The following is a 112,178-nucleotide window of genomic DNA, read 5'->3' as shown; positions in this document are numbered from 1 at the left end:
GTTGAGGGGTGGGTGACGGATTGCCGTCGGTGCCAAGCTGGAACACCCTCATCCGACCTCGCTTCGCGAGGCCACCACCCTGGGGCGAGCCACGGGTCTCGCCCCGTCCTTCAGACCCCAGAAGGGGAGAAGGAAGAGAGGCCGCCGCTCAACGCGAGCGGATAAACTCCGCGAAGGCATTCAGTGCATCATGCATCGCCTGCCGGTTCGCCGGCGCCGCCAGGATGCCCGCCACCTCCGGCGGCTTCCTGCCGAGCAGGGCGATCTCCAGCACATCGTCGTAAAGCGCGAACGACATGGTGCGCATGATCTCGGCCAATGCGGCGCGGGCGAACAGCGAGCGCGGCGAGGCGTGTACCAGCATGGCGGGCTTGGCGACGGCGGCATCGCGCGAGACCAGCCAGTCGAGCGCGTTCTTCAGCCCGCCCGGCACGCCATGGGCATATTCCGGACAGGAGACGATCAGGCCGTCGGCTCGACTGACGGCATCGATCAGCTTGGAGGCTTCGAGCGGCGTCCGCTCGCCTTCATCGTCGGGATTGAAGATCGGCAAACGGCCAAGCCCGTCATGGACGGTGACGCGGCAGCCGGACGGCGCTTCGCGCGCCAGTGCGGCGATCAGCGCCGAATTTGTGGAGGCCGCGCGCAGGCTGCCGGAAATGGCAAGGATGTTCAGCAAGGTATGGAATCGGTCCAGACGCGAATCGCGTCCGCAAAAACTACCACATCGTCTTCTTGTATTCCTCGTCGAGCCAGCGGTCGGTCGCCTCGGCGGAATCGGCAACCGCCAGCTGATCGCGCATGATCTGGCCGAGCGTCGGCAGCGTCGCGCGGTCGTACCAGGTTTCCGGCTTCCACAAATCCGAGCGCATGAAGGCTTTTGCGCAGTGCATGTAGGCCGCCTTGACGCTGACTACGACAACGCTTTGCGGCTCCCTGCCGTCGACGGCGAGCCGTTCGCGCAAATTTGCGTCGACGGTGATGCGGGCATCGCCGTTGACGCGCAGCGTCTCGTTCATGCCGGGGATGAGGAAGAGCAGCCCGACCGAGGGATTGACGAGGATGTTTTCCAGCGTGTCGAGCCGGTTGTTGCCGGGCCGGTCGGGAATGGCGATGGTGGTGTCGTCCAGAACGGTGGCAAAGCCCGGTTTGTCGCCCTTCGGCGTCACGTCGGCATTGCCGGCACCGTCGGACGAGCCAATCAGCACGAATGGGCTCTTGCCGATGAAGGAGCGGCAATGGCCGTCAAGTTTTTTCAGCTCCTTTCGGATAGAACCGTCGGTCGGTCGTGGCGTCTTGTAGATCGTCCTCAACTGGTCGCGCGTGGTGACGAATTCCATGGCCCTTTCCCCTTATTTGCAGGCTCTATTTCCCGGCCTTCTCTTCTTTGCCGGTCTTGTCGTCCAGCGAATGGCGCAGGATCAGCGGCATCTGGCTGAAGGTGAACAGAAGCGTGATCGGCATGATGCCCCAGACTTTGAAAGTAACCCAGGCGTCGGTGGAAAAATTGCGCCACACCACCTCATTGACGATGGCCAGGAACAGGAAGAACAGGCCCCAGCGGAAGGTCAGCTTGCGCCAGCCTTCAGCGTCGAGGCTGAAGGCTGAATCGAAGACATAGCCAAGCAGCGATTTGCCGAAGTACAGGCCGCCGAGCAGCACCCCGCCGAACAGCGTGTTGACGATGGTCGGCTTCATCTTGATGAAGATGTCGTCCTGCAGATAGAGCGTCAGCGCGCCGAAAATGAAGACGACGACGCCCGACACCATCGGCATGATCGGCAAGGTGCGGGTGAGCAGCCACGAGGCGATCAGCGCGATTGCCGTGGCGGCCATGAACAGGCCGGTGGCGACGAAGATCGGCCCGCCGAACTCGGCCAGAACAGGGAATTTCTGCACCAGCCATCCGCTGCGCGCATTGGCGAAGAAGAACACCATCAACGGACCCAGCTCCAGCACCAGCTTGAGCAGCGGATTGACGCCTTCCTTCTTCTGCTTCTGCGGGTCCGACGGATCGCGTTCGAGAATGGGTGGGTTCATGGAATCTCTTTCTTGCGCATGATCTGATCCAAAAAGTCTGCACCTTTTTGGGACATGCTTGTTAAGCTACTCCAGCGATCGCCCTGGCGAATTCGCTTGCTGAGAAAGGTTCGAGGTCGTCGACCTGTTCGCCGACGCCGATGAAATAGACCGGCAATTTGTGCTTTGCCGCGATCGCCACCAGAATACCGCCGCGCGCCGTGCCGTCCAGCTTGGTCATCACCAGGCCGTTGACGCCGGCGACATTGCGGAAGATCTCGACCTGGTTGAGCGCGTTCTGGCCGGTGGTGGCGTCGACCGTCTGCAGCACGGTGTGCGGCGCTTCCGGATCGAGCTTGCCGAGCACGCGAACGATCTTTTCGAGCTCGGCCATCAGTTCGGTCTTGTTCTGCAGACGGCCGGCGGTGTCGATGATCAGCACGTCGGAGCCGGCCTCTTTCGCCCGCTCGAATGCATCATAGGCAAGGCCGGCGGCATCGGCGCCGAGCTTGGAGGCGATGACCGGCGATTTCGTCCGCTCGCCCCAGATCTTCAGCTGCTCGATGGCTGCCGCGCGGAACGTGTCGCCGGCGGCGAGCATGACCGACAGGCCGCCATCGGTCAGCTTGGCGGCGAGCTTGCCGATGGTGGTGGTCTTGCCGGTGCCGTTGACGCCAACCACCAGGATGACATGCGGCTTGTGCGAGAGGTCGAGCTCCAGCGGCATGGCGACATGGGTCAGCACTTTTTCCACCTCGGCCGCCATGATGGCGCGGACCTCGGTGTCGGAAACGTCCTTGCCGTAGCGGCTGGCGGCCAGCGCGTCGGTAACGCGCAAGGCGGTCTCCATGCCGAGATCGGCGCGGATCAGCACATCCTCCAGGTCCTGCAAAGTCTCTTCGTCCAGCTTGCGCTTGGTGAAGACGCCGGCAATGTTGCCGGTCAGTTCCTTGGACGAGCGGGCAAGCCCGTCCTTCATGCGCTGGAACCAGGAGCGCCTCGGTGCCGGCTCCGGCGCCTTTTGCGGCTCGGCCTTCTGCTCGACCTTCTTGGTGACGGTCACCTTGCCGGGGGCGGCTTTCGGCTCCGGCGCGGGTGGTGGAAGAGGCTGCGGCTCGGGCGCAATTTCCGCAATGACCGGCTGCGATTCGATCGGCGCAGGCTGGCGAATGGGAGGTGCGATTTCGGCGACGGGTGCTTCGGGCGTCGGCGCTGAAACTTCTTCCTTCTCCCCGTCGCTATACGGGGAGAAGGTGCCGGCAGGCGGATGAGGAGCGGCGCCGGCCTCTGAAGACGGCTGAAGAGGGGACGGCGCCGGTGTGGGCACCTCGATCGGGGCTGGTGTTTCTGCCGGAACCTCGGCCGGCGTCGGCACTTCGACTGGTGCCGGCTCCGGCCGCTTTTCCGGGCGTGACGGGACGATCTCCGGTTCGGCCGGCGCCGGCGCTGGGACTTCTTGCGGCTGCCGTTCGGGCGTGGGTTCGGGAGTCGCAGGGGTGAGCGGAACTTCCTCGGGCGCCGGCGGCTCTGGAGTCTCTGGCGCGGGCGCCGGTTCTTCTTTCGGCGCGGGCTCCGGCAGAGGTTCCGGCTCGGAGGGAACAGTCGGCTCCGGTGCTGGCGGGATGGTCGGCTCCGGCGCGGGCACCGGTTCCTCGACAGGCGCCGGTTCCGGCGCAGGAATTACCTCCGGCTCGACCGTCGGCGTCGTTTCTGCCTCGGGCCGCGGCTCGTCGCGCTTCAAGAACTCCGGGACGACCTGTTCGGCCGCCGGCTTCAGCGCATCGAGTGCTTCCCATTTGATCGGCGGTAGCGGGGCGGTCTCGTCGATCCGTTCCTCGACCACCTCTTTCTTGCCGAACGAAAATATCTTCTTGAAAAAACCAGCCATGCTTTGCGTTTCTCAGGCGGCGCGGGCGGCAAGCGGCGCCGCGATCAGCCTGGTACCATCGTGGCCCGATATATCGGCCTCGACGATCTCACCCGGTGCGCCCGTGCCGAGTGCGGCAAGCGTAAAACCCTCGGTGCGGCCAAGGCCGTCTCGCTCGATCAGGATCGACTGACGCGTACCGGTGAGCAACGACAGATGCCTGACATAGGCAACTTCACCGGCGGCGCGCAGCCGGGCGGCGCGCTGCTTGACCACCTCGCGGCGGAGCTGCGGCATGCGCGCGGCAGGCGTGCCTTCGCGTGGGCTGAAGGGGAAGACGTGGAGATGGGTCAGGCCACACTCCTCGACAATTTTCTCCGAGTTCTCGAACATTTCGTCGGTCTCGGTCGGGAAGCCGGCGATGATGTCGGCGCCAAAGACGATACCGGGGCGCAGCTTGCGCACATCCTCGCAGAAGCGGATCGACTGATCGCGCAGATGCCTTCGCTTCATGCGCTTCAGGATCATGTCGTCGCCCGACTGCAGCGACAGATGCAGATGCGGCATCAACCGGGGCTCGGTGGCGATGGCGTCGAGCAAATCGTCGTCGGCCTCGATCGAATCGATCGACGACAGCCGCAGGCGCTTCACATCGGGCACCTGTTTCAGGATGGTCTTCACCAGTTTGCCGAGCTTCGGCGCGCCCGGCAGGTCGGCGCCGAATGAAGTCATGTCGACGCCGGTCAGAACGATCTCGGCATAGCCGTTGCCGGCGAGCCGCTTGACCTGCTCGACCACGGCGCCCATCGGCACCGAGCGCGAATTGCCGCGGCCGTAGGGAATGATGCAGAAGGTGCAGCGGTGGTCGCAGCCGTTCTGCACCTGGACGAAGGCGCGTGCGCGGCCCTCGATGGCGTCGACCATGTGACCCGCGGTCTCGCGCACGGAAAAAATGTCGTTGACGCGCGCCTTCTCCGTGTCGTTGACGCCGAAATCCGGCAGCGCGCGGTAGGAATTCGCGTTCAGCTTCTCTTCATTGCCAAGCACGAGATCGACCTCGTCCATGGCGGCGAATTTTTCAGGCTCGGTCTGCGCAGCGCAGCCGGTGACGATGATGCGGGCTCGCGGGTTGTCGCGGCGCGCCTTGCGGATCGCCTGCTTGGCCTGGCGCACGGCTTCGCCTGTCACGGCGCAGGTGTTGAAGATCACGGCGCCACCTTCCAACGCGCCGAGGCCCGCACTTTCAGCCTCGCGCCGCATCACCTGCGATTCATAGGTGTTGAGCCGGCAGCCGAAGGTGACGACATCGATCCCCGGGGACACCGGGCTCTTGGGCAGAGCGGACATCAGGCCGCGCTTTCAGTGTCGCGGGCCCATGTCCCGATCGACGGGTCGAAGTTGCCGGAAAATTCCCATTCGGCGGCGCCCGTCAGGACCACGTGGTCATCGTCGCGCCATTCGACATGCAGCGTGCCGCCGCCTGGCGTCAACAGACTGACGCTGCGGCCGGTCCGGTTGGTGCGGGCCGCGGCCACCACGGCCGCGCAGGAGGCCGAGCCGCAGGCCTTGGTCAGGCCGGCGCCGCGTTCCCAGGTGCGGATGATCATGGTTTCGGGCGAAGTAACCTGAGCGATGGTTATGTTGGCGCGCTCGGGGAACATCGGGTGGTTCTCGAGCAGCGGACCGAAGCGGTCGAGCTCGTAGGACCAGACGTCGTTGTCGACCCAGAAGATCGCGTGCGGGTTGCCCATCGAAACGACCGAGGGTGAATGCAGCACGGGGGCGTCGATCGGGCCGATCTGCAGCTCGATCATGCGGGTGTCGCGGAATTCCTCGGCCAGCGGGATATCCTGCCAGCCGAAGCGCGGCGTGCCCATGTCGACCGAGATCGAACCGTCGGCGTGTTCGCGCGCATTGAGGATGCCCGCCACGGTCTCGAAGGTGAAGATCTTCTGGTCGGTCTCGGCGGCGAGCGCCTGGACGACGCAGCGCATGCCATTGCCGCAGGCCTGCGCACCGGTTCCATCGGAATTCAGGATGTCGATGAAAAAGGCGGTGCCAGGCGTCCTGGCGTCATGGATCGCCATGATCTGGTCGAAGCTGGTCGCGGCATCGGCGTTCAGCGCAATCGCCGCCGCCGCCGTCACCCGATCGGCACGGCCACGCATATCGGCAACGATGATCTCGTTGCCGATGCCGTTCATCTTGGCGAAAGGGGCAGTGCTGGCCATTGCTCCGAAAAATTCCGTGTCCGTTTGGCGCTATATGGCGGAAACGGGCAGGAATTACCAGTGCGCAGCCGCTTGGTCTCGGCGAAAGCGCCGGACTTACGTGACGGCGAAAATGCCCAGCACCACCAGCAGGAAGATGATCAGAACGATGCCGATAAGGATGCGCGCACCCGTGGCCGCGGCACCTGCCAGTGCCGGCATGCCGAGCAAGCTCGCCGCCGCGGCGACGATCAGGAGAATGATAATCCATTTGAGCATGACAATGCCTCGCAAACCGGCAAATATTTCAACCACATGAAAACGCGGTTGCAGCGCTGGGGTTCCGTCGAACCGATGCGGATCAGGGCGCTATGTGCTCCGGCACATCCCAGACCTCGCCCGGCCGCAAGGCGCGAAAGCGCTCGCGTGGGATGCCTCGATCGTCAAGCGCCTCGGTCAATTTGCGCGCCGGCTCGTCGATCGGCTCGTCGGTGAGCTGGAAGGTGCCCCAGTGACAGCCGGCGGCATGGGCGGCGTTGCACAGCGTCATGCCCTGCACGGCTTCCCAGGGATTCTGGTGCTGCGGCGCCATGAACCAGCGCGGCTCATAGGCGCCGATCGGCAGGATGGCGAAGCGGAAACCGCCATGTTTCTCGGCCATCAGCCGGTAGTTGATGCCATCGTGGAAGCCGGTATCGCCGGCGAAATAGAGCTTGCCGTCAGGCGTTTCGACGACAAAGCCGGCCCAGAGCGCCATGCGCCGGTCTCGGGCGCCACGCGCCGACCAGTGATGCACCGGCTCGACATGGACGGCGGCGCCATTGCCGATCTCGACGCTGTCGCCCCAGTCATGCGCCGACAGTCGCATGCCGGGCACGGCGGCTTCGATGATGGCGTCGTTGCCGAGCGGAGTGAGCACCAGCGGGTCGTGGCCGGCCTTCAGCCGCTTCAACGTGGCGAGGTCGAGATGGTCATAGTGGTTGTGGCTGACCAGCACGAGGTCGATCGGCGGCAGGTCGGCAAAGGCGATGCCTGGCGCATTGATGCGTTTTGGTCCGGCGAAGGAAAGCGGCGAGGCGCGCAACGACCATACCGGATCGGTAAGGATGTTCAGACCGGCCGTCTGGACCAGCAAGGTGGAATGACCAACCATGGTCACTTCCAGCGCGGCGCCCTCGACCCGAGCCGTCGGTTTCGCCTGCGGAAAGGGGCTTGCATCGCTCGCCGGCCATTTCGAGCGCTGGCCATTCAACTGCCATTTCAGCAGGTCGGCGAAACGGCCGGGTGGCTGGCCGTCGGGATTGAAGAACAATGCGCCGTCGAAATGGTCGCTGGGCGGGCCGCTATAATAGCGATTGGCGGCTGTCTTTCTCGCGGCCAATTTTGCGGCTCCGGCAGGTGTTTCGTTTTCCAGACATAGGCGCTAAGGCGGCTCGCGCAAGCGTCCAACCGTCGAATGTCGGCGCTGCACTGCTTTGACCGGATCCCCAGGCGACGCGCGACAAGCGGTCAGCCGCCGCGATTGCGATAAATTTGCAACAATTCTTGCTGCAAACTGTATTTTAACCATATCGGGTTGAAATTTCGCCACCTTCTCCATCTTGGTGGGGGTGAGATTGTGCGGACGGCTTCCCCCCAGCCGGATCCGACGGAGGTTGGAATGACTTTTTCGAAAACCGGTCTGGTGGCCGTATCGCTGGCGGCGCTCGTTGCGAGCGGCTGTTCGACCTCGCGTTTCTCCTCGATGGATGACCAGCAGCCGGCACCGCTGGAGGCCGCGCCCGCCGGCAAGGTGACGGCGAACCAACTGCCGCCGCCGGCATCGCCCGGCACCACCGACCCGTCTCAATTCCCGACCGCTCCTGCGAACACGCAGGTCGCCGCGCTGCCTTCGGATGGTTCGGCGCCGGCCGGCGCTTCGGACGTGACTGCCGCCAGCGTCGCCGGTGTCTGGAACGCCAGCGTTGCGGGCCAGAGCTGCAAGGTGGCGACACCGCAGACCAAATTCGGCGCCGGCTTCCGCGCCGGACCGCTGCATTGCCCGGCGCCGATGGACGGCGTCAAGTCGTGGAACGTCGCCGGCAAGCAGCTGACGCTCTATGACGAGAGTGGCGGTGCGCTGGCGCGGCTCTATTCCTCGGGCGGCTCGAAATTCGACGGCCAGACTTCCAACGGCCAGCCGATTTCGCTTACAAGGTAGGCTAATGCATGTCGCCCAAAAGTGGCCGCGGTTTTGGGAAAACAAAGATCTAAAGCGGGTCGTCTGAATCCGTTCAGACACGACCGCTTTAGTCCTCCGAATGCATGTCGCGCAGAAGTGACCCGGTTTCGGGACAGCGACATGCATAAACAAATGACGTGACCGATGCATCTGCGTGACGGCCTCCAGACCCATGCGACCGTCAGGCAGCGCTACGAGCATCTGGTGGAAACCGGTACGATCGACCGCGATCCGGCGCAGGAACGGATCGTTGCGGCGCTCGACCTGCTGACCGATGAGATTTCGGCCAAGCGGCTGGCGCATAAGTCGAGCGCGCTGGGCTGGCTGTTCGCCCGCAAGCGCGAGACGCATGAGGCCGTCAAAGGCCTTTACATCCATGGCGGCGTCGGTCGCGGCAAGACCATGCTGATGGACATGTTCTTCGAGTTGCTGCCGGTGCGGCGCAAGCGCCGCGTCCACTTCAACGACTTCATGGCGGACGTGCAGGACCGTATCCAGAAGCACCGGCAGGCGCGCAAGAATGGCGACGTCAAGGAGGACGACCCGATCCCGCCGGTGGCCAAGGCCCTTGCCGAGCAAGCCTGGGTGCTGTGCTTCGACGAGTTCTCGGTCACCGACATCGCCGACGCGATGATCCTGTCCAGGTTGTTTTCGGCGCTGTTTGCCAGCGGTGTGGTGCTGGTCGCCACCTCGAATGTGGCGCCGGAAAACCTCTACAGCGACGGGCTGAACCGTCAGCTTTTCCTGCCCTTCATCGGCATACTGGAGCGGCACACACAGGTGCTGGCGCTCGATGCCGACAAGGACTACCGGCTGGAAAAGCTCGCCCGGACACCGGTCTATGTCACGCCAGCCGATGCGGCGGCGGACCAGCTACTCGACGAGGCCTGGCAAGCCATGACGCGCAACGCGCCGACCGCCGAGACATCGATTGCCCTCAAAGGGCGGCAGGTGATCGTGCCGCGTGCGGCAGGCGATGCGGCGCGGTTCTCCTTCGCCGATCTCTGCGAAAAGCCGCTTGGCGCGCGCGATTTCCTGGCGATCGCCGGGCGCTTCTCAACCATTTTCATCGACCACGTCCCGGTGCTCGGCGAAGGCAAGCGCAACGAGGCCAAACGCTTCATCCTTCTGATCGACACGCTCTACGACCATCATGTGCGGCTGGTGGTGAGCGCCGAAGCCCCGCCGCAAGCGCTTTATGCAGCCAAGCGCGGCGTGGAGGTCTTCGAGTTCGAGCGCACCGCATCGCGGCTGATCGAGATGCAAAGCCGCGACTGGCTGGAGAATTGGGCGGAGCGGCAGAAAGGGAAGCCGGCGCCAGAGGCACAGCAGGCGCAGGCCTGAATTTCCAGGGAATGCGTCGGTAGCGATCCTTTGCCCCCTCTGTCATGCCAATGTCTACAACTCGAACCTCCTCGGCCACCCGCATCACAAGGGCGTCATTACCCGCATTCAGCCTTACGATTTCCATCTTCGTCGGTTATTTCCTCCCAAGTCGGCTTACAAACTTTGACGTTTACGTAAGTCCCATATGATCTAACCGATTGAAAACACTGACGCCGAAATAATCGTTTGAATTTTTTCCGTGCCGGGGCTATTGGGTGCGGCGAAAATTCGCGGTCCCCCGCAGCATTCCGGCCTCTTCTTCGACGCCGCCATCAAGTCACCAGAGATTTGAGACGTCGTCACCGACAAAGGGAAAACATCCTCACATGGCACGCAACAAGATAGCGCTTATCGGCTCTGGCATGATCGGCGGCACGCTCGCTCACATGATCGGCCTCAAGGACCTCGGCGACGTGGTGCTGTTCGATATTGCCGAAGGTATCCCGCAGGGCAAGGGGCTCGATATCGCGCAGTCGTCGCCTGTCGATGGCTTCGACTCCAGGCTCACCGGCATCAACGACTATGCCGGCATCGAAGGCGCCGACGTCTGCATCGTCACCGCCGGCGTGCCGCGCAAGCCCGGCATGAGCCGCGACGACCTTTTGGGCATCAACCTCAAGGTCATGGAGCAGGTCGGCGCCGGGCTGAAGAAGTATGCGCCGAAGGCTTTCGTCATCTGCATCACAAACCCGCTCGACGCCATGGTCTGGGCGCTGCAGAAATTCTCAGGCCTGCCCAACAGCCACGTCGTCGGCATGGCCGGCGTGCTCGACAGCGCGCGCTTCCGCTATTTCCTGGCCGAGGAATTCAAGGTCTCGGTCGAGGACGTCACCGCCTTCGTGCTCGGCGGCCACGGCGATTCCATGGTGCCGATGATCCGCTACTCGACGGTATCGGGCATTCCGCTGCCCGACCTCATCAAGATGGGCTGGACCTCGAAGGAGAAGCTCGACCAGATCGTGCAGCGCACCCGCGACGGCGGCGCCGAGATCGTCGGCCTGCTCAAGACCGGCTCGGCCTATTACGCGCCGGCCGCTTCGGCGATCTCGATGGCCGAAGCCTATCTCAAGGACAAGAAGCGCGTGCTGCCCTGCGCGGCGTATCTCTCCGGCCAGTATGGCGTCAAGAATACCTATGTCGGCGTTCCCGTGGTGATCGGCGCCGGCGGCGTCGAGCGCATCATCGAGATCGAGCTCAACAAGAGCGAGCAGAAGATGTTCGACTCCTCCGTGGCGACGGTGCAGGGCCTAACCGAGGCCTGCGTCAAGATCGCGCCGCAACTCGCCTCCAAATGAATCTCCAGTAAGTGAACCCCCAGTCGATCCGGAGACCATACAGATGAACATCCATGAGTATCAGGGCAAGGCACTGCTGAAGTCGTTCGGCGCGCCGGTGGCCGAAGGCGTGCCGGTGTTCAAGGCGAGCGAAGCGGAAGCCGCCGCCAAGGCGCTGCCGGGCCCGCTCTATGTGGTGAAGAGCCAGATCCATGCCGGCGGCCGCGGCAAGGGCAAATTCACCGAGCTCGGCCCGGACGCCAAGGGCGGCGTGCGGCTGGCGAAATCGGTGGCCGATGTCGTCGCCAACGCCAACGAGATGCTGGGCAACACTCTGGTGACCAAGCAGACCGGCCCGGCCGGCAAGCAGGTCAACCGCCTCTATATCGAAGACGGCGCCGACATCGAACGCGAGCTCTATCTGTCGATCCTGGTCGACCGTTCGGTCGGCCGCATTGCCTTCGTCGTCTCGACCGAGGGCGGCATGGACATCGAGGCGGTCGCCCATGACACGCCGGAAAAGATCATCACCGTCGCCATCGACCCGGAAAAAGGTGTCACTTCAGCCGACCTGAAGGCGCTCAACGGCGCGCTCAAGCTCGACGGCGATGCGGCCAAGGACGGCGATACGCTGTTCCCGATCCTCTACAAGGCCTTCGTCGAGAAGGACATGAGCCTGCTCGAGGTCAATCCGCTGATCGTCATGAAGAACGGCCGGCTGCGCGTGCTCGACGCAAAAGTGTCGTTCGACAACAACGCGCTGTTCCGTCACCCCGACGTGCTCGAACTGCGCGACACCACCGAAGAGGACGAGAAGGAAATCGAGGCGTCGAAATACGACCTCGCCTATGTCGCGCTCGACGGCAATATCGGCTGCATGGTCAACGGCGCCGGCCTTGCCATGGCGACGATGGACATCATCAAGCTCTATGGCGCCGAACCCGCCAACTTCCTCGATGTCGGCGGCGGTGCGTCCAAGGAAAAAGTGACGGCGGCGTTCAAGATCATCACCAGGGATCCGGCGGTCAAGGGCATCCTGATCAACATCTTCGGCGGCATCATGAAGTGCGACATCATTGCCGAGGGCGTCATTGCCGCGGTCAAGGAAGTCGGCCTGGAAGTGCCGCTGGTGGTGCGCCTGGAAGGCACCAATGCCGAGCTCGGCAAGAAGATCATCAACGACAGCGGCCTGAACGTGGTGTCGGCCGACGATCTCGACGACGCGGCCAAGAAGATCGTGGCGGCAGTGAAGGGCTGATCTGGTGCCTCCGCATAAGATAAACCTGGTCGAGGCTGCGGATCAAAAGATCAAGAAGGTCTTCGATCCGCATATCGCCGGCGACGTCAACGACAGCCAGGCGAAGGTCGCCAAGTTCGGCGAGGTCTTCGACTGGCACGCGCATGACAACGAGGACGAAGCCTTCCTCGTGCTGCGTGGGCGTATCGCCATCGATTTCCGCGACGGCCCGGTCGAACTCGGCGAGGGCGATTTCATCGTCGTGCCGCGCGGCGTCGAACACCGGCCGCGCTCGCTCACCGTTGAGCCCGTGGTGCTGATGTTCGAGCCGGCAACGACGCTCAACACCGGCAACGCCAAGAGCGACCTCACTGTCGCCGACTTGAAGCGGCTCTGACCATGTTTCCCTCGATCAACGGTTTTTAGAAAAGGGCTCCCATGTCCATCCTCGTCGACAAGAATACCAAGGTGCTGGTGCAGGGCCTGACCGGCAAGACCGGCACGTTCCACACCGAGCAGGCGCTGGCCTATCACGGCACGAAAATGGTTGGCGGAATCCATCCCAAGAAGGGTGGCGAGACGTGGACCGGCGCGAAGGGCGAGAGCCTGCCGATCTTCGCCACCGTCGCCGAAGGCAAGGAAAAGACCGGCGCCAATGCGTCCGTCGTCTATGTGCCGCCGGCAGGCGCCGCCGAAGCCATCCTCGAGGCGATCGAGGCCGAGATCCCGCTGATCATCTGCATCACCGAAGGCATACCGGTGATGGACATGATCAGGGTCAAGGCCAGGCTCGACCGTTCGACCTCGCGGCTGATCGGCCCGAACTGCCCGGGCGTGCTGACACCCAACGAATGCAAGATCGGCATCATGCCCGGCAACATCTTCCGCAAGGGCTCGGTCGGCGTTGTTTCGCGGTCGGGAACGCTTACCTATGAGGCAGTGTTCCAGACCACCAATGTCGGCCTCGGCCAGACCACCGCCGTCGGCATTGGCGGCGACCCCGTCAAAGGCACCGAGTTCATCGACATGCTGGAGATGTTCCTCGCCGACGAGGAGACCAAGTCGATCATCATGATCGGCGAGATCGGCGGTTCGGCCGAGGAAGACGCCGCGCAGTTCCTCAAGGACGAAGCCAAGCGTGGCCGCAAGAAGCCGATGGCCGGCTTCATCGCCGGGCGCACGGCGCCGGCCGGCCGCACCATGGGCCACGCCGGCGCGGTCATCTCCGGCGGCAAGGGCGGCGCCGAAGACAAGATCGCGGCAATGGAATCGGCCGGAATAAAAGTTTCGCCGTCGCCGGCAAGGCTGGGCACGACCTTGGTCGAAGCGATCAAAGGGTAAGGGAATAGGGGAGTAAGGGAGTAGGGCAGTAGGGAAAATAGCAGCGGCAAAAAGCCCTACTCCCCTATTCCCTTATTTCCCTACTCCCCTCCAAAAACAGGAGACGGAGCCGGGCTCCGCGGACAAAAATGGCAAGACAAGATCAGGCCAACGACCAATTTTCTCTCACCTCTTTCCTCTATGGCGGCAATGCCGACTATATCGATGCGCTCTATGCCGCCTATGAGGACGATCCAGCCTCGGTCAATCCCGAATGGCAGGAGTTCTTCGCCGGGCTGAAAGACGATTCCGGCGATGTGCGCAGGAACGCCAAGGGCGCCTCCTGGGCCAAGCCCTCCTGGCCGCTGCAGGCCAATGGCGAACTGGTGTCGGCGCTCGACGGCAATTGGGGCATCGTCGAGAAGACGATCGAAAAGAAGGTCAAGGACAAGGCGGTCACCAATGGCGTCGTCCTCTCCGATGCCGACGTGCACCAGGCGACGCGCGATTCGGTGCGCGCCATCATGATGATCCGCGCCTACCGCATGCGCGGCCATCTGCACGCCAATCTCGATCCGCTCGGCATCGCCAAGCCGCTCGAGGACTACAACGAGCTGTCGCCGGAAAACTACGGCTTCACCGAAGCCGATTACGACCGGCCGATCTTCCTCGACAATGTGCTGGGGCTTGAATTCGGCAGCATCCGGCAGATGCTGGAAATCCTGACCCGCACCTATTGCTCCACGCTCGGCGTCGAGTTCATGCATATTTCCGACCCTGAGGAAAAGGCCTGGATCCAGGCGCGCATCGAGGGTGCCGACAAGGAGATCACCTTCACCGCCGCCGGCAAGAAGGCGATCCTGCAGAAGCTGGTCGAGGCTGAAGGCTTCGAGCAGTTCATCGACGTCAAGTACAAGGGCACCAAGCGCTTCGGCCTCGATGGCAGTGAGGCGCTGATCCCGGCGCTGGAGCAGATCGTCAAGCGCGGCGGCCAGCTCGGTATGAAGGAAATCGTGCTCGGCATGGCGCATCGCGGCCGGCTGAACGTGCTCTCCCAGGTGATGGCCAAGCCGCACCGCGCCATCTTCCATGAGTTCAAGGGCGGCTCTGCGGCACCCGATGAGGTCGAAGGCTCGGGCGACGTCAAGTACCATCTAGGCGCCTCGTCGGACCGCGAATTCGACGGCAACAAGGTGCATCTGTCCTTGACCGCCAACCCCTCGCATCTGGAAATCGTCGATCCGGTGGTGATGGGCAAGGCGCGCGCCAAGCAGGATTATCTGTTCGGCCGCAGCCGCGAGGAAATCGTGCCGCTGGAAGAGCGCGCCAAGGTGCTGCCGCTCTTGCTGCATGGCGATGCCGCCTTCGCCGGTCAGGGCGTGATCGCCGAGATCCTCGGCCTGTCCGGCCTGCGCGGCCACCGCGTCGCCGGCACGCTGCATTTCATCATCAACAACCAGATTGGTTTCACCACCAACCCGCGCTTTTCGCGCTCCTCGCCCTATCCGTCCGACGTCGCCAAGATGATCGAAGCACCGATCTTCCACGTCAATGGCGACGACCCGGAAGCCGTGGTGCACGCCACCAAGGTGGCGATCGAGTTTCGCATGAAGTTCTTCAAGCCTGTTGTGGTCGATATGTTCTGCTATCGCCGCTTCGGCCACAATGAGGGCGACGAACCGGCCTTCACCCAGCCGATCATGTACCGCAACATCCGCAACCACAAGACGACGGTGCAGATCTATGGCGACCGGCTGATCGCCGAGGGTCACCTCACCCAGGCCGAGCTCGACCAGTTGAAGGCCGACTGGCGGGCGCATCTGGAATCCGAATGGGAAGTCGGCCAGCATTACAAGCCCAACAAGGCTGACTGGCTCGACGGCGCCTGGTCGGGCCTGCGCACCGCCGACAACCAGGACGAACAGCGGCGCGGCAAGACCGCCGTGCCGGTCAAGACACTGAAGGAAATCGGCAGGAAGCTGACCGAGGTGCCGAAGGACTTCGAGGCGCACAAGACGATCATCCGTTTCCTCGAAAACCGCCGCCAGGCGATCGAGTCCGGCGAAGGCATCGACTGGTCGACGGCCGAGGCGCTGGCCTTCGGCGCCATCCTGCTCGACGGCAATCCGATCCGCCTGTCGGGGCAGGATTCCGAACGCGGCACCTTCTCGCAGCGCCATTCCGTGCTCTACGACCAGCGCGACGAGACCCGCTACATCCCGCTCAACAATCTGTCGGCCGCACAGGCCGGTTACGAAGTCATCAACTCGATGCTGTCGGAAGAGGCGGTGCTGGGCTTCGAATACGGCTACAGCCTGGCCGAGCCCAAGGCGCTGACCTTGTGGGAAGCGCAGTTCGGCGACTTCGCCAACGGCGCCCAGGTGGTGTTCGACCAGTTCATCTCGTCAGGCGAACGCAAGTGGCTCAGAATGTCGGGCCTCGTCTGCCTGTTGCCGCATGGCTATGAAGGCCAGGGTCCGGAACATTCCTCGGCCCGGCTCGAACGCTTCCTGCAGCTTTGCGCCGAAGACAACATGCAAGTCGCCAACTGCACCACGCCGGCCAACTACTTCCACATATTGCGCCGGCAGCTGAAGCGCGACTTCCGCAAGCCGCTGATTCTGATGACGCCGAAGTCGCTGCTGCGCCACAAGCGGGCGGTGTCGACGCTGCCGGAAATTTCAGGCGAAAGCTCGTTCCACCGGTTGCTGTGGGACGATGCGCAGCTGCTTTCCGGACAAGCGATCAAGCTGGTCAAGGATTCCAAGATCCGCCGCGTCGTGCTGTGTTCGGGCAAGGTCTATTACGACCTCTATGAGGAGCGCGAGAAGCGCGGCATCAACGACATCTATCTGCTGCGCGTCGAGCAGCTTTACCCGTTCCCGGCCAAGGCGCTGATCACCGAACTGTCGCGCTTCCGCAATGCCGAGATGGTGTGGTGCCAGGAGGAGCCCAAGAACATGGGCGCCTGGTCGTTCATCGACCCGTATCTGGAATGGGTGCTGGCGCATATCGACGCCAAGCATCAGCGGGTGCGCTACACCGGCCGTCCGGCCGCCGCCTCGCCGGCGACCGGACTGATGTCGAAGCATCTCGCCCAGCTCGCCGCCTTGCTCGAAGACGCGCTTGGTGAATGAAGACGCGCTTGGTGAATAGAGAAGATCTGGGCGAACAACAGAACCGAAAGAAAACGGACAGGCACAATGGCTACCGAAATCCGCGTTCCCACTCTCGGCGAATCCGTCACTGAAGCGACCGTCGGCAAATGGTTCAAGAAGGTTGGCGATACAATCGCCGCCGATGAACCGCTGGTCGAGCTCGAGACCGACAAGGTGACGGTGGAGGTGCCTGCCGCCGCCGCCGGCACGCTGGGTGAGATCACCGTCAAGGAAGGCGAGACGGTCGGTGTCGGCGCGCTGCTGGGGTCGATTTCGGCAGGCGGCGCGGCTCCCGCCACGAAGCCGCAAGCGGTGTCGCAGGCCTCGTCGCCGGATGCGGCATCGACCGGCAAGCAGGCCGCGGCCGAGACCGCCAAGATCGCCGGCGATGCCGGCCCGGTCGAGCCGCGCACCATGCCACCGGCACCGGCCGCGGCGAAACTGATCGCCGAAAGCAATCTCTCGGTCGACCAGATCTCCGGTTCGGGAAAGCGCGGCCAGGTGCTGAAAGGTGACGTGCTCGACGCCATCTCCAAGGGCGCGCCGTCGCAGCCGGCCGAGACGCCGAAAGCAGCACCGGCACCGGTTGCCGTGCGGGCGCCGTCCTCGGGCGACGATGCATCGCGCGAGGAGCGCGTGCGCATGACCAAATTGCGCCAGACCATCGCGCGCCGCCTCAAGGAAGCGCAGTCGACCGCAGCCATGCTGACCACCTTCAACGAGGTCGACATGTCAGCGGTGATGGCGCTGCGCACCAAATACAAGGATGTGTTCGAGAAGAAGCACGGCGTGAAGCTCGGCTTCATGGGCTTCTTCACCAAGGCCGTCACGCACGCGTTGAAGGAAATCCCCTCGGTCAATGCCGAGATCGACGGCACCGATATCATCTTCAAGAACTATGCCCATATCGGCGTCGCCGTCGGCACTGAAAAGGGCCTCGTCGTGCCGGTGGTGCGCGATGCCGACCAGATGTCGATCGCCGAGATCGAGAAGGACATCGGCCGGCTGGGTATCGCCGCGCGCGACGGCAAGCTGTCGGTCGCCGACATGCAGGGCGGCACGTTTACGATTTCGAACGGCGGCGTTTACGGGTCGCTGATGTCGACCCCGATCCTCAACGCGCCGCAGTCGGGCATTCTCGGCATGCACAAGATCCAGGACCGGCCTGTCGTGGTCGGCGGCCAGATCGTCATCCGGCCGATGATGTACCTGGCGCTCAGCTACGATCACCGCATCGTCGACGGCAAGGAAGCGGTGACGTTCCTGGTGCGCGTCAAGGAAAGCTTGGAGGATCCGGAACGGCTGGTGCTTGATCTCTGAGGTCTGGTGCTGATCCGGCTGTTGGAATGTGTGCCGGAGGAAGGGATCTGCGCGGCAGAATGACGACCCGTTCCCTTAGCCTTTCCAAGGTGCTTTCGATCGCATCGATCGCGGCCGGCATGATGCTGGCCGCTGCCGGCGCCCACGCCGCCTGTCCGATCGAGCTCGCTGTCTATGGCGACGCCCAGAGCGGCAGCGAGATCGATTTCACGCCGACCGGCACCTCGGCGACCGTCACCAACAGCTTCCGGATGATCCTCGACAACAATGTGGTGCTCAACGGCATCGTCATGTGGAATGAAGGCGTATCGCGGCCGAACGGTGCGCTGATGCACAAATGCCCCGAGGGCGACGTCACCGGCGAGGAGCTTGCCGCCTGCACGCCCTGGCATGGCGTCATCTACACGGCGGATGAAAAGGGCAACATCGGACTGCTGCCGGCTGAAGGCGTCGAAGCGCCGAAGACGCTGATCCTGCCGGACCTCGGGCCGGCGTTGCGCCAATCCAGCGTCTATGGCGGCAGCGGATTTTCGAAAGTGCCGTGGGATGTGTTTGCCTTGAAGGGATGCCAGGAATGAGCGGGACGCAAAAGGTGCTGCTGGTCACCGGCGGCAGCCGCGGCATCGGCGCCGCGATCTGCCGGCTCGGATCGAAGGCCGGCTATCGCGTCGGGATCAACTACGCCTCCAACCAAGAGGCCGCCAAGGCACTGGTCGCCGAGATCGAGGCCGCAGGCGGCGAGGCTTTCGCGGTCAAGGGCGATGTCGGCAAGGAGTCCGATATCGTGGCCATGTTCGAGGCCGTCGACCGCGCCTATGGACGGCTCGATGCCTTCGTCAACAATGCCGGCATCGTCGACGTCAAGGCGCGCGTCGACGAGATGGATGTTTCGCGGCTGGAGCGCATGATGCGCATCAATGTCGTCGGCTCGTTCCTCTGCGCCCGCGAGGCGGTGAAGCGCATGTCGACCCGTCATGGCGGGTCGGGCGGATCCATCGTCAACATCTCGTCGGCCGCGGCGACATTGGGCTCGCCGGGCGAATATGTCGATTATGCCGCCTCCAAGGGCGCCATCGACACCTTCACCGTCGGGCTCGCCCGTGAGGTGGCGCTAGAAGGCATCCGCGTCAATGCGGTGCGGCCGGGCATCATCGACACGGACATCCACGCCTCCGGCGGGCAGCCGGACCGGGTGGAGCGGTTCCGCGATCTGCTGCCGATGAAAAGAGCCGGTACAGTGGATGAAGTCGCGGGCGCGGTTCTCTATCTTCTCTCCGACGCCGCGTCCTATACGACGGGCGCGATCCTGAATGTAAGCGGCGGCCGCTGAGCGCTCTCAAGCAGATCGAGCATGATGTTATCCGAAAACCGCGTCACACTTTTCGGCATCATGCTCAAAACAGAAGGACAGTATCATGGCTTATGACGTCGTTATCATCGGATCGGGACCCGGCGGCTATGTCTGCGCCATCAAGGCGGCGCAGCTCGGGCTCAGGGTTGCGGTGGTCGAGAAGAACGCGACCTTCGGCGGCACCTGCCTCAACATCGGCTGCATCCCGTCCAAGGCGCTGCTCCATGCCTCCGAGATGTTCGCCGAGGCCGGCCACTCCTTCGACACGCTCGGCGTCGAGATATCGGCGCCGAAATTGAACCTGAAGAAGATGATGGCGCACAAGGATGCGACGGTGTCGTCGAACGTCAACGGCGTCGCCTTCCTGTTCAAGAAGAACAAGATCGACAGTTTCCGCGGCACCGGCAAGGTGCTCGCCGCCGGCAAGGTGTCGGTCACCTCCGAGGACGGCAAGGTCGAGGAGATCGAGACCAAGAACATCGTCATCGCCACCGGCTCGGATGTCGCCGGCATTCCCGGCGTCAAGGTCGACATCGACGAGAAGGTGATCGTGTCGTCGACCGGCGCGCTGTCGCTGGATAAGGTTCCCGGCCATCTGGTGGTGGTCGGCGGCGGTGTCATCGGGCTCGAGCTCGGCTCGGTGTGGGCGCGGCTCGGCGCCAAGGTCACCGTGGTCGAATTCCTCGACACCATCCTGGGCGGCATGGACGGCGAGGTCTCCAAGCAATTCCAGCGGTTGCTGGGCAAACAGGGCTTCGAGTTCAAGCTCGGTGCCAAGGTCACCGGCGTCGCCAAGGCCAAGAAGGGTGCGACCGTCACCTTCGAGCCGGTCAAGGGCGGCGCCGCCGAGACCATCGAGGCCGATGCCGTGCTGATCGCCACCGGCCGCCGCGCCTATGCCGACAGCCTCGGGCTCGGGGAAGCCGGCGTCGAGGTCGACGAGCGCGGCCGGGTCAAGACCGATGGCCATCTCAAGACCAATATCCCGGGCATCTATGCCATCGGCGATGTCATCGCCGGGCCGATGCTGGCGCACAAGGCCGAGGATGAGGGCGTGGCGGTAGCGGAAACCATTGCCGGCCAGGCCGGCCACGTGAACTATGACGTCATTCCGAGCGTCGTCTACACCAGCCCGGAAATCGCCTCGGTCGGCAAGACCGAGGAAGAATTGAAGAAGGCCGGCATCGACTACAAGGTCGGAAAATTCCCGTTCACCGCCAATGGCCGGGCGCGCGCCATGCTGCACACGGACGGTTTTGTGAAGATCCTCGCCGACAGGCAAAGCGACCGCGTGCTCGGCGTGCATATCGTCGGCTTCGGCGCCGGCGAGATGATCCACGAGGCGGCGGTGCTGATGGAGTTCGGCGGTTCGTCGGAGGATCTCGCCCGCACCTGCCATGCGCACCCGACGATGTCGGAGGCGATCAAGGAGGCGGCGCTGGCGACGTTCTTCAAGCCGATCCACATCTAAGGCCCTTTCATAAACTCTACTCCGGCGGCCATCTGGCGAGGTTTTCTCCGCTTTCACAGCGCCGCGCGTCCCTCCTGGACGCTCAAAGGATGCTGTGACCCTTTTTGATTGGCGCATGATCCTCTCCGAAAATCGGACTGATCTTCGGGGTCATGCGCTGCTCACGGACCCAATGTCCGCTGCGCTCCGGTTCTCGAAAACCACACCAGCTGACTCACCGGAGCGAGTTTCTGGAAAGGCCTTTCTGGCGGCCCCTACAAAACAAAACGGCCCGCTTTTCAGCGGGCCGTTCGTAACTGATATCGAGCCAATCACTTGGCCGGTGCAGGTGCCGGCGCAGGGGCTGGTGCCGGCGCAGGAGCCGGTGCGGGCACGGGTGCCGGGGCAGGCGCCGGTTCTGCAGGTGCCGGAGCAGGCGCGGGCGCAGGTTCAGCCGGCTTCATCGGTTCCGCCGGTGCAGGCGCTGGGGCCGGTGTGCTGGCCGCCGGCGGCTCGGCGGGTGCCGGGTGCTCACCACTTCTTCCGAAAACATAATACGCGACAACCGCCAGAATAACGACGACCAGGGCAATCAGCCAACCGCTACCACCGCCGCCGCCACTTGGCCTTGGTGCGTTGGTGGACGAATTGAACGGGTCGTTTGGATTCGGTGTGTTCGCCATAAAAGTGTCCTCCGTGGATGAAAAATATCAATCAACACCATACAACGCGCAATCATTGAACTGGTTTCACGCTAGGGTTGGAAAACGCCAAAAACAAGGACAATCCTGCCCTTCCGCAGCCGGAGTGGCGTCGTTTCGCCACGCAGCGCGCCAAGTTTGCGTCTGTTAAGGTCGAATCAGAGGGTTTTGCCGTGACGAATCCGTCAGCTCAGCTTGTCCCGAATCACTGCGATGCTCTCGCCAGAGCCCCGTTCGCAGACCGCTATGTGCTGGTCACTGAAGGCCTTTCCTTAACCGCATTCGGCGCGGCCGAACGCGCTCTGGGGCGAACGCCGCCCTGGGTCGGCAGGCTCATGGCGCTGCGCAATCTTGCCGTCAGGCCGTTCCGGCTGAAGACGGGCTTGGAAACTGCGGTGTTGCCGTCGGGCCGGATCGGGATATTTCCGCTCATCAGCCAGTTTCCCGGCAAGGTTGTGCTTGGCCTCGACGACCGGCATCTCGATTTCCGTGTCCTGGTCGAAGTCAGGGATCTTGGCAGCGGCCGGCAAGAGGTGGCCGCGACGACGATCGTCAAGACGCACAATTGGCTCGGGCGCGCCTATCTCGCGATCATCATGCCGTTTCACCGGATCGTCGTTCCGGCGATGCTGGCCCAGATCCTGGCGAAGTAAGCTGAAGTCACTAAAGTCCGACAGGCGTGACGGTGTAACCGGCCTTGCGGAAATCCTCGACCAGGCCTTCGGGGCCGGGGAGGTGGAGGGCGCCGACCGCCATGAAGACGTTGCCTTTGGCAAGGATCGGTTCGGCATGCTCGACCATCACCTTGTTGCGGCTGGTGATCATGGTTTCCTCGAACGCCGCGTAGCCCGCGGGGTCGTCCTGTTGGTCCGGCATCGCGGCACGAAACAGCGGCCAGAACATGCCGGTGTCGCCACGCTGGTAGAGCACGATCATGGTTTCGTTGATGTCGTTGACCTTGTCGCCGAGCTTCAGCGTGTCGACGAGGCCCTTCATGTGAAACGCCAGCGGCAGCGAGGCCATGGCGCGCAGTTGGCCTTCAGCCGTCTCCAATCCTTCCACCGGCTTGCCGGAAGCCTTCGCGCCTTCCGCCAGCCTGACATCGAGCACCGGGGCGCCGCCTGACTGACGGGCCAGCTCGCAGGCCGGCAGTGCCATCATGGCCGAGAGCATCCACGGCTTCATCTTGGCAACCGTTGCCGGCGGAATGCCGCGTGCGTCGAGCGCGGTGTTCATGGCCGCCGCATCGTCGGGCGACAGTAGCGACGCCAGCGTCGTCGAATCCGTGAACATCATCAGGTCCGGCTCCTTGAGCATCGCTACCATCATCTTCTGCTTGTCGAGCACGTCGGTGGTTTCGATGACGATGGTGCCGGCGGCGTCATAGGCTTTCTGCGCTTCGGGAGGCAGCGTGGTGACGCGCGGGTCGGTCATATGCATGGTGCCGAACAGGAAGGACGGCTTCTCGCCGGGCTTTTCCAGCTTCCACAACAGGCCCTTGCCGTTCGGCGTCGCGGCGGCTTCCGCTTCGATCTTGCGGTAGGTCGCCGGATCGTTCTTCTGCAGGGCCGACAGCATGTCGGCACCGGTGCAGGTCGGGACTTCGGCATGCGCCTTGCCGGCCGCGAACAGCAGCACGGCGAGGAACGACAGGAAGAACAGAACATTGAGCGCGACGAGCAGCTTCAGCGACACGGAAGCAGCACGGTCGGCGATGGCTATGACGCGTTTCATGAGCCTCTTCTAGAACTGAAAAGCGGCAAAACGGTTAACCTGTGCTGAGAAATTGTCTTGGACTGGCTATCGCCCTCAACTGACGTCGATGGGGCTCATGCTTCAACGATTAGCGGAAACGCCCATTTCTTCGTCATCCCAGGGTCTCCGCGACGGAGCTTCGCTCCTGCTTCGCCCAGGGACGACGACGTTGGGGAGGCTTTCGGCCAAATGGTGAACGTTACTGGCGTTCACGCCCTGGGATGCGCCTGCTCATAAATCTCGAGCAGCCTCGCGGTGTCGACGCCGGTGTAGATTTGTGTCGTCGACAGGCTGGCGTGGCCGAGCAGTTCCTGGATGGTGCGCAAATCACCGCCGCGGCCGAGCAGATGCGTGGCGAAGGAATGGCGCAGCGCATGCGGCGTCGCGGTATCGGGCAGGTTGAGCGCCGAGCGCAGCTTGGCCATGTCGCGCTGGACGATGGCCGGGTTGAGCGGGCCGCCGCGGGCGCCGCGAAACAACAGGCCCTTGGGGTCGAGATGGTAGGGGCAGAGCCGGCGATATTCGGCGATTGCCCTGAGCGCCACCGGCAGCACCGGCACCAGGCGCGTCTTGCCGCCCTTGCCGGCAACGCGCAGCACCGTGTCGGCCGCCGACGCCAGATCGGCGCCGGCCAGGCCGAGCGCCTCGGAAATGCGCAGGCCAGAGCCGTAGAGCAGCGTCAGCACGGCGGCGTTGCGGGCTGCGATCCAGGGTTCCTCCGCCAGTTGGCCTTCGATGGAAACGATATGCTTGGCATCGCTCGCCGTCAGCGGCTTGGGCAGCGATTTGGGCTGGCGCGGCGCGCGCAGTGCCGCCGCACCGGCCGCATTGGCGAGGCCGCGCCGCTCGAGGAAACGCAGCAGCGAGCGGATGCCGGCGAGACCCCGGCCCAGCGTGCGGGCGCCGGCGCCGGCATTGCGGCGGGCGGCAAGGAAGCCGCGCAAATCCGCCGGGCGCAGATCGGCGATGTCCGAAATGCCGGGCGAGCCGCCGCAATGGCCGGTGAGGAAATGCAGGAACTGACGCGTGTCGCGCTCATAGGCTTCCACCGTCTCGGGCGACAGCCGACGTTCTCGCGCCAGGATCTTCAGCCAGCTTTCGCGTGCCGCCTGGAGATCGGGTTTGGCCGGGATGAGGAATTCCTGCATGGCGGCATTTTCCGATATTCGGGTTAGGAAGCGGTGAATAGCCCGTCATTGAAATGACAGCCGCGTGGGGCTAGAGCAGGCCAAAGGATATTTCGCCATGAGCAAGCTCCAGAACCCTGTCCAGATGGCCGTGATCGGCGCCGCCCATGGCATCAAGGGCGAATTGCGGGTGAAGACCTTCACCGGCGAGCCGCTGGCGCTGGCCGATTACGGGCCGCTCTACGCCAGGGACGGGCGCGCCTTCCAGATCGTCGACATCAGGCCCGCCAACACCGTCGTCGTGGTCCGTTTCAAGGGCATTGCCGACCGCAATGCGGCCGAGGCGCTGGCCGGCACGGAGCTGTTCGTCGACCGTTCGATGCTGCCGGACGATGGCGAGGAAGACGAATTCTACCATGCCGACCTCGTCGGCCTCGAAGTCCGCGACGACACGGGTGCCGTGCTTGGCAAGGTGGTCGCGGTGCACAATTTCGGCGGCGGCGACATTCTCGACGTGACGCTGGGCGGGCGCAAGGGCGTGCTGATCCCGTTCACACAGGCTGCCGTACCGCAAGTGTCGATCGCCGAGGGTTTTGTTCGTGTCGATCCGGCGGCAGCCGGGCTGGTCGATGACGAGGATGGCGGTGGTCCGCGTGAGGAAGACTTCGATCCGAAGGGCAGGCCGCGCGGACCGAGCGATGCCGGGGGCAACCGGTGAGTTTTTCCGCTTCGGTGCTGACGCTTTACCCCGAGATGTTTCCCGGCGCGCTCGGCCTGTCGTTGGCTGGCCGGGCGCTCGAGGCCGGGACGTGGTCGCTGGAGACGATCCAGATCCGTGACTTCGCCACCGACCGCCATCGCACCGTCGACGACACGCCCGCCGGCGGCGGCGCCGGCATGGTGATGCGCGCCGACGTGCTGGCGAAAGCCATCGACCATGCTTCGCCGGAAGGCGATGCGCGGCCCCGGCTGCTGATGAGCCCGCGCGGCAAGCCGCTGACCCAGGCGCGTGTGCGCGAGCTGGCCGCTGGGCCGGGCGCCGTCATCCTGTGCGGCCGCTTCGAAGGCGTCGACCAGCGGGTGATCGACGCGCGGGGATTGGAGGAAGTCTCGATCGGCGATTTCATTCTCTCGGGTGGTGAGCCGGCCGCCCTTGTGCTGCTCGACGCGGTGGTGCGGCTGCTGCCCGGGGTCATGGGCAACGCGATGTCGGGCGAGGAAGAGAGTTTTGAAAACGGCCTGCTCGAACATCCGCACTATACGCGGCCGCAGGAGTTCGAAGGCCGTGACATTCCCGAGGTCCTGATTTCCGGCAATCACAAGAAGATCGCCGCCTGGCGGCGGGCGGAGTCAGAAAGACTGACAGCCGAGAGGCGTCCGGACCTGCTTGCCGCTGCTCAGCCCTTGGCAAAATAATAGAAGGCCAAAAACAGGCCGACGGCGACGACGAAGCCGCGCACCGCGTTTTGCGGCACCCGCTTGGCGATCCAGACGCCGGCATAGCCGCCGAGCGCGCCGCCCGGGATCATGATGATCGCCTGCGGCCAGGCGACGACGCCGCCCGAGACGAAGACGACGATCGCGACAGCGGCGATGACCATGGCCAGCATGTTCTTCAACGCGTTCAGCCGGTGATAGTCGCCGGCCTGGGTGAGGCCGAGCGTCGCCAGCATCATCACGCCCATGCCGGCGCCGAAGAAGCCGCCATAGATGGCGGTGAGAAATTGTGCGAGCGAGCCGGCGAGCGAGCCCACCGCCGCTTCATGGCCGGGCTTTGGCACTGGTTTCAGCCAGGGGCCGGCGGCGAACAGGGCCGTCGCGGCTAGCAGCAGCCACGGCACCAGAGCGCGAAACGAGGGATTGTCGAGCGCCAAAAGGATCAGAGCGCCGGCCAGTGCACCCACGGCCGAGATCAGGCACAGCAGCAGCGCGCCGCGCCAGAAGTGCCTGATATCGGCCGAGTAGGCGAGGGTCGAGGTGATGTAGCCTGGAAATTGCGTCACCGAGGAGGTGGCGTTGGCAACAATCGGCGGCAGGCCGACCAACGTCATGGCGCCGAAGGTGATGAAGGTGCCGCCACCGGCGACCGCATTGGCGGCGCCTGACAGAAAGCCCGCTAGAAACAGCAGGATGGCATCGAAGACAGACATGAATTGCGGCCGCTCAAAACTGTGTTATTTCAGGCTTTAGAAAGCCTGAACGACCGGCGCAACCCGGCACGGCAGGATTACGATGGTGCCATGCGAGCAGAAAATGCGCGCCCAAGGCGTGACAAAGCGGCGAAATAGCTGTATGTGCCCGCCCGTACCGGCCAGAAAGAATCTGCCGGACCCGTCAACAATGACGGTGTAGTCGCCCCTGCCTGATGTTTCAAAGACAAATGTCTTGGAGACAAAAGGCATAGCCAAGCGGTCAATGGAACTGCAAGGCGAGTGTCGGACGCTCTGACTGTCGGAAGAACAAGAAGTGGACTTTTGAGATGGATATTCTCCGTCAGCTCGAGGCCGAACAGGCCGCCAAGATCGAAGCCAAGCGCAAGCTTCCCGAATTCCAGCCCGGCGACACCGTGCGCGTCCAGGTCCGCGTGACCGAAGGCACCCGCACCCGCGTTCAGGCCTATGAGGGCGTCGTCATCGCCCGCGCCGGCGCCGGCTTCCAGGAGAACTTCACGGTTCGCAAGATTTCCTACGGCGAAGGCGTCGAGCGCGTGTTCCCGGTCTACTCGCCGATGGTTGAAGGCGTCGAGATCGTTCGCCGCGGCAAGGTGCGTCGCGCCAAGCTCTACTACCTGCGCGATCGTCGCGGCAAATCGGCCCGTATTTCGGAAAACACCGGCGTGCGCGCCCGCAAGCTGAACGATGAGGAGCGCGATGCGCTGAACGCCGAGAAGGCCCGCATCGAAGCCGAGAAGGTGGCAGCAGCCGAGGCCCTGGCCGTCGAGAAGGCCGCCCAGGACGCCGCCGAGAAGAAGGCCGCCGCCGAGGCCGAAGCAGCAGCCAAGGCCGCCGCAGAAGCGACCCCTGCCGAATAAGATTTTCGGAACTCATTCAAAAAGGCGGCTTCGGCCGCCTTTTTTCGTTTCACCAGACTGTGAACGCTTTCAGCGCCAGACACAGGATCCGGCTGTTGACGGCGAATTACTTTGTGCACTAAATAATCGCGCACAAAGTAATTGGAGATTTGATATGGCACTCTACACCACACAGGCTCACGTCACCGGCGGCCGCGCCGGCCATGGCGAGACCAGCGACGGTCTGCTCAAGGTCGATCTGGCAATGCCCAAGGAACTCGGCGGGCCGGGGGGCGCCACCAATCCCGAGCAACTGTTCGCTATCGGCTATGCCGCCTGCTTCGAAAGCGCCATCCGCTTTGTCGCGCGCAAACAGAAGCTGTCGCTGACGGATGCCGGGGTAACCTCCACCGTCAGCCTGCTTCCCGATGGCGAAGGCTTTAAGCTCGGCGTCGCGCTCGCGGCGGAAACGAAAGGCCTTGATCAGGCGGCGGCGGAAGCGCTTGTATCGGAGGCGCACAAGATCTGCCCCTATTCCAACGCCATCAGGGGCAATGTCGACGTAGCGCTTTCGGTAAAGGCGGCATGACGGAAAAGACGACAAAGAGCACCAGCGACGTCCCGGCGGAGGCCACCGGGACGTTTCACGTTCCGCGGCTCGACCAACAGCTCTGCTTCGCGCTCTATTCGGCAAGCGGGCTGATGACGAAGCTCTACCGCCCGCTGCTCGATCCGCTTGGTCTGACCTATCCGCAATATCTGGCCATGTTGGCGCTTTGGGAACGGGCTCCAAGCACGGTCGGCGAGCTTGGCGAAGCGCTCGGGCTGGATTCGGCGACGCTGACGCCGCTGCTCAAGCGGCTGGAGGCCGGTGGCCTGGTCACACGCCGGCGCGACCCCGCCGACGAGCGCCGGGTTCTGGTCGAGCCGACAGCGAAGGGACAAGCGTTGCGTGAGCAGGCCAAAAGCGTGCCGGCGGCGATGCTTTGCAACCTGCCGCTGGATGCCGACGAGTTGAAATCCCTGCACCGCACGCTGACGCGGTTCGTCTCCGGCTTGCGCAAGGCGGATGCCGGCATCGTGAAGCGGAGCTGATCGCTGCCGCGACACCGTTCATTCCTGAATCCCGGAAATGAAGGCATCGGAATCCCTTTTCGCGCGCGCTGACGCAGCGGACCGTCTTGCATGACGCTTGCGGAAAGCTAAAGTCGGCGCCGGATTTTCCTACAAGCCCGGCCGTGCCCGGGTCCGTCAATTTCCGGGGAGTGTGTCATGACCAAATCGAAACTGCTGCTGGCAGGCCTGCTTGCCCTCGTCCTGGTACCCGTTGCCGCCTTTGCGCAGGCGCTGCCCGACCTCGGCGGCAAAAAGGTGGTGGTTGTGACCGAAAACGCCTATCCGCCGCTGCAGTTCATCGATGCCAAGACCGGCAAGCAGATCGGCTGGGAATATGATGCGATGAACGAGATCGCCAAGCGGCTGAATTTCGCCGTTGAGTACCAGAACACATCCTGGGACGCGATGATCCAGGCGGTTTCCGACAACCAGTACAACATCGGCATGACCGGCATCACCATCAAGGACGACCGCAAGGAGAAGGTCGATTTCTCCGACCCCTATATGCGCTCGGAACAGTTCATGCTGGTGCGCGGCGATGAAAGCCGTTTCACCGACGCCAAGACCTTCGGCGCCTTCAAGGATGGGCTGATCGGCGCGCAGGCCGGTACCACGCCCTTCTACACCGCCGTCTACAGCGTGCTCGACGGCAATGAGCAGAACCCGCGCATCAAGCTGTTCGAGACCTTCGGCGCCACGGTGCAGGCGCTGAAATCCGGCGACGTTGACGTCGTCTTGACCGACGGCACCGCCGGCAAGGGCTATGTCGACGCCTCCGACGGCAAGCTGAAGCTGATCGGCGGACCGCTCGGCACCGAGGATTTCGGCTTCATCTTCCCGAAGGGTTCCGACCTGGTGAAGCCGGTCAATGCGGCGATTGCGGCGTTGAAGGCGGACGGGACGTTCGATGCGCTGAACAAGAAGTGGTTCCTTGATTACAAGATGGGGCAGTGATTTCGCGCCGACTTCGCGCTTGAACGCCCCCCTCTGCCCTGCCGGGCATCTCCCCCTCAAGGGGGGAGATTGGCTGTTTTTTCCGCTTTCGCCAATCACCAAAGTTGTAAAAAGAGTGCCGTCGACGAAGCTGCCAATCTCCCCTCTTGAGGGGGAGATGGCCGGCAGGCCAGAGGGGGGTGCCTTGGCGCAATCCTTTTGATGCCTCCCGCCTCTTCCTCCAAAGCCGACTTCCCCTGGTGGCTTGTCGTGGCCGTAACTCTCGCGATCGCGGTGGCCGTCTTCGTCGCCACCAGCAATCTCTATGCCCAGGTGTTCGCCACGGTCGCCAAGGGTATCGGCGTCACCATCTTCGTCACCGTGATCGCCTTCGTGCTGGCGTCGGCCATCGGTCTCGGCATCGCGCTGATGGGAATGTCGGGTTCGCGCTGGCTGCGCCAGATCGCGCGCTTCTATGTCGAGATCATCCGCGGCGTGCCGATCCTGGTGCTGTTGTTCTGGATCGCCTTTGCCGGCGCGCCGGCCTTCGTCGCGGCCTGGAACGCGCTGACCGCGCCGCTGCAAAGCGCCGGCCTGTTCGGCGAGCTTTTGGTGCGCGACGTGTCGCTGTTGTGGCGCGCCATCATGGCGCTGACCATCGGCTATTCGGCTTTCATCTCGGAGGTTTTCCGGGCCGGCATCCAGGCGGTGGAGAAGGGCCAGATCGAAGCGGCGAAGGCGCTCGGGCTGACCCGCGCGCAGCGTTTCCGGCTCATCGTGTTTCCACAGGCGATCCGCACCATCCTGCCGCCCCTCGGCAATGATTTCGTCGCCCTGGTCAAGGATTCCTCGCTGGTCTCGGTGCTCGGCGTTGCCGACATCACGCAGATGGGCAAGGTCTACGCCGCCGGCTCCTTTCGCTTCTTCGAGACCTATTCGATAACAGCCTACATCTACCTCATCCTGACCGTCGGCCTGTCGCTGGCGCTCAGGGCGCTGGAACGGCGGCTGCGCCGCCAGCACGAGGAATAGTTTTTCGGCCAAGGCAGCGCTACGATCCCCGAGCATTCCCGTTGAGGAGGTCCCATGATCGTCGACAAAGCCAATGCGGCGCTGGATTCCGTCTATACGGCCGACACGCCGGAAGCGCTTGAAGAGGCCTATGCCGCATGGGCCGCGACCTATGACAGCGAGACCGCCTCGCTCGGCTACCTCCTGCCTTTCCTGATCACCGCCTGGGTGGCGCGCCATGTGCCGGCGGGCGATGGCCCCTTGCTCGATGCCGGCTGCGGCACCGGCCTGTCGGGACCGTCGCTGAATGCGCTCGGCTACCGCGACATTGCGGGGCTCGACCTCTCGGACGATATGCTGAAGATCGCCGGCAGCCGCAATGCCTACAGCGAACTGAAGCAGGCAATGCTGGGCGGTCCGCTGCCGTGGCCGGACGGGTTTTTCCGCGCCTTCTTCTCGACAGGCGTGTTCACCATCAGCCATGCGCCGGCGACAGGCCTGCACGAACTGGTGCGCATCACCCGCAAGGGCGGCCATGCGATCTTTACCGTGCGCGACCGGGTGTTCGAGAGCGGCGGCTTCCAGGCGGTGTTCGATGAGTTGGAGCAGACTGGGAAATGGCGGCCGGTCGAGGAAAGCCCGTGGTTCCGCTGCTATGCGATCGCCGAGCCGGATGCGCTGGTGAAGACGTTTGTGTTTGAAGTGATCTGAGCGGCGCGTTCTCCGATCTTGGCTTCCTTCCTCTCCCCCGATCGACGGGGTAGAGGAAGGCGCTAGCTTAAGTAAGGTCGGCTCCCTTCCTCTCCCCCTGAAGGTGTGGAAGTGAGGACGAGGAACCCGAGTTCTGCGAAGGCAGCTTACAATTGCCGAAAACCCAAAACATTGATATGAGCCACGCCATGGAAGAGCTTTTTGGCGATCCGGCCTACAAGGGGTTCGTGCTGCAGGACAGAAAACGCCTGCCGTCGCGCTTCTCCGCGCGCGTGTCCGGGGCGCTGACCAGCCGACTACCCTAGGCCGACCCATCGGGGTCGTTTCGCCGGGCCGGAGGTCCGGCACCTGCTCTTTCCCATTCTCATATCGACGGATTTACGCACATGAGCGCACCGCGCACCCTCTACGACAAGATTTTCGACGACCATGTCGTCGATCGCCAGGACGACGGCACCTGCCTGCTCTACATCGACCGCCACCTGGTCCATGAAGTGACCAGTCCGCAGGCCTTCGAAGGCCTGCGCATGACCGGCCGTAAAGTCCGGCATCCGGAAAAGACGCTGGCCGTGGTCGATCACAATGTCTCGACTTCGCCCGAGCGCAAGTTCGGCATCAAGAACGAGGAAAGCCGCATCCAGGTCGAGGCGCTGGCCAAGAACGCCAGGGATTTCGGCGTCGAATATTATTCCGAGAACGATATCCGCCAGGGCATCGTCCACATCATCGGTCCGGAGCAGGGCTTTACACTGCCCGGCATGACCATCGTCTGCGGCGACAGCCACACCTCGACGCACGGCGCTTTCGGCGCGCTGGCGCATGGCATCGGCACATCCGAGGTCGAGCATGTTCTGGCGACGCAGACGCTGATCCAGCGCAAGGCCAAGAACATGCTGGTGCGTGTCGACGGCCAATTGCCGGAAGGTGTCACCGCCAAGGACATCATCCTGGCCATCATCGGCGAGATCGGCACTGCCGGCGGCACCGGCTATGTCATCGAATATGCCGGCGAGGCGATCCGTGCGCTGTCGATGGAGGGCCGCATGACGATCTGCAACATGTCGATCGAAGGCGGCGCGCGCGCCGGCCTGATCGCCGCGGACGAGACGACCTTCGCCTATGTCAAGGACAAGCCGCGCGCGCCGAAGGGCGCGGCCTGGGATGCGGCACTCGAATACTGGAAGACGCTACAGTCCGACGAGGGCGCGCATTTCGACAAGGTGATCGTGCTCGACGCGGCCAAGCTGCCGCCGATCGTCTCCTGGGGCTCCTCGCCCGAGGACGTCGTGTCGGTGCAAGGCATCGTGCCGAACCCGGACGACATCACCGATGAGAACAAGCGCACCTCCAAGCAGCGCGCGCTCGACTATATGGGTCTGACGCCGGGCACCAGGATCACCGACATCACGCTCGACCGCGTCTTCATCGGTTCCTGCACCAATGGCCGCATCGAGGATCTGCGCGCCGTCGCCAAGGTGGTCGAAGGCAAGACGGTCAGCCCGCATGTCGATGCGATGATCGTGCCGGGCTCCGGCCTGGTCAAGGAACAGGCGGAAGCCGAAGGCCTCGACAAGATCTTTGTCGCCGCCGGTTTCGATTGGCGCGAGCCGGGCTGCTCGATGTGCCTGGCCATGAACGACGACCGGCTGAAGCCGCATGAACGCTGCGCCTCGACTTCGAACCGCAATTTCGAGGGCCGGCAAGGCTTCAAGGGCCGCACCCATCTGGTGTCGCCGGCGATGGCGGCCGCGGCGGCGATCGCCGGCCACTTCGTCGACATCCGCGAGTGGAAGTAGTCCAGACTTGAACGGACCCGAGCCGCACCCGGCTCGGGTCAACGCTTCCCGTCACGGCGGACGAGTTCGTGGAACTCCTCGCGGCGTCCGGGCTGTTCGGCCGCGACCACAAGCGCAAGCTGTTGTTCCTCGAAGAGCTTGAACCATTCGTCCCATTCGACGAGTTCATAGCCTCCCGCATTGAGCGGCCGTTCAGGCTGGTCCTGATCCTGATAGGCGTGCTGGCCGAAGACCAGCCTCAACATGGGCTGCGTCCCCGCTTCGGGCGAGATGTCGACGATTGCGGGAAAGCCGGCGCGCCCGGCAGCCCACGAGCGGATCGCATCGTGGTCGGTCAGTGTGATTGTGTCGGCCATCGGTCGCTCCAGATTGTCAACGAAGGAACGCTGACCGGAGACGGCGGTTCCCTGACATTATTTTGAGATGGCGGTCCTGCTTGCGGCGAGGCTTAACCGCTTGTTTGGGCTTGCCCTCTAAGCTCTTCCCCGACGTAAGCGAGGGGAAGTCATAGTCGTTTGGACACGGGTCTGCTCATAGCGCTGCTCAACCCGACGATCGCGCTGGCGCTCGGCGCGGCGTTCCTCGTGCTATGGTCCTATCAGCGCCACCGCCCCTATCTGGCCGTGCTGGCGCTCAGCTACAGTCTCTCGGCGGTGGGCTTCCTGCTCCAGTATTTCACTTTGCCGATCGGCATGCCGCTGACCAAGCTGGTGTCGAACATCTGCTTCAGCATCGCCGGCTGCTGCCTGGCCGGCGCCATCGTCCACCGCTATGGCCGCAAGGTGCCCTATGTGGGGATCGGCGCGCTGGCCTGCGGGGGACTGGCGTCGTTCTGCTGGTTCCTGTTCATCGCGCCGGATCTCACCTGGCGCATCCTGGCGATGAATTTCGCTTTCGGCGGTATCAGCCTTCTGGTTGCCGCCGAACTGCGCCCGGTGCGCAACAGCGGCCCGACCGAGAAAATCCTGTTCGTGCTGTCGCTGCTGTCGGGCGTCAACTTCTTCGTGCGCACCCTTGTCGTCGTCATCGCGCACGGGCCCTTCACGAGCTATGACGGGTTCTATGGCTCGTCCTACTGGACGACGGCGCTGCTGTCGCACGCGCTGCTGTCGCTGCTTATCGCGCTGTGCCTGTTTTCCGCCGCGGCACTCGACGTGTTGAAGGCGTTGAAGACCGAGACCTTTACCGACCCCCTGTCGGGCCTGCTCAACCGGCGTGGCTTCGAGGAGCGCGGCATGCTGCTCTTGCGGCACTGCGCCTCGGCGCGGTTCCCGGTCGCGTTGGTGCTGGCCGACCTCGATCATTTCAAGGCGCTCAACGATGTGCATGGGCATGGGGCGGGCGATCGCGTGATTGCCGATTTCGCCGCCAAGCTTCGGTCGGCGGCCGGCGCGCGCGGTGTTGCCGGGCGTATCGGCGGCGAGGAATTCGCGGTGCTGCTGCCACTCAGCGATCTTGCCGCGGCACGGCTGTTCGCCGAAGCGGTGCGCACGGTCTATTCGGCCGGCCATGTCGACGGGCTTCCCCAGGGAACGAAGGTGACGGCAAGCTTCGGCGTGGCGGCCCGCAGCGGTGACGAGGCGCTGGAGCCGCTGATGCGCCGTGCCGACGATGCGCTCTACAAGGCCAAGAAGAACGGCCGCGACAGTGTACGCCTGTCCTATGAGCGGCCGGAAACGGCGTTCCTGCCGGAGCCGCTCAAGACCGGCTGAATCCTGCCCGGCCAGGACGTTAACGTCTTCTTCGCCCGTCGATGATTAGCTGTCGGCGCGGGTGCGGGAGAACATGAGCGGCGCCAACTTCATCCTGTTGATCAATCTGTCGGTTGCCGGCCTGCTGGCGGCCTGCTTCATGGCGGTCGCCTTCCACGATGTCGGCCGGGCGCCGGCGCGCTGGCTGGCATTTGGCTATCTGCTGGGCATGGCCTATTCGGCCATCGAATTCTCCATTCCCGCTTTTGCCGACGCGCGGCTCCCAGTCGTTGCCGCCTTCGCGGTCTTCCTTGCCGCCACCATTGCGTTCAATGGCGGGCTTGCCCGCAAATACGGCGTGGCGCCGCCCTGGAAGGCGATGCTGTTTTTCCTGTTGGCCACCACCATGGCTGTGTATTTCGTACAGGACCTGCCCCGCCAGTCGCTGATCCGCATCATGGCCTACCAGCTTCCCTATGCGGTCATGCAGTTCATCGGGCTGGCCATCGTCTGGTCATCGAGGCAAAAGCTTGCCCGTCTCGATCGCATATTGATGGCCGTGCTGGCGGCGAGCGGCCTGCAGTTTGCCTCCAAGCCATTCATCGCCCATGCGCTCGGCGGCTGGGGCGCCAATCCGCAAGCCTATCTGCAAAGCAACTACGCGCTGGTGTCGCAATCGCTCGGCACTGTCTTTGCGCTGGCGCTGGCGCTGCTGATGCTGGCCATCCTGGTTCGCGACGTGCTTGCCGAAGTGACGTCGAGGTCGGAGACGGACACGCTTTCGCGCCTGCTCAATCGCGGCGGCTTCACCCGCCATGCCGAACTGGCGGTGCTTGGCGCCCTGCGGCAAGGCGTGCCGGTCGCGCTGGTCATAGCCGATCTCGATCATTTCAAGAGCGTCAACGACAGCTTCGGCCATGCGTCCGGCGACCGGGTGATCGAGACTTTTGCAGGCTTCCTGCGTGAAGCCGCCGCCGCGCATCACGTTGCGGGCCGCATTGGCGGCGAGGAGTTCGCCATCATCCTGCCGGGAACCAACCTTGCCGCGGCGCGGCTGTTCGCCGAGGGAACGCGCAGCGCCTTCGGCGCGCTGCCCATAGACGGACTGCCGGCTGACAACCGCTGCACTGCGAGCTTCGGCGTCGCCGAACTCCATGCGAGCGAAGACTTTGCCGATCTGATGCGGCGGGCCGACCAGGCGCTCTATCAGGCGAAGAATGCCGGGCGCGATTGCGTGCGCGTCTCCGTCGGGCCTGCCGGCAACTGGTCGTCAGCCGGAACGGAAGCTAGCGGCAGGGGCTGAGTTCGGGCATCTCGCCGTCGGAGAGGCCGTACATATAGGAGCGGCCCTTCACCAGCACCGGCGGCCGGTAGCAATCGCTATAACCGCCGATTTCGTCGGCTTCGTTCTCGTGGATCACCTTGGGCTGGCCGGCGCTGGTGTAGTCGGAGAGCTGCTTGGCCAGCCTGCCTTGGCCGACGATGATGCGCTTGTAGCCGGCGGCGCTGTCGACGACGAGGTTGCCGAAGGAATCGGCGTAGACGCGATCCTGATGCCGTGCGCCGGCAAGCGCTGGCGCTGCAAGGCCGGCGACCGAGGCTGCTACGACGAGCGCCGCAAGGCGCGATTTGCCCGAATTCGAACGCATGGCGTCCTCCGTGTCTTGAGGGAAAGCCTCCTCGAATCAGAAATTAACGGTTTCTTAACCTTTGTTAAGAGCCCGGCGCGTTTGGCGGCGATGTCTCGGTAAACATGGTTAATATCCGTTAATATCCGACTGGATGGAAAACCCGGTGGCCATCATTCGGCCATGCTTGGCCGCACCATCGCAGCGGCGTCCGCCTTGGCGTCGGGACGATATTGATCTGGACAAAGCATCGTGGCCGCTTGCCGCGCGGGAGGACAGCATATGGCGCTACGCCGGCCGATTTGGGTGTCCGTTTTCCCGTTGCTCGGTGTCGTCGCTGCCTGTGTGCCGCAAGACAGCGCGCCGAAGACAGCCAATACCGTCGTCGTCTCACCTGCGCCGGCCCAGCAGTCCGTCGCAGCCGCGGTGCCTCCGGCAGCTGCAACCAAGATCATCACCGACCTTACCGCGCCGCGACCAGGCATAGGCACGGCCACCTATAGATGCGGCAACAACGGTATGATTTCCATCCAAAATCTAGGCACGTCGTTGCGTGTGGTCGGGTCCGACGGCGCGACCGAGGAGTTTGCGGCGTCGCCTGCCAACCAGAGCAGCCGCTACCAGGCGGCCACGCATGACGCAATCGTGATCGACGGGCGCGAGGCGCTGGTGATGAAGAAGGGATCGACGCCGCAGACCTGCAAACGCTGACGCCAGTCTCACCACCGCTGGGCCCTGGGGCCAGATATGTTGCACTGCAGCGATATCGAGCCGGCTTCAGGCCTTCCCGGCCTAATCGATTGAAGCCAAAGCCCGCCTTTTAGTCAGACTAAATTACGTTTTCGAAACGGTTTTCTGGCTTTGACGCGGTGCAAAAAGAGCATTAGAAACCGGCTGTCCGAAGTCGCAACCGGAAGCGGCAATGCCGCATTTCCACCTGAGGCTCCAGAGAGACGCCGAACTGGGGGAGCCATGAGCAAATCACCAGCCACCCGCGAATTTGCCAGACGTGAACGGCCGATTTCGCCGCACCTCACCGTGTACCGGCCGCCGATCACCATGACGATGTCGATCATTCACCGCATCACCGGCGGCGCGCTGTATTTCGGCACGCTGCTGGTCGCCCTGTGGCTGATGGCGGCGGCAAGCTCGCAGGCGACCTTCGATTGGGCCAATTGGGCCTTCGGCACCTGGCTCGGCCGGATCATCCTGTTCGGCTACACCTGGGCGCTGATGCATCATATGCTGGGCGGCGTACGGCACCTCATCTGGGACACGGGCGCGGGCCTGGAAAAGCATACCGCCTCGAAGATCGCCTGGGCGACGCTGGCCGGCTCGATCCTGCTCACGCTGCTGATCTGGATCGCCGGCACCATGGCGCGGGGAGCTTGATCATGAGCGGCAAAAACACCGACATGCGCACGCCGCTGGCGAGGGTCCGCGGCCTCGGCTCCGCCCGCGAGGGCACCGGGCATTTCTGGCGCCAGCGCCTGACCGCGATCGCCAACATCCCGCTGATCCTGTTCTTCGTCGGTTTCCTGATCGCGCTCAACGGCGCCGACCACGAGCATGTGCGGGCAGCCCTTGCCAACCCGTTCGTGGCGCTGGTGATGGCCCTGGTGCTCATCTCCGGTCTCACCCATATGCGGATCGGCATGCAGGTGATCATTGAGGATTACGTGCATGGCGAAGGCATGAAGCTGGCGCTGATCGCGCTCAATACATTTTTCACCATAGCGGTCGGCGTCGCCTCGATCTTCGCCCTGCTCAAGCTGGCATTCGGAGGCTGAGTTGGCCAAGGACGCGAAACAAGCCAACACGGCAGGCTATACCTTTGTCGACCACAAGTTCGACGTGGTGGTCGTTGGCGCCGGCGGCGCCGGCCTGCGCGCCACGCTCGGCATGGCCGAACAGGGGCTGCGCACCGCCTGCATCAGCAAGGTGTTCCCGACCCGCTCGCACACGGTGGCGGCGCAAGGCGGCATTGCCGCCTCGCTGTCCAACATGGGTCCCGATTCCTGGCAATGGCACATGTACGACACCGTCAAGGGCTCGGACTGGCTGGGCGATGTCGACGCCATGGAATATCTGGTGCGCGAGGCGCCGGCCGCGGTCTACGAGCTCGAACATTACGGCGTGCCGTTTTCGCGCACCGAAGAGGGCAAGATCTACCAGCGGCCGTTCGGCGGCCACATGATGAACTATGGCGAAGGTCCCCCGGTGCAGCGCACCTGTGCCGCCGCCGACCGCACCGGGCATGCCATCCTGCACACGCTTTACGGCCAGTCGCTGAAGAACAATGCGCAGTTCTTCATCGAGTATTTCGCGCTCGACCTGATCATGGAGCCGGACGGCACCTGCACCGGTGTCGTCGCCTGGAACCTGGATGACGGCACCATCCACCGCTTCTCGGCCAAGATGGTGGTGCTGGCGACCGGCGGCTATGGCCGCGCCTATTTCTCGGCCACCTCGGCGCACACCTGCACCGGCGACGGCGGCGGCATGGCCGCGCGTGCCGGCTTTCCGCTGCAGGACATGGAGTTCGTGCAATTCCACCCGACCGGCATCTATGGCGCCGGCTGCCTGATCACCGAGGGTGCGCGCGGCGAGGGCGGCTATCTCGTCAATTCCGAGGGCGAGCGCTTCATGGAGCGCTACGCGCCGTCAGCCAAGGACCTTGCCTCGCGCGACGTCGTCTCGCGCTGCATGACGCTGGAGATCCGTGAGGGCCGCGGCGTCGGCAAGAACAAGGACCACATCTTCCTGCATCTCGACCATCTCGATCCCGCCGTCCTGCATGAGCGGCTGCCAGGGATTTCGGAATCGGCCAAGATCTTTGCCGGTGTCGACCTGACCAAGGAGCCGATCCCGGTGCTGCCCACGGTCCACTACAATATGGGCGGCGTGCCGACCAATTACTGGGGCGAGGTGCTCAATCCGACGGCGCTCAATCCAGACCAGGTGTCGCCCGGATTGATGGCTGTCGGCGAAGCCGGCTGCGCCTCCGTGCACGGCGCCAACAGACTCGGTTCGAATTCGCTGATCGATCTTGTGGTGTTCGGCCGCGCGGCGGCGATCCGCGCCGGCCAGGTCATCGACCGCAAGTCGGCGATCCCTTCGCCCAACGAAGCCTCGGTCGAAAAGATCATGGACCGCTTCGACCGGCTGCGCCACGCCAACGGCTCGACGCCGACGGCGGTGCTGCGTGAAAAGATGCAGAAGGCGATGCAGGAAGACGCGGCCGTATTCCGCACGCAGGAGTCGCTCGAAAATGGCTGTAAGCGCATTTCGCAGATCTGGGGCGAGTTGAAGGACATCAAAGTGTCCGACCGCTCGATGATCTGGAACTCCGATCTGGTCGAAACGCTGGAGCTGGAAAACCTGATGGCCAATGCCATCACCACGGTCTACAGCGCCGAGGCGCGCAAGGAGAGCCGTGGCGCGCACGCACGCGAGGACTTTTCGGCGCGCGACGACGCGGTCTGGCGCAAGCATACGCTGGCCAGGCTGAGCGAAGACGGCAAGGTGGCCCTCTCCTACCGGCCGGTGCACACCGAGCCGCAGCTGGCTGAAAAGGACGGCGGCATCAGCCTCGCCAAGATCGCGCCCAAGGCCAGAGTGTATTGAGGATCGAACATGGTTGAACTCACGCTCCCCAAGAATTCGCAGATCAAGCCGGGCAAGACCTGGCCGAAGCCGGAGGGCGCCACCAATCTGCGGGAATACCGCATCTATCGCTGGTCGCCGGACGACGACGAGAACCCGCGCATCGACACCTATTTCGTCGACATGGACGATTGCGGGCCGATGGTGCTCGACGCGCTGCTGTGGATCAAGAACAAGATCGACCCGACGCTGACCTTGCGGCGTTCCTGCCGCGAAGGCATTTGCGGCTCCTGCGCCATGAACATCGACGGTTCCAACACGCTCGCCTGCACCAAGGGCTGCGACGACATTTCGGGCGCGGTAAAAGTCTACCCGCTGCCGCATATGCAGGTGGTCAAGGATCTGGTGCCCGACCTCACCAATTTCTACGCCCAGCACGCGTCGATCCAGCCCTGGCTGAAGACGGTGTCGCCGGAGCCGGCCAAGGAGTGGCTGCAGAGCCATGAGGACCGCGAGAAGCTCGACGGGCTCTACGAATGCATATTGTGCGCCTGCTGCTCGACCTCGTGCCCGAGCTATTGGTGGAACGGCGACCGCTATCTCGGCCCGGCAACGCTTCTGCAGGCCTATCGCTGGCTGATCGATAGCCGCGACGAGGCCACCGGCGAGCGGCTCGACAATCTCGAAGACCCGTTCCGGCTCTATCGCTGCCACACCATCATGAACTGCGCGCAGACCTGCCCCAAAGGCCTCAACCCGGCCAAGGCGATCGCGGAGATCAAGAAGATGATGGTGGAGAGAAGGGTTTAGGCGGTTGGTTGGTTGCCGGCGAGAGTAATCCAATGAGCGATGACCTTCCCATCCTTTCCCCTGTGGAAGCTCGCATTCTCGGCTGCCTGATCGAGAAGAAGGAACTGACGCCGGATGTCTATCCGCTGACGCTCAACGCGGCACTGGCTGCCGCCAACCAGAAGACGGCGCGCGAGCCGGTGATGGCGCTGGAGCAGAGCGAGGTGCACCGGGGGCTGAAGCTGCTCGAACAAAAGGGGCTGGTGCGGCAGATGTTCGGTTCGCGTGTCGAGCGCTACGAGCACCAGATGGCGCAGCGCTTCTCGCTGACCACACCGCAGACCGCCTTGATCGGCTTGCTGTTGCTGCGCGGGCCGCAGACGGCCCATGAATTGTCGGCGCGCACCGAGCGCATGGCACGGTTTTCGTCGATCGAAGATTTGCGCGCCGAGCTCGACATGCTGATCGGCCGCCGACCGCCACTCATCCAGGAAATCCCACGCGGACCGGGCCAGCGCGAGGAGCGTTACGTTCATCTGCTGAGCGGGACTCCGCAGATCGCCCCCATCGCCATGCAGGCTGCGTCGGCTGCTTCATCTGCCTCCGGCCTCGAGGAGCGCGTCAGCGCCCTCGAGGAGGAGATTGCAATGTTACGCGCCCGCATCGACGCGCTGACCGGCGAGCGCTAGGCTCACCTCCTCGAGTAAACGCCGCTCGCTTCGCCGTCGGGGTCGATCAGCCGCAACTGGTTGCCGTCCAGTTGCCAACGCAAGGAGACCGGCTTCAGGTCACCGGGCTTGAATTTCCAGAGGCCCGTGAGGTCGGGCCGGCAACCATTGACGGATTTGTAGGTTCCTGCCGTCGGCGTGAAAACCAGGGTCGAACCGCGCACGGAGGCCTTACCGGTTTTCAGGGTCAGCGACCGGACCTGACCGCAGCCGTCGACCAGAGACGATTGGAACAGCGCGTAATAGGTGCGCCCGTCAGCCCCGAAGGTAAAGGTGACGCTGCCGCCGCTGCCTGGATCGCAGTTGCTGAATGTGTCGCAATAATTGCCGCTGGCAACTGCAAAACCCCACTTGCCGACAAGCGCTGCCGGCATCGCACCGAGGCGCGAGCGTGTCGTCGGTCCCTTACCCTGGCCGTAAGCGCCGCCGGCGCTGAAGGCCAGCCAGCCGGCAAGCCCGACAAGTGCCGCCCGGCAGGCGTGGTGTGACGAGGCCCTCAACATCCTTTGCTCGCAACTAGCTGCCGGAGATAGACAAGCCGCGTGCCGATGACATTGTTGACGATCGCCGTCTTGCCGGCCGGCGCCATGCCGCCGTATTTCTTGACCGACGGCCCATGGTTCTTCGCCTCTTCGTAACCTGCCATCAATTGCCGCAGATCCGCACAGGACATCGAGGCGTACTTCGCCTGCTCCTGCGGGCTGATGACGCTCGATTGCGCCATGCCGGCGGAGTTGGCCGCCGCCATGCCGGCCATGCCGACGACCGCAGAAACCGGGTTGATGCCGACGCAGCCCGATAGGCCGAGGCACAGGACCAGTGCCGCCAGGACTGTATGCCGGACGCTCATGGCCGACGCTCCCCACACGGCCGCTTCGGATCGCGATGGTCGGCGACGGTTCCGCCGAGAGCGATGGACAACAGATAGACGCGTGGATTGAAGCCTGCCGAGGCGAGCCCCGACAGTGTCCTGAACAATTGCAAATGATACATCGAACCCCCTTGTGGCTGTTTGCGATGCGCTTCCTGATCGGAAACGCGCTGCAAACTAGGTCCGGCAAAAGCGGGCAGCTTGGACGCAGCGGCCCTAAAAACGGCCCAAACGGCCCTGTATTGACGTTTTCGGAGGCGCGGCGCATATCACGCCGCTTCTAATTGACCTGAGGCATGGGGGATGCCGGTGACGGCGACGATGGGGCCAACCGCCTCGTTCCGACTGATGACGGACGCGCTTCCGGAGCGGGATCGCGTCGAGGTCATGCGCGAGGTCTATGGCCGCACGGTGCTCAAGGTCGATCTCGATCCACTCGGCCCGACGCATGTCGATATGCAGGTGCGCGCGTTGCCTGGCCTCGGCATCGCCACGGGCACGTGTTCGGAATTCCGCGTCCATCATTCGACGTCGCTGATCGACAGCGACGATCTCGTCCTCCTGGTCGCCCTCGATGGCGCAAGCGTGATGAAGCATCGCGGCCGCGAGGAGCCGGTCGGCAACGGCCAGGCGCTGATGATGAGCGGCGAGGAGGTCGGCCTCAATGTCATCCAGCCAGGCGGTCTTCGCTTCGTCAATATGAGCTTCTCGCTCAAGGCACTGTCACCGCTGATCGGCGACTCGGCCCCGGCGCTGATGCAGCCGCTGCCAACCTCCGGCGGGGCGATGCGGCTGCTGCTCGACTATGTCAGGTCGATCCAGGATGCCGGCGACGTGCTGACCCCGGAGGCCTGGCATCTGGCGACGACGCATATTTTCGATCTCGTCGCTCTGGCCATGGGTGCCACCCGAGACGCGGCAGAAATCGCCCGGGGCCGAGGCGTGCGCGTGGCGCGGCTGCGTGCCATCAAGGCCGAAATAACAGCCCATGGCGGCGACCTGTCGGCCGAAGACATCGCCCGCCGTCACCGCCTTTCGGCCCGCTACATCAGAAAACTGTTCGAGAGCGAAGGCACGTCGCTGTCGGATTTCATGCTGTGCCAGCGCCTGTTGCGCGCGCATCGGATGCTCAGCAATCCTCGTCATGCCGGACGCAGCATCACGGCGATCGCCTTCGAGGCAGGCTTCAACGACCTCTCCTATTTCAACCGGGCGTTCCGGCGGCGCTACGGCGCGACGCCATCGGATGTGCGGGCGGCCGCGTTGAAGGGCTGACCGCAAACGAAAACGCCGGCCCAAGGGCCAGCGGTTTCTGGATGAATTTGCCGTTCGGGCCTTCAGCCGAGCTTGGCGTCGAGCGATACGTTTATGGCGCCGAGCGCCTTCGAGACCGGGCAGCCGGCCTTGGCCTTTTCGGCCAATTCCTTGAACTTCGCCGCGTCGATGCCCGGGACCTTGCCGACCACTGTGAGGGCGCTGCCGGTGATCCCGGTGCCGGGAACCAGCGTCACCACGGCCTTGGCGTCGAGTTCGGTGGCCGGCGTGCCGTTCTCGGCCAGGAAATGCGAAAACTGCATGGCAAAGCAGCCGGCGTGCGCCGCCGCGATCAGCTCTTCAGGGTTGGTGCCGGATTTGCCGCTCTCGTCCTCGAAGCGCGCTTTGAACGAATAGGGCGTGCCCTTCAGGGTTCCGCTCTGGGTGTCGAGCGTGCCCGTGCCCTCTTTCAGATTGCCTTTCCAGACGGCGTTTGCGGTGCGGTCCATGAATTCCTCCTTATTACAGCGGTGGCGCCGGCCAGGCGGCGTTCCTCCCAACTATAGCGCGGGCGCGAGGGAAGGCCACCGCGCTGTTTGCGCGCGCATGCAGCACCGGCGAGCCGCACCGAATTTTTTTGAAAAATGTACGTGCAAGAATGTCGACTTGCATCGGCCCCGACCGTCCTGCGGGCGGCCACGGATTCTCGTGGCGGATGGAGGTTCGCATGAACAATCTGTTTTCTGCCCATTGGACAAGCACCTGCCGAACGGCCGATCCAGGGAAAAGCGACCCGCTGCATGTGCCGCCCTCCGGCTTCGGCCGGCTGCTTGCGGCAGTTGCAATCATCGGCATTGCGGTCAGCCTTCTCGACCATATCGCTGCCGGCAAGAACTCAACCGATACCGTGATCGCCTATGGTTCGTCACAGCAAGGGAGCTGGAAATGAAATATGTCTGTCTGGTCTATGGCGAGGAGAACGACCTCCATGCCATGACGCCGGAGCGTCTGGCCAAGCTCGATGCCGATTCGATGGCTCATGACCGGTCATTGGATCATCGTGGGGTGCTGATCGTCGCGCAGGCGCTGCAATCGGTGAAGACGTCGAAGACGGTGCGGCAACGCCAGGGCAAGCGGCTGATCACCGACGGCCCGTTCGCCGAAACCAAGGAGCAGTTGCTTGGCTTCGTCATGATCGAGGCCGACAATCTCGACCAGGCGCTGGAGATCGCCGGCGAGATCCCGCTGGCCGAAATCGGCACCATCGAGGTGCGGGCGATCTACAATGTGCCGGGGTCATAGCCCCCGCCATGTGCTACAGCCACGCGGAAACCAAGGCGTTCGATTGAACGATCGTCCCGGTTCATTTGGTGCGCAACTTTTGCGTGTTGAAGCAAGGCGAGAGTTCTCCTATCGTCGCCGGGGTTCTTGGGGATTTCGACATGCCTTTCCTGATTGCTATCCTTGGCGTGATGGGCGCGGCGGCGTTCTGGTGGTACCGGATGAAGGCGATGAACGACGCGGCTCGCGAGGTTGCGGACGTTGTCGGGCGCGTGCAGGGCAACATCCGTCGCAAGAAGCTGCGCAAGCAGGCGGCTCTGTCGCCTCTGACGGCGATCGATGATCCGGTCGTAGCGGCGGCTACGCTGATCACATCAATCGTCTCCGAGGATGGGCCCATCCTGCCGCAGCGCGAGGCTGTCATCCGCGCGGTGATTTCCGAGATCGCCGACAAGAAGAAGACCGACGAGGCGGTGATCTACGCCAAATGGGCGGCGGCGCAGGTCGACGACACCACCGTCGTCATCGACAAGCTGGCGCCGTTCCTGCGCGAACGCCTCGATGTCGCCGAGCGAAACGATCTGCTGCAAATGGTCAACCGCGCCGCCCAGGGCGGCGAGAAACGTCTCGAAATATCCGACCAAAGGATATTGCGGCTGCGGCAGAAGCTGGGTTTCGAGGTCAACTGAGCGATAGCGCTCAGATCGCCTCGCCCTTCAACAATCGCGGCGTGCTGGCGGACAACCCCGACGCCTGCCGGATAAAAAAGTCCTTCAGGCGCGGCATGCGTTCGACAAGGCCGAGGCCGATGTCGCGGACGGTTCGCAGCGGGCCGATATCGTTGGAAAACAGCCGGTTCAGCGCGTCCGTGGTGATGCCCATCTGCACCGTGTCGAAGCGGCGCCACTGCTGGTAGCGTTCGAGGACGTCGAGCGCGCCGATGTCCTGGCCGAGCCGGTCGGCCTCGACGATCACCTCGGCAAGGGCTGCGACATCCTTGAAGCCGAGATTGAGGCCCTGGCCGGCGATCGGGTGGATGCCGTGGGCGGCATCGCCGGCGAGCGCGATGCGGGGCGCGACGAAGGCACGCGCAATGGTCAAGCCGAGCGGCCAGGCGCGCGGCGCATCGGTAACGCGGATCTCGCCAAGCTTCAGGCCAAAACGCTGCTCGAGTTCGTGTTCGAACAGGAGATCGTCACCGGCCACCAGCTTCTCGGCATCGGGCGTACGCTCGACCCAGACGATCGACGAGCGGTTGGTGCCGTCCTCGCCGGGTTTGAGCGGCAATGTGGCGAAAGGCCCGGCCGGCAGGAAATGCTCTTCGGCGCGACCATTGTGCGGGCGTTCATGCGCTACCGTGCAGACGATGCCGGACTGGCCATATTCCCACTTCACCGTCTTGATGCCGGCCATGTCGCGCAGCTTCGAGTTGACGCCGTCGGCGGCGACCAGCAGCCGCGCCTTCAGCGCCGCGCCGTCGGCGAGATGCACGGTGATGCCACTGCCGTTGGTCTCGAAGCCCTGCACCGCGACGCCTTCGATGATATCGATGCCGAGCCTTTCGGCGCTGGCCCGCAAGGCGCCGTTCAGCACCTTGTTGGCGACCATATGCGCAAAGGGCTCGCCCGGCGCCACTTCGCCGCCGAAGGTCAGGAAGACCGGACGCACCGGATCGGCGGTGCGCGAATCGGTGATGATCATCTCAGTGATCGCCTGCGCCTGGGGTGCGATCTCGGCCCACACGCCGAGCTGGTCGAGCATGCGGCAGGCGGCAGCGGCAATGGCCGAGGCGCGGCCATCCCTTTGCCAGGCGCCAGCAGGTGCCGCATCGACGAGAGCGATGGCGAGGCCCGGTCGCGCCTGTTTCAGCGATACGGCGGCGGCCAGGCCGACATAGCCGGCGCCGGCGACCAGGACATCGAGCCCGGATCTGTTTTTCGTGTCCGCCTTGCGTTCCATCATCTTCGCTCCTGCGCCGGCCGGGTCTTGCGCCCTTGACTGCCTGTCCGTCCTGTCGGAAACCGCCATAACACTTCTGCGGCGAGGGCGCGAAATATGACGGCAGCCATGGACGAGCTTCTCGGCATTCTCGACCTCGAGAAGCTGGAACACAATCTGTATCGTGGTCGCAGCCCGCTGCTCGACTGGCAGCGCGTGTTCGGCGGCCAGACCATCGCCCAGGCGCTGGTGGCGGCGCAGCGGACAGTGGATCCCGATCGGTACGTGCATTCGCTGCACGGCTATTTCATGCGGCCCGGCGACACCAAGGTGCCGATCGTCTACGAGGTCGACCGCATTCGCGACGGCGGCTCCTTCACCACGCGGCGCGTGGTGGCGGTCCAGCACGGCCAGGCGATCTTTTCGCTCGAAGCCTCGTTCCAGCAGGATGAGGTCGGCCTGGAGCACCAGGTGCCGATGCCGCAGGACGTTCCGGGGCCGGACACATTGCTGTCGCAACGCGAATTGCTGGGCAAATTCGGCGAGGCGGTGCCCGATGGCATCAAACGCTACTGGGAGCGCGACCGGCCGATCGAGATGAAGCCGGTGATGCTGAAGCATTACACCAGCCGCGAAAAGCTGGAGCCAAAGCAGAACATCTGGATCCGCACCACCGGTCCGGTGCCGGCGGACCGCGCCATCCAGGCAGCGGTGCTCGCCTATCTCTCCGACATGACGCTGCTCGACACATCGACCTTCGCGCATGGCCGCGCCATTTTCGATCGCGATATCCAGGCGGCGAGCCTCGACCACGCCATGTGGTTCCACCGCAGCCATGCGCTCGACGACTGGATGCTCTACACGCAGGACAGCCCGTCGACGCAGGGCTCGCGCGGCTTTACACGCGGCTCGCTGTTTGCCCGCGACGGTACGCTGATTGCCTCGGTTGCGCAGGAAGGGCTGATCCGGCTCAAGCGATCGCCTGCAGAGTAGGCATTTTTCAAAATTTGCCTAATTTTTAAGCAGGCGTATCGCCGCAGCTGTGGGCAGGTTGCGTCGGTGCACCCCCTAATCTCTTTGTTTACAGTGGGTTAACACCCTGCTTCGGCACTTGGCACGGAGCTTGAATCCTTGTGGGCACTCTCCGGCTCTTTGGGATCGGTGAAGGTGTACAAACGCGGGGGACCGCAACAGCAAAGGGTGAAACCTTATGAAAATCGTGATGGCAATCATCAAGCCGTTCAAGCTCGACGAGGTACGCGAAGCGCTCACCGCCGTCGGCATCCAGGGCCTGACCGTCACCGAAGTCAAAGGCTACGGGCGTCAGAAAGGGCATACGGAGATCTATCGCGGGGCGGAATACGCGGTCAGCTTCCTGCCGAAGATCAAGATCGAAGTCGCGGTCAGTGCCGACATGGTCGACAAGGCCGTCGAAGCCATCACCGCAGCCGCCAAGACCGGCCAGATCGGCGACGGCAAGATCTTCGTTTTCGGCATCGATCAGGCGGTGCGCATCCGCACCGGCGAAACAGACACCGACGCGCTCTGAGCGGCGATCACGTATTCCAATGGAGAGTTCAATGAATATTCCTTCCACCTTGAAGACGACGGGACGAGCTGCCCTTTTGGGTTCGCTTGCTCTCGCAGCATTGGGCACGGTCGCCGCCTTCGCACAGGAAGCGGCACCGGCCGCAGCCGCGGCCGCGCCGGCTGCTGCCCCGACCCCGGTGCTCGACACCGGCAACACCGCCTGGATGCTGACCTCGACGGCGCTGGTGCTGATGATGACCATTCCGGGCCTTGCGCTGTTCTACGGCGGCATGGTGCGCAAGAAGAACGTGCTCGCCACCGTCATGCAGAGCTTCGCCATCACCTGCCTGGTGACGGTGCTGTGGTTCATGTTCGGCTATTCGCTGGCCTTCTCGGACGGCGGCGGCGTGAACAGCTATATCGGCGGCACCTCGAAGTTCTTCCATCACGGCATCACCACGGCCTCGCTGTGGCTGCCGGGCGTCGCCAACATTCCTGAATTCGTGTTCTCGATGTTCCAGATGACGTTCGCCATCATCACGCCGGCGCTCATTGCCGGCGCCTTCGCCGAACGCATGAAGTTCTCGGCGCTGCTGATCTTCATGGCGTTGTGGCTGCTGGTCGTCTACGTGCCGATCGCGCATTGGGTCTGGGGTGGCGGCTTCCTCGGATCGGCGGGCGTGCTCGACTTTGCCGGCGGTACGGTCGTTCACATCAATGCCGGTGTCGCCGGTCTGGTCTGTGCGCTGGTTCTCGGCAAGCGCGAAGGCTATGGCACCACCAACATGGCGCCGCATAACCTGGTCTATTCGGTGATCGGCGCTTCGCTGCTGTGGGTTGGCTGGTTCGGCTTCAACGCCGGTTCGGAACTGGCAGCCGACGGTCTTGCCGGCGCTGCCATGCTCAACACCCAGGTTGCCACCGCGGCGGCGGCACTGGCCTGGATGTTCGCCGAATGGATCGTCGCCAAGAAGCCTTCCGTGCTCGGCATCATCTCGGGTGCGGTTGCCGGCCTGGTCGCGGTGACGCCGGCTTCCGGCTTCGTCAACCCGACCGGTGCCTTCATCGTCGGCATCGTCGCAGGCGTCGTCTGCTACCTCTCGGCGGTCAAGGTCAAGCACATGTTCGGCTATGACGACTCGCTCGACGCCTTCGGCGTGCATGGCGTCGGCGGTGTGGTCGGCGCTCTGCTCACCGGCGTGCTCGCCGACCCGGCGATCAACAGCCTCGGCGCAGGTGCTTCGCTCGGCAAGCAGATCTACGGCGTTGCCGTCACCATCGTGTGGACCGGCATTGCCACCTTCGTGCTCCTCTACATCGTCAAGGCGCTTGTCGGCCTGCGCCCGACGACCCAGGAAGAGGTCGAAGGCCTCGACATCTCCCAGCATGGCGAAGTGGTGCCGTAAGGCCAGCTTAGCCAAGGGGCCGGCGGAACCCTCCTCCCGCCGGCCCCATATCTCCACGCAATTCCGAATGGAAAGCGCTGCACAGTTCTCCTGGAATTGCTTTGAAAGATCCCGTCGTGACGCTCCCGAAAGGAGTTCACGCATTGAGGCCCGGATCGCATCCGGGCCTCTTTTTTTGGCAAGCCATTCCGGCAATGCCCGGCTTCACGCAATCACGTTCGCGTGATCATGTTTTTTGAGGAAACAACGACCGCTCTGGTTCCGAACCGTGGGGACGATCGTCGTTCTGACGCTCGTGCCAAACAACAGGGAAGGAAACCATCTCATGAACCTCAAGAACATCTGTCTCGGAGCGCTTGCTCTTTCCATGATCGGCGGCGTGGCATTTGCCGGTGCTCTGGACGAGCCCGACAACATGGCGCCGTTCTTCACGGATTCCGGCATGAAAACCATGAAGCCGATGGCGGACTTCAAGACAGCTTTCATGGCCATGCCGATGGAAAAGCAGGAAGCGATGAAGAAGGAATGCCAGGATGCGGCGATGAGCAAGCCGCATGCGGAATTCTGCGCCAATGTGCAGGCGCTCGGCGGCGCCAACTGATTTGCCGCGATCGGGCCGAGACCCGATCTCCGTTCAGACGACCAATGGCGGGCCGGCAGCCCGCCATTGTTTCATTCGATGGAGCTCCATCGGTCCGTCGTCCATCATTGCCTCATACGGCTCAACCGGCGGTAATGAGGTTTGAGCGTCTCAACCTCTTATAGTTAATGCGCCCTTAACCTTCCCACCGATAGTCTGAGACCCGAATCTGCCGGAGTGCGCCACGCACCCGGCGAGTCCACGACAGACGGGGAAGAGCATGCGTTCAGGGGCTTCAGCACCGCTCGCGCTGGCCGATACGGGGCACGGCATCCAGGCGTTCGCGCGGCGTCAGGTCGGGCGGCTGGTTGGCGTCGGCCTGTTCGCGCTGGCCGCCTTTGGCGTTGCCAGCCTTGCCACCTGGAATGTCGCCGATCCGAGTTTTTCCCACGCGACGAACAACACCGTCACCAACGCCATGGGCTATGCGGGTGCCGTGTTCTCCGACCTCGCCATGCAGTTCTTCGGCCTCGCCGCCGTCGCCGCCCTGGTTCCGACGGTCATCTGGGGCTTCCTGCTGTTTTCCGCGCGCGGCGTCGACAGGCTGCCCAAGCGCGGGTTGTCCTGGTTCGGCTTCGCGCTGCTGGCCGCGGCGATGGTCGGCTGCGTGGTGCCGCCCAAGACCTGGCCGCTGCCCACCGGCCTCGGCGGCGTGTTCGGCGACATGGTGCTGAAGATCCCCGGTGTCGTCATCGGCGGCTATCCGACCGGGCTGATCGCCAGCATCATCGCCATCCTGCTTTCGGCGCCCGCACTGTGGCTCTTTGCCCATGGCTCGGCGCTGATCGGACGCAAGAACGGCTTTGCCGTGATGGAGGACGAGCCCGCCGTCGATCCGCGCGAGGACGACCTTTTGTTCGACAATGACGAGGACGAAGGCGACGAGGGCATCCTGGCGCTCGGCGCCATCACCCATTGGTGGCTGTCGCTGCGCGCATGGATGCACCGCCGCGTCGTGCGCCGCAGGCAAGAGCGGGACGAGTACGAGCCGGAGATGGAGCAGCGCTCCACCGCCTGGCGCCGCGCCGCCGAACGGGTCGAATCGGCCGAGTTCGCCGAGCAGCGGATGAGCCAGGATGGCCGCGCCCGCGTCGAGCCGGAATTCTTCGCCGCCATGGTCAACGACCGCAGCGCCTCGCTCGACCCCGACGATGCCGATATCTTCGACGACCGCTTCGACAATGCGGGCGAGGATGCCGATTTCGACGATGAGCCTGTCGTGCAACGCCGCGGCGCGCCGACCGCCAAGGTACAGCCGTTCCGTTCCGATGCCGCCACGCGCGTCGAGGCGCCGGCGGCGCGCCCCGTGCCAGGCGCCCGTGTGCAGCGCGAGGCGCAGACATCGCTGATCGGCTCTGAAAAATTCGAAATGCCGTCGCTGCACTTCCTCTCCGAGCCGAAGAACGTGGTGCGCGACGCCAGCCTGTCCAAGGACGCGCTGGAACAGAACGCGCGCCTGCTCGAAGGCGTGCTGGAGGATTTCGGCGTCAAGGGCGAGATCATCGCCGTCCGTCCGGGTCCGGTCGTCACTCTCTATGAGCTCGAACCGGCGCCCGGCATCAAATCGTCGCGCGTCATCGGCCTGTCCGACGACATCGCCCGCTCGATGAGCGCCATCGCCTGCCGCGTCGCGGTGGTGCCCGGCCGCAACGCCATCGGCATCGAACTGCCGAACGCCAAGCGCGAAACCGTCTATCTCAGGGAGATCCTGGCCAGCCGCGACTTCGAGACGACGAAGGCCAAGCTGGCACTGGCGCTGGGCAAGACCATCAATGGCGAGGCGGTCATCGTCGACATCGCCAAGATGCCGCACGTGCTGGTCGCCGGCACCACCGGCTCGGGCAAGTCGGTCGCCATCAACACCATGATCCTGTCGCTGCTCTACCGGCTGACGCCGCAGGATTGCCGGCTGATCATGATCGATCCGAAGATGCTGGAACTCTCGGTCTATGACGGCATCCCGCATCTGCTGACGCCCGTCGTCACCGATCCGAAGAAGGCGGTGGTGGCGCTGAAATGGACCGTGCGCGAGATGGAGGACCGCTACCGCAAAATGTCCAAGGTCGGCGTGCGCAACATCGACGGCTTCAACGCCCGCGTCAGCCAGGCGGACAAGAAGGGTGAGAAGATCTCGCGCACCGTTCAGACCGGCTTCGACCGCCAGACCGGCGAGGCGATCTACGAGACCGAGAACCTCGATCTCGAGCCGATGCCCTATATCGTCGTCATCATCGACGAGATGGCCGACCTGATGATGGTCGCCGGCAAGGACATCGAAGGTGCCGTGCAGCGCCTGGCGCAGATGGCGCGCGCCGCCGGCATCCATGTCATCATGGCAACGCAGCGGCCGTCGGTCGACGTCATCACCGGCACCATCAAGGCCAATTTCCCGACCCGCATCTCCTTCCAGGTGACGTCGAAGATCGACAGCCGCACCATTCTGGGCGAGCAGGGCGCCGAGCAGCTGCTCGGCATGGGCGACATGCTCTACATGGCCGGCGGCGGCCGTATCCAGCGCGTGCACGGCCCGTTCGTCGCCGATGAAGAGGTCGAGAAGATCGTCGCGCATCTGAAGCTGCAGGGCGTGCCGGAGTATCTCGACGCCATCACCGAGGATGATGGCGAGGATGACGACGAGCCGTCAGGCAAGGGTGGAGCGAGCGGCGGTGGCGGCAACAGCAATTTCGAGGATTCCGACGATCCTTACGATCAGGCGGTCTCCGTGGTGCTGCGCGATGGCAAGGCCTCGACCAGCTATATCCAGCGCCGGCTGGGCATCGGCTATAACCGCGCTGCCTCGATCATCGAGAAGATGGAGAAGGAAGGTATCGTCGGCCCGGCCAACCATGCCGGCAAGCGCGAGATCCTGGTGCCGACCGAAGAGGACAAGTTCTGACCAGAAAGCCTGACCCTTGTGACATCCCGGTCCGGCAACCTTGAACCTTTCAAGGCGTTGAAGCGACCAAGGGACGCCCGACCCGCCAAATTTCAGCCCAACTGGGGGTCCAAGCACAGAACAACTCAGGAATCAGACGAGAGTGACCGACATGAAAAACGATCTTTCAGAGCTCAGCACATTTGCTCCCTCCCGGCGTCAGTTGCTGGGCCTCGGCCTGGCGTTTGCAGGGGCGGCAGCCTTCAACGCGGTGCCCGGCTTCCAGCTGCTGGCCTCGGCGCAGGCGGCTGTGCCGGCCGCTGCGCAGAAGATCGCCGACCACTTTTCCTCGGTCAAATCGATGAGCGGCGAATTCGTGCAGTTCGGCCCCAAGGGCGAGCAGACCGGCGGCAAGTTCTTCCTCGAACGGCCAGGCAAGATCCGCTTCAACTACGACGGCTCTTCGAACTTCCGGGTGATTTCAGACGGCCAGTCGGTGGTCATCCTGAACAAGAGGCTCAACACGTCCGATCTCTATCCGCTGTCGAAGACACCCTTGAAGCTGCTGCTCGACAACAGGATCGACCTCTCCGGCGACCGCGTCAAAAGCGTCAAGCAGGAGGACGACCTCACAACCATCCAGCTCGCCGACAAATCGGTGTTCGGCAATTCGAAGATCACCATGATGTTCGATCCGAAAACCTTCGACTTGCGGCAGTGGACGATCACCGACGCGCAGGGCAAGGATACGACGGTGATGATCTTCAACACCAAGGAAGGCGTCAGCTTCGCGCCGGATACTTTCGCCATCGACTACACGGCGAACCGCGAGCTCAACACCAACAAGGCGCGCTAGCTTCAAACGCTCCAATAGCTGTGGAAAGCACCGGGCCGCGCCTCGTCGAGCGTTGCCCGGCTTGTCTTTGCGGCTTGCGGCTGGCAATTTCCCGGACCGACTCCGTCAAAAGGCGTCTTCCCCGCCGGGACCCATCGGTTCTGGCCGGTTGCACGCTGTCCTGGATTGCCAAATGCCCTTCTCCATCGCCACCTGGAACATCAACTCCGTTCGCCTTCGCATGCCGATCGTCGAGCGCCTGCTCGTCGAGCATGCGCCCGACGTGCTGTGCCTGCAGGAAACCAAGGTTCCCGACGAACTGTTCCCCGAGAAGGCTTTCCGCAAGCTCGGCTACGAGCACATCGCCTTCCATGGCCAGAAGGGCTACCACGGCGTAGCAACCGTGGCGCGGCGGCCGATCGAATTGGTCGAAAAGCGACGCTTTTGCGAAATCGAGGACAGCCGGCACCTCTCGGTGACGGTGCGGGCCGGCGGCAAGGCGATCCTGCTGCATAATTTCTACGTCCCGGCGGGCGGCGACGAACCGGATCCCGTCATCAACAGGAAGTTCAAGCACAAGCTCGATTTCGTTGCCGAGATGAATGCCATCCGGGCAGAACATGACGAGGTGTCCGGCTCGGTGCTGGTCGGCGACCTCAACATCGCCCCGCTCGAACATGACGTCTGGTCGCACAAGCAATTGCTCAACGTGGTCAGCCACACGCCGGTCGAGACGGAAAATTTCGAGGCGATGCGTCGCGCCGGCAACTGGGTCGACCTGATGCGGCTCAACGTGCCGGATGAGCAGAAGCTCTACACCTGGTGGAGCTATCGCGCGCAGGATTGGGAGCTGTCCAATCGCGGCCGCCGCCTCGACCACGTCTGGTCGTCGCCGAACCTTGTGCCCAGCTTTTCCGGCTACGAGATCCTGCGTCTGGCGCGCGGCTGGGAGCGCCCGTCGGACCATGTGCCTGTCATCGCGCGGTTCGATCTGGACTAGTCTGGTCGAAAATGCCCGCGTGCGGCAGTCAGTCTGTAGAGTTGGGACCGGCTGGATCCACCCACGGGCGGCCCAATCGTGTCACCATCGCCGCGTACCCAACGGCACCTGCCGCCCAAAGGAAGATGCCAAGCTCTTTGACGACGTCCTCGGCGATGGCGGCCGCAGAACCGGGGGTAGGAAACAGCTCTCCGAGCTGGTCGATCGATGCTGACATCGCCAGCAGGAAGCCTGCGGCCACAAAGATGATCGTGCCGTCGAATGTTTTTCGTCGCAGCCGGAAGAACCAGAACAACCCGGCGGCGGCGTAGGCAATCATCGGAACGATCTCTGGTATCCCAACAATGGGCAGCACGTCCTCATGGATCAACAACAGGTCATCGAGGCCCAGGAGGAGGGTAAGGCCGCCGAGAAACGTGCAATCCCATCGGCGCGTGAGCAGGCCAGCAAACAGGGTTGCGGCGCCGGAGCCGATCCATAGCGAAGCACCCAGGGACGAAATCCACCCCGTATAGAAACCGACTCCGGCGGCTGCGGATGGATCTCGATAAAAGATCCACGCGTCCAGACCACGAATTTGCGCGACGAACAGCGCGGCCAAGAGCATCGCAACGTTGATCGCCGCCGCCGCCACCACGACCAAGCGCCAGGCTATTGTCCATTCGCCGCCATGCTTTGTGTTCGGCGCGCTGTTCTCTGGCATTTGCTATTCTCATAGAGGACTGAGAGGAACTCCATTGGAATCAAAGATCAAGAAGTGCTGACCTATGCCTAATCCAGTGCGATGGCTGCCAGCTCTGCCGCGCCGAGAACTCCGCCTGCATTGTGCCGGTGGTCAGCATCGAACGGTTGCAGCGCTTCGCTCCACCGAACCCATTGTACCATGGCGCCGATGTTCAGGGGAGGCCGGCCTGCAAATGCCCGACCTGAATCCAACACGCTTCGAAGCGCGTCCAAATAAATTCGAACTCAAACGGCGCGCTTCACGTCTTCACGCATGTCGTTGCCCCAGGGCTGCTGCGCTGACAGGCCTGCGAGATCCGGCAGATGGGGATGGTCGCGGCGGCGTGTCGCCAGCATCCGTTGCGCCGCTTCGATGATTGTCGGCGCCGGGACATCGGCGACCAGGCCGGTCGGGCTGGCATGGCGGGTCGCGATCACGTCCACGCAGTTCGAAAGCGGCCTCCAACGGGCCATGTTGGCGCCGCCATTGAGGATAACCATCGGCGTCATCACCGTTGCCATGAGATGTGCGGTACCGCCTTCGGCGCCGATGTAAAGATCGGCAAACTCGCCGAGCGCCAGCAAGATGTCACCGATATCGACACCTCCGATCGCGGCGGAATCGACAAGCCGCAGCTTCGGCACGCGCTGAGCCAGCTCAGCCATATCGGGACCGTCGCCGGGGGTTCTCACATAGAGAAGGTTCGCCCCGTCGGCGATCAGGCTGTCGGCGATTGCGGCAACCTGATCCGCCGACATGCGCTTGCTGGCGCTGCCATGCGCCGCGATAATGATCAAGGGAGCATGCTTGCCGTCCGCAAGGCTCCTGGCCGCCGCTCGTGCGGCCGGGCTAGGCTCCAGCCGATGATCGAAAGGCAGCCGCTTGCCGGCAAGGCGTTCGATGAGGCGATGGTAGCGCCAGGCATTGTGCCCGGGTCGTGCTTCAGGCCTGTGACCCAGGCGCCAGGAAAGGGCGAAAGCCGGAAAGTTTGCCTCATAGGCAATGCCGCGGCCGAGCAGTGATGCCGAGGCTTGAAGCAGCCAACGCGCCGAGATGCGGAAATCGACGACGGCCAATCGCTCCTTGCCCTTGCGGTGATCGGCGACTAGGCGCGCCAGCGGCGTCCGCACATTGATCGCATCGACCAAATGGCGGGCATGGCGATTGAGGCTATGTTCAAGGGACGACGACCGGGTGGTTCCGTAGACGATGAAACTATCGGGGAATGCCGTTCTGGCGGCGCGCAATGCCGGAATCCGGATCAGTCCGTCGCCGAACGCGTCATTGCGGGAATACAAGATAATGGTCTCGTACCGCCCTGATGGCATGGCTCGCTCCCCCCAGGAGCCTGGTGGTGATGGCGCCTGCTGCGCCGGCCGCTTTCGAGGTGCTTTAGGATTTCACCTCTTGCCTGTCAACGGAGCCTTGCCGCTGGATCCGGGCGTCCGGATGGCCGCAGTGCGCCACGACCAGCTCATCGCTGTCGTTGAAAACGCTTCTGCCTTCGGCCGCGAGGCCAGCAGCTTCGTGGGTACGCTAGATCTAGCCGGAGAAGCGCGGCGCCAGTTCCTCGATGCGACGGATCATCGCCTGAAATTCCTCCGAGATGCGCTGGTGCAGCTTGACCGCGATCTCGGGATATTCCTCCAGGATGCGGCGGAACATCTTGCGGCTGAGGCGCATCACTTCCGAATCGATCTCGGCCGAGGCGCTGGTCAACCGGTTGGTGTCGGCGATCAATGCCAGTTCGCTCAGGATCGTGCCGGGGTCTGCCGTGCCAATCGGGATTCGCTCACCATTCTGCTCCCGGTAGAGCACGATGCGCCCGCTGACAACGATATAGGCGGAATCGGCCTCGTCGTCCTCGCGATAGAGCTTGTGGTTGGCAATCAGCCTGGTGTTCTCGGCGCCAAAGGCGAGCAGGCGCAGTTGTTCCTGCGTGAAGCCCTCGAAGAGCCTCACGGCGGACAGAACGCGGATGTCGTCATCCAGCGCCATCTAGCTATGTCCCCGAACCGACAGTCCGACTCCTCCTCTGCGAGTTCGATCCAAACCACCCTCCAACTGGATCGTACCCGAAAGCGGCCCCGCCCGGCCGCTCATTGGATAATGAAAATGTTTAAGGAACCAGCTTGTAGCCGCCGCTTTCTGTCACAAGAATTTCCGCATTGGAAGGATCGCGCTCGATCTTCTGGCGCAGCCGGTAGACATGGGTTTCCAGCGTGTGCGTGGTGACGCCGGAATTGTAGCCCCACACCTCCTCGAGCAGCACGTCGCGCGTCACCACCTTCTGGTCGGCGCGATAGAGGTATTTGATGATCGAGGCCTCCTTCTCCGTCAGCCGCACCTTGCCGCCGCGCGGGTCGAGCAGCAGTTTCTGGCTGGGCTTGAAAGTATAGGGCCCGACCGAGAAGGTGGCATCCTCGCTCTGCTCATGCTGGCGCAACTGCGCCCGAATGCGCGCCAGCAGCACGGCGAAGCGGAACGGCTTCGTCACATAGTCGTTGGCGCCGGCCTCGAGACCAAGAATCGTATCCGAATCGGTGTCGTGACCGGTCAGCATGATGATGGGCGCCTTGTAGCCGCCCTTGCGCAGGATCTTCACCGCTTCGCGGCCATCCATGTCGGGCAGCCCGACATCCATGATGAGCAGATCGATGAGGCCGCCGCGCGCTGCGGCGACACCTTTTGCCGCAGTCGATTCCTGCAGCACGTCGAATTCCTCGTAAAGGGATAATTGCTCGACCAGCGTGCCGCGCAGGTCATCATCGTCGTCGACGATCAGTATGGTGCGTGAAGTCATGGATCAATCCGTTGTTTTGAAAAGAAAATTCAGTTGACCGCTGCCTGTTTATGCGGAAGCTGACCGGCGTAACAGCCGTTCACAGTGATTTGTTCCGTGGCACGATCATACAAGAAAAAACACGATCGCAATGCAGCCGGCGCAATTTTGCGAAAAGGGCTGCGTGTGCTGACCGTGCGGGCGAGGCCTGGGCATCCAAGCCAGGGCCTGCTGCAGGCCGGGAAAACGGTGTTTGCCTGTGCGCTGGGGCGCGGTGGCATCTCGGCCCACAAGCGCGAAGGCGATGGCGCCACGCCGCTGGCCGCGATGCGGATCCTGTCGGGGTATTTCCGGGGGGATCAGTTCTCCAGCGGCCGCAGGACCCGGCTGGCGATGACGCCGATCGGGCCCGATCTGGGCTGGTGCGAAGTGCCTGACGACCGCAACTACAACAGGCCGGTCAGGATTCCCTATGGCGCCAGCCACGAACGCATGCGGCGCGACGACAGGCTCTACGATGCCTGCCTGGTGCTCGACTGGAACCTGTCGCCGCGCCGGCGCGGGCGCGGCAGCGCCATCTTCTTCCATCTGGCGCGCCCCGGCTTCACGCCGACGCAAGGCTGCGTGGCTGTCACGGCGCAAACCATGGCGCGGCTGCTGCCGCTGCTGTCGGACCGGACGGTGGTGAGGGTGGTAAGATAGTAGGGGAGTAAGGGAGTAAGGGAGTAAGGGAGTAGGGGAGTAAGGGAGTAGGGGAGTAGGGGAGTAGGGGAGTAGGGACAAGCTCGGCGCGGCCTTAGTTTTTCCTATTCCCCTATTCCCCTACTCCCCTACGGTCAGGTCTCTGCCAGCCGATGTCGAGCAGGCCCAGCCGGCCAAGCTCCTTGTCCATTGCGCGAGCGACATCACGGCGCGCGCCGCCGATATCGCGCAGTTGGCGGTCGGAGAGATCCTCGACGTTCTGGTAGGCAGTATCGCGGCGGGGGAGGCGTATCGCGACCCGGGCGTGACGCAACCAGTCGAGGGTTTCGGCCAGCCAGTTCGGACGATGTGCGGACGAATTCAAAACGATGATGGACATGGTGTGCTCCGTTCTCCCCGGATATCAAATCCGGCTTGATGATGTTTCGATGGACAGATCATGCCAGATTGAAATCTCTGTAGGAAACGAGTAGTTTTCTCTCGATCATCAAGTTTTCTTTGAGGATAGGATGGCTCGTCTTCTGCCTGGGACTCGTGCCTTGAGGACGCTGGAGGCGGCGGCCCGGCACCTCAATTTCACCCGTGCCGCCGACGAGCTTGGGCTGACACCGGCCGCCGTCAGCCATCAGATCAAGGAAATCGAGGATCAGCTCGGGCTGGTGCTGTTCACGCGCACCAGCCGCACCATCCGGCTCACCGAGGCGGGAACGGTGCTGTTCGACGCCTCGGCGGACGCGCTCGACCTGCTTGGCCGGGCTGTTTCGCGGGCGCAAAAGCTGACGCGCGGCACCGCTCTTTTGAAGGTAACGCTCGACGCGCAGTTCGCGTCAAAATGGCTGATGCGACGCGTCGACGATTTTCGCAAGCGTCACCCCGATATCGAGTTGCGATTCGACATTGCCTATGAAGTGCGGGATTTCGAACTTGACGACATCGATGTCGGCATCCGTTTTGGCGCCGGCAAATATCCGGGCCTTCGCACCCACCGGCTGTTCGACAACATCCTCATTCCGGTGTGCAGCCCGAGCCTTTTGACGTCCGGTCCGCCGCTGCGCGAGCCGCGCGATCTTTTCAACCATACGCTTGCGCATATCGAATGGTCGCGGCAAGGCGTGACGTGGCCGAACTGGCGGATGTGGATGGCGGCGGCCGGCATCAATGATTTCGACGACAGCCGGACAGTCGTGTTCGGAAATTCCACGGATGCCGTCCAGGCAGCGCTCGACGGCAATGCCGTTGCGCTCGCCGATTTCGCCATGGTGGCGAACGACCTTTCCCAGGGCAGGCTGGTGCAGCCTTTCGAACTCGGCCTGCGCGTGGCGCCCGAGTTCGCCTATTTCCTGGTCTATCCCGAAAATACCGCCGACGATCCACGCATCGTCGCCTTTCGCGAATGGATGCTAGAGGAAGTCGCCAAGACGCGGACCACGGATAAAGGGCAGTAGGGCAGTAGGGCAGTAGGGCAGTAGGGCAGTAGGGCAGTAGGGCAGTAGGGCAGTAGGGATAGGCGTCGGTGCCGTCTGCTCCCCTATTCCCCTACTGCCTTACTGCCCTACTCCCTTCTTGACTCAGCTTGCCACCGCGCCGAACCAGCCGATGACGGCGCCGATGATCAGCAGCACGCCGAGCCAGTGGCCGCCGTCGATGAGGGTCAGGTCCCAGCCGAAATTCTCGTAGCGATGGTTGACCGAGAGCGTCGTGGCGACGAAACCCAGCCAGAGCACGAAGCCGAAGACAAGTCCGGCGAGCCATGTCGGCTCGCCGCCGGTCATCGCGCCGACGACCAGGGCCATTATGGTGGCCATGACCAGTTCGGCGATGAAGCTGACGACGAAGGGCAGCGGCGACTTCTTCATCGTGGCCGGATCGAGCTTGGCGGCCTTCAGCCACGGCTTGCTCAGGCTCATGTACCAGGCGGCGCCGAACAGCCACGCCACGATTGCGGCAGCGACCACCGCCAGCCAGTTCACTGCTGAAAAATCCATGAGCTCGCCCCTCTGATCTGGATGTTATGGAACGCCTGTTCGGCGATCGCGTCAAGCGAACCGCCAGACGGTCGTGCGCTTGACCAGCGCATCCTCCAGCGCCCGCGTGACGGCCACTTCATAGACCGCAAGCGGCTCCAGCCCTGTCTTCGGCAGATACGACCGGCCGGGATCGCCGACAAGGATTTCGGCGCCGCGCGCCTTCAGCGTTGCGAACCATGGCACCAGCCGGTCAGCGAAAGATTTGTCATAGAAAACATCACCGGCCAGGACCACGTCCCAACCTGCATCGGTGCCGATGCAATCCGTGCCGAGGAATTCGGTCCCGATACCGTTGATCTCGCTGTTGAGCCCGATCGCGGTGGCGCAGAACGGGTCGATGTCGGAGGCGATCACCTTGGCGGCACCGGCCTTGGCAGCGGCGATGGCGACAAGGCCGGAGCCGGAAGCGAAGTCGAGCACGTGCTTGCCACGCACCGTGCCGGAATTGTCCAGGACATAGCGGGCAAGGCCCTGGCCGCCGGCCCAGGCGAAAGCCCAGAAGGGCGGCGGCAGGCCGATTTCGACCAGCTCTTCCTCGGTCCGCTGCCACAGGTCATGCGCTTCGTCGGCAAGATGAAGCAGGATCTCCGGCACGTGCGGCGGCGCCATCAGCGCCGTGTTGTCGAGAATGAACTGTTTGGCACTGTTGGGCGTGAGCGCCGTCACGGAGCCGGCGTCAAGCCGCCCATGCGGCAGACTTCCTTCCATTCGGCCGGCGTCACCGGCTGCACGGAAAGCCGTCCGAGCCGCACCAGCGCCATGTCGGCAAGCCTGGGATTGGCCTTCACCTGTTCCAGCGTCGGCGGGTTCGGTACATCCCTTACGGCGCGGATGTCGACGCATTCCCAGCGCGGATCGTCCGACGTGGTGTCGGGATGGGCAAGCGCGCAGACTTCAGCGATGCCGACGATGTTCAGCCCCTCGTTGGAGTGGTAGAAGAAGCCGAGATCGCCGATCTGCATCGCCTTCATGTTGTTGCGCGCCGCGTAGTTGCGCACGCCGTCCCATTGCGTGCCGGCCTTGCCCTTGGCCTTCAGCATCTCGAAGGAGAACTTGAATGGCTCGGATTTGAACAGCCAGTAGTTCATGTCTTTCTCCTCCTTGGAGTCGCGCTGGCGACCGGGATTTAACTAGCCGCCGGCTTGTTGAACGTCCAGTTCCACGGGCGGATTTCGACGCTTTCGAACAGCCCGGCCTTGGCGTAGGGGTCGGCGGCCGACAGAGCCTGGGCGCCAGCCAGGTCGGGCGCTTCGACGACCACGAGGCTGCCATTGGACTTGCCTTCAGTGTCAAGGAACGGACCGGCGAATGCCAGCTTCTTGTCGCCGTTCAACCCCTCGAGAAAGGCAACATGCTCGGGCCGCGTGTCGAGGCGCACCTGCAGGCTTCCGGGCTTATCCTTGCAAATCACAGCAAACAGCATTTTTTCTCCTGATCGTTCAAAGTCGTGGGGATCAATCGTTGGTTTCGGTCTTCAGCGGCCGGGTCATCAACGCCGTCACGGCCTGCCGGACGGTGATGGTGCCATCCAGTATGGCGGCGACGGCGGCAATGATCGGCGCGTCGATGTTGCGCTCGGTGGCAATGCGGGCTGCGATCGCCGCCGTCGGCACGCCTTCTGCCAGCGGCAATCCGGCAAGCGGCTTGCCTTGCCCGAGCGCCAACCCATAGGCGAAATTGCGCGACTGGGTGGACGAGCAGGTCAGCAGCAGGTCGCCAAGGCCGGAAAGCCCCATCAGCGTTTCGGGCCTGGCGCCGAAGGCAGCGCCGATGCGGCGCAATTCGACAAAGCCGCGCGTCACCATGGCCGCCTGGGCGCTGGCGCCGAGACCCGCCCCGGTGACGGCACCTGCGGCAATGGCAAAGACGTTCTTCAAGGCGCCGCCGATCTCGACGCCGATCAGGTCGTCGTTCGAATAGCAGCGCAGATTTTCGGCGGAAAAGCGGGCGGCGAGATCGGCGGCCAATGCCTCGTCGCGGGCGGCGACCACAACGGCCGTCGGCAGGCCGCGGGCGACGTCGGTGGCGAAGCTCGGGCCCGACAAAACGGCAACCGGATTGAGCGGCAGGATTTCTTCGACAATCGCCGATAGCAACGCGCCAGTCTCGCTTTCGATGCCCTTGGCACACAGAACCAGCGGGATACCGGCCGGCATATGGTCCTTCGCGGCCGCCAGCGTCGCCCGCAGCGACTGCGCCGGCGTCACCGCCAGCACGCAATCGGCACCGTCGAGCGTGGCCTGGATGTTGCTCGTCGCCACGATGCCGGGCTGGAGCGTAATGCCCGGCAGGTAGCGTGGATTTTCGCCGCGGTCGATCGCGGCGACGGTCTCCGGATCGCGCGCGTAAAGGCGGACGAAATGGCCGGCGCGCAGCATGGCCAAGGCCAAGGCAGTGCCCCAGGCGCCGCCGCCGAGCACGGCAACGCGCCAGCCGCTTGGCGCGGTGACGTTGCCGCTCATTGCCACCTCGTTCATGCCTTGGCTCCGCGCCGGCCGGAGCCGACCATCGGCGCCGAGATGCTGTCCAGCGGCCAGCGCGAGCGCGGCACGAAATCGAAGCCGTTCTCCTGCGCCATGCCCTCGCGCAGCCGCTCGATGCCGGCCCAGGCGATCATCGCCGCATTGTCGGTGCAAAGTTTCAGTGGCGGCGCAATGAAGGTGAAGCCGGTCTCGGCGCAGAGCCGCTCCAGCATGGTCTTGATCGTGCGGTTGGCGGCGACACCACCGGCAACGACGAGGGCTGGGTTCCTAGTGCCGGGAAATGTCTCGCGAAAGCGCGTCAGCGCGCGAGAAACACGGTCGGCCAGAGCATCGGCTACGGCTGCCTGGAACGAGGCGCAGATGTCGGCGACGTCCTGGTCGCTCAGCGGCGCAATGGCGCTCGCCGCCTGGCGCACGGCGGTCTTGAGGCCGGAGAAGGAGAAGTCGGGCTGGGCCGAGCCCTTCATCGGACGCGGAAAGGCAAAGCGCGAGGCGTTGCCGGCCTGTGCCGCCTTTTCGACATTCGGTCCGCCGGGATAGGGCAGGCCAAGCATCTTGGCCGTCTTGTCGAAGGCTTCGCCGAGCGCGTCGTCGATAGTCGTTGCCCAGCGCTGGTAGTCGCCGACACCCCGCACGGCGACGATTTGCGTATGGCCGCCGGAGACCAGCAGCAACAGATAGGGAAAGTCGAGCCCGTCGGTCAGCCTTGCGGTCAGCGCATGGCCTTCGAGGTGGTTGATGGCGATCAGCGGCTTGTTCGCCGCCGCGGCGATTGCCTTGGCGGTCATCAGCCCGACGATCAGCCCGCCGACCAGGCCGGGGCCGGCGGTGGCGGCAATCGCGTCGATATCGGCTAGTGCCGTGCCCGAATCGGCAAGCGCCGCCTCGATGATGCCGTCCAGCGCCTCAACATGGGCGCGCGCGGCGATTTCCGGCACGACACCGCCGAAAGCGGCATGTTCCTCGATCTGGCTGAGCACGATGTTGGACAGGATTTTTGGCGCGGCGTCGCCGTCGATGGCCACCACGCTGGCGGCGGTCTCGTCACAACTCGTCTCTATGCCCAGCACGCGGATCAATTCGTCGCTGTCCCTAAAGATTGTATCATGGGGCTTTCCCCGTTAGGAGAACCCCGGAAAGGCCTCGCTTGCCGGGGGGTTATCACGGACTGCGCGCCATGCAAACAATCTTGAGAATCGGAACACGCGGCAGCCCGCTGGCGCTGGCGCAGGCGCATGAAACGCAGGCGCGGCTGATGGCCGCGCATGGCATGCCGGCGGAGGCGTTCGAGGTGGTCGTCATCTCGACCAGCGGCGACCGCATTCAGGACCGGCCGCTGTCGGAAGCCGGCGGCAAGGGCCTGTTCACCAAGGAGATCGAGGAGGCGCTGCTGGCCGGCCGGATCGACATCGCCGTGCATTCGTCGAAAGACATGCCGACGCAACTGCCCGACGGCCTCGAACTGTCGGCCTTCCTGCCGCGCGAGGACGCACGCGACGCCTTTGTCGGCAAAGCGGCGAAGACGATCGCCGAACTGCCGCGCGGGGCGAAAGTCGGCTCGTCGTCGCTGCGGCGGCAAGCGCTGATCCGCCGGATGCGGCCGGATCTCGACGTGGTGATGTTCCGCGGCAATGTGCAGACGCGGCTGCGCAAGCTCGAGGAAGGCGTCGCCGCCGGCACGATCCTGGCCTATGCCGGGCTGAAGCGGCTTGGGCTCGAGCATGTCGTCACCGACCTGATACCGCTCGATGTCTTCCCGCCGGCGCCGGGGCAAGGCGCGATCGGCATCGAAACCCGTATCGGCGACCGCGATGTCGAAAAGATGCTGGCGGCCGTCCATGATGTGCCGACCGGCCAGGCGCTGGCCTGCGAGCGTGCCTTCCTGGCGGCGCTCGATGGCTCCTGCCGCACGCCGATCGCCGGCTATGCGGCGATCGAGGCCGGAAAACTGTCTTTTGCCGGGCTGATCATCTCGCCCGACGGCACGCAGTCACACACGGTCGAACTGCAGGGACCGGCGCAAGACGCCGCCCGGATCGGTGGTGAAGCGGCCCGGAGCGTGCGTGCCAAGGCCGGCGAAAAGTTCTTCGACGGCTGGCTCTGAAATGCTTCGCGTCCTGGTGACCAGGCCGGAACCGGGTGCTTCGCGCACTGCGCGTCGGCTGGAGGAGGCAGGTTTTCAGCCGGTTCTTTTGCCCCTGACCGGAACAAAGGCGTTGCCCGCCGCTGCCGGACTGATCCCGGACGATGCCGTCGCGGTGGCCGTCACAAGCGCCAATGCCATGCGCCATGCGCCGGAAGAAATCATCGCGACGCTCGCCGCCTTGCCTTGTCATGCCGTCGGTAGGCGGACTGCGGAAGCTGCCCGCAAAGCGGGGTTTTTGTCGGTCAGTGAAGGCCCGGGCGATGCCGAGGCGCTGGCCGACGTTCTCGTTGCCGGTTTTTCTGGAAAGACGATTGTCTACCTGTGTGGGCGCGTGCGGTTTCCGGCGTTCGAACAGAGGCTCGGGACGGCGGGCGTTCGGGTCCACGCCGTCGAGACCTATGACACGCTGACAGTGGGTTATCCGGACGAAGTCATCCTCGAACGCCTGTCGGGGCAACCTGCCGACGCGGTATTGCTCTATTCATCCAAGGCGGCGGCGGCGATGCAGATGTTGGCAAGACGGCCCGCTCTGCGCGGTCTCTTCGAAAAAACATGGGTTTTTGCGCTTTCCACGCGGATCGCCGCAGCCTTCGACGATGCCGCCAGCGAAAGGATCCGCATTGCCGCGCAACCTGACGAGGAGGCATTGCTGGCACTTTTGCAGGCGCCGCGCTGAGCCGCGTCATCACACCGCCCCTTTTCACCGCTTGGTGATGTGCTAGACCCTTTCTGAACCATCATGCGCCGCCAGGCGTTGAGACGAAGCGAATGTGCGGAGCCCAGGCATGGTCAAGACGCCGAAGATGCGACACTCGAAAAGCCGCCGCGAGCCGGTGACCATCGATCTCGAGCCGGGCGCCGTCTCACGCATCGCCGACGAGGACGCCGCCACGCAGGAGGCGCAGACAGACGAGGCGAAGGCCGAGGAAGCAGCGAACGCTTCGCAGCCCGAGGTTCCCGAAGAGCCGGTTCATGCCGACCAGACCGATCTCGAGCCGTGGGAGCATGCCGATGGCGCCGCAGGTGCGGAAGGGCAAGCGCCGGCGGATGGCGGAGCCAAAGCCGCCGAGCCAGAGCTGCCTTATCCCGGTTCGGATGCGCCGCCCAACCGCGCCAAAACCTTCGACTACAGTTTCGACGACGCGTCGGCAGCGCAGACCGACGGCAACAAGGCAAAAGCCGAGACACAGGACGAGAAAATGGCGCCAGCCCCTGAAAAGCGTGGCGGCCTCAACGGCATCGCCGCCGGCATCATCGGCGGCGTCATCGCGCTGGTCGGCGCCGGCGGGCTGCAATTTGCCGGCCTGCTCGGCGCGCCGGGTTCCGGTGCCGGCGTCTCGCTCGATGGCGTCAATGGCGACATCGCCTCGCTGAAGACCGAAATCGCCAGCTTGAAGGACGCCGGCGGCAATGGCGATGCAGCGGCGAAGATGGTCGGGCTGTCCTCGGGCCTGGAGCAGGTCAAGGCCGATGTCGCGGCGCTGAAATCGGCTGTCGAGAAAGGTGGAGCAGGCGACGCGGCCGGCGTCACCGCACTGGGCGACAAGGTCGCGCAGATCGAGACGGCGGTCGCCGCCCTCGGCAAGGCGGGCAGCGCGGCGCCGGTCGATCTTGGTCCGCTCACCGAAAAACTGGCAGGCCTCGACGCGCAGGTGAAGTCGGCCGGCGAGGCGGCTACCGCGCAGGATGGCCGGCTGAAAGCGCTGGAGCAGTCTGTGTCGCAGCTGTCCGGCAAGGTCGAGGCGGCGGCGGGACAGCCGAAGATCGCGCTTGCCATCGCGGCGTCGGCCTTGAAGGCGGCGCTTGAGCGTGGCGGGCCGTTTTCGGCCGAACTCGAAACCCTCGCCGCGATTTCGCCTGATGCGCCGCAGCTTGCGGCACTGCGCCCCTATGCCGAAAAGGGCGTTCCAACCCGCGCCGAGATCGCATCGCAGGCTGATGCCGCCGCCAATGCCATGGTCACGGCGGCAACGCCTGTCGATGAGAATGCCGGCTTCGTTCAGAGCCTTCTGTCGAGCGCGCAATCGCTGGTCAAGGTCAGGCCGATCGGCGCCGTCGAAGGCGCCGGCGCACCGGAAACCGTCGCGCGCATGGAGGCGGCGGTCAACCAGGGCGACTACGCCAAGGCGCTCAGCGAGTATGAAACGCTGCCCGAGGCCGCCAAGGCCGCGGGCGCCGACTTTGCCGGCAAGCTGAAGGCGCGCATCGAGGTCGAAACCCAGGTCGATGCGCTGGTCTCGGGCGCGATGAAGGCATGAGGGCAACACAATGATCCGCCTGCTCGCCTTCCTCATCGTCGTTTTCGCGCTCGGGCTGGGCTTTGCCTGGCTGGCCGACCGGCCGGGCGACATGGTCGTTACTTTCAACGGCTATCAATACCAGGTCAGCCTGATGGTGGCGGCGGTGGCTGTCGTTGCCGTGGTCGCTGCGGTGATGATCCTGTGGTGGCTGCTCAAGGCGCTGTGGAACAGCCCCTACACCATCTCGCGCTATTTCCGTGTCCGCCGCCGCGATCGTGGCTATCAGGCGCTGTCGACCGGCATGATTGCCGCCGGCGCCGGTGATGGCGCGCTGGCCCGCAAGAAGACCAAGGAAGCCGCCAAGCTGATCCGTTCCGACCAGGAGCCGCTGATCCACCTGCTCGAAGCGCAGGCGTCGCTGCTCGAAGGCGATCATGAAGGCGCGCGGCAGAAATTCGAGAGCATGCTCGACGATCCCGAAATGCGGCTGCTGGGTTTGCGCGGGCTTTATCTGGAAGCCGAACGGCTCGGCGACCGCAACGCCGCCAGGCATTATGCCGGCCGCGCCGCCGCTGTGGCGCCGCAACTGGCCTGGGCGGCGGAATCGACGCTGGAAGAGCTGACCGCGCGCGGCGACTGGGACGGCGCCCTGAAACTGGTCGACGCGCAGAAAGCGACACGGCAGATCGAACGCGATGCCGCCAACCGCCGCCGCGCCGTGCTGCTGACCGCCAAGGCGCAGGCGCTTGCCGACAGCGATCCCGCCGCCGCCAGAACGGCGGCGATCGAGGCCAACAAGCTCAGGCCCGATTTCGCGCCTGCCGCCGTGGCCGCCGCGGCCGCACTGTTCAAGCAGAACGATGTGCGCAAGGGCTCGAAAATCCTCGAGGCGGCTTGGAAGGCCGAGCCGCATCCGGAGATCGCCGAGCTCTATACCCATGCAAGGCCGGGCGACGCGGTGCTCGACCGCCTCAACCGGGCGAAGAAGCTGCAGGAGATGAAGAAGAACCACGCCGAATCGTCGATGACGGTGGCGCGCGCCGCGCTCGACGCGCAGGATTTCGCGACCGCCCGCCGCGAGGCCGAGGCGGCGATCCGGATGGACCGTCGCGAGGGCGCCTATCTGCTGCTCGCCGACATCGAGGAGGCCGAGACCGGCGATCAGGGCAAAGTTCGGCAGCTGCTGTCCAGGGCGGTGCGGGCGCCGCGCGATCCGGCCTGGGTCGCAGACGGCGTGGTATCGGAACGCTGGGCTCCGGTATCGCCGATCACCGGCCGGCTCGACGCCTTCGAGTGGCGCGCGCCGATGGAGCGTCTTGGCCAGTTGATCGACAGCCATGATGACGCGCCAGCGGGTGCGGCACCGGTTATTGAAGCATTGGCAAAGCCGACGAGCGAAAAAAGGCCGATCGAAGTGATCGACGACGCCGGTGGCGAGACGTCGGCGGGCAAGCAAGCTGAAAGTCGCGAAGAAGATCATGTCAGGCCGATCACGGCAGCGGCCTTCGCCGCGGTACCGAGCGATGCCGAAGGCGTCGAGCCGGCCGAGGAGCTTGCGCGGCTGCCGGACGATCCCGGCGTCGATCCGGACGAGGAAGCGGAGAAATCGCCGCGCCGGTTTCGGTTGTTTTGAGTTGGGCAGGCCGTCAGGCCGTTGGGGTATGGATCTATGTTTGAACGCGTTCTGTCGTTTCTCAGGGATTTGCCGGCCGGTGCCGGCACGCATGCCAGCACGGACGATCCGCGTGTCGCCGCCTCGGCGCTGCTCTACCATGTGATGAACGCCGATGGCGTGCGCCAGGATGTCGAGTGGGAGCGGTTCAAGGCGGTGCTGGCCGAGAGCTATTCGATCAGTGGCGCGGAGCTCGAAGCGTTGGCCGCTGCCGGCGAGCGGGCCGACAATGAGGCGATCGATCTCTACGCCTTCACCAGCGTCCTGAAGCGCCATCTCGATGCCGATGCGCGCAAGGCTTTCATCGGCCTGATGTGGGAAATCGTCTATGCCGACGGCGAGTTGCACGAGCTCGAGGACAACACCGTCTGGCGCGTCGCCGAGCTGATCGGCGTCGAACGCCACGACCGCGTCGAGGCGCGCCGCAAGGCGGCGGCGCACGCGCCCGGCGCCACCGGAACATCGAGCGACGAATAGGATCTTCGCCTTCCCATGCCACGCCAGACGAGTTCGAAGCCAAAGATCCTGATCGTGCTGCATCAGGAGAGTTCGAGCCCGGGACGTGTCGGCCACATGTTGCTGGAAGAAGGTTTCGATCTCGACATCCGCCGGCCGCCGCTTGGCGACGCCTTGCCCGAAACACTGGACGATCACGCCGGCACGGTGGTGTTCGGCGGCCCGATGAGCGCCAATGACGACGACGAGTTCGTCCGCCGCGAGACCAACTGGCTGGAAATACCGCTGAGGGAGAACCGGCCATGTCTCGGCATCTGTCTCGGCGCGCAGATGCTGGTCAACTGTCTCGGCGGCAAGGTCGAGGGTCATGGTGAAGGGCTGGTCGAGGTTGGCTGGTATCCCCTGAAGGCGACCGAAGCCGGCAAGCAACTGATGCACTGGCCGGAGATGGTCTACCAGTTCCACCGCGAGGGTTTTTCGCTGCCCAGGGACGCGACGCTGCTGGCGACGGCCGAGACCTATCCCAACCAGGCCTTCCGCTACGGCGACAATGCCTGGGGCATCCAGTTCCATGGCGAACTGACCAGGGTGATGATGCAGCGCTGGGTGGTGCGCGGCGCGCATCGCTTCGAATTGCCCGGTGCCCAGCCCGGCCGCGATCATCTCGGCGGCCGGCTGATCTGGGACATGCATCTCAAGCGCTGGCTGGACGAGTTTTTGCGGATGATCTTCGGCAAGCCGAGCAGATAGCTAAACCGTCGTCTGAACGGATTTCAGGCGACCCGCTTTAGGTCTTTGTCTTCATGCATGTCGTTCTCCCAAAACCGGGGCCGCTTTTGGGCGACATGCATTAAGGTTCGAGCACCGGCCGCAGGAAGCTGCGCTCGTAGCTGAGAATGCTGCGATTGCGTTTTTCCATTTCGAACACGTCCTGGCATTCCGGGTCGGCAGCCATCCGTTTGCGATAGTCCTCGTAGTCGGCAAGGCTCGGAAAGCTGAACATGGCATAGGCGATGTTGCTCGCCCCTTCGCTTGGAAGGAAATAGCCGTGATGGTTTCCGCCGAGGCGGTTGACCAGAGCTATCCAGCGACGACCATAATCTTCGAACTCGGCAAGCTTGTAGGGGTCGATGACGTATTTCAGGTAGCAAGTGATCATGAGAGCTCCTGTGGCATGGGCGAGGCATGTCGGCTGTCAACCGTGGGAAGATCAGTTGCGCCCGTTGAGGTGGCGCACCTTGCGCAGTTGCGGGAACAGCACCATCCACAGGCCAGCGACGGCGATGGCGCCGATGCCGCCGATCACCACGGCCGGCACCGTGCCGATCAGCGCGGCCATCGTGCCGGCCCGGAATTCGCCGACCTCGTTGGAGGCGCCGACAAAGACCTGGTTGACGGCGTTGACGCGGCCGCGCACCTCGTCGGGCGTCCACAGCTGGATCAGCGTCTCCCTGATGTAGACGCTGAACATATCGGTGGCGCCAAGGAAGACCAATGCCACGATCGACAGCCAGGTGATGGTCGACAGGCCGAAAACCACGGTGAAGGCGCCGAACGAGGCTGCGGCTGCCAGCATGATCATGCCCGCGTGGTTGCGAAGTGGATGCCCGGCCAGCCAGATGGCGACGCAAATGGCGCCGATGCTGGGCGCCGAGCGCAGCAGGCCGAGGCCCCACGGGCCGAGCTGGAGGATGTCGCGCGCATAGACCGGCAGCAGCGCCGAGGCGCCGGACAGGAGCACGGCGAACAGATCGAGCGAGATGGCGCCGAGCACGATCTTCTCGCTCCAGATATAGCTGAACCCGCCGAGCAGGTGCTGCATCGTCGGCTTGTCCGACTCGGTGCGCTGCGACGGCTTCGGGATGGTGAAGATCAGCAGCCCGGACACAAGCATCAGGACAGCGGCGGTTCCGTAGGCCGCTTCCGGCGACACGCCGTAGAGCAGGCCGCCGGCGACGGGTCCGACGATGGTCGCCGTCTGCCAGGCCGATGAATTCCAGGCGATGGCGTTGGCGAAATCCTGAGGCGGCACCAGATTGGCGAACAATGACGCGGAGGCCGGACCGAAGAAGGCGCGGGCGACGCCGAACATGGCAAGCACGCAGAAGATCGGCAGCGGCCCGCTGATGCCGCGCAGCGCCAGGAACAGCAGCGCCAGCGCGCACATCGCCTCCACCACGACCGCCAGCGCCATGATCAGGCGGCGGCCGAAGCGGTCGGCGACGACACCGGTGACCAGCACCAGAAGCAGCGACGGCAGGAACTGGACGATGCCGACCAGGCCGAGATCGAGCGGGTCGCGGGTCAAATCGTACATCTGCCAGCCGACCGCGACGGACACGATCATGGTGGCGAATGTGGTGAGGAAACGCGCCGCCCAATAACTCAGGAAGGAGCGGTGGCGGAACGCGGCATAGCGCTGGTCCGGTGATATCTGTTCGGCGGTCATGATTTAAGAGGCCCCATTGCAGTGGCGTCAGCTGGCGGGGCACTTCCACGATGGGCGCTGGTCCGGCTGGCGGAACTTTTAGCTCAGTTCGCCGCGGATATGCGTCAAAATCAGTGCTGGATCAAGGAATTTTCAGCCTGCTCCATCGCCGGCACGCGGAAGTTACTGCCGCAGCGCGACGGAGATGGCGTCGAGGCCGCCGCGCAATTCGGCTTCCGTCGGCCAGCCAAAGCCGACGCGGAAGAAGCGTTTTTCCATCTCGAACCAGTGGCCGGGTCCGACATAGGTTCCATGGTTCTCCAGCAGGTTCGCATAGAACCGGTCGAGGTCGAAGCCGGGTTCGACATCGAGGCGCGGGAAGCCGACGACACCGCCTTCGGGCCTGATCCAGTCGATCAGCGGTTCGCGGTCGATCCAGGCCTGGACGATGTCGCGGCGCTTGGCCATTTCGGGCAGCAGTGTCGCCAGGAAGGCGTCCCGGCGCTCGAGCATGGCCCGCGCAATGCCTTCGTCGATGACGCTGCCGCAGATGCCGATCTGCTCCTTTGCGGCGAGGAATTTTTCCTGAAGCACCGCATCCTTGGTGATCAGCCAGCCGATGCGGATGCCGGGAATGCCGAAGGCCTTGGACAATGACGAGACGCTGATCGCCTTCGGGCTGAGCGAGGCAGCCGTCGGCAGCCGCCTGCCGTAGGAGAGGTCGCGATAGGTCTCGTCGACCAGCAGATGGCAGCCGCGAGCCTCGGCAAGCGCCACCAGCGCATCGAGCTCGGCTCGGCTCATCATCGTGCCGGTCGGGTTGTGCGGGCAGGTGACGCTGATCAGCTTCGTGTCCGGCCGAATCGCGGCCTTGACGCGTTCGACATCGATGGCGAAGCCTTCCTCGAATGCCAGGTCGACAAAGCTGATGGCGCAGCCGATCGCCCTTGGGGTTTCGATGTTGGTGGCGTAGTTGGGCCGAATGACGACGAGATGGTCGTTGGCCGACAAAAGCGAGGTCGAGATGATGAACAGTGCGCCGGCGGCACCGGCGGTGACCAGCACATCATCCGGCGAAATGCCCGCATTCTGCGCCGATATCAGTGCACGCAATTGCTTGTCGCCGCGATGCTCGCCATAGAAAAGCGTGAGATCGGGCAGCGACAGGCCGATGTCGGAGAGCTTCTGGTCGGCGATCGAGCTTTCGGAAAGATTGAAGCGGATACGGTCGTAGCCGTATTCTTCCGGCGCCTCTTTCTCGATCACCATCCTGGTGTAGTTCATGGCTTACTCCCCCGAGAGCAGTTCACCGTTTCACGGAAACGGCGACCCGCTCTAACTCCTTGTTTTTACGCAATTCCGGACGGAAAACCGTTTCACACTTTTCCTGGAATTGCTCTAGGAACCCGTCCACCTATCCAAGCCATAAAAATAGGAAGCCTGCCAAGGCGGATTCGCCGGCAGGCTTCTGTTCCAGTCGTCCTAACTGTTGGCTCAGGACTGAATGTTCAGGCCGAGGCCTTGGCCTTCCTGCCCTTGGCGGGCGCCTTGACGGGGGCGGCCTTGCGGCCGAGGCCGATCGACTTCGCCAGCAGCGAACGCGAGGCCGCGTAGTTGGGAGCGACCATCGGATAGTCCGACGGCAAGCCCCATTTGGCGCGATAGGCGTCCGGCGTCAGGCCGAAATGCACACCGATGTGACGCTTCAGCGATTTGAACTTCTTGCCGTCTTCGAGGCAGATGATGAAATCGGGCGTCACCGACTTCTTGGGATTGACCGCCGGGACCAGCGGGGCAGCCACCGGGACCGCAGGCTTGCCGAGCCCGCTTATCGACGCGCTGACGCTGGCGATGAGGTCGGCCAGGCCGGAGGCAGGCAAGCGGTTCTTCTCGACGTAAGCGGACACGATGTGGGCGGTCAGCTCGAGCAGATCGATGTCTTTACGGGCACTGTTGCTATCGTCGGTCACTCTATTTCTCCGTCTACAGCGAATGACCTGAAAATCGGATTCGACTTCCGGAAAGGATCATGCGCGAAATCAAAATGCTATGGCGTCCTTCGTGCGTCCACGGGACGAATTGGCGTTGTTGTAGCGCGGAATTCCTAGTCGGCAAATCTGCGTATTGCAACGACTTGATGGCAGGTCACACGTTATTTTGAACAACTATATTAAACAATAACAGTATCAGACTATCAGCGCCTTGTCGCGCCACAAACGAAACCCGCCTTCGAAGGCGCGTGTGTTGTCGCCGCGCCTGGAGTCGGCGGGCAATTCATCGAGCTTGTCGACGTTGCCGCCACCAATGACGACATAGTCAGGCTGCATGGCGGCACGGAGCCGGTCGACGACGTCGAAGACGTATTTGCGCCATTTCTTCTTGCCGCGCTTTTCCAGGCCGCGTTCGCCGACATAATCCTCGAAGCTCTTGCCCTTCTTGTAGGGCAGATGCGCGAGTTCCATCGGTTGGGCGACGTTGTCGGCAATCATCGCCGCACCGAGCCCGGTGCCGAGCCCGAGGAACAGCATGCGCCCGCCCTCGTAGCTGCCGATGGCCTGCATCAGCGCGTCATTGACCACTTTCACCGGTTTGCCGAACGCGCCCGCAAAGTCGAATCCAGCCCAGCCCTTGCCGAGATTGGCGGGGTCGGCGAGCGGCCTGTTGTGGTTGACCGGGCCGGGATAGCCCATCGAGACGACGTCGTAGGACAGGCCTTCGGCGAGCTCCTTCACGGTATCGATCATCTGTTGCGGCGTCAGCCCCGGCCCCGAATCGGCGCGGCGCGCCGCCCCCCCGGCGCTGGTGAGGATCTTGACGTGCGAGCCGCCGATGTCGATCGTGAGCACGATCTTTTCAGTATCTGGCGTCCCGGTGCCCGATGCTGGTTGCTTCACTGCCTTGGCCATCGCGTGGTTCCTCTCACTTCACCGGATCGATCCAGCCATTGGGTGGCCCGAACCCGGCCATGACGTCCGCCGGTCCCCATGTCAGCGGCTCGTAGAGGTGCGGCGGCGTGGTGTCGCCAAGCACCGGGCCGACGATGCGCCAGGCCAGTTCGCTGGCGTCCTGGCGGGTGAACAGCTGGCCGTTGCCGTTCATGGCGTCGCCTATCAAGCGTTCATAGGGCGGCATGTCGCCCTTCGAGTCGTCGAGCGCCGTCAGTTCGACTTGCTCGCCGATCATGTCGTCGCCCGGCGCCTTGCGCTGTGCTCCGATGGCGATCACCACCTGTGGGTCGATGCGGAAGCGGACGTAGTTCTGGTCGGCGGGCTTGATCGGATCGAAGACATCGAGCGGCGGCCGCTTCAGCCGCACCACCACTTCGGTGACATGCACCGGCATGTTCTTGCCGGCGCGGATGAAAAACGGCACGTCCTGCCAGCGCCAGGTGTCGACGAAGAAACGCACCGCCGCGAAGGTCTCGACGGGCGAGTTCGGCGCCACGCCGGGTTCAGTGAGATAGCCGGTGAACTGGCCGCGCACGACATCGTCTTTGGTCAGCGTCCTGATCGCGCGCAGCACCTGCACCTTTTCGTCGATCAGATCGTCGGCAGAGCGGCCGACAGGCGGCTCCATGGCAAGCAGCAACAGGATGTTGAGCAGATGGTTCTCGATGACGTCCCTGATGCAGCCGACATCGTCATAGAAGCGGCCACGTCCCTCGACGCCGAAATCCTCGGCCATGGTGATCTGCACGCTCTCGACGTAGTTGCGGTTCCAGATCGGCTCGAGGAAGGAATTGGCGAAGCGGAAATAGAGCAGGTTCTGGATCGCTTCCTTGCCCAGGTAGTGGTCGATGCGGAAGATCGACTGCTCGTCGAACACCAGATGCAGGACCCGGTTCAGCCAGCGCGCCGATTGCAGATCGTGACCGAAGGGCTTTTCCACCATCAGCCGCGCGCCATGCGCGGTGCCCGACTGCTCCAGCCCCTGGACGACGGTCTCGAACATGGTCGGCGGCACCGCCATGTAGTGCAGCGGCCGCTGTGCGGTGCCGAGCGCGCTCTTCAGCTTCTCGAACGTCGCTCCGTCGCGGTAGTCGCCGCTGACGTAGCGCAGCAGCGAGGCGAATTTGGCGAACGCTTTTTCGTCGATCTTGCCGAGCGCATTGACGATGCCGTCACGTGCGCGCGCCTGCAATTGCTTGAGGTCCCAGGCATCGAAGGCGACGCCGATCACCGGTTCGGTAAGCGTGCCCTTGGCGACCATCTGGTAAAGGGCTGGAAATATCTTCTTGTGGGCGAGGTCGCCGGTTGCCCCGAAGAGCACCAGCGTGTCGGACCGTTCCTGGCTCATGCGCGTGTCTCCCCCGCTGTCCTCACTTGCCGGCCTTCGGCTTCTCGACATGGCCGCCAAAGGCATAGCGCATGGCGGAGAGCAGCTTGTCGGCGAATTCGGATTCGCCCTGCGAGGAGAAGCGGTCGAACAGCGCCGAGGACAGCACCGGAGCCGGTACGCCGGTGTCGATGGCCGCCTTCAGCGTCCAGCGTCCTTCGCCGGAATCCGAGACGCGGCCGCCGAAATTCACCAGGCTCGGATCGCTTTTCAAGGCGCCGGCCGTCAGGTCGAGCAGCCAGGAGCCGATAACGCTGCCATGCCGCCAGACCTCGGCCACCTGGGGAAGGTCGATGTCGAACTGGTAGTATTGCGGGTTTTCCAGCGGGCTGGTCTCGGCGTCCGCCGTCCGTTGCCGCTTGCCTGCATTGGCCGATTTCAGGATGTTCATGCCTTCGGCATAGGCGGCCATGACGCCATATTCGATGCCGTTGTGCACCATCTTGACGAAGTGGCCGGCGCCGCTCGGTCCGCAATGCAGATAGCCGAAGGGCGCGGTCCCGGCATCCCTGGACGGATTGGAGCCGGCATCGGCGCCCGGCGCCAGCGTGGCGAAGATCGAATCGAGGTGCTGCACCGCCACGTCGGGACCGCCGATCATCAGGCAGTAGCCACGCTCCAGGCCCCAGACGCCGCCGCTGGTGCCGACATCGACAAGATGGATGCCCTTGCCGGCCAGTTTCGCGGCCTGGTCGACGGCGTCGTGATAATAGGAATTGCCGCCGTCGATGACGATGTCGCCGGGCTCCATCAGGGCCGCCACCTGGTCGATGATCCTGCCGGTGATCGCCGCCGGCAGCATCAGCCACACACAGCGCGGCTTGGCCAGCTTGCCGATGAATTCTTCCATCGAGGCCGCCCCTGACGCGCCGTCGGTCACCAGGGCCGCGACGCTGGCCGGGTTGATGTCGTAGACGACGCATTCGTGGCCGTCGCGCATCAGGCGCCGGACCATGTTGGCGCCCATCCGGCCCAGTCCCATCATTCCGATCTGCATGGTTTCGTCCCTGTTTTCTAGGAGATTTGCGGGGTTATCGAGGGAAGGTCTGCTGGCTGTCCTGGTCGCCTGAGATGACGGAGAAGTCGACATTCTCCCAATCGCCGGCCCCGGGCCAGAAAAAAGTGAAGGTCAGCGTGCTTCCCTTGGGAAGGCCAGAGACGGCCAGATCGGCAAGATGGATGCCGAAATCGTTCTCCACCGTCTGGCTATCGTGGGCGGTCGCCCAGTTGTCGGTGCTCCAATGGACTGTAGCCGGAGCCAACAGTTCGACGCGCAGTGTCTTGCCGGCCGGGACCGTGCGGATCTTGTTGTTGAACCGCCATGTCCGGAACGGCGACACTGTCTTGGCCTCGATATACCGCTTGACGCCTTGCGGCGGCATGTCGAAGACCGCGCCGTCGCGCAGCGAGCGCAACAGCTTGATATGCTCCGAATGCGCCCAGACCAGCGGCATGGCGCTGCCCGAGGGGCGGCCGTGCAGCAGTTCGCGCTCCGGCATATCGGCGCCGTCCCAGACCTGCTCCGGCAACAGGCCGCCCGGTCCGGCCGAGCCTTCCAGCGCTGCCAGCAGGCTGGCTGCCTTTTCCCTACGCCCGGCCGCCAGCTCATAGTGGGCGCGTTCGCCGGCCAGCAGCGGCCAGGGGCGACCCTGGCCGGTGCCGTCGAAAGGTGCGCCATCTTCATGCTCGCCATAGCCGTCGCCGTTGTAGCGATACCAGAGCGGCCCTTGCGGCAGATCGCAGCGCAATTGCGCGTCGATGACCTTGACCGTGTCTGTCATGCGCGGGTCGTCGGCCGCCCGCAGGCCGAAGCGGACAAGTGCAAGCGCATCCGGACTGACGATTTGCTCGGCCGGCCGGTTGGTGTCGCCGGGTGGCCGGTTCTTGATCGGGACATAGCCGTCCTTCGGCGAACCGGCCTCGGCGCTGTCGGGTGGTGCTATGCGGACATAGTAGCCTTCGACGCCGACTTGACCGCAGATCGCCGTGCCGGTGACGTAGGTCCAGCGCTCGACCTGGTCGTTCCAGACGTCTGATGTCTCGCGCAGATAGGTCGCCGCGTCCGGCTTGCCACAGGCGTCGAGCAGGTCGGCTGCGGCAAGCAGTGCGGCGATTTCGACGGCGAGCGTGAACGGGCTGTAGCCGGCATCCTCTTCCCAGCGGTCCTCGCCGGTGACCGGCCCGTTGCGCACGACGAAGCCGGCGGCGCGCTCGATCATCGGCAGAAAGACTGCGAGCCTGGCGTGCGGCAAATGGCCGGCGCGGTGCAAAGCTTCGGCCAGCAGCAGCGGAAAGGCGCATTCGTCCATCTGGATGCCGGGCCAATAGGCCGATCCGTCGAGCCAGGCGTTCTGCGGCCAGTGGCCATCCGGCTGCTGGATGGAGCCGAGATAGTCGAGGATTTGCAACGCCGAGGCGGCGTCGCCGGCAGCAAGAAAGCCGCCGGCCGTCTCGACCAGATCGCGCGGCCAGACCAGATGGTAGCCGCCGAGGTCGTCGTCGCCCTTGTCGAAGCCCCACGGGATCGACAGGCTGGCGACCGCGGCGCCCGGTGTGGCGATCGACCGGTGCGTCGCCAGTACCGCCGTCGAGACGCGATAGAAGTTGGTCCCGGGCACCGCGTGCCGGTCGAGCGGCAGCAAGCCCTTTTGCCAGTTGCGCCAGTTCTGGAGGTAAGAGTTCGCCGCGGGTTCAAAACCCTGCTTCAGGCTGGCGAAAGCATGTTCCGCAGCCTCCTCGGGCGTCGCGCCAAATCCCAGCGCCAGCAAAGCCTTGGTCCTGGCCGCGGAAAAGCCGATCTCGCCGGTCAGCGCGACATTGCCGTCCTCGGCCCGCTGGTATGCAGCATCGAGCTCGCCTGTGTTGTGCAGTTGCTGCCAACCGTCGGAAAAACCGACATAGCCGGCCGAGCCGGTCCGCCAGGGCAGCGACGAGGCCAGCGCCAGGCAGGAGCCGCGCCCCGAGGCGAACAGCACGGGCTTTCCCTCGTGCTCGCCGACCCAGGCGGTGTTGCCCATGCCGGCATTGACCAGATGCGGCGCCAGAAGCGCGTAGACGCGATAATCGTCAGCGGCGCCCCTCAGCGCCGTGAAGGTGATTTCCTGCAGCAGCGCCGGGCGCGCCGGATCGGCGAGGATGCGCTTTTCGATCCGCCAGGCGCCGTCGTTCGCCGTGTTGACCAGCCGGTAGGCGGGTACGCCGTCCTCGAACGGTTCGATGCTGTGCGTGGCATCGCGCTTCTCTTCCGAGAAATAGCCGGCGGCGCCGGTGACGATCAGGCCGAGGTCGCGGGTGCAGGCACTGTCGACGCGCGAATAGTAGATTTCGTTGAGGATGCCGTGGCTGATCGTGAACCAGATCCGGCCGGCCGGCGAAAGCGACGTTCCGACGCCGCTCTTGGCGCTTGACGTCCAGCGCGCCGGAATTCCCGGGGCGCCCGGAGCAACGTTTGGCGTCACTGGCATTCTGTTTCGGTCTCCTGGCCTCCTCCCTAGACCATGACGCGAACCCTTTACAATCATTGCACCGCAAGTTGATCGGCGGGCCGACGGCAGGGCAACGAACTAGGGCCAACGGGTTTCTTCGGAGCTTTCGCCTGCGCTGACGGAGCAGCAAACGAAAAACCCGCCAGTGCGGCGGGTCACCGGCGCAAATCAGCACCATGGACGAAAATGTACCATAGCTGAGGTCACCGGGTCAAGAAAAAATTCCTATGTCCAAAGGCGCCGTCGTTGACAGCGGCGGCGGCATGCGTCCACTATTTCCCGGCACGGGAGGATCGTGAAAGCAATGGCGGAAGTGTCCCTGGTCCTGATCGACCGGCTGCTGGCGATATCGCGGGCGCTTGCCGGCCATATCGATCCCGGCACGGCGTTCCGCGCGACAGCCATCGAGATCGGCTCGCTCATCCCGCACGACCACATGGATCTGGCGGTGCTGTCGCATGATGGGCGCCGGCACGCCTGTTACGAAGCCGGCTTCCACACCAGCTGGAGCGAGCTTGCCCAGCATCCGCTGCCGACCGAAGTCAGCCCGATCCGCTCGGTGCTGTGGGGCGAAGTCCCCTATCTGCTCGCCGACGACGCGCTGAGCGACGAGCGGTTCCATTTCGCCACCGCTATCGATGGTCCGATCTTCGCCGCCAGGCTGCGCAGCCGCATCGTCGTGCCGCTCAGGGCGCGCGGCGGCATCATCGGCGCGCTCAACATCAGCCGGCACGAGGTCGAATGCTACACGCTTGCCGACGTCGCGGTCGCGCAGCAATGCGCCGACCTGATCGCGCCCTACATCTTCGCGCTGATCCAGACCGAGGAGGCGCGCCGCGCCATGCTGGCCGAGAGCGAGGCGCGAAACCGCGTCGAGCTGCTGCGCGTCGGCGCCTCGCAATTGACCGAAGGCATGGAGCGCGAACGCCGGCGCATGGCCATGGACCTGCACGACCAGACGCTTGCCGATCTCGCCCGGATCGCGCGCCAGCTCTCGGCACTTCGCGGCCAGGGCGTGGCGCGGGCAGCACAGCTTGCCGATCTCGAGAAGGAGGTCGCCGGCTGCCTGACGGAACTGCGCCACATCGTCGACGACATGCGGCCGAGCGTGCTTGAACTGTTCGGCCTGCGCGATGCGGTCGAGGCGCATCTCAACCGCAGCGTCGCCAGGGCCAAGCCGCCGATCGCCGTACGCATCGCCGACACCAGCGACGGCGGCGCCGACACCCTGTCGGAGCCAGTGCGGACCGCGCTCTACCGGATCGTGCAGGAAGCGATCAACAATGCCGTTCGCCATGCCGCGCCGCACCGCATCGACGTGCTGCTGGCGTCGACCGCGAGCGTGCTGCGGGTGATCGTCACGGATGACGGCCAGGGCTGCGGCGCCGTTGACCCGGCCGCGTATGGCGGCATCGGCCATATGCACACGCGGGCAGCCCTTATCGGGGCGCGGCTGCGCATCGGCCAGGCCGGCCGCAAGAACGGCGGCACCCGTGTCGTCGTCGAGATCGACCGCCAGCCATCACGGGAACTGGCGGCGGCTGCAACAATGCCTGGCGAACTCGCCGTATCGGAGGCCATGTGATGCTTGTGATGATCGCCGAGAATGACGGGCTGCACCGTAGCTTCGCGCGGCGAACGGTGGAGCAATTGTGGCCCGGTGACGTCGAGGTGATCGAAGCGAGCGACGGCGAGGACGCCATCAACCTGGCGACTGAGCGCGAGCCACTGCATGTCGTGCTCGATTTGCAGATGCCGAAGGCGACGGGAATCGAAGTTGCCAGGGCGATCTGGAACCGCCGCGCCGGCACGCACATCCTGTTCTGGTCGAATTTCGCCGACGAAGCCTATGTGCGCGGCGTGGCGCGCATCGTCCCTCCCGGCTCTGTCTACGGCTATGTGCTGAAATCGGCGACGGAGGAAGGCATGCGGTCCGCCCTGCGCGGGGTTTTCCGCGAAGGCCACTGCATCATCGACCGCGAGATCCGCGGCATCCAGCATCGCGTTCAGGACAAGTTCGAGGGCATCACCGACGGCGAATATGAAAGCCTGATCGACATCGCGCTCGGCCTGACCGACCGGGCGATCGCGGCACGGCGCGGCCTGTCGATCCGTGGTGCGCAGAGCCGCATCAAGCACTGCTACGACAAGCTCGGCATCGTGCCGGCGGAGGACGGCGCCGGCGATGCTTCCGTGTTCAACTCGCGGACGCGGGCGATCTATCTCGCCATGGCGCGTGGCCTGATCAACATCGACGCGCTGCGCCGCGAACAGGACCGGCTCGATGCCTGGCTGGCGGAGCACTGAAACAGCGGCGGCCACAAGCCGGAACATCGGAAGGTCCGGTGCATTGCTAGTGAACGCCAACTCAACGCCTGCGGTACCGAAGTGCGACCCTCATTTGCAGATTCATGGCACCTGGTGCGTGAAAGCGTCGTCGGTTTCATCGACGACAATGCGCTCAGCCATGGTGCGGCGATGGCCTTTTATGCCGCCACCTCGCTGGCGCCGATCTTGCTGATCGTGGTTGCGATTGCTGGTCTCGTCTTCGGCCACGATGCCGCACAATTGGCCTTGTCCGCGCAGATATCAGGGCTGATGGGACCGGAAAGCGCCGATCTCCTCAAGACTGCGCTGGAAAGTGCATCCGGCAGGCTGTACGGCACCTGGGCCGCGATCATAGGGCTGGTCACCTTGCTGGTGGCCGCGTCTGGCGTCTTCGGCGAAATGCAGCAGTCGTTGAACACAATCTGGAAGATCGAACCGCAAGGCAATTCCCTGTCGCGTCTGGTGAGGGCACGGGCCGCCAGTCTGGGGTTGGTGGCCGCACTCGGGTTCCTGTTGCTGGTCTCTCTCATCGCAAGCGCCGCGATTTCGGCACTGGGCGCTTTCATCAACGCCCATCTGCCGTTCGGAACGATCATACTCAGCGGGATCAACGGCGTCGTTTCGTTTGCGCTTATCGCCGTGATGTTTGCCGCCATTTACAAGGTTTTGCCCGATCGAACCCTGGAATGGCGCGATGTGGCAATTGGCGCTGTCGGGACCGCGGCCCTGTTCACATTGGGAAAATCGCTTATCGGCTGGTATATCGGCACCAGCGCGATTGCGTCGTCGTATGGCGCCGCCGGCGGACTGCTCGTGATATTGCTCTGGGTTTACTACTCGTCGGAGATTTTCCTCCTCGGTGCCGAGTTCACGCGCGCCTATTCCGTTCGCCACGGCAGCCGGTCCGATCTGAAGAGGTTGGTTCACAGCCCTCTGCCCGCGCAGCACGACTCATTTCGCGCAGGGCAAAAATCCAACTCTGCCGGCGTTGTCGTGCTCGTGGCGGTGGCTTGCGCGAGCGCAACCTTGACCGCGCTTTTGCGAAGTGTTCGCCGGCCCTGATCTGACGTCGCCGGTATTCTACGCTCGATAGGCACGGGCGACTGTGCAAATGCACAGTCGCCCGTGCGCTTTGACCCGTATCGGCTCGTCGGGACCGCGCCTACGCTCTGCCCCAACAAGAAGACTGTATCGGGAAGCGCTCATGCCATTCGTCACCATGCGGAGTAGCACGGCTGTTCGCGCCGGGAGCCGATGATGTCGGTGCCGGCGCGTGCGCGTCATTCCGGTTTCGACGACGTCGTCGGCGATGCGACCATTGAGATGGTGGCGAGCGGCTTCGGCTTCCTCGAAGGGCCGGTCTGGCATCCCTATGAGAAATGGCTGGTCTTCTCCGACATTCCGGAAAGCCGGATGTATCGCCGCAGTGCCGAGGGCGAGATCGAGCTGTTCCGCGAGCCGAGCCACAAGGCCAATGGCAACACGCTGGACCGCCAGGGGCGGCTGGTCACCTGCGAGCACGCAACGAGCCGCGTGACCCGCGCCGAGCCCAACGGCAGCGCAACAGTGCTTGCCACGCACCATCAGGGCAAGCAGCTCAACAGCCCGAACGATATCGTCGTTGCCACCGGCGGATCGATCTACTTCACCGATCCGGGCTATGGCCGGAGGGAGTTCTATGGCGTGCCACGCCCGCAGGAGCTGCCGTTCCAGGGCGTCTACCGCATCGATGGCGACGGCGCCCGGCTGACATTGCTGGCCGACGATTTCGGGCAGCCGAACGGGCTGTGCTTTTCGCTGGACGAGTCGCGGCTGTTCATCAACGACACCGAACGCGGGCACATCAGGGTGTTCGGCGTCGAAGCCAATGGCGACCTCAATGGCGGCGCGGTGTGGGCAGTAACCGAGGGCGAGGGGCCGGGAGCGCCCGACGGCATGAAGATCGACAGCCGCGGCAATCTTTACTGCACCGGACCCGGCGGCATCCACATTTTCGACGCGTCGGGCACCATTCTTGGCGTCATCCGGACGCCTGAAGATTGCGCGAATTTCACCTTCGGCGACGACGATTTGCAAAGCCTCTACATTGCCGCGTCGACGTCGCTGTACCGGCTCAGGGTGCGCGTGCCGGGATTGAGACTGTTTTGAGCTCGCGACAATCCGTGCTCAAATCAGAGTTGGGAGTGAGGCCGGGGTCAAAGCCGGTGGGAATGCAGCAGTCAACACATCTGGGAGGATAACGACATGAAGAAACTGTTCGTTCTGGGCGCTCTGGCGGCAATGCTCGCTTCGGGCACGGCGCTGGCCGACACCAGTGGCAAGAAGATTGCTTTTTCCAACAATTATGCCGGCAATTCCTGGCGACAGGCGATGCTCGACAGCTATGGCATCGTCACCAAGAAGGCGGTCGCCGACAAGGTGGTCGGCGCGGCCGACATCTTCACCACCGCCGACAAGGAGGTGCCGACGCAAGCGGCGCAGGTGCAGAACCTGATCCTGCAGGGCTATGACGCGATCGTCATCAACGCTGCCTCGCCGGATGCGCTCAACGGCGCCATCAAGCAGGCCTGCGATGCCGGCATCGTCGTCGTCTCCTTCGATGGCACCGTGACCGAGCCTTGCGCCTACCGCGTCGTCGTCGACTTCAAGGACATGGGCAAGCAGGAAGTCGAGCAGATGGCCAAGTTCCAGCCCAAGGGCGGCAATCTGCTTGAAATCCGCGGCCTTGCCGGCACCTCGATTGATGATGCCATCCATGCCGGCATCCTCGAAGGCGTCGCCGCCCATCCCGAGTTCAAGATCGTCGGTTCGGTGACCGGCGACTGGGACCAGACGACGGCGCAAAAGGCGGTGGCGACCATCCTGCCGTCGCTGCCCGACATCGTCGGCGTCGTCGATCAGGGCGGCGACGGTTACGGCGCCGCACAGGCCTTCGCCGCCGCTGGCAAGCCGCGCCCGACCATCATCATGGGCAACCGCCAGGACGAGTTGCAGTGGTGGAAGGAGCAGAAGGACAAGGACGGCTACCAGACCTGGTCGGCGTCGATCGCGCCCGGCGTGTCGTCGCTCGCCTTCTGGGTGGCGCAGCAGGTGCTCGACGGCCGCACCGACATCCCGCATGACCTGCTGGTGCCGTATCTGGCCTTCACCCAGGACGATTTCGAGGCCGAGCTGCCAAAGATCCCCAAGGGCGGCGTCGCCAGCCACGAATACACGCAGGAAGACGCGATCGCGGCCATCAAAGCCAACATCAAGTGAGTGTCGGCCAGCGTTGCCGTCCGTATAGCCAAGCGAGTATCGTTGAGCATGCCCAGGGATAACGCTGACATCATCAGACTGAACGGCGCCGAAAAGCATTTCGGCGCCGTTCGCGCTCTGGCCGGCGTGGATTTTCACGTCGGCCCCGGCGAGTGCGTCGGCCTCGTCGGCCACAATGGCGCCGGCAAATCGACGCTGATGCACATGGTGGCGGGCACGCTGGTTCCCGACAGCGGACAGATCGGCGTGCATGGCGCCATCGAGGACAATTATTCGGTGTCGCGGGCGCAGCAGCTCGGCATACGCTGCGTGTTCCAGGAATTGTCGCTTTGCCCCAATCTCAGCGTTGCCGAGAACACGCGCATCAACCACGCGTCGCTGCGCGGCTTCGGTTGGCGGCGAAAGGCGGCGGATCTGATTGCCGCCAAGCTCGACGAGATCTTTCCGGGCCACAGCATCTCGGCGTCGGACATCGTCGCCGACCTGTCGATCGGCCGGCGTCAGATGGTCGAGGTGGCGCGCGCCTTCACGGTCACCCAGGACCGGCTCGACCTCGTCATCCTCGACGAGCCGACATCGTCGCTCGACGCGCACACAGCCGGCCAGTTGCTGGCCTTCGTGCGCCGCTTCGTCGCCGGCGGCAAAAGCTGCATCCTGATCTCGCATGTGCTGGGCGAGGTGCTGCGCAACGCCGACCGCATCGTGGTGATGCGCGACGGCAAGGTGGTTGTCGCCGACGCCGCCACCGCCTTCGACCGTAACCGGCTGGTGACGGCGATGGGCGGCGCGGAAGCGCGCCAGAAGATCGCGGCGCAAATCGCTGCCGCCAAGCCCGCCGCCAGTCCGCTGAGGGTCCGGGCGCGGCCCGCCGCGCAGAAGGACGGCACTGACCTCGTCGCCTGCGCCGGTGAGATTATCGGCCTTGCCGGGCTTGCGGGACATGGCCAGACCGACCTGCTGCTGGCGATCTTTAGCGGGGCATCGCGCGCCCGGGCCGGCATCGAGGTGACCGCACCGGTGGCGCTGGTCGCCGGCGACCGCCAGTCGGACGGCATCTTTCCGCAATGGTCGATTGCGGAGAACATAGGCATCCGCTCGCTGGCGCGGCTGCGCAGCGGGCTGCTGATCTCGCCGCAGCGCGAGGCCGAGCTTGCTGCATTTTGGCAGAAGAAGATCGGCATCCGTACGCCTGACATGAACAACAACATTTTCTCGCTATCGGGCGGCAACCAGCAGAAGGCGCTGTTTGCGCGTGCGCTCGGCTCGGATGCACAGATCGTGCTGATGGACGACCCGATGCGCGGCGTCGACATCGGCACCAAGCTGGAGGTCTACGACCTCGTGCGCGAGGAGGCTGCCCGAGGCCGTACCTTCCTCTGGTACACCACGGAAACCGAAGAGCTCGACAATTGCGACCACATCTATGTCTTCAAGAACGGCCGCATCGTCGCCAATCTGCGCCGCGACGAGTTGACCGAAGAGAAGATCATCCAGTCCTCCTTCGGCGATGCGGCCTGAGATGACGGCCGCCAGCCTCGACACCGCTGCCAGGACTTCCGCCGAGCGTAGCGCGCTGGCCCGCGCCCGCCTGCTGCGAGGACTGCTGCCGGCGCTGTCGCTGGCGCTGGTGCTGCTCGCCATCGCCTGGCTCAACCCGCGCGCCATCAGCTATTTCGGCTTCAGCCTGATGCTCAACCTGGCGATCCCGATCGCGCTGGCGACGATCGCGCAGATGTTCGTCATTGCCGGAAACGAGCTCGACCTGTCGATCGGCACTTTCGTCGGCTTCGTCGGCTGTGTCACCGCGACCTGGCTGAAGGACGCGCCGCTGCTCGGCGCCGCCATCCTGCTCGGATCGATCGGCGTCTATGCGCTGCTCGGCGCACTGATCCATCTGCGCAACCTGCCGTCCATCGTGGTGACGCTCGGCATGAGCTTCGTCTGGCAGGGGCTCGCGATTCTCGTCCTGCCCAAACCGGGCGGCAAGGCGCCGGACTGGCTGCTCGGGCTGATGGCGTTCAAGCCGCCTTTTGTGCCGTTCCCGATCATTGCGGCGCTGCTGATTGGCCTCATCGTCCATTTCGGCCTGATGCGCACCTCCTATGGCGTGATCTTGCGCGGCTCGGGCGGCAATCCGGCGGCACTCGGTCGCGCCGGCTGGTCGCTGCTCCGAACCAAGATCGTGCTGTTTGCGCTCGCCGGTCTGTTCGGCGTGCTGTCCGGCATGGCGCTGATCGGCATCACCACCTCGGCTGATGCCAATATCGGCAATGGCTACACGCTGCTGGCGATCGCCGGCGTAATCCTCGGCGGCGGCGAATTCGTCGGCGGCCGGGTGTCGCCGATCGGTGCGGTGATCGGCGCGCTGACGCTGGCGCTCGCCGCCTCGCCGCTGCTCACCTTCATGCACATTCCGCCCGACTGGCAGGTTGCCGCCAACGGCGCCATCCTCATCATAGTGCTGGCGGCGCGGGTGCTGATCAGCCGCCGGGAGAGGTGAGCGATGATTTTCGTGAAATCGCTGGCCGGCAAACCCTGGATCTGGTCGTTCGTCGGCGCGCTTCTGGTGTGGCTGGCAACGATCGCCTTCACCGGCGGCTACGGCGGCGGCGGCATGGTCACGGCGGCGCTGTCGCTCGCCGTGTTCACCGTCATCGTCGGCGTCGGCCAGATGTTCGTCATCACGCTCGGCCCCGGCAATGTCGACCTGTCGCTGCCGGCCAATATCGGCCTTGCCAGCGCCGTCGCGATGAAGGTGATGGACGGCAACGATTCCATGATCGCGGTCGGGCTTTTGGCGGCACTTGCCTGCGGGGCGGCGATCGGCGCCGCCAACTACCTGCTGATCTGGGCGCTGCGCATCCCGCCGATCATCGCCACGCTATCGGCCAGCTTCATCATCCAGTCGATCGACATCAGCTATGGCCGCGGGCTGCAGATCAAGCCGCCGCCGGGCTTCGCCGATTTTGCCAACTGGCAGGTGCTGGGCATTCCGGTGCTGGCGATCCTCACGGTATTGTTCACCGTCGGCGCGGCCATCGCGCTGCAGCGTATGATCTATGGCCGCTCGGTGCTGGCGATCGGCCAGAACATTCGCGCGGCGTGGCTGGCCGGTGTCAATGTCGGCCGCATCCGCTTCCTCACCTACACGCTGTCGGGCGCGCTCGGCGGCATCGACGGCGCGCTGCTCGCCGGCTATTTCCGCGGCGCCAATGTCGACATTGGCAACGAATACCTGCTGGCCTCGATCGCCGTCGTCGTCATCGGCGGCACGTCGGTCGCCGGCGGCAAGGCCAATGTCCCCGGCGTCTGGGGCGCGGCTTTGTTCCTGGTGCTGCTTTTGACCATGCTCAACACGTTTGGGGTGAGCGCCGGGGTGCGGTTGCTGCTGACGGGGCTGATCATTGTCGGGGTGATCACGGCGGCGGGCGGGCAGAAGGCGCTGCGGTAGCCTCCGCCTTCGTCGTCCCAGACACCTTCAAGGCCTGTAATCATTGTGCCAGGCCGACATCCGGTTCCCTTCGACGTTACGGCGCTGTAAATCCCGTTCGCGTGGCCACGGCCGCTGAATAATGCTGGGAGGTTTGCGTGTCCGATTTTGTGAAGGTCAGCCGCGACGGCGACGTTGCCGTCGTCACCATCGACAATCCGCCGGTCAACGCGCTGAGCTTCCATGTCCGCGAACCGCTGATGCAGGCGCTGGTCGAATTGCGCGACGATGCGTCGGTTGCCGCCATCGTCATTGCATGCGCCGGCCGAACCTTTGTCGCCGGCGCCGACATCACCGAGTTCGGCAAGCCGATGCAGCAGCCCGAACTCCGCGCCATCGTGGCGACGCTGGAAACCATCGCCAAGCCGACGGTCGCAGCCATCCACGGCACCGCGCTCGGTGGCGGGCTGGAGCTGGCGCTGGGCTGCCATTTCCGTGTTGCCGATGCCGGCGCCAAGCTCGGCCTGCCGGAAGTCAAACTCGGCCTGCTGCCGGGTGGCGGTGGCACGGTACGGCTGCCGCGCCTTGTCGGCGTGGTGAAGGCGTTGAAGATGATCGTCTCAGGTGCGCCGATCGGCGCGACCGAGGCGCACGCCGCCGGTCTCGTCGATGCCGTCTTCGAAGGCGTTCTGACCACGCATGCCGTGAACTTCGCTGGGGAAATCGCCCGCAAGGGTGGTCCCTTCACGCCGGTGCGTGATCGCAATGAAGGACTCAAGCAGGCCGACCTCGCGGCGTTCGACGCCGAGGCTGCGGATCTTGCCAGGAAAGCGCGCGGGCTCGAGGCACCGATCGCTTGCGCGCAGTCGGTGCGCAATGCCGTCACGCTGCCCTTCGATGCGGCGCTGGCGGCGGAGCGTGCGCTGTTCGTCAAGCTGGTCGCCAGCGACCAGTCGCGGGCGCAGCGCCATCTGTTCTTCGCCGAACGTGAGGCGGCAAAGCTTCCAGGAAAAGACATCGTCAAGCGCAGGATCGCTCGCGTCGGCGTCATCGGCGCCGGCACGATGGGCGGCGGCATCGCCATGGCCTTCGCCAATGGCGGCTATTCCGTGATTTTGCTGGAAACCAGCCACGAGGCCCTGCAACGCGGCTTGGCGACCATCGACAGGAACTACTCGGTGTCCGTCACGCGCGGTTCGCTCGGCGAGGATGCCAAGCAACAGCGGCTCGCTCAGTTCAAGGGCTCCACCGACTATGCCGATCTCGCCGATTGCGACCTGATCGTCGAGGCGGTGTTCGAGGATATGGCGGTCAAGAAGGAAGTGTTCGGCAAGCTCAAAGCCGTGGCCAAGCCCGGCGCGATCCTCGCCACCAACACCTCCTATCTCGACATCAACGAAATCGCTGCCTCGACCTCGCGGCCGCAGGATGTGCTCGGCCTGCATTTCTTTTCGCCGGCCAATGTCATGAAGCTCTTGGAGATCGTGCGCGCCGAGAAGACCGCGCCCGATGCGCTGGCGACATCAGTCGACCTGGCGAGGCGGATCGGCAAGGTGGCCGTCGTGGTCGGCGTCTGCCACGGCTTCGTCGGCAACCGCATGCTTGCCGCGCGGGGCTCGGAATCGGAAGCGCTTCTTCTGGAAGGCGCAACGCCCAACCAGATCGACCAGGTGTTCACCGATTTCGGCTGGCCGATGGGGCCGTTCCAAATGGGCGATCTCGCCGGTCTCGATATTGGCTGGCGCAACCGCAAGGCACGCGGCCAGAAAGCCGTGATCGCCGACACGCTGTGCGAACAAGGACGTTTCGGCCAGAAGACCGGCCGGGGTTTTTACCTCTATGAGGCTGGCGCGCGCACGCCAGTGCCGGATCCCGAGGTTGAAGCGCTGATCCGCGACAAGGCCGCCGAGAAGGGTATCGCACCGCGTGCGATCAGTGCGGAGGAAATCGTAGAGCGCACGCTTTACCCCCTGATCAACGAGGGCGCCAAGATCCTGGAGGAAGGCATAGCGGCCCGTGCGTCCGACATCGATGTCGTCTGGGTCAATGGCTACGGCTTTCCCATCGGCAAGGGCGGACCGATGTTCTGGGTTGGCCTTGAAGGTCCGGCCAGGATCATCGAGCGGCTCGAATACTGGCATCAACGGACGGGCAAGGATGTGTTCAAGCCGGCGCCGTTGCTGAAGCGGATGGCCGAGACCGGGTCGTGGGAAGCCGGCGGTTAGAGAGCCTACCGGATCCGTGCATCGATGATCTCGACGAAGCGCGCGAACAGGCCGGCCTGCGACTTGATCTTGAGCTTGCGGTAGATGTTGCGGCGATGGACCTTCACGGTTCCCGGCACGATGCGCATGGCGCGGGCGATCGACTCCGTCGAATGCCCCTGCAACACCAGGTCGACGACATGCTTTTCGCGCGGCGTCAGCGACAGGCTCTGCCAGATATGGGCGCGGTCGAATTCGTTGACCATAGCGGCCGTCTCGTCCTGCTTCGCTTCCGCCGTTTCGTCGGCCGGAAGAGCAGGCCAGCGCAACCTGATGAAGCTGATCACCGCGGGAGCCATGTCGCGCAGCAATCTGGCATCGGCGGTGCCGAAAGGGCCTGAAGCGCGCAGCCGCATCAGCGACAACACCAGCGCATCCTTGCCCGGCAGCGGCACGAAGAAGCCGACCTCCTCGGCCAGCCTGGTCTGGCTGTAATAGGAGCGGAAATACTCGCTGGCATAGAAACGGTCCGGCGCCAGCTCGCGCATGCGCCAGAACCCTTCCTTGCGCTCGACCGCAGCGTGATGGAACGGATCGAGCAGATAGGGCCCTTCCTGATAGAGCGCGACGAACACATGGCTCTCGGTGGGCGAGAAGGTCTCGAACAGCAGCGGCGGGCGCGAGGCGCCGCGATAGCCGAAGATCACGCAGTGGTCGAATCTAACGTGCTGCCGCAGCCACTCGACCAGCGCCTGGCCAAAGAGATCGCCGCTGGTCTCCCGCGTCGTCGCGACGAGCGTGGCGAGCCGGCTGTATTCGTCGCTGCGGGACAATGCATACCCCCTTAAACGAGAAAATAGATCAGATATACCACCTGAGAGGTATATACTAGCCGCCATTGGCTCTGGTAGCGTTCCGATATTGCCCTGTTGCTGGAGCCATCAGCCTTGACCGCAGTGCCCGACATCGAGTTTCGCGGCGTCACCAAGCGCTATGGCGCGGTGACCGCGGTCAGCGGCATCGATCTCGCTGTCCCGCCCTCCGCCTTTGTCGCGCTGCTCGGTCCCTCCGGCTGCGGCAAGACCACCTGCCTGCGCATGATCGGCGGCTTCGAACAGCCGAGCGAAGGCCAGGTGTTCATTCGCGGCCAGGACATGGCCGGCACGCCGCCCTACCGGCGGCCGGTCAACATGGTGTTCCAGCAATACGCGCTGTTTCCGCATCTCGATGTCGAGGACAATGTCGCCTATGGGCTGCGCCAGGCGCGGCCAAGGCTGTCTTCGCGCGAGATCGCCTCAAGGGCGGGCGAGGCGCTCGAAATGGTGCGGCTCGCCGGCTATGGCCGCCGCAAGATCCACGAACTGTCGGGCGGCCAGCAGCAGCGTGTGGCGCTTGCCCGCGCCCTGGTCAACAAGCCGGCGGTGCTCTTGCTCGATGAGCCGCTGGCGGCGCTCGACAAGAAGCTGCGCACCGACATGCAGATCGAGCTGCAGAACCTGCAGCGCGAGATCGGCATCACCTTCGTGCTGGTCACGCACGACCAGGAGGAAGCGCTGTCGATGAGCGATTTCGTCTGCGTCATGAATGGCGGTCGCATCGTCCAGCTCGGGCAGCCGAGCGAGATCTATGACGAACCGGCCGACCTGTTTGTTGCCGATTTCGTCGGCAAGACCAATCTCTTGAGCGGTACTGTCGCCGGGCATTCGGGCGATCTGGTGGAGGTGGCGCTTGCCGACGGCACCGTCATTGCGGCGCGCAAACGGACCGCTTTGCAGCAGGGCGAGGTCGTTTCGGTCAGCCTGCGTCCTGAATCGCTCAGTCTCGGCGCCCAGGCAAGCGGCCCATTCAAGGGCATCGTCCGCAACCGGATATTCCTGGGCTCGACGGCGGAATACGCGATCGAGGTCAAGGGCATCGGAACGCTGCTGGCCAAAGCCGATCACCTGATCGGTCACGGCAATCTCTTCAAGCCGGGTGAACCCGTCGCCATCGGCTTTGCCTCCGGAACGCCGCTGGCGTTTGCGGAGATCAAGAACAACGGGGCCAACCAGAGGGTAGATAAACATGTCGAAATCATATCGTGACGGACTGCCGATCAGCCCCGAGAATTTCGTCGACCAGCTGATGCGTTTGAAGCGCGGCTCGATCGGCCGCCGCGACTTCCTCGGCCTCACCGGCCTTGGCATTGCCACGGCGGTGATGGCGCGCGAGATCGGCATCATGCCGACACCGGCCTTTGCCGCGGAAAGCCTTGGCGATCGCATGTCGATCGCCACCTGGCCGAACTATCATGACCCGGCGACCTTCGAGAACTTCAAGAAGGACACCGGCGTCGCCGTCGAGGTCAACGTGTTCGGCTCCAATGAGGAGATGCTGGCCAAGCTGCAGGCCGGCGCCTCGGGCTGGAGCCTGTTCGTGCCGACCAATTACACGATCTCGACCTACAAGAAGCTCGGCATCATCGAGCCGCTGGAGATGGCGAAGCTGCCGAATTTCGACGGCTCGCAAGAGGATCCGCGCTTCACCTCGGAGGGCACGATCGATGGGACGATCTACGCCGTGCCGAAGAACTGGGGCACCACCGGCTTTGCCGTCAACACCAAGAAGCTGACCAAGCCGATGACGAGCTGGAAGGAGTTCTGGGACACCGCCATGGCGGAAGGCGACAGCCGCACCATGGTGCATGACTACCAGCTGACCACGATCGGCAATGCGCTGAAATATTACGGCTACTCGTTCAATTCGCTCAAGCAGGACGAACTGGCCAAGGCGGAGGAACTGCTGCTGAAGGTCAAGCCGCATCTGTTCGCGGTCTCCTCCGACTACCAGCCGGGGATGCGCGCCGGCGACGCGTGGATGACCATGTGCTGGACGAATGACGGCGCGCAGCTGCATCGCGACATTCCCGAGATCGCCTATGTGCTGGGCAAGGAAGGCGGCGAGATCTGGACCGATTTCTATGCCATTCCGAAAGACGCGCCGAACAAGCCCGCCGGTTACGCGCTGCTCAACTACCTGATGAATCCCCAGGTGGCGGTGAAGGAGCATTTGGCCAATGGTGCGCCGTCGACCGATGCGCGCGTCAACAAGCTGCTGCCCAAGGAGGTGCTCGACAACCCGATCCTCTATCCGGCAGCCGACCTGTTGACGCCGCTGGAATTCGGCGCGGCGGCAACGTTGACCGACCCCGGCCGTGCCGAACTGATGGCGCGCTTCAAGTCGGCCTGAGCCAGGCGGCCTCAAATTCGACTCAGATAATTTGACCGGCGGGTTTATGCCCGCCGGCACCGGGGCAATCTTTCCATGCACGGCAGCCGTCTTCGCAGGAATTTTCTGACCGCCATGCTGCTCGGTCCGGCGACCGCGTGGCTGGTGGTGTTCCTGGTGCTGCCGTTCATCGCCATCGCCGTGTTCAGCGTCGGCGAACGCGCACCGGAAGGCGGCTATCAGGCCGCCTTTACGCTGGCGCAATATGCCAATCTTCCGGCGCGGGCGACCGCCTTCTGGAACACCATGGTGCTGGCGCCGGTGGGAGCGCTCGCCTGCCTTCTCGTCGCTTATCCCGTTGCCTACTATCTCGCCTTGCGCGCGCCGCAGCGCTGGCGGCTGATCCTGCTGGCGCTGGTCGTCATTCCGTTCTGGACCAGCCTGCTGATGCGGACCTATGCCTGGATGTACATTCTGGGCGGGCGCGGCATTCCGGCGCTGCTCGCCTTTGTCGGCATCGAGGATGTCAGGCTGATCAACACGCCGGGCGCGGTGCTGCTCGGCATCGTCTATGGCTACCTGCCGCTGATGATCCTGCCGATCTATGTCAGCCTCGAACGGCTTGACCGCAGGCTGCTGGAAGCCTCCGCCGATCTCGGCGCCACGCCATTATCGACTTTCCTGGGCGTGACCCTGAAACTGTCGTTGCCGGGCGTCATGACCGGCTTCTCGCTGGTCATGATCCTGCTGCTCGGCGAATATCTGATCCCGACGCTGCTTGGCGGCGGCAAGGTGTTCTTCATCGGCAATGCGCTGGTCGACCTGTTCCTGCAATCGCGCAACTGGCCGTTCGGATCGGCCATCGCCATCACACTGGTGCTGGTATCGGTGGTGGTGCTGATTGCCGCCAACCGCATTTCGACCCGGGTTTCGGGCGCGCGCCGGGTGGATCTGATCTGATGCGCGCCTTCGTCATTGCCGTCTTCGCTTTCCTCTATCTGCCGATCGCACTCGTCGTGCTGTTCTCCTTCAACGCCGGTCACCATGCCAGCGAGTTCACCGGCTTTTCGGTGCAATGGTACGGCAAGGCACTGGCGAACCCGTTCCTGGTCGAAGCGCTGAACAACAGCCTGTTCATCGCCACCACCAGCGCCTTGCTGGCGGCGCTGTGCGGCACCGCGGCGGCCCTCGGCCTGGCGCGCGTCGGCGTGCGGACCCGCGCGGTCTTCGACGCACTTCTGGGCGCCGCGATCGTCGTTCCGGGCGTCGTCATCGGCATTTCGACTCTGGTCGCGCTCGTCCAATTGTTCACCGTCGTCAATCCGTTCCTCGCCTCGATCTGGCCCGACGACCAGCCGCCGCGGCTGGCGCTCGGCTACGGTTCGATCATCGCGGCGCACGGGCTGTTCTCGATGGCGCTGGTGACGATGATCGTCGGCACGCGGCTCGGCAGCCTCGACCGCAATCTGGTCGAGGCGTCGAGCGATCTCTACGCGACGCCGTTGACGACGTTCCGCTCGATCGTGCTGCCGCAGATCATGCCGGCGGTCGTTGCCGGCTTCCTGCTCGCCTTCACCTTCTCCTTCGACGATTTCATCATCGCCTTCTTCGTCGCCGGCGCGCAGACGACGCTGCCGATCTATGTCTTCGCGTCGATCCGGCGCGGCGTGACGCCGGAGATCAACGCCATCGCGACGATCGTGCTCGTCGCTTCCGTGCTGCTTGTGGTGCTTGCCCAATGGCAGTTGCGCCAGCGCAAGCCGTCGAACTGAAAGCCGTATCATGATCCTCAAAGACCGCATCGCCGTGGTGACAGGCGCCGGCTCCGGCATCGGGCGCGCCGGCGCCATGATCATGGGCAGGGAAGGCGCGGTGGTCGTCATCGCCGACAGGGATCAGGCCGCCGGCGAAGCAACGGCTTCGGACATCCGCGCGATCGGTGGCCAAGCCGAGGCGATCACGACCGATGTCGCTGATGATGCGGCGGTCGAACAGCTCATTGCCGGCACGCTCGACAGGCATGGGCGCATCGACATCCTGCACAATCACGCCGGCATCCAGATCGGCGGCACGCTGACCGAAGTGGAGGTCGGCGGCATGGATGCCTCGTGGCGGGTCAATGTGCGGGCGCAGTTCCTGGCGGCGAGACAGGTCATGCCCTCGATGATCGCGCAGGGCGGCGGGGTCATCCTCAACACCGCCTCCAATTCGGGCGTGTTCTACGACCGCGAGATGATCGCCTACGCAACCTCCAAACATGCGGTGGTGGCGATGACACGGCAGATGTCGCTCGACTATGCCAAGCACAATGTGCGCGTCAACGCGCTCTGCCCGGGATGGGTCGACACGCCGTTCAACGAACCGTTCATCGCCCAGATGGGCGGACGCGGGGCGATCGAAACCTATGTCCGCACCAAGATCCCGATGGGCCGCTGGGCCAGCGCCGATGAGATCGCCGAAGCGATCCTGTTCCTTGTCTCCGACCGTTCATCCTTCATGACCGGCCAGGCGCTGGTAATCGACGGCGGTGAAAGTATCGGCTGAGCCTTTTGCTTTCGCTATCAACTCCCCTGTTTTCAAAGCTTGTCCGATATACCACGCAAAGACTTTCACCCATGCCGCTGCTTGCCGGCAGGACTATAGTCCTGCCGGCATGGGACTTCAGTGCCATGGCCGTCCAAGAGCGTGAATTTGTGTTTGATATCAGTCGGTTAAGTTTCTGGCCGGGTGCCAGATCGCGTATTGAGACAGCATTTGTCTAAAGTTTACTCTGCACTATTAGCAATTCCTCATAGGACGGTCGCTTAGCGGTCGGGCCAGGGCGACGATTCCCGAGGAGATTACCATGACAAACCGGAAAACTCTGCTGGCGGCGCTTGCCGCATTGGCGCTCCTGGCATCTCCGGCGCTCGCCGGCAATGGGCACGGCGGTGGCGGTGGCAATGCCGGAGGCAACGGCGGTAGCAATGCTGGCGGCAATGGCAATGGGGGCGGCAACGGCCACAACGGCAGCAATGGCAAGAGCGGCGCTTCGCACGGCAAATCTTCGTCGGCCCCGGGCCGGGCCAAGGCCAAAGCGGACGACACCACGGTCGACACAACCACAAAGGTTTCGTCGGTTCCCAAGGAGAAGAACATCCACGCCAAGCTTGGCCGGCTGAACTCACTGCAGCGCAACATCAACGCCTATATGAATTCGAAGAGCAAGAAGTTCGCCGGCATCCAGGCGTTCGTGACGCAGTCGGCCAAAGCCAAGGTCGCTCAGGCAGCCGCTGAAGCGGCCCAGGAGAAGCTGGATGCGCTGAATTCGCAGTTGAGCGCGCTGACATCGCTGACGCCCGAGCAGGTTGCGGCCATGACTCCCGAAGATCAGGCAGCCTTGCCTGGAAAGATAACGGATCTGCAGGCCGAAATCGCTGCTCAGCAGACTGAGGTCACCGCCGCCAATGAGGCGGCTGCCGCGGCAGACGTCGGCACCGATGATGCTTCGCTCGACGCGGCATTGACGGATATGGCCAACAAGCCCGTCGACGCCGCGGTCACGTCCTGGGCTCAGGGCGTCCTTGCCGACAAGATCGACCAGACGGCTGCCGCAATGCAGACGGAAACGACGCCGTAACGAACCGCTGCCGAAACGGTAGTGGTCAGTCAAAGAAGATGCCGCCGGGTTGCACTCGGCGGCATTGCCTTTTCCCGCTCATGGTCGGGCTGGCTATCCAGGGATAGCCACCGAGCTGGCGTCCAGGGATAGCCAGGCTCGAAACACTCAGACATGCTTGCGGCCGCCGGTCTCGCGAAACCAGCTGTCGGGGTAGGGGTACCACCAGTCCTGGATCGCAGGCTTGTGGTCGATGATCACCATCTTGGAGCGGCGGAAGGCGTCGAGGCCCTGGCGTCCGAGTTCGCGGCCGAGGCCGGAGGCCTTCCAGCCGCCGAACGGCAGGGCGTCATTGTCGATCAGCGGGTTGTTGACCCAGACCATGCCGGCTTCGAGCCGTTCCGCCGCCTCGTGGGCTTCGGCCAGATCCGATGTGAACACCGAAGCGCCGAGCCCGAACGGGCTGTCATTGGCAAGCCGGATCGCCTCGTCGAAATCCCTGACCCGGCAGATGGCGGCGACGGGTCCAAAACACTCTTCGCGCACGATCGCCATATCAGGGGTGACGCCGGTCAGGATCGTCGGTTCGTAGAACCAGCCGACATTGTACGCAGGCGGGATACGCCCGCCGGTGACTGCGACGGCGCCATGAGCGATCGCATCGTCGACAAGGCGCATGACTTTGGTCCGCGCGCTTTCGCTGACCAGCGGGCCGATCTCGGTCTTGTCCATGCCGTTGCCGATGCGCAGCGCCCGCGTCCTTTCGGCGAACAGCGCGACGAAGCGGTCATGCACGGAATCGACGACGAAGAAGCGCTCGGCCGAAGTGCAGACCTGGCCGGTGAGGTGGAAGGCGGCGGTGACGCTGCCGGCCGCCGCGATCTCGAGCGGGGCATGCTCGCTTATGATCAGCGGGTCGCTGCCGCCGGCCTCGATGACGCACGGCTTCATGCGTTCGGCGCAGGCCACCGCCACCGCCTTGCCTGCGGCGACCGAGCCGGTGAAGGCAACGGCATGGGTGCGGTCGGAGGCGATCAGCGCCTGCGCTGTGGCCGCTCCGCCGGGCAGGCAGGAGACCAGCCCCTCTGGCAGCGAGCGGAACACGGTCATATAGTCCAGCGTCGAGAGCGTCGTCGCCTCGGCCGGCTTGATGATGCAGGCATTGCCGGCGGCGAGCGATGCGGCGACCGTCCAGCACATCAGCAGGATCGGGAAATTGTAGGGCATGATGTGTACGGAGACGCCGTAAGGTTCGTAGCGCGCATACTGGAACGAACCGGCCTGCGTCGTGCCGGCGATCTTGCCGGCATCGTCGCGCGCCATCTCGGCATAGTAGCGGAAGATCGGCGCGCAATTGGCGATCTCGCCGATCGCTTCGGGGTAGGGTTTGCCCATCTCGCGCACCATCAGCTCGGCGCAACGCGTGAAGTCCGCCGCCTCGATGGCGTTGGCGACGGCATGCAGATGCTTGGCCCGGCTCTTGGCATCGAGCTTCTTCCAGGCGGCCTGCGCCTTCGTCGCGGCCGTGAGTGCGGTATCGATCTCGCCGTCTGTCGCAGCAGAGATAGCGCCGACGGTTTCCAGCGTCGCCGGATCGATCACCGGTTTTGCCGCGCCGGCCATCGACCGGTAGTCCGGATTGACGAAGAAGGTTGGCCGGTCAGGAGAGAAATCCATTTTGTCCTTCTCCATTTATGGAGCCTTTTTGAGAATTCGTCCTGCCGAGGCAGATGGCGTGGCTTTCGAGAACCGGAGCGCAGCGGACATTTAGTCCGTGAGCACCGGAAGCGCAGAAAGCCGCGTCAGGTGTCCGGCAGGGCAGAATTATCGAGAAGGCTCAGCGGATCATGTAGACCTTCTTGATTGTCTCATGGACGGTGCAGACTCCCTTCCAGTCCTGCGGGAAGAACGCTGCCGTATCCGGCTCGATCTCGATGACCTCGCCGGATTCATGCACATAGGTGCAGCGCCCTTCGAGGAAATGGCAGAACTCGTCGCGGGTGACATGGCAGTGCCATTTGCCCGGAGTGCAGACCCAAAGCCCGCATTCGGAGCGGCCTTCCGGCCCCTTGTACAGCAGCTTGCCCGAGGTATGGGATTGGCCCTCGATCATGGTCGGGATGACGCCCCAGTCGACGAGGTCGGTAATGCTAATCGGGGATTTCATGATGGGGGTTGTCATATCGATTCCTTGGAAATGGGTGCTCAGCGGCACATGAAGGCCTTGGTCAGCGTTTGCGTGATGATGGAGATGCCGGTCCAGCCGGCGGGGAAGAATACCAGCGTGCCGGCCTCGACCGCGATCTCCTCGCCGTCGTCATGGACATAGCTGCCGCGTCCCGACAGGAAGTGGCAGAATTCGTCGGCGCCAAAGGTGACCTTGCGCGTGCCCGGCGTGCACGCCCACAGGCCGCATTCGCTCGATCCGTCCGGGTTCTGCGCCAGGATCTTGCCCGAAGCGCGCGGCGAACCGGCGAGCGTGTTGCTGCCCGCGCCCCAGTCTTCCAATTCCACGGCCGAAGCCTTCGGCCAGTGCGGTGTCGACATGTCATCAAGCTCCGTGGTCACGCCAGCATGTAGACGTTGCGCATCGTCTCATGCACGGTGCATTCGCCTCTCCAGCCGGCAGGGAACATGACCACGGTGCCGGTGGAGACTTCTATCACCTCACCGACATCCGACCGGTAGGTCGCGCGGCCGGCGACGAAATGGCACAATTCGTCGCGCGGGATACTGAGGCGCCAGCGGCCTGGCGTGCAGACCCAAATGCCGGATTCCGGCTGGTTGTTTGGCCCTTTGTGCACGAGCCTGCCGGTGGAGCGCGAAGCGCCGTCCAGGGCGTCAGGTTGGACGCCCCAGTCGACGAGGTCGGTTCGGGTGGAGGCCTGGTGGAGGTGTGGGGCGGAGGAGGTCACAGCAGCGTCTCCAGCAACCCGGCCGCTTTCTCCGGCCCATTCTGCGCGTGCATCTGTGCCGATGTCTTCGCCAGCTTGGCTTTCATCGCCGGGTCGGTCAGGCAGGTCTCGATCTTGGCAACCAGCTCGGCATCGGTCCAGTCGTAGCGCGGCATGCCGAAGCCGTGGCCGGTTTCCTCGACGCGGGTGGCGTTGTCGTGGCCATCCCAGACATAGGGCATGATGATGGCCGGTTTGCCGAAATAGAGGCACTCGGTGAACGAGTTGTTGCCGCCATGGTGGATGACGGCATCGACCTGCGGGATCACCGAGGGCTGCGGAAACCAGCTGTCGACAATGACGTTGCCGGGCACGTCCGTGTACTGGTCCTTGTAGCCGCCGACATTGACCAGAGCCCTGTAGCGCGTCTTGCCCAATGTCGCGATGATGCGCTTCAGCAGATCGACATCGCCGGCGCCCAGGCTGCCGAAGGAGACGTAGAGCAGCGGCCCGTCATTGTTCCTGGAGAAGGTCGGCACCGTGTACGGCTTTTCGTGCCGCACGCAGCCTTCGAGATACTGGAATTTTGCCGAGTCGAGCGGATGGCGGCGCTTGAATTTTGCCGCCTCGGGGTAGAGCAGCAGGTTCAAATAGGGCGAGGCTTCGAAGAACTGGCCGACCGGATAGGGCGCCTCGTGGTTGGCGGTGAGGAAGGCGTTGAAGTCGTCATGGATCGGCTTGATCACCGCATTGAAGTGGTCGCGGTAGCGCTGGTGGCCGGCATGGTCGTTCTCGCCGCAGCCGGAGAGATGGGGCGGGATGTCCTCGTCCTCGATCTCGTTTTCCGAACACGAGATGACGCGCACCCACGGCTTGCCGTACTGCTTGATGGCCGGGAACAGGATGACGTTGTCGACGCAGATCACATCCGGCTTGATGGCTGAGAGAACGCGCGGCAGATCTTTCTGCGCCCATTTGGCGCTGTCGACGATCGCCGTCCAGCAATCCTTGACGTAGTTGTCGACCTGGTCGTAGGGCGATTTGCGGAAGTTCGGGATATGGCCGTTGATGAAATCCTCCCAGAATTTCGCCATCTGCTCGGGCGGCATCGGCTCCGACAGGTTCACCGGATGCGCCTCGAAGCCGTAGCCCTTGTAGACATCGACGAAGCCGGGGTCGGACAGGAACACCGCCTTGTGGCCGCGCGCTTCGACTGCCTGGGCGATGCCGACGGAATTGAGCGCCGGGCCGTAGGCGGCTTCTGGAAAAAACGCGATCGTCTTCTGCGCCATCAGGCTTCTCCTGTCATTCTGCGAAAATTCTGACATCGGCGGCATCCCAGCCGAGTTCGACCTGGTCGCCCGACGAGACCGGCCGGCGGTCGGCGGCGTCTGCGGTGACGCGCACCAGGAACGGTTTTGGCGACAGGGGCGTGCGGACATGCAGCTGCAGGTCAAGCCCCTGATAGGCCAGCGCCTCGACCGTGCCGGTGATGCGGTTGGCGGTTTCCGCCGATGGGAATAGCCGGATGCGCTCAGGGCGCACCGAAGCGACAGCGGATGCGCCGGGCGAGAGCGTTGCCGGAACCTTGCCTGATATGCGTGCGCCATTCGTGGCCACAACGCCATCGACGGCGGCTTGGCCCGGCACGAAATTCATCACGCCGATGAAGTCGGCGACGAAGCGATCGGCGGGGTGTTCGTAGATCGCGTGCGGCGTGTCGCATTGCAGCAATCTGCCGTCTTTCAGCACCGCCATGCGGTCGGCCATGACGAGCGATTCCTCCTGGTCGTGGGTGACGATGACGAAGGTGATGCCGACCTCGTGCTGCAGGCGCTTCAATTCCAGTTGCATGGCGCCGCGCAGCTTCTTGTCGAGTGCGCCGAGCGGCTCGTCGAGCAGCAGCAGCCGGGGCCGCTTGACCAGCGCGCGGGCGAGCGCGACGCGCTGCTTCTGGCCGCCCGACAATTGCTCCGGCTTGCGGTCGGCGAAGGGGACGAGCTCGGTCGTCGCCAGGATGGCCTCGACGCGGGAGCGGATTTCAGCCGCCGGCAAACGTTCCATCTCCAGGCCGTAGGAGACATTGGCGCGAACGCTCATATGCGGAAACAGCGCGTAGGACTGGAACATCAGGTTGACCGGCCGCTTGTTGGGCGGGGTTTTGGCGATGTCGCGTCCGTCGAGCAGGATGCGCCCGTCATTGGGCGTCTCGAAACCGGCCAGCATGCGCAAGAGCGTGGTCTTGCCGCAGCCGGACGGGCCGAGCAAAGCGAAGAACTCGTTCTCGCGGATGTCGAGCGAGATGCCGTCGACAGCCGTCACCCTGCCGAAATTCTTCGACACATGATCGATGGCCAGCAGAGTGCGGGGTTCGCTCATTGGCCGATGATCCCACGGTTGAGCCGCTGCGACAGGGTCAGCGCGGTGATCGAGACCGCCATGACGATGGTCGCCAGCGCGTTGATCTCCGGCGTGATGCCGAAGCGGATCATGGCGTAGATCTGCATCGGCAGCGTCGTCGAGGCGCGGCCGGCGCCAGCGGTGAAGAAGGCGATGATGAACTCGTCGACCGAGAGCGTGAAGGCGAGCAGCGCCCCTGCAATCACCGCCGGCGCGATGACCGGCAATGTCACCCGCCGGAAGGTGGTGAGCGCGGAGGCGCCGAGATCGGCGGAGGCCTCGACGATCGACCAGTCGAAACTCTTCAGCCGCGCGCGCACCACCGAGCAGACGAAGGCGAGGTTGAAGACGACATGGGCGAGGATGATGGTGTGCAGGCCCATCGTCAGGTTGAGCATGGAGAAGAACGAGAGCAGCGCGATCGCCAGCACGATGTCGGGAATGATCATCGGTGCGAAAATCAGCGCTTCGAGAGCCTTGCCGTATTGCCGGCGCATCTCGATGCCGATCGCCAGCAGCGTGCCGAGCAGAGTGGCGATCGCGGTCGAGACCAGCGCCACGATCAGCGTGTTGAGGGCCGCGGAGAGGATGGCGCTGTTCGAGGCCAGCGAGACATACCATTTCAGGGAGAATCCCGACCATGCCGTCGGCAACCCGCCTTCGTTGAAGGACAGCGCCACCAGCACGGCGATCGGGATGTAGAGGAAAGCGAAGACCGGGCTGAGCACGAGCCAGAGCGTGCGCCGCGTGGCAGGGGAGCGCTCAGCCATCGGTGTCTCCGCCGGCTTGCGTGACGTGACCCGAGGCGCGATTGGCGGCCAGCGCTTGCGCCATCAGTACCAGAAGCATGATGGCAATCAGCGCCATCGCCAGTGCCGCCCCGAAAGGCCAGTCGTTGGCGGTCAGGAACTGGTCGTAGACGAGGTTGCCGATCATCTGGAAGCGGCCGCCGCCGAGCAGCGCGGGCGTGACGAAATTACCGATCGACAGCACGAAGACGAAGACCGCGCCGGCGGCGATGCCCGGTACGGTCAGCGGCAGGATGACACGACGGAACGTGGTGGCTGCCGAAGCGCCGAGATCACGCGAGGCCTCGGCGAGTTCCGGGTTGAGCCGCGACAGCGGCGCGTAGCAGGCGAGGATGACGAAGGGCAGGTAGTTATAGACCAGGCCGGCGATAACCGCGCCTTCCGTATAGAGCATCGATGGCGGCTCGCCGGTGTAGCCGAACCAGCGCAGCAGCTGGGTAATCAGGCCTTCGCGGTTGAGCAGCACGATCCAGGCATAGGTGCGGATCAGATAGTTGGACCAGAACGGCAGCACGGCGAAGAACAGGAACACTGGCTGCCACCGGCGCGGTGCCGCCGATATCGCGTAGGCGGCGGCATAGCCGATCACCACAGCGATCAGGGTCGCGGTGCCGGCGATGCGCGCCGAATTGAGGAAGATGCCGGCATAGAGCGGGTCGAAGACCAGGCCGAAATTCTCCAGCGTGAAGGTGTATTCGATGCCGCCATAGATGCCACGCCGGAAGAAGGCGAGCGCCAGTACCAGCGCGCACGGCACCACCATCAAGGCCGCGAGCCAGGCCAGCGCCGGGGCCATCAGCAAGGAGGAACGAAGTCTGGTTGAGGACACGATTGGGTACCGCATTCAGCGGCCGACGGCGGAAACCCGCCGTCGACCGTGGTCTCTGATGTGCCGCCGCTTACTGCGCAGCCTTGATCTCGCTGACGATCTTCGAATAGTCGCGCTGGGCGTCGCCGACGTCACGCAACTGCTCGAACTTGACGAGATCGGCCACCGGCATCGCCATGTTGGGGAATTTTGCCAGAAAATCGGCAGGCAGGCTTTCCATGGCCGGCTTGTTCGGCACCTTGTAGTCGATGTTCTGCGCCGCCCAGGCGTGGTTCTTGGCGTCGAGCATGAAGTTGATGAACTGGAAGGCGGCGTCCTTGTTGGCGGAGGCCTTCATCACCACCATCGTGTCGACCCAGAGGTCCGAACCTTCCTTGGGAATGACGTATTTGATCTCCGGCTTTTCGGCGATGCCGTAATTGCACCAGCCGTCCCAGGCCTGCACCATCAGTGCCTCGCCGGACACCAGCTTGGAATAGAAGGTGGTGTCGTCATAGGCGAGCAGGGTCTTCTTGGCCGAGATCAGGAGATCCTTGACCTCGGCCATCTTGGCCGGGTCGGTTTCGTTGACCGAATAGCCCTTGTTGAGCTGGCCGGCGGCCAGCAGCCAGCGGTCGGTCGCCAGCATGGTGGTCTTGCCCTTCAATTCGTCGGAGGGCGCGAGCAGGTCGCTCCAGCTGGCCGGTGCGACCTTCATCAGATCCGAGCGATAGCAGAGGCCGGTGGTGCCCCAGGTGTAGGGCACCGAGAAGGCATTGCCGACATCGTGCGGCAGCTTGGCTGCTTCCGGATAGAGGTTGGCGAGGTTGGGGATCTTGGCGTGGTCGATCGGCTCGGTGAGGCCGAGCTTGTTCAGCACCTCGGCGAAGGGTGAGGAGACAAAGACCACGTCATAGCCCTTGCCGCCGGCGGCGATCAGCTTGCCCATGATCTCTTCATTGGTGGCATGCACCACCACTTCGCCCGAAACGCCGGTTGCGGTCTTGAAGGCGGCCATGGCGTCGGGTGCCATGTAGCCGTCCCAGTTGGAAATGACGAGGTCGGCAGCCGTCGCCGGCGCGGACAGCGCCAAGGCCAGGCCAAGTGCGATCGAAGATGTTTTCAGCGCACGGCGCCGCAGGCTGGTAGCGGTCATGACAGACTCCCATTCGGTTGATCGTCGAATTTCATTCGCCGGACCAACGCTTGCGACCCTTGCCGCTGCCTCGATCCTGTTCCCTCGGTCTTTTTCTCGCCGATTGTGCTGACAGTACTATTGCAGAAAAAAGTACGTCAATCCATAATTTGTCAAACGACCGAGGAAACTGGCCGATTGCGTCCGTTCGGGCGATCGGTCAAAGCAATGCGGTCATCTCGTTTTCCGCTGGACCAGCCATGCAAGCCGCAGCCAGACGACCCCGCACCAACCATCTTGATCTGGCGCAGCGCATCCTGGATGTGGCGCGCCAGCGCGGCTTCGGGCCCGGTGCACGCTTGCCCGAGCAGCAGATCGCGTCGCTGTGCAATGTCTCGCGCACGCCGGTGCGGGCGGCACTCGGCCTGCTCGCGGAACGGGGCGTCGTGCGCTGGGAGGCGGAGTCCGGTTATCATCTGGCCATCGACCTCACCGCGCAGGCTTCGGTCGCCACGGAATTGCCCGCTGCCGAGGAGGACGAGTTGGCCGAGGCGATCCTGCGCGACCGCTCGGCGCGGCGACTGGACCAGACGGTGACCGTCGCGGGATTGATGCGGCGCTACAGTGCCGAGCGCAAGACGGTATTAAAAGCGTTGAACAAACTGACCGAAGAGAATCTGCTGGATCGTGCGCCCGGCCAGTCCTGGCTGTTTCGGCGCACGCCCGACGATCCGGAAGCGCAAGGCGACAGCTACGAGTTCCGCTTGCTGCTCGAGCCCGCGGCCATCCTGACGCCCGGCTTCAGGCTGGACGGCGCGCGGGCGGCGACGTTGCGCCAGGCTATGGAAGCGCTGGTGACGCTGCCGGACGCCGCCTTCGACACACGCGAGTTCCAGCGGCTGGACATCGATTTTCACGGCATGCTCGCCGAGGGCAGCGCCAACCGCTTCATCGCCGACGCGCTCGCCGATCACCTCAGGCTGCGCCGGCTGCCGGGCATCTATGCCGGCGTCAACGTCTTCCGATTGCGGCAATCGCTGCGCGAACACCTTGTCATACTCGACCATCTTGAAAGCCTGCAGTATGAGGTGGCTGCCGATCTGCTTCGCATTCATCTGCGGCTCTCCCGCAACCAGCGACCGCAAGCGGCCAGCCGCGGGGCTCCCGCGCTGTTCGGCACGATCAGCCGGCCGGAATGACGAGGATTAATTGACGCGTAAAGCCAGCCCGACCATCGCGCTGTTTCCCGAAGCAAGCTTCGGCGCGGCGTTGAATTGCGTCGGCATCGCGCAGGCGCTGCGTGCGAAAGGCGCCCGGCCCGTCTTCATCTGCCATGCCGGTTTCTCCGGCGTCTTTGCCGACTATGGTTTCCAGGAATACCAGCTGCCAACCGACGAGCCGCTGAGCGAGAGCCAACGCCAGAGCTACTGGCAGGCTTTCGTGCGCCGGCACCTGCCGCATTTCAGGCTGAGCCCGATCGACCAGCTCGAGACCTATGTCGCTCCGACCTGGCAGGCCATCGTCGACACCGCGGTCAATGCCGAGGCGCCGCTGCGCCAATTGCTGGCACGGCTCAAGCCGGATGCCGTGGTGCTCGACAATGTCATCATGTTCCCGGCGATCGCCGCAGCCGGCTGTCCGTGGGTGCGCGTCGTCTCCTGCGCCGAGACCGAGCTGCCGGACGCCAATGTGCCGCCCTATCTGTCGGGGCTTGGCGTGGACGACCCGCAACGCGCGGCGTTCGAGGCCAGGTATCTGGCGGCTTGCGCGCCGGCGCATGACCGCTTCAACCGCTTTCGGGCGGATGCCGGACTGGGGCCGCTGCCGAAGGGTCAGTTCCTCGAGACGTCGCCCGATCTCAACCTGCTGCTGACGCCGACGATCGTGCGCCGCGAGCGTGCCGAGCCGCTCGACCCCGCGCGCTTCGTCTATCTCGAGGGCTGCGTGCGTTCTGAAGGGCCGTTCGAGGTGCCGGTGTTCCCGCGCAATGGCGGGCCGCTGGTCTATGTCAGCTTCGGCAGCCTGGGTGCCATGGATGTCGGCCTGATCGAGCGCATGCTGGTGGTGTTCGACAGGCTGCCGGCGCGCTTCATCGTCAATGCCGGCGGCCTGCGCGACGCTTACCGCGCGGTGCCGGACAATGTTTATCTCGACGCCTGGTTTCCGCAGCCCTCGGTGGTGGCGAAGTCGGATCTGTTCATCCATCACGGCGGCAACAACAGTTTTTGCGAAGCGCTGCGCTTCGGCGTGCCGTCACTGATCATGCCCTATTGCTGGGATGGACACGACAACGCGCAACGCGCCGAAGAGACCGGCACCGGCGACCATATCGGCCGTGACGGCTGGACCGAAGGAGTGTTGGAGAAAGCCATTCTCGGCCTGCTGGCCGACGATGCCATGCGCGCCCGCCTCAAGGACAATGCAGCCCAAATGGCGCTGAAGCCCGGAACGGATGCGGCCGCGCAAGCCATACTCTCTCTGATACGGATTTGAACGAAAATGCCTGACAACAACACGAACATCTCGCTCTCCAGCGGCAACGATGCCAAGGCCTGGCTGGCCCGGCACGGCATCAACGAAGTCGAGTGCCTGGTGCCCGACATGAACGGCGTCCTGCGCGGCAAGGCCTTGCCGACGGCCAAATTCCTCCAGGCGCTTGAAGACTGCGCGCTCTATCTGCCGAGCAGCGCTTTCCTGGTCAGCATCGACGGCCGCTATTCCGGCTCGATCGACGAGGGTTTTGCCTATTCGGATCCGGACATGCGCATGGTGCCTGATGTATCGACGCTCTGCCTGGCGCCGGGTGCCGCTCCCGGCAAGGCCTATGTCTTTGCCGATGCCTTCCATATGGACGGCCGGCCCTGGATGGCCTCGCCGCGCCATGTGCTGCGCGCCGTGCTCGATCTCTACGCCAAGCGCGGCTGGCGGGCGGTGGTGGCGCCCGAGGTGGAATTCTATCTCACCGCGCCCAATCCCGATCCCGACCGTCCGCTGACCGCCCCGGTCGGCGCCAATGGCCGCGCCGAGACCGTGCAGCATCCCTACGATATGGCCGGGCTCGAGGAGTTCGAGCCGGTGATCCGGCGCATCTACAACTATGCGGCGGCGGCCGGCCTGCCGCTCGACACGCTGATCCATGAATCGGGTACGGCGCAGCTGGAGATCAACTTCCTGCATGGCGATGCGCTGCCCCTGGCCGACAAGGTGCTGCTGTTCAAGCGGCTGACGCGCCAGGCAGCGCAGCAAAGCGGCATGCACGCCACCTTCATGGCCAAGCCGATCGCCGCACAGGCCGGCAGCTCGATGCATCTGCACATGTCGGTCATCGACGAGGCCGGCAGGACTTTGTTTGCCGGCAACGACGATGCCGACACCGCAATGTTTGGCCACTTCATCGGCGGCCTGCAGAAATATGTCCCCGAAATCATGCCGCTGTTCGCGCCCAACGTGAACTCGTTCCGCCGCATCAGGCCGAACCACAGCGCGCCGGCCAACATCGAATGGTCGCATGACAACCGCTCCTGCGGCCTGCGCGTGCCGGCCGGCGGCCGCGCGGCGCGGCGGGTGGAGAACCGGCTTCCGGGTGCGGATTCCAATCCTTACCTGGCGATCGCCGGCTCGCTGCTTGCCGGCTATCTCGGCGTCGAGCAGAAACTGGCGCGCTCGCCCGAGGCGTCGGGCAATGCCTACAAGATCAAGAGCACGCTGCCGAAGACGATGGAGGAGGCGCTCGATCGTTTCGAGGCTTGCGGCCCGGTGCGGGAACTGCTCGGCGAGGATTTCTTCCAGACTTATCTGCGCGTAAAGAGCGTCGAGCTCGACCTGTTCCAGGGCGTGGTGACGAGCTGGGAACGCGACCACCTGCTGCTGAAGGTGTGATCATGGCTTCCAGTTCAACGGGCTTCAATTCGGGCCTCGATATCGGCAAATCCTATTATGTCGCCACCGCCAATCCGGCGCCGGACCATCCGGCGCTGGTCGGCGATGTCGACACCGACCTGGTGGTCGTCGGCGGCGGCTGCACCGGCCTGTCGGCCGCCCTTCACGCCGCCGAGCGCGGGCTGAAGGTGGTGCTGCTCGAAGGCGGCAAGATCGGCTGGGGCGCGTCGGGCCGCAATGGCGGCCAGATGATCCCCGGCCTGCGCAAGGGCGCCAAGGGACTGGTCAAGCTCTATGGGCCTGAGCGGGCAAAGGTACTGTTCGATCTTGCGTTCGAGGCGCGCGGGCTGGTGCTCGATATCATCGAGCGCCATGCCATCGATTGCGATCTCAGGCTGACCGGCCATCTGGTCGGCGCGGTCAACGGCTCCGATCTCAAGGATCTCGAGGAAGAGGTCGAGTGCCTGGCCACGGTGATGAAGTTCCCGCACGCCGAAATCCTGTCGGCGGCGGAAGCCCGAGCCAAGGTCGACACACCCTATCATGGCGCGATGTATGAGCCGCTCGGCGGCCACATGCATCCGCTGAACTACACGCTCGGCCTTGCCCGCGCGGCGATTGCTGCCGGCGTCGTCATCCATGAGAATTCGGTGGCGGTGAAGCTGGAGCGTGAGCCTTCGATCCGGATCTCGACGGCAAAGGGATCGGTGCGTGCAAAACATGTCGTGCTGGCCGGTGACGCTCTGCTCGATGGGCTGGAGCCGCGCGTCAACAGCCGCATCATGCCGGTCGGCAACTACATCGTCGCCACCGAGCCGCTGGAGGGCAAGCGCAATGTCATCCCGGCCAATGTCGCGGTGTCCGACACACGCTTCGTCGTCAACTATTACCGGATGTCGGCGGACGGCCGGCTGCTGTTCGGCGGCGGCGAGCGCTACACGCCGTCACCGCCGGCCGATATCGCCGGCTTCGTGCGGCCGCATATGGAAGCCACCTTCCCGCAACTTCAGGGCTGCCGCATCGATCACGCCTGGGGCGGGCTGGTGTCGGTGACGACATCTAGGCTGCCGCATGTCGGGCACTATGGCGAGGTCTATTTCGCGCATGGCTATTCCGGCAAGGGCGTCATCCTGTCGACGCTGTCGGGCAAGCTCCTGGCCGAGGCGATCGCCGGCGACGCCTCGCGGCTCGATCTGTTCTCGACGCTGACCCCAATGCCATTCCCCGGCGGCACGGCGCTGCGCGGTCCGCTCTATGTGCTGGGCATGCTGTGGTATGCCATGCGGGATCGCATCAAGCATTGAGGGTCGGCGGAGCGGTGCCGGGCGCTGGCGATCCTTGGCGCCCCCCTCAGTCCTGCCGGACATCTCCCCCTCAAGGGGGAGATTGGCAGATTGGCGGCTTCGCCCATTCCTGCGTCGTTGGAGATTGGCGAAAGCCGGCGTGACGTCCGATCTCCCCCAAGAAGAGGGGGAGATGCCCGGCAGGGCAGAGGGGGGCGCTGTCCCGCCGACGGTGAAGGTTGTTGGAGAAGGCCTCTTAAACCACAAAAAAATCTTCAATCCGCTGCCTGGCCTCCAGCAGCGCCGGCAGAATCTCCCGTTCCATCTCCGCGACGGAGAACCGCGCCGATTGCGTCGAGACGTTGATGGCCGCGACCGTGCGTTCTGCGCGGTCGCGGATCGGCACGGCGATCGAGCGCA

Annotated in this window: 114 protein-coding genes and 1 pseudogene (1 of these 115 only partly in view); 68 read left to right on the top strand and 47 right to left on the bottom strand. The window is 64.1% G+C overall.

The window, feature by feature from the left end:
• Positions 1–148: 148 nt before the first annotated feature.
• From LB519_RS05405 to LB519_RS05370, 8 genes are all read right to left on the bottom strand, one after another.
• Positions 149–679: an NADPH-dependent FMN reductase gene (locus LB519_RS05405; RefSeq protein ID WP_024504967.1), complete on the bottom strand. Its 531-nt coding sequence runs from the start codon at positions 677–679 to the stop codon at positions 149–151.
• Positions 680–719: 40 nt separating this feature from the next.
• Positions 720–1,340, bottom strand: a complete 621-nt coding sequence (locus tag LB519_RS05400; RefSeq protein WP_024504968.1) for a pyridoxamine 5'-phosphate oxidase family protein — start codon at positions 1,338–1,340, stop codon at positions 720–722.
• Positions 1,341–1,365: 25 nt separating this feature from the next.
• Positions 1,366–2,040 carry a septation protein A gene (locus LB519_RS05395; protein WP_013528838.1) on the bottom strand — a complete coding sequence of 225 codons (675 nt, stop codon included), beginning with the start codon at positions 2,038–2,040 and terminating at the stop codon, positions 1,366–1,368.
• Positions 2,041–2,101: 61 nt separating this feature from the next.
• Entirely contained in the window at positions 2,102–3,907 is a 1,806-nt protein-coding gene (gene ftsY, locus LB519_RS05390) for a signal recognition particle-docking protein FtsY (protein ID WP_224618953.1), read from the bottom strand.
• Positions 3,908–3,919: 12 nt separating this feature from the next.
• Positions 3,920–5,233: a tRNA (N(6)-L-threonylcarbamoyladenosine(37)-C(2))-methylthiotransferase MtaB gene (gene mtaB / locus LB519_RS05385; protein ID WP_127384638.1), complete on the bottom strand. Its 1,314-nt coding sequence runs from the start codon at positions 5,231–5,233 to the stop codon at positions 3,920–3,922.
• The gene (gene dapF, locus LB519_RS05380) at positions 5,233–6,117 is read right to left on the bottom strand and encodes a diaminopimelate epimerase (RefSeq protein WP_224618951.1); all 885 of its coding nucleotides are present in this window, start codon (positions 6,115–6,117) and stop codon (positions 5,233–5,235) included. The genes mtaB and dapF overlap by 1 nt, the downstream gene beginning before the upstream one ends.
• Positions 6,118–6,213: 96 nt before the next feature.
• Positions 6,214–6,375: a DUF1328 family protein gene (locus LB519_RS05375; RefSeq protein ID WP_013528842.1), complete on the bottom strand. Its 162-nt coding sequence runs from the start codon at positions 6,373–6,375 to the stop codon at positions 6,214–6,216.
• 82 nt (positions 6,376–6,457) lie between these two features.
• Entirely contained in the window at positions 6,458–7,477 is a 1,020-nt protein-coding gene (locus LB519_RS05370; RefSeq protein WP_224618949.1) for an MBL fold metallo-hydrolase, read from the bottom strand.
• Positions 7,478–7,756: 279 nt separating this feature from the next.
• On the opposite strand from LB519_RS05370, the gene LB519_RS05365 reads away from it, so the two are divergent.
• From LB519_RS05365 to LB519_RS05305, 13 genes and pseudogenes are all read left to right on the top strand, one after another.
• A complete protein-coding gene (locus LB519_RS05365; RefSeq protein ID WP_013528844.1) occupies positions 7,757–8,296 on the top strand; it encodes a protease inhibitor Inh/omp19 family protein in 540 nt (179 codons plus the stop codon).
• A gap of 165 nt (positions 8,297–8,461) precedes the next feature.
• Positions 8,462–9,661 (top strand): cell division protein ZapE, encoded by a 1,200-nt coding sequence (gene zapE / locus LB519_RS05360; protein ID WP_224618947.1) that lies wholly within the window; start codon positions 8,462–8,464, stop codon positions 9,659–9,661.
• Between the two features lie 368 nt (positions 9,662–10,029).
• Positions 10,030–10,998 carry a malate dehydrogenase gene (gene mdh, locus LB519_RS05355; protein ID WP_013528846.1) on the top strand — a complete coding sequence of 323 codons (969 nt, stop codon included), beginning with the start codon at positions 10,030–10,032 and terminating at the stop codon, positions 10,996–10,998.
• Positions 10,999–11,041: 43 nt separating this feature from the next.
• Positions 11,042–12,235, top strand: coding sequence for an ADP-forming succinate--CoA ligase subunit beta (gene sucC / locus LB519_RS05350; RefSeq protein ID WP_024504973.1), 1,194 nt, complete (start codon positions 11,042–11,044; stop codon positions 12,233–12,235).
• Positions 12,236–12,239: 4 nt separating this feature from the next.
• Positions 12,240–12,611, top strand: coding sequence for a cupin domain-containing protein (locus tag LB519_RS05345; RefSeq protein ID WP_013528848.1), 372 nt, complete (start codon positions 12,240–12,242; stop codon positions 12,609–12,611).
• 41 nt (positions 12,612–12,652) lie between these two features.
• Positions 12,653–13,555: a succinate--CoA ligase subunit alpha gene (gene sucD, locus LB519_RS05340; RefSeq protein ID WP_013528849.1), complete on the top strand. Its 903-nt coding sequence runs from the start codon at positions 12,653–12,655 to the stop codon at positions 13,553–13,555.
• A 128-nt stretch (positions 13,556–13,683) separates the two neighbouring features.
• Positions 13,684–16,671, top strand: a complete 2,988-nt coding sequence (locus tag LB519_RS05335) for a 2-oxoglutarate dehydrogenase E1 component (RefSeq protein WP_027163286.1) — start codon at positions 13,684–13,686, stop codon at positions 16,669–16,671.
• 66 nt (positions 16,672–16,737) lie between these two features.
• Positions 16,738–18,012 (top strand): 2-oxoglutarate dehydrogenase complex dihydrolipoyllysine-residue succinyltransferase, encoded by a 1,275-nt coding sequence (odhB, locus tag LB519_RS05330; protein WP_013528851.1) that lies wholly within the window; start codon positions 16,738–16,740, stop codon positions 18,010–18,012.
• A 59-nt stretch (positions 18,013–18,071) separates the two neighbouring features.
• Positions 18,072–18,590 (top strand): hypothetical protein, encoded by a 519-nt coding sequence (locus LB519_RS05325; RefSeq protein ID WP_224618946.1) that lies wholly within the window; start codon positions 18,072–18,074, stop codon positions 18,588–18,590.
• Positions 18,587–19,342 (top strand): SDR family oxidoreductase, encoded by a 756-nt coding sequence (locus LB519_RS05320; RefSeq protein ID WP_224618944.1) that lies wholly within the window; start codon positions 18,587–18,589, stop codon positions 19,340–19,342. The genes LB519_RS05325 and LB519_RS05320 overlap by 4 nt, the downstream gene beginning before the upstream one ends.
• A 76-nt stretch (positions 19,343–19,418) precedes the next feature.
• Positions 19,419–20,834 (top strand): annotated as a pseudogene (lpdA, locus tag LB519_RS05315) (dihydrolipoyl dehydrogenase); the annotation flags it as partial.
• 115 nt (positions 20,835–20,949) lie between these two features.
• On the top strand, positions 20,950–21,390 hold the full coding sequence (locus LB519_RS05310) for a hypothetical protein (RefSeq protein WP_224618942.1): 441 nt from the start codon (positions 20,950–20,952) through the stop codon (positions 21,388–21,390).
• 183 nt (positions 21,391–21,573) lie between these two features.
• Positions 21,574–22,167, top strand: a complete 594-nt coding sequence (locus tag LB519_RS05305) for a DUF2867 domain-containing protein (RefSeq protein ID WP_224618940.1) — start codon at positions 21,574–21,576, stop codon at positions 22,165–22,167.
• A 10-nt stretch (positions 22,168–22,177) separates the two neighbouring features.
• Here the strand turns inward: LB519_RS05305 and LB519_RS05300 are convergent, their stop codons facing one another.
• Both LB519_RS05300 and LB519_RS05295 read right to left on the bottom strand, forming a co-directional pair.
• Complete coding sequence (locus LB519_RS05300) at positions 22,178–23,248, bottom strand: TraB/GumN family protein (protein WP_027163290.1); 1,071 nt, start codon at positions 23,246–23,248, stop codon at positions 22,178–22,180.
• Positions 23,249–23,478: 230 nt separating this feature from the next.
• The gene (locus tag LB519_RS05295; protein WP_027163291.1) at positions 23,479–24,417 is read right to left on the bottom strand and encodes a tyrosine recombinase XerC; all 939 of its coding nucleotides are present in this window, start codon (positions 24,415–24,417) and stop codon (positions 23,479–23,481) included.
• Between the two features lie 97 nt (positions 24,418–24,514).
• Between LB519_RS05295 and rimM the strand changes: the two genes are divergently transcribed.
• Positions 24,515–25,114 (top strand): ribosome maturation factor RimM, encoded by a 600-nt coding sequence (rimM, locus tag LB519_RS05290; RefSeq protein WP_013528858.1) that lies wholly within the window; start codon positions 24,515–24,517, stop codon positions 25,112–25,114.
• Positions 25,111–25,812: a tRNA (guanosine(37)-N1)-methyltransferase TrmD gene (gene trmD, locus LB519_RS05285; RefSeq protein ID WP_013528859.1), complete on the top strand. Its 702-nt coding sequence runs from the start codon at positions 25,111–25,113 to the stop codon at positions 25,810–25,812. The genes rimM and trmD overlap by 4 nt, the downstream gene beginning before the upstream one ends.
• On the opposite strand, the gene LB519_RS05280 is transcribed toward trmD, so the two are convergent.
• Complete coding sequence (locus tag LB519_RS05280) at positions 25,794–26,546, bottom strand: sulfite exporter TauE/SafE family protein (RefSeq protein ID WP_027163293.1); 753 nt, start codon at positions 26,544–26,546, stop codon at positions 25,794–25,796. The genes trmD and LB519_RS05280 overlap by 19 nt on opposite strands.
• 329 nt (positions 26,547–26,875) lie before the next feature.
• Between LB519_RS05280 and rplS the strand changes: the two genes are divergently transcribed.
• The 7 genes from rplS to leuC all read left to right on the top strand — a co-directional run bounded on the left by rplS (position 26,876) and on the right by leuC (position 32,973).
• A complete protein-coding gene (gene rplS, locus LB519_RS05275; RefSeq protein ID WP_013528861.1) occupies positions 26,876–27,427 on the top strand; it encodes a 50S ribosomal protein L19 in 552 nt (183 codons plus the stop codon).
• Between the two features lie 154 nt (positions 27,428–27,581).
• Entirely contained in the window at positions 27,582–27,995 is a 414-nt protein-coding gene (locus LB519_RS05270; protein WP_013528862.1) for an organic hydroperoxide resistance protein, read from the top strand.
• Entirely contained in the window at positions 27,992–28,501 is a 510-nt protein-coding gene (locus LB519_RS05265; protein WP_224618938.1) for a MarR family winged helix-turn-helix transcriptional regulator, read from the top strand. The genes LB519_RS05270 and LB519_RS05265 overlap by 4 nt, the downstream gene beginning before the upstream one ends.
• Positions 28,502–28,678: 177 nt before the next feature.
• Positions 28,679–29,476 carry a transporter substrate-binding domain-containing protein gene (locus tag LB519_RS05260; protein WP_224618937.1) on the top strand — a complete coding sequence of 266 codons (798 nt, stop codon included), beginning with the start codon at positions 28,679–28,681 and terminating at the stop codon, positions 29,474–29,476.
• A gap of 201 nt (positions 29,477–29,677) precedes the next feature.
• Complete coding sequence (locus LB519_RS05255) at positions 29,678–30,487, top strand: amino acid ABC transporter permease (RefSeq protein WP_063173357.1); 810 nt, start codon at positions 29,678–29,680, stop codon at positions 30,485–30,487.
• Positions 30,488–30,541: 54 nt separating this feature from the next.
• Positions 30,542–31,177, top strand: a complete 636-nt coding sequence (locus LB519_RS05250) for a class I SAM-dependent DNA methyltransferase (protein WP_013528866.1) — start codon at positions 30,542–30,544, stop codon at positions 31,175–31,177.
• Between the two features lie 386 nt (positions 31,178–31,563).
• Positions 31,564–32,973, top strand: a complete 1,410-nt coding sequence (gene leuC / locus LB519_RS05245; RefSeq protein ID WP_027163297.1) for a 3-isopropylmalate dehydratase large subunit — start codon at positions 31,564–31,566, stop codon at positions 32,971–32,973.
• Between the two features lie 38 nt (positions 32,974–33,011).
• Here the strand turns inward: leuC and LB519_RS05240 are convergent, their stop codons facing one another.
• Complete coding sequence (locus LB519_RS05240) at positions 33,012–33,329, bottom strand: hypothetical protein (protein WP_013528869.1); 318 nt, start codon at positions 33,327–33,329, stop codon at positions 33,012–33,014.
• Positions 33,330–33,488: 159 nt separating this feature from the next.
• On the opposite strand from LB519_RS05240, the gene LB519_RS05235 reads away from it, so the two are divergent.
• Together LB519_RS05235 and LB519_RS05230 are read left to right on the top strand one after the other, a co-directional pair.
• The gene (locus LB519_RS05235) at positions 33,489–34,685 is read left to right on the top strand and encodes a GGDEF domain-containing protein (RefSeq protein WP_024504987.1); all 1,197 of its coding nucleotides are present in this window, start codon (positions 33,489–33,491) and stop codon (positions 34,683–34,685) included.
• Between the two features lie 73 nt (positions 34,686–34,758).
• Positions 34,759–35,967 (top strand): sensor domain-containing diguanylate cyclase, encoded by a 1,209-nt coding sequence (locus LB519_RS05230; RefSeq protein WP_224618934.1) that lies wholly within the window; start codon positions 34,759–34,761, stop codon positions 35,965–35,967.
• Here the strand turns inward: LB519_RS05230 and LB519_RS05225 are convergent.
• Positions 35,951–36,313: a hypothetical protein gene (locus tag LB519_RS05225; RefSeq protein ID WP_224618933.1), complete on the bottom strand. Its 363-nt coding sequence runs from the start codon at positions 36,311–36,313 to the stop codon at positions 35,951–35,953. The genes LB519_RS05230 and LB519_RS05225 overlap by 17 nt on opposite strands.
• A gap of 261 nt (positions 36,314–36,574) precedes the next feature.
• On the opposite strand from LB519_RS05225, the gene LB519_RS05220 reads away from it, so the two are divergent.
• The 6 genes from LB519_RS05220 to LB519_RS05195 all read left to right on the top strand — a co-directional run bounded on the left by LB519_RS05220 (position 36,575) and on the right by LB519_RS05195 (position 41,376).
• Positions 36,575–37,003, top strand: coding sequence for a hypothetical protein (locus LB519_RS05220; RefSeq protein ID WP_013528873.1), 429 nt, complete (start codon positions 36,575–36,577; stop codon positions 37,001–37,003).
• 261 nt (positions 37,004–37,264) lie between these two features.
• The gene (gene sdhC / locus LB519_RS05215) at positions 37,265–37,684 is read left to right on the top strand and encodes a succinate dehydrogenase, cytochrome b556 subunit (RefSeq protein WP_013528874.1); all 420 of its coding nucleotides are present in this window, start codon (positions 37,265–37,267) and stop codon (positions 37,682–37,684) included.
• A gap of 2 nt (positions 37,685–37,686) precedes the next feature.
• On the top strand, positions 37,687–38,082 hold the full coding sequence (sdhD, locus tag LB519_RS05210) for a succinate dehydrogenase, hydrophobic membrane anchor protein (RefSeq protein WP_013528875.1): 396 nt from the start codon (positions 37,687–37,689) through the stop codon (positions 38,080–38,082).
• A gap of 1 nt (position 38,083) precedes the next feature.
• Positions 38,084–39,919, top strand: coding sequence for a succinate dehydrogenase flavoprotein subunit (gene sdhA, locus LB519_RS05205; RefSeq protein WP_064992607.1), 1,836 nt, complete (start codon positions 38,084–38,086; stop codon positions 39,917–39,919).
• A gap of 9 nt (positions 39,920–39,928) precedes the next feature.
• Entirely contained in the window at positions 39,929–40,708 is a 780-nt protein-coding gene (locus LB519_RS05200) for a succinate dehydrogenase iron-sulfur subunit (protein ID WP_013528877.1), read from the top strand.
• 32 nt (positions 40,709–40,740) lie between these two features.
• On the top strand, positions 40,741–41,376 hold the full coding sequence (locus LB519_RS05195) for a YceH family protein (protein ID WP_024504993.1): 636 nt from the start codon (positions 40,741–40,743) through the stop codon (positions 41,374–41,376).
• Between the two features lie 2 nt (positions 41,377–41,378).
• Here LB519_RS05195 and LB519_RS05190 read toward each other — a convergent pair whose 3' ends face one another.
• Positions 41,379–41,918 carry a hypothetical protein gene (locus LB519_RS05190; RefSeq protein WP_013528879.1) on the bottom strand — a complete coding sequence of 180 codons (540 nt, stop codon included), beginning with the start codon at positions 41,916–41,918 and terminating at the stop codon, positions 41,379–41,381.
• Positions 41,912–42,265: a hypothetical protein gene (locus LB519_RS05185; RefSeq protein ID WP_224618932.1), complete on the bottom strand. Its 354-nt coding sequence runs from the start codon at positions 42,263–42,265 to the stop codon at positions 41,912–41,914. Before LB519_RS05185 ends, LB519_RS05190 begins: the two co-directional genes overlap by 7 nt.
• Before the next feature lie 324 nt (positions 42,266–42,589).
• Here LB519_RS05185 and LB519_RS05180 point away from each other — a divergent pair, with 324 nt between their 5' ends.
• A complete protein-coding gene (locus tag LB519_RS05180; protein ID WP_224618931.1) occupies positions 42,590–43,561 on the top strand; it encodes a helix-turn-helix transcriptional regulator in 972 nt (323 codons plus the stop codon).
• Between the two features lie 62 nt (positions 43,562–43,623).
• Here the strand turns inward: LB519_RS05180 and LB519_RS05175 are convergent, their stop codons facing one another.
• Positions 43,624–44,049 carry an OsmC family protein gene (locus LB519_RS05175; RefSeq protein WP_013528883.1) on the bottom strand — a complete coding sequence of 142 codons (426 nt, stop codon included), beginning with the start codon at positions 44,047–44,049 and terminating at the stop codon, positions 43,624–43,626.
• 218 nt (positions 44,050–44,267) lie between these two features.
• Between LB519_RS05175 and LB519_RS05170 the strand changes: the two genes are divergently transcribed.
• From LB519_RS05170 to LB519_RS05160, 3 genes are all read left to right on the top strand, one after another.
• Positions 44,268–44,489, top strand: coding sequence for a hypothetical protein (locus tag LB519_RS05170; RefSeq protein WP_224618930.1), 222 nt, complete (start codon positions 44,268–44,270; stop codon positions 44,487–44,489).
• Entirely contained in the window at positions 44,486–44,842 is a 357-nt protein-coding gene (locus LB519_RS05165; RefSeq protein WP_224618929.1) for a YciI family protein, read from the top strand. Before LB519_RS05170 ends, LB519_RS05165 begins: the two co-directional genes overlap by 4 nt.
• Before the next feature lie 140 nt (positions 44,843–44,982).
• Positions 44,983–45,510, top strand: coding sequence for a hypothetical protein (locus tag LB519_RS05160; RefSeq protein WP_024504998.1), 528 nt, complete (start codon positions 44,983–44,985; stop codon positions 45,508–45,510).
• A gap of 10 nt (positions 45,511–45,520) precedes the next feature.
• Here LB519_RS05160 and LB519_RS05155 read toward each other — a convergent pair whose 3' ends face one another.
• The gene (locus LB519_RS05155) at positions 45,521–46,780 is read right to left on the bottom strand and encodes a ubiquinone biosynthesis hydroxylase (protein WP_027163307.1); all 1,260 of its coding nucleotides are present in this window, start codon (positions 46,778–46,780) and stop codon (positions 45,521–45,523) included.
• A 96-nt stretch (positions 46,781–46,876) separates the two neighbouring features.
• Between LB519_RS05155 and tesB the strand changes: the two genes are divergently transcribed.
• The 7 genes from tesB (at position 46,877) to LB519_RS05120 (ending at position 55,045) form a co-directional block, all read left to right on the top strand.
• The gene (gene tesB / locus LB519_RS05150) at positions 46,877–47,752 is read left to right on the top strand and encodes an acyl-CoA thioesterase II (protein WP_013528888.1); all 876 of its coding nucleotides are present in this window, start codon (positions 46,877–46,879) and stop codon (positions 47,750–47,752) included.
• A 217-nt stretch (positions 47,753–47,969) separates the two neighbouring features.
• Positions 47,970–48,308 (top strand): P-II family nitrogen regulator, encoded by a 339-nt coding sequence (locus LB519_RS05145; RefSeq protein ID WP_013528889.1) that lies wholly within the window; start codon positions 47,970–47,972, stop codon positions 48,306–48,308.
• A gap of 31 nt (positions 48,309–48,339) precedes the next feature.
• Complete coding sequence (locus LB519_RS05140; protein WP_013528890.1) at positions 48,340–49,695, top strand: ammonium transporter; 1,356 nt, start codon at positions 48,340–48,342, stop codon at positions 49,693–49,695.
• A gap of 325 nt (positions 49,696–50,020) precedes the next feature.
• A complete protein-coding gene (locus LB519_RS05135; RefSeq protein WP_013528891.1) occupies positions 50,021–50,296 on the top strand; it encodes a hypothetical protein in 276 nt (91 codons plus the stop codon).
• A gap of 259 nt (positions 50,297–50,555) precedes the next feature.
• The gene (locus LB519_RS05130; protein ID WP_224618928.1) at positions 50,556–53,231 is read left to right on the top strand and encodes a DNA translocase FtsK; all 2,676 of its coding nucleotides are present in this window, start codon (positions 50,556–50,558) and stop codon (positions 53,229–53,231) included.
• 151 nt (positions 53,232–53,382) lie between these two features.
• Entirely contained in the window at positions 53,383–54,066 is a 684-nt protein-coding gene (locus LB519_RS05125) for an outer-membrane lipoprotein carrier protein LolA (RefSeq protein WP_013528893.1), read from the top strand.
• A gap of 172 nt (positions 54,067–54,238) precedes the next feature.
• The gene (locus tag LB519_RS05120; RefSeq protein WP_013528894.1) at positions 54,239–55,045 is read left to right on the top strand and encodes an exodeoxyribonuclease III; all 807 of its coding nucleotides are present in this window, start codon (positions 54,239–54,241) and stop codon (positions 55,043–55,045) included.
• Positions 55,046–55,073: 28 nt separating this feature from the next.
• Here LB519_RS05120 and LB519_RS05115 read toward each other — a convergent pair whose 3' ends face one another.
• From LB519_RS05115 to LB519_RS05100, 4 genes are all read right to left on the bottom strand, one after another.
• Complete coding sequence (locus LB519_RS05115) at positions 55,074–55,748, bottom strand: hypothetical protein (RefSeq protein ID WP_050596349.1); 675 nt, start codon at positions 55,746–55,748, stop codon at positions 55,074–55,076.
• A 266-nt stretch (positions 55,749–56,014) separates the two neighbouring features.
• Positions 56,015–57,097, bottom strand: coding sequence for a glycosyltransferase family 9 protein (locus tag LB519_RS05110; protein ID WP_084015485.1), 1,083 nt, complete (start codon positions 57,095–57,097; stop codon positions 56,015–56,017).
• A 214-nt stretch (positions 57,098–57,311) separates the two neighbouring features.
• Positions 57,312–57,767 carry a Crp/Fnr family transcriptional regulator gene (locus LB519_RS05105; protein ID WP_013528897.1) on the bottom strand — a complete coding sequence of 152 codons (456 nt, stop codon included), beginning with the start codon at positions 57,765–57,767 and terminating at the stop codon, positions 57,312–57,314.
• A 121-nt stretch (positions 57,768–57,888) separates the two neighbouring features.
• Positions 57,889–58,572 carry a response regulator transcription factor gene (locus LB519_RS05100; protein ID WP_013528898.1) on the bottom strand — a complete coding sequence of 228 codons (684 nt, stop codon included), beginning with the start codon at positions 58,570–58,572 and terminating at the stop codon, positions 57,889–57,891.
• A 144-nt stretch (positions 58,573–58,716) separates the two neighbouring features.
• On the opposite strand from LB519_RS05100, the gene LB519_RS05095 reads away from it, so the two are divergent.
• Entirely contained in the window at positions 58,717–59,253 is a 537-nt protein-coding gene (locus tag LB519_RS05095; RefSeq protein ID WP_174299076.1) for a L,D-transpeptidase, read from the top strand.
• A gap of 112 nt (positions 59,254–59,365) precedes the next feature.
• Here LB519_RS05095 and LB519_RS05090 read toward each other — a convergent pair whose 3' ends face one another.
• A complete protein-coding gene (locus LB519_RS05090; RefSeq protein WP_224618927.1) occupies positions 59,366–59,632 on the bottom strand; it encodes a hypothetical protein in 267 nt (88 codons plus the stop codon).
• A gap of 130 nt (positions 59,633–59,762) precedes the next feature.
• On the opposite strand from LB519_RS05090, the gene gcvA reads away from it, so the two are divergent.
• Positions 59,763–60,698: a transcriptional regulator GcvA gene (gene gcvA / locus LB519_RS05085; protein ID WP_013528901.1), complete on the top strand. Its 936-nt coding sequence runs from the start codon at positions 59,763–59,765 to the stop codon at positions 60,696–60,698.
• Positions 60,699–60,821: 123 nt separating this feature from the next.
• Here the strand turns inward: gcvA and LB519_RS05080 are convergent, their stop codons facing one another.
• Genes LB519_RS05080 through tsaD form a run of 6 tightly spaced genes read right to left on the bottom strand, consistent with a single transcriptional unit; the run spans position 60,822 to position 64,839 of the window.
• Positions 60,822–61,238, bottom strand: a complete 417-nt coding sequence (locus LB519_RS05080) for a DUF1761 domain-containing protein (protein ID WP_063173342.1) — start codon at positions 61,236–61,238, stop codon at positions 60,822–60,824.
• 51 nt (positions 61,239–61,289) lie between these two features.
• On the bottom strand, positions 61,290–61,988 hold the full coding sequence (locus LB519_RS05075; protein ID WP_224618926.1) for a class I SAM-dependent methyltransferase: 699 nt from the start codon (positions 61,986–61,988) through the stop codon (positions 61,290–61,292).
• The gene (locus tag LB519_RS05070; RefSeq protein ID WP_063173341.1) at positions 61,943–62,368 is read right to left on the bottom strand and encodes an EVE domain-containing protein; all 426 of its coding nucleotides are present in this window, start codon (positions 62,366–62,368) and stop codon (positions 61,943–61,945) included. The genes LB519_RS05075 and LB519_RS05070 overlap by 46 nt, the downstream gene beginning before the upstream one ends.
• 38 nt (positions 62,369–62,406) lie before the next feature.
• The gene (locus LB519_RS05065) at positions 62,407–62,703 is read right to left on the bottom strand and encodes a YciI-like protein (RefSeq protein ID WP_013528905.1); all 297 of its coding nucleotides are present in this window, start codon (positions 62,701–62,703) and stop codon (positions 62,407–62,409) included.
• 31 nt (positions 62,704–62,734) lie between these two features.
• Positions 62,735–63,757, bottom strand: coding sequence for an NAD(P)H-dependent glycerol-3-phosphate dehydrogenase (locus tag LB519_RS05060; protein WP_063169519.1), 1,023 nt, complete (start codon positions 63,755–63,757; stop codon positions 62,735–62,737).
• Positions 63,754–64,839: a tRNA (adenosine(37)-N6)-threonylcarbamoyltransferase complex transferase subunit TsaD gene (gene tsaD / locus LB519_RS05055; RefSeq protein WP_198032127.1), complete on the bottom strand. Its 1,086-nt coding sequence runs from the start codon at positions 64,837–64,839 to the stop codon at positions 63,754–63,756. The genes LB519_RS05060 and tsaD overlap by 4 nt, the downstream gene beginning before the upstream one ends.
• A gap of 101 nt (positions 64,840–64,940) precedes the next feature.
• Here tsaD and hemC point away from each other — a divergent pair, with 101 nt between their 5' ends.
• From hemC to LB519_RS05025, 6 genes are all read left to right on the top strand, one after another.
• Positions 64,941–65,867, top strand: a complete 927-nt coding sequence (gene hemC, locus LB519_RS05050) for a hydroxymethylbilane synthase (protein WP_127415408.1) — start codon at positions 64,941–64,943, stop codon at positions 65,865–65,867.
• A 1-nt stretch (position 65,868) separates the two neighbouring features.
• Positions 65,869–66,585: a uroporphyrinogen-III synthase gene (locus LB519_RS05045; protein WP_224618925.1), complete on the top strand. Its 717-nt coding sequence runs from the start codon at positions 65,869–65,871 to the stop codon at positions 66,583–66,585.
• Between the two features lie 109 nt (positions 66,586–66,694).
• On the top strand, positions 66,695–68,167 hold the full coding sequence (locus tag LB519_RS05040; RefSeq protein WP_224618923.1) for a COG4223 family protein: 1,473 nt from the start codon (positions 66,695–66,697) through the stop codon (positions 68,165–68,167).
• Positions 68,168–68,177: 10 nt separating this feature from the next.
• Positions 68,178–69,782, top strand: coding sequence for a heme biosynthesis protein HemY (locus LB519_RS05035; RefSeq protein ID WP_013528911.1), 1,605 nt, complete (start codon positions 68,178–68,180; stop codon positions 69,780–69,782).
• A 36-nt stretch (positions 69,783–69,818) separates the two neighbouring features.
• Positions 69,819–70,298 (top strand): TerB family tellurite resistance protein, encoded by a 480-nt coding sequence (locus LB519_RS05030; RefSeq protein ID WP_013528912.1) that lies wholly within the window; start codon positions 69,819–69,821, stop codon positions 70,296–70,298.
• Between the two features lie 15 nt (positions 70,299–70,313).
• Positions 70,314–71,027 carry a glutamine amidotransferase gene (locus tag LB519_RS05025; RefSeq protein WP_013528913.1) on the top strand — a complete coding sequence of 238 codons (714 nt, stop codon included), beginning with the start codon at positions 70,314–70,316 and terminating at the stop codon, positions 71,025–71,027.
• Positions 71,028–71,127: 100 nt separating this feature from the next.
• Here the strand turns inward: LB519_RS05025 and LB519_RS05020 are convergent, their stop codons facing one another.
• From LB519_RS05020 to LB519_RS04985, 8 genes are all read right to left on the bottom strand, one after another.
• Complete coding sequence (locus LB519_RS05020; RefSeq protein WP_063169514.1) at positions 71,128–71,436, bottom strand: NIPSNAP family protein; 309 nt, start codon at positions 71,434–71,436, stop codon at positions 71,128–71,130.
• 51 nt (positions 71,437–71,487) lie between these two features.
• On the bottom strand, positions 71,488–72,726 hold the full coding sequence (locus LB519_RS05015) for an MFS transporter (RefSeq protein WP_024503036.1): 1,239 nt from the start codon (positions 72,724–72,726) through the stop codon (positions 71,488–71,490).
• Positions 72,727–72,888: 162 nt separating this feature from the next.
• On the bottom strand, positions 72,889–73,989 hold the full coding sequence (locus tag LB519_RS05010; RefSeq protein ID WP_224618922.1) for a pyridoxal phosphate-dependent aminotransferase: 1,101 nt from the start codon (positions 73,987–73,989) through the stop codon (positions 72,889–72,891).
• 224 nt (positions 73,990–74,213) lie between these two features.
• Complete coding sequence (locus LB519_RS05005) at positions 74,214–74,675, bottom strand: MucR family transcriptional regulator (RefSeq protein WP_013528917.1); 462 nt, start codon at positions 74,673–74,675, stop codon at positions 74,214–74,216.
• A gap of 216 nt (positions 74,676–74,891) precedes the next feature.
• A complete protein-coding gene (locus tag LB519_RS05000) occupies positions 74,892–75,611 on the bottom strand; it encodes an ROK family protein (RefSeq protein ID WP_224618921.1) in 720 nt (239 codons plus the stop codon).
• Between the two features lie 13 nt (positions 75,612–75,624).
• Positions 75,625–77,001, bottom strand: a complete 1,377-nt coding sequence (zwf, locus tag LB519_RS04995) for a glucose-6-phosphate dehydrogenase (protein WP_024504766.1) — start codon at positions 76,999–77,001, stop codon at positions 75,625–75,627.
• A 22-nt stretch (positions 77,002–77,023) separates the two neighbouring features.
• Complete coding sequence (gene gnd, locus LB519_RS04990) at positions 77,024–78,037, bottom strand: phosphogluconate dehydrogenase (NAD(+)-dependent, decarboxylating) (RefSeq protein ID WP_024504765.1); 1,014 nt, start codon at positions 78,035–78,037, stop codon at positions 77,024–77,026.
• Positions 78,038–78,071: 34 nt separating this feature from the next.
• Complete coding sequence (locus LB519_RS04985; protein ID WP_024504764.1) at positions 78,072–80,504, bottom strand: glucan 1,4-alpha-glucosidase; 2,433 nt, start codon at positions 80,502–80,504, stop codon at positions 78,072–78,074.
• 325 nt (positions 80,505–80,829) lie between these two features.
• On the opposite strand from LB519_RS04985, the gene LB519_RS04980 reads away from it, so the two are divergent.
• From LB519_RS04980 to LB519_RS04940, 9 genes are all read left to right on the top strand, one after another.
• On the top strand, positions 80,830–82,110 hold the full coding sequence (locus tag LB519_RS04980) for a sensor histidine kinase (protein WP_024504763.1): 1,281 nt from the start codon (positions 80,830–80,832) through the stop codon (positions 82,108–82,110).
• Entirely contained in the window at positions 82,110–82,832 is a 723-nt protein-coding gene (locus tag LB519_RS04975) for a response regulator transcription factor (RefSeq protein WP_127218946.1), read from the top strand. The genes LB519_RS04980 and LB519_RS04975 overlap by 1 nt, the downstream gene beginning before the upstream one ends.
• Before the next feature lie 114 nt (positions 82,833–82,946).
• Complete coding sequence (locus tag LB519_RS04970) at positions 82,947–83,915, top strand: YihY/virulence factor BrkB family protein (RefSeq protein WP_224618920.1); 969 nt, start codon at positions 82,947–82,949, stop codon at positions 83,913–83,915.
• A gap of 195 nt (positions 83,916–84,110) precedes the next feature.
• Positions 84,111–85,001 carry an SMP-30/gluconolactonase/LRE family protein gene (locus LB519_RS04965; protein WP_024504760.1) on the top strand — a complete coding sequence of 297 codons (891 nt, stop codon included), beginning with the start codon at positions 84,111–84,113 and terminating at the stop codon, positions 84,999–85,001.
• Positions 85,002–85,097: 96 nt separating this feature from the next.
• The gene (locus LB519_RS04960; protein WP_224618919.1) at positions 85,098–86,111 is read left to right on the top strand and encodes an ABC transporter substrate-binding protein; all 1,014 of its coding nucleotides are present in this window, start codon (positions 85,098–85,100) and stop codon (positions 86,109–86,111) included.
• A gap of 48 nt (positions 86,112–86,159) precedes the next feature.
• Complete coding sequence (locus tag LB519_RS04955) at positions 86,160–87,629, top strand: sugar ABC transporter ATP-binding protein (protein WP_224618918.1); 1,470 nt, start codon at positions 86,160–86,162, stop codon at positions 87,627–87,629.
• Between the two features lies 1 nt (position 87,630).
• Positions 87,631–88,611, top strand: a complete 981-nt coding sequence (locus LB519_RS04950; protein ID WP_224618917.1) for an ABC transporter permease — start codon at positions 87,631–87,633, stop codon at positions 88,609–88,611.
• Between the two features lie 3 nt (positions 88,612–88,614).
• Positions 88,615–89,562, top strand: a complete 948-nt coding sequence (locus tag LB519_RS04945; protein WP_027163044.1) for an ABC transporter permease — start codon at positions 88,615–88,617, stop codon at positions 89,560–89,562.
• Positions 89,563–89,699: 137 nt separating this feature from the next.
• A complete protein-coding gene (locus LB519_RS04940) occupies positions 89,700–91,766 on the top strand; it encodes a 3-hydroxyacyl-CoA dehydrogenase NAD-binding domain-containing protein (RefSeq protein ID WP_224618916.1) in 2,067 nt (688 codons plus the stop codon).
• Between the two features lie 5 nt (positions 91,767–91,771).
• On the opposite strand, the gene LB519_RS04935 is transcribed toward LB519_RS04940, so the two are convergent.
• Entirely contained in the window at positions 91,772–92,578 is an 807-nt protein-coding gene (locus LB519_RS04935) for a response regulator transcription factor (protein WP_024504754.1), read from the bottom strand.
• 114 nt (positions 92,579–92,692) lie between these two features.
• On the opposite strand from LB519_RS04935, the gene LB519_RS04930 reads away from it, so the two are divergent.
• The 6 genes from LB519_RS04930 (at position 92,693) to LB519_RS04905 (ending at position 98,571) form a co-directional block, all read left to right on the top strand.
• Positions 92,693–93,829 (top strand): ABC transporter ATP-binding protein, encoded by a 1,137-nt coding sequence (locus LB519_RS04930; RefSeq protein WP_024504753.1) that lies wholly within the window; start codon positions 92,693–92,695, stop codon positions 93,827–93,829.
• Complete coding sequence (locus tag LB519_RS04925) at positions 93,810–94,973, top strand: PotD/PotF family extracellular solute-binding protein (protein ID WP_024504752.1); 1,164 nt, start codon at positions 93,810–93,812, stop codon at positions 94,971–94,973. The genes LB519_RS04930 and LB519_RS04925 overlap by 20 nt, the downstream gene beginning before the upstream one ends.
• Before the next feature lie 75 nt (positions 94,974–95,048).
• On the top strand, positions 95,049–95,912 hold the full coding sequence (locus LB519_RS04920; RefSeq protein ID WP_013528934.1) for an ABC transporter permease: 864 nt from the start codon (positions 95,049–95,051) through the stop codon (positions 95,910–95,912).
• Positions 95,912–96,724, top strand: coding sequence for an ABC transporter permease (locus LB519_RS04915; protein ID WP_224618907.1), 813 nt, complete (start codon positions 95,912–95,914; stop codon positions 96,722–96,724). The genes LB519_RS04920 and LB519_RS04915 overlap by 1 nt, the downstream gene beginning before the upstream one ends.
• 10 nt (positions 96,725–96,734) lie before the next feature.
• Positions 96,735–97,496: an SDR family NAD(P)-dependent oxidoreductase gene (locus LB519_RS04910; RefSeq protein WP_224618904.1), complete on the top strand. Its 762-nt coding sequence runs from the start codon at positions 96,735–96,737 to the stop codon at positions 97,494–97,496.
• Between the two features lie 301 nt (positions 97,497–97,797).
• Positions 97,798–98,571: a hypothetical protein gene (locus tag LB519_RS04905; protein WP_224618902.1), complete on the top strand. Its 774-nt coding sequence runs from the start codon at positions 97,798–97,800 to the stop codon at positions 98,569–98,571.
• A gap of 147 nt (positions 98,572–98,718) precedes the next feature.
• On the opposite strand, the gene LB519_RS04900 is transcribed toward LB519_RS04905, so the two are convergent.
• The 9 genes from LB519_RS04900 to LB519_RS04860 all read right to left on the bottom strand — a co-directional run bounded on the left by LB519_RS04900 (position 98,719) and on the right by LB519_RS04860 (position 106,617).
• Entirely contained in the window at positions 98,719–100,227 is a 1,509-nt protein-coding gene (locus tag LB519_RS04900; RefSeq protein ID WP_224618901.1) for an aldehyde dehydrogenase family protein, read from the bottom strand.
• Positions 100,228–100,387: 160 nt separating this feature from the next.
• Positions 100,388–100,732, bottom strand: coding sequence for a cupin domain-containing protein (locus LB519_RS04895; protein WP_224618900.1), 345 nt, complete (start codon positions 100,730–100,732; stop codon positions 100,388–100,390).
• Positions 100,733–100,755: 23 nt separating this feature from the next.
• Positions 100,756–101,097 (bottom strand): cupin domain-containing protein, encoded by a 342-nt coding sequence (locus LB519_RS04890; RefSeq protein WP_224618899.1) that lies wholly within the window; start codon positions 101,095–101,097, stop codon positions 100,756–100,758.
• 17 nt (positions 101,098–101,114) lie between these two features.
• Positions 101,115–101,465: a cupin domain-containing protein gene (locus LB519_RS04885; RefSeq protein ID WP_224618898.1), complete on the bottom strand. Its 351-nt coding sequence runs from the start codon at positions 101,463–101,465 to the stop codon at positions 101,115–101,117.
• Complete coding sequence (locus LB519_RS04880) at positions 101,462–102,736, bottom strand: glycosyltransferase (protein ID WP_224618897.1); 1,275 nt, start codon at positions 102,734–102,736, stop codon at positions 101,462–101,464. Before LB519_RS04880 ends, LB519_RS04885 begins: the two co-directional genes overlap by 4 nt.
• A gap of 13 nt (positions 102,737–102,749) precedes the next feature.
• Complete coding sequence (locus LB519_RS04875) at positions 102,750–103,823, bottom strand: ABC transporter ATP-binding protein (RefSeq protein WP_224618896.1); 1,074 nt, start codon at positions 103,821–103,823, stop codon at positions 102,750–102,752.
• The gene (locus LB519_RS04870) at positions 103,820–104,614 is read right to left on the bottom strand and encodes an ABC transporter permease (protein WP_224618894.1); all 795 of its coding nucleotides are present in this window, start codon (positions 104,612–104,614) and stop codon (positions 103,820–103,822) included. Before LB519_RS04870 ends, LB519_RS04875 begins: the two co-directional genes overlap by 4 nt.
• Positions 104,607–105,449 (bottom strand): ABC transporter permease, encoded by an 843-nt coding sequence (locus LB519_RS04865; protein ID WP_027163033.1) that lies wholly within the window; start codon positions 105,447–105,449, stop codon positions 104,607–104,609. Before LB519_RS04865 ends, LB519_RS04870 begins: the two co-directional genes overlap by 8 nt.
• A 103-nt stretch (positions 105,450–105,552) precedes the next feature.
• Positions 105,553–106,617, bottom strand: coding sequence for a spermidine/putrescine ABC transporter substrate-binding protein (locus LB519_RS04860; protein ID WP_224618892.1), 1,065 nt, complete (start codon positions 106,615–106,617; stop codon positions 105,553–105,555).
• A gap of 239 nt (positions 106,618–106,856) precedes the next feature.
• Here LB519_RS04860 and LB519_RS04855 point away from each other — a divergent pair, with 239 nt between their 5' ends.
• Genes LB519_RS04855 through LB519_RS04840 form a run of 4 tightly spaced genes read left to right on the top strand, consistent with a single transcriptional unit; the run spans position 106,857 to position 111,779 of the window.
• Entirely contained in the window at positions 106,857–107,795 is a 939-nt protein-coding gene (locus LB519_RS04855) for a GntR family transcriptional regulator (protein WP_224618890.1), read from the top strand.
• A 10-nt stretch (positions 107,796–107,805) separates the two neighbouring features.
• A complete protein-coding gene (locus LB519_RS04850) occupies positions 107,806–109,089 on the top strand; it encodes a nucleotide disphospho-sugar-binding domain-containing protein (protein WP_013528948.1) in 1,284 nt (427 codons plus the stop codon).
• 6 nt (positions 109,090–109,095) lie between these two features.
• Positions 109,096–110,475, top strand: coding sequence for a glutamine synthetase family protein (locus LB519_RS04845; protein ID WP_224618888.1), 1,380 nt, complete (start codon positions 109,096–109,098; stop codon positions 110,473–110,475).
• A gap of 2 nt (positions 110,476–110,477) precedes the next feature.
• Positions 110,478–111,779 (top strand): NAD(P)/FAD-dependent oxidoreductase, encoded by a 1,302-nt coding sequence (locus LB519_RS04840; protein ID WP_224618885.1) that lies wholly within the window; start codon positions 110,478–110,480, stop codon positions 111,777–111,779.
• 235 nt (positions 111,780–112,014) lie between these two features.
• On the opposite strand, the gene LB519_RS04835 is transcribed toward LB519_RS04840, so the two are convergent.
• On the bottom strand, positions 112,015–112,178 hold the 3' end of the coding sequence (locus tag LB519_RS04835; protein ID WP_013528951.1) for an IclR family transcriptional regulator C-terminal domain-containing protein. Its footprint extends 607 nt past the window's final position; the window shows 164 of its 771 coding nt (coding positions 608–771); its start codon lies off the right edge, out of view — the gene reads right to left on this strand; its stop codon occupies positions 112,015–112,017.

The sequence above is a fragment of the Mesorhizobium sp. AD1-1 genome, assembly GCF_020164655.1.
Taxonomy (GTDB): Bacteria; Pseudomonadota; Alphaproteobacteria; order Rhizobiales; family Rhizobiaceae; genus Mesorhizobium; species Mesorhizobium ciceri.
This window is presented reverse-complemented; position numbering and strand designations above follow the sequence as displayed.

Excerpts from the sequence above, each read along its gene's own strand:
- LB519_RS05400 (WP_024504968.1), bottom strand. The coding sequence starts at position 1,340 with ATGGAATTCGTCACCACGCGCGACCAGTTGAGGACGATCTACAAGACG.
- LB519_RS05395 (WP_013528838.1), bottom strand. The coding sequence starts at position 2,040 with ATGAACCCACCCATTCTCGAACGCGATCCGTCGGACCCGCAGAAGCAG.
- ftsY (WP_224618953.1), bottom strand. The coding sequence starts at position 3,907 with ATGGCTGGTTTTTTCAAGAAGATATTTTCGTTCGGCAAGAAAGAGGTG.
- mtaB (WP_127384638.1), bottom strand. The coding sequence starts at position 5,233 with ATGTCCGCTCTGCCCAAGAGCCCGGTGTCCCCGGGGATCGATGTCGTC.
- dapF (WP_224618951.1), bottom strand. The coding sequence starts at position 6,117 with ATGGCCAGCACTGCCCCTTTCGCCAAGATGAACGGCATCGGCAACGAG.
- LB519_RS05375 (WP_013528842.1), bottom strand. The coding sequence starts at position 6,375 with ATGCTCAAATGGATTATCATTCTCCTGATCGTCGCCGCGGCGGCGAGC.
- LB519_RS05365 (WP_013528844.1), top strand. The coding sequence starts at position 7,757 with ATGACTTTTTCGAAAACCGGTCTGGTGGCCGTATCGCTGGCGGCGCTC.
- zapE (WP_224618947.1), top strand. The coding sequence starts at position 8,462 with ATGCATCTGCGTGACGGCCTCCAGACCCATGCGACCGTCAGGCAGCGC.
- mdh (WP_013528846.1), top strand. The coding sequence starts at position 10,030 with ATGGCACGCAACAAGATAGCGCTTATCGGCTCTGGCATGATCGGCGGC.
- sucC (WP_024504973.1), top strand. The coding sequence starts at position 11,042 with ATGAACATCCATGAGTATCAGGGCAAGGCACTGCTGAAGTCGTTCGGC.
- sucD (WP_013528849.1), top strand. The coding sequence starts at position 12,653 with ATGTCCATCCTCGTCGACAAGAATACCAAGGTGCTGGTGCAGGGCCTG.
- LB519_RS05335 (WP_027163286.1), top strand. The coding sequence starts at position 13,684 with ATGGCAAGACAAGATCAGGCCAACGACCAATTTTCTCTCACCTCTTTC.
- odhB (WP_013528851.1), top strand. The coding sequence starts at position 16,738 with ATGGCTACCGAAATCCGCGTTCCCACTCTCGGCGAATCCGTCACTGAA.
- LB519_RS05325 (WP_224618946.1), top strand. The coding sequence starts at position 18,072 with ATGACGACCCGTTCCCTTAGCCTTTCCAAGGTGCTTTCGATCGCATCG.
- LB519_RS05320 (WP_224618944.1), top strand. The coding sequence starts at position 18,587 with ATGAGCGGGACGCAAAAGGTGCTGCTGGTCACCGGCGGCAGCCGCGGC.
- LB519_RS05310 (WP_224618942.1), top strand. The coding sequence starts at position 20,950 with ATGATCCTCTCCGAAAATCGGACTGATCTTCGGGGTCATGCGCTGCTC.
- LB519_RS05300 (WP_027163290.1), bottom strand. The coding sequence starts at position 23,248 with ATGAAACGCGTCATAGCCATCGCCGACCGTGCTGCTTCCGTGTCGCTG.
- LB519_RS05295 (WP_027163291.1), bottom strand. The coding sequence starts at position 24,417 with ATGCAGGAATTCCTCATCCCGGCCAAACCCGATCTCCAGGCGGCACGC.
- rimM (WP_013528858.1), top strand. The coding sequence starts at position 24,515 with ATGAGCAAGCTCCAGAACCCTGTCCAGATGGCCGTGATCGGCGCCGCC.
- LB519_RS05280 (WP_027163293.1), bottom strand. The coding sequence starts at position 26,546 with ATGTCTGTCTTCGATGCCATCCTGCTGTTTCTAGCGGGCTTTCTGTCA.
- rplS (WP_013528861.1), top strand. The coding sequence starts at position 26,876 with ATGGATATTCTCCGTCAGCTCGAGGCCGAACAGGCCGCCAAGATCGAA.
- LB519_RS05270 (WP_013528862.1), top strand. The coding sequence starts at position 27,582 with ATGGCACTCTACACCACACAGGCTCACGTCACCGGCGGCCGCGCCGGC.
- LB519_RS05265 (WP_224618938.1), top strand. The coding sequence starts at position 27,992 with ATGACGGAAAAGACGACAAAGAGCACCAGCGACGTCCCGGCGGAGGCC.
- LB519_RS05260 (WP_224618937.1), top strand. The coding sequence starts at position 28,679 with ATGACCAAATCGAAACTGCTGCTGGCAGGCCTGCTTGCCCTCGTCCTG.
- LB519_RS05255 (WP_063173357.1), top strand. The coding sequence starts at position 29,678 with ATGCCTCCCGCCTCTTCCTCCAAAGCCGACTTCCCCTGGTGGCTTGTC.
- LB519_RS05250 (WP_013528866.1), top strand. The coding sequence starts at position 30,542 with ATGATCGTCGACAAAGCCAATGCGGCGCTGGATTCCGTCTATACGGCC.
- leuC (WP_027163297.1), top strand. The coding sequence starts at position 31,564 with ATGAGCGCACCGCGCACCCTCTACGACAAGATTTTCGACGACCATGTC.
- LB519_RS05240 (WP_013528869.1), bottom strand. The coding sequence starts at position 33,329 with ATGGCCGACACAATCACACTGACCGACCACGATGCGATCCGCTCGTGG.
- LB519_RS05230 (WP_224618934.1), top strand. The coding sequence starts at position 34,759 with ATGAGCGGCGCCAACTTCATCCTGTTGATCAATCTGTCGGTTGCCGGC.
- LB519_RS05225 (WP_224618933.1), bottom strand. The coding sequence starts at position 36,313 with ATGCGTTCGAATTCGGGCAAATCGCGCCTTGCGGCGCTCGTCGTAGCA.
- LB519_RS05220 (WP_013528873.1), top strand. The coding sequence starts at position 36,575 with ATGGCGCTACGCCGGCCGATTTGGGTGTCCGTTTTCCCGTTGCTCGGT.
- sdhC (WP_013528874.1), top strand. The coding sequence starts at position 37,265 with ATGAGCAAATCACCAGCCACCCGCGAATTTGCCAGACGTGAACGGCCG.
- sdhD (WP_013528875.1), top strand. The coding sequence starts at position 37,687 with ATGAGCGGCAAAAACACCGACATGCGCACGCCGCTGGCGAGGGTCCGC.
- LB519_RS05200 (WP_013528877.1), top strand. The coding sequence starts at position 39,929 with ATGGTTGAACTCACGCTCCCCAAGAATTCGCAGATCAAGCCGGGCAAG.
- LB519_RS05195 (WP_024504993.1), top strand. The coding sequence starts at position 40,741 with ATGAGCGATGACCTTCCCATCCTTTCCCCTGTGGAAGCTCGCATTCTC.
- LB519_RS05190 (WP_013528879.1), bottom strand. The coding sequence starts at position 41,918 with ATGTTGAGGGCCTCGTCACACCACGCCTGCCGGGCGGCACTTGTCGGG.
- LB519_RS05185 (WP_224618932.1), bottom strand. The coding sequence starts at position 42,265 with ATGAGCGTCCGGCATACAGTCCTGGCGGCACTGGTCCTGTGCCTCGGC.
- LB519_RS05180 (WP_224618931.1), top strand. The coding sequence starts at position 42,590 with ATGCCGGTGACGGCGACGATGGGGCCAACCGCCTCGTTCCGACTGATG.
- LB519_RS05175 (WP_013528883.1), bottom strand. The coding sequence starts at position 44,049 with ATGGACCGCACCGCAAACGCCGTCTGGAAAGGCAATCTGAAAGAGGGC.
- LB519_RS05170 (WP_224618930.1), top strand. The coding sequence starts at position 44,268 with ATGAACAATCTGTTTTCTGCCCATTGGACAAGCACCTGCCGAACGGCC.
- LB519_RS05165 (WP_224618929.1), top strand. The coding sequence starts at position 44,486 with ATGAAATATGTCTGTCTGGTCTATGGCGAGGAGAACGACCTCCATGCC.
- LB519_RS05160 (WP_024504998.1), top strand. The coding sequence starts at position 44,983 with ATGCCTTTCCTGATTGCTATCCTTGGCGTGATGGGCGCGGCGGCGTTC.
- LB519_RS05155 (WP_027163307.1), bottom strand. The coding sequence starts at position 46,780 with ATGGAACGCAAGGCGGACACGAAAAACAGATCCGGGCTCGATGTCCTG.
- tesB (WP_013528888.1), top strand. The coding sequence starts at position 46,877 with ATGACGGCAGCCATGGACGAGCTTCTCGGCATTCTCGACCTCGAGAAG.
- LB519_RS05145 (WP_013528889.1), top strand. The coding sequence starts at position 47,970 with ATGAAAATCGTGATGGCAATCATCAAGCCGTTCAAGCTCGACGAGGTA.
- LB519_RS05140 (WP_013528890.1), top strand. The coding sequence starts at position 48,340 with ATGAATATTCCTTCCACCTTGAAGACGACGGGACGAGCTGCCCTTTTG.
- LB519_RS05135 (WP_013528891.1), top strand. The coding sequence starts at position 50,021 with ATGAACCTCAAGAACATCTGTCTCGGAGCGCTTGCTCTTTCCATGATC.
- LB519_RS05130 (WP_224618928.1), top strand. The coding sequence starts at position 50,556 with ATGCGTTCAGGGGCTTCAGCACCGCTCGCGCTGGCCGATACGGGGCAC.
- LB519_RS05125 (WP_013528893.1), top strand. The coding sequence starts at position 53,383 with ATGAAAAACGATCTTTCAGAGCTCAGCACATTTGCTCCCTCCCGGCGT.
- LB519_RS05120 (WP_013528894.1), top strand. The coding sequence starts at position 54,239 with ATGCCCTTCTCCATCGCCACCTGGAACATCAACTCCGTTCGCCTTCGC.
- LB519_RS05115 (WP_050596349.1), bottom strand. The coding sequence starts at position 55,748 with ATGCCAGAGAACAGCGCGCCGAACACAAAGCATGGCGGCGAATGGACA.
- LB519_RS05110 (WP_084015485.1), bottom strand. The coding sequence starts at position 57,097 with ATGCCATCAGGGCGGTACGAGACCATTATCTTGTATTCCCGCAATGAC.
- LB519_RS05105 (WP_013528897.1), bottom strand. The coding sequence starts at position 57,767 with ATGGCGCTGGATGACGACATCCGCGTTCTGTCCGCCGTGAGGCTCTTC.
- LB519_RS05100 (WP_013528898.1), bottom strand. The coding sequence starts at position 58,572 with ATGACTTCACGCACCATACTGATCGTCGACGACGATGATGACCTGCGC.
- LB519_RS05090 (WP_224618927.1), bottom strand. The coding sequence starts at position 59,632 with ATGTCCATCATCGTTTTGAATTCGTCCGCACATCGTCCGAACTGGCTG.
- gcvA (WP_013528901.1), top strand. The coding sequence starts at position 59,763 with ATGGCTCGTCTTCTGCCTGGGACTCGTGCCTTGAGGACGCTGGAGGCG.
- LB519_RS05080 (WP_063173342.1), bottom strand. The coding sequence starts at position 61,238 with ATGGATTTTTCAGCAGTGAACTGGCTGGCGGTGGTCGCTGCCGCAATC.
- LB519_RS05075 (WP_224618926.1), bottom strand. The coding sequence starts at position 61,988 with ATGGAAGGAAGTCTGCCGCATGGGCGGCTTGACGCCGGCTCCGTGACG.
- LB519_RS05070 (WP_063173341.1), bottom strand. The coding sequence starts at position 62,368 with ATGAACTACTGGCTGTTCAAATCCGAGCCATTCAAGTTCTCCTTCGAG.
- LB519_RS05065 (WP_013528905.1), bottom strand. The coding sequence starts at position 62,703 with ATGCTGTTTGCTGTGATTTGCAAGGATAAGCCCGGAAGCCTGCAGGTG.
- LB519_RS05060 (WP_063169519.1), bottom strand. The coding sequence starts at position 63,757 with ATGAACGAGGTGGCAATGAGCGGCAACGTCACCGCGCCAAGCGGCTGG.
- hemC (WP_127415408.1), top strand. The coding sequence starts at position 64,941 with ATGCAAACAATCTTGAGAATCGGAACACGCGGCAGCCCGCTGGCGCTG.
- LB519_RS05045 (WP_224618925.1), top strand. The coding sequence starts at position 65,869 with ATGCTTCGCGTCCTGGTGACCAGGCCGGAACCGGGTGCTTCGCGCACT.
- LB519_RS05040 (WP_224618923.1), top strand. The coding sequence starts at position 66,695 with ATGGTCAAGACGCCGAAGATGCGACACTCGAAAAGCCGCCGCGAGCCG.
- LB519_RS05035 (WP_013528911.1), top strand. The coding sequence starts at position 68,178 with ATGATCCGCCTGCTCGCCTTCCTCATCGTCGTTTTCGCGCTCGGGCTG.
- LB519_RS05030 (WP_013528912.1), top strand. The coding sequence starts at position 69,819 with ATGTTTGAACGCGTTCTGTCGTTTCTCAGGGATTTGCCGGCCGGTGCC.
- LB519_RS05025 (WP_013528913.1), top strand. The coding sequence starts at position 70,314 with ATGCCACGCCAGACGAGTTCGAAGCCAAAGATCCTGATCGTGCTGCAT.
- LB519_RS05020 (WP_063169514.1), bottom strand. The coding sequence starts at position 71,436 with ATGATCACTTGCTACCTGAAATACGTCATCGACCCCTACAAGCTTGCC.
- LB519_RS05015 (WP_024503036.1), bottom strand. The coding sequence starts at position 72,726 with ATGACCGCCGAACAGATATCACCGGACCAGCGCTATGCCGCGTTCCGC.
- LB519_RS05010 (WP_224618922.1), bottom strand. The coding sequence starts at position 73,989 with ATGAACTACACCAGGATGGTGATCGAGAAAGAGGCGCCGGAAGAATAC.
- LB519_RS05000 (WP_224618921.1), bottom strand. The coding sequence starts at position 75,611 with ATGGCCAAGGCAGTGAAGCAACCAGCATCGGGCACCGGGACGCCAGAT.
- zwf (WP_024504766.1), bottom strand. The coding sequence starts at position 77,001 with ATGAGCCAGGAACGGTCCGACACGCTGGTGCTCTTCGGGGCAACCGGC.
- gnd (WP_024504765.1), bottom strand. The coding sequence starts at position 78,037 with ATGCAGATCGGAATGATGGGACTGGGCCGGATGGGCGCCAACATGGTC.
- LB519_RS04985 (WP_024504764.1), bottom strand. The coding sequence starts at position 80,504 with ATGCCAGTGACGCCAAACGTTGCTCCGGGCGCCCCGGGAATTCCGGCG.
- LB519_RS04980 (WP_024504763.1), top strand. The coding sequence starts at position 80,830 with ATGGCGGAAGTGTCCCTGGTCCTGATCGACCGGCTGCTGGCGATATCG.
- LB519_RS04975 (WP_127218946.1), top strand. The coding sequence starts at position 82,110 with ATGCTTGTGATGATCGCCGAGAATGACGGGCTGCACCGTAGCTTCGCG.
- LB519_RS04965 (WP_024504760.1), top strand. The coding sequence starts at position 84,111 with ATGTCGGTGCCGGCGCGTGCGCGTCATTCCGGTTTCGACGACGTCGTC.
- LB519_RS04960 (WP_224618919.1), top strand. The coding sequence starts at position 85,098 with ATGAAGAAACTGTTCGTTCTGGGCGCTCTGGCGGCAATGCTCGCTTCG.
- LB519_RS04955 (WP_224618918.1), top strand. The coding sequence starts at position 86,160 with ATGCCCAGGGATAACGCTGACATCATCAGACTGAACGGCGCCGAAAAG.
- LB519_RS04950 (WP_224618917.1), top strand. The coding sequence starts at position 87,631 with ATGACGGCCGCCAGCCTCGACACCGCTGCCAGGACTTCCGCCGAGCGT.
- LB519_RS04945 (WP_027163044.1), top strand. The coding sequence starts at position 88,615 with ATGATTTTCGTGAAATCGCTGGCCGGCAAACCCTGGATCTGGTCGTTC.
- LB519_RS04925 (WP_024504752.1), top strand. The coding sequence starts at position 93,810 with ATGTCGAAATCATATCGTGACGGACTGCCGATCAGCCCCGAGAATTTC.
- LB519_RS04920 (WP_013528934.1), top strand. The coding sequence starts at position 95,049 with ATGCACGGCAGCCGTCTTCGCAGGAATTTTCTGACCGCCATGCTGCTC.
- LB519_RS04915 (WP_224618907.1), top strand. The coding sequence starts at position 95,912 with ATGCGCGCCTTCGTCATTGCCGTCTTCGCTTTCCTCTATCTGCCGATC.
- LB519_RS04910 (WP_224618904.1), top strand. The coding sequence starts at position 96,735 with ATGATCCTCAAAGACCGCATCGCCGTGGTGACAGGCGCCGGCTCCGGC.
- LB519_RS04905 (WP_224618902.1), top strand. The coding sequence starts at position 97,798 with ATGACAAACCGGAAAACTCTGCTGGCGGCGCTTGCCGCATTGGCGCTC.
- LB519_RS04900 (WP_224618901.1), bottom strand. The coding sequence starts at position 100,227 with ATGGATTTCTCTCCTGACCGGCCAACCTTCTTCGTCAATCCGGACTAC.
- LB519_RS04895 (WP_224618900.1), bottom strand. The coding sequence starts at position 100,732 with ATGACAACCCCCATCATGAAATCCCCGATTAGCATTACCGACCTCGTC.
- LB519_RS04890 (WP_224618899.1), bottom strand. The coding sequence starts at position 101,097 with ATGTCGACACCGCACTGGCCGAAGGCTTCGGCCGTGGAATTGGAAGAC.
- LB519_RS04880 (WP_224618897.1), bottom strand. The coding sequence starts at position 102,736 with ATGGCGCAGAAGACGATCGCGTTTTTTCCAGAAGCCGCCTACGGCCCG.
- LB519_RS04875 (WP_224618896.1), bottom strand. The coding sequence starts at position 103,823 with ATGAGCGAACCCCGCACTCTGCTGGCCATCGATCATGTGTCGAAGAAT.
- LB519_RS04870 (WP_224618894.1), bottom strand. The coding sequence starts at position 104,614 with ATGGCTGAGCGCTCCCCTGCCACGCGGCGCACGCTCTGGCTCGTGCTC.
- LB519_RS04865 (WP_027163033.1), bottom strand. The coding sequence starts at position 105,449 with ATGGCCCCGGCGCTGGCCTGGCTCGCGGCCTTGATGGTGGTGCCGTGC.
- LB519_RS04860 (WP_224618892.1), bottom strand. The coding sequence starts at position 106,617 with ATGACCGCTACCAGCCTGCGGCGCCGTGCGCTGAAAACATCTTCGATC.
- LB519_RS04855 (WP_224618890.1), top strand. The coding sequence starts at position 106,857 with ATGCAAGCCGCAGCCAGACGACCCCGCACCAACCATCTTGATCTGGCG.
- LB519_RS04845 (WP_224618888.1), top strand. The coding sequence starts at position 109,096 with ATGCCTGACAACAACACGAACATCTCGCTCTCCAGCGGCAACGATGCC.
- LB519_RS04840 (WP_224618885.1), top strand. The coding sequence starts at position 110,478 with ATGGCTTCCAGTTCAACGGGCTTCAATTCGGGCCTCGATATCGGCAAA.